The sequence below is a fragment of the Campylobacter ureolyticus genome (assembly GCF_027277485.1).
Classification (GTDB): Bacteria; Campylobacterota; Campylobacteria; order Campylobacterales; family Campylobacteraceae; genus Campylobacter_B; species Campylobacter_B ureolyticus_B.
Genome location: NZ_JAPXGQ010000005.1, coordinates 1 through 115,343 on the forward strand (window position 1 = coordinate 1; position 115,343 = coordinate 115,343).

Below are 115,343 nucleotides of genomic sequence, written 5' to 3' on the forward strand. Positions count from 1 at the left end.
GCAAATTTTTATAAAAGTTTAGCTAAAATCAATCCAAATCAATATAGTCATTTTTTAAATGGGTGGTTAAATAGAATAAAAAATAGTTAAATTTATAAAAAACTATTGACATTTATCATAAAATCTTAAAAGCTCTAAAACTTCATCTTGATATTTTTTAAAACCATTTTTAGAAATTTCTAAATTTGAAATTTCATATGCATGTTCAAATTCTAAATCACTAAAAATCTCTTGTTTGTCTTTTAGAAAAATAAATAAATTTTCACCACTAAAAACATAACTAACCTTTACACTATAATTTAACTTATTTCTAGTTTTCAATAAAGAATTTATTAAATTTGGGCTTAAAAACCCCCTTGTTTTTAACTCATTTTTAGAATAAACTTTAAACGCATCATCAAATGCAATATCATCAAATTTAATACGGCTAATTTTAGACTTTGTATTAAACGAATTATCAAGCACGAAAACTGGCTCTTTTAAATCAAGATTTACCTCACATGATAAAACAATACCACTAAAATTAAAGTAATTTGCTACTAAAGAATATGCATTTATAATATCACCAATTATGCTATTAGAAGTGTAAAATCTATATAAGTTTTTGCTTTTTGGCTTTAAATCTGAAATTTTAAAATTTAACCCTTTGTAAATGCCAGAAATTTCATCCTCATTTGTCATTTTTGAGCTTTTATAAATGTCAATTTTGTCAAAATCATCTTTTTTAAACCCACCTTTTGGCTCGTAGTTTAGTCCAATTTCATTAAGTGCAAATTTTATAAATTTATCTTTATAAATGCCAATAAATTTACTTTTATAAAAATTTTCAATCATTAAAAAAATGCAGCCTACAAAGCAAAGTAGAATAAATAAAATATACCAAATATTTTTATCTATAAAAAAATATGAAATCCCCCATAATGTACCTGATAGAATTAATAAATTTGTAGCTATTTTTATTCTTTTAAGATAAAATTTATGTGAGTTTTTAATTTCTTTTAGCATTTTTTCCACTGAATTTCCTTTAAATTTATAAACTAAACTCTACCTAAAATCATATAAAAAATTGTGCTAATTGCAATGCTTAAAAGTGCATTTTTAAATATAATTTGCATAATTAAACACACTAAAACTGATAAAATTTCAACTGCGTAGTATGAGTTTGAATGAGTTTTTTTAAAGCATAAAAAACCAAAATTACCATTACAAATAAAGCACTATTTTTTTTTAAATAAATTAAAGTTTTATTTTGTGATTTATTTTTTAAGAAAAAATATGGCAAAGCTCTAGTTAAAAATGTAGCAACCCCTGCTACAAGCATAACACATAAAAGTAACCAAAATGAACTATTTGCATCTATTTTTAAATTTACAATATCACTCATTAATGAAATTGTATAAGAGTGACGTAAATTTAAAAGAAATGTTGCTATAAAAACTTCAGATAAATTTGTCCCAGCACTAAGAAAAGCTACTAATAAAAACTGCCCGCTCCCAGCATAAACAAAAAACTAAAAAGCACTAACACTCTAGCATCAATATCGCAGCTAACACCCAAAATCGCATATGCAATATTGAGGGAATATATCCAAACACAACAGGTAGAGTAAGCTTAAAAATATCTTTGTTTTTCATTTTTTTCACCAAAATTTTATAAATTTGTAATTTTAGCATAATTTTCCTTAAAAATATATTTTATTTAAGTTATTTTTAATAAAATTTCGGTATAATTAATTCCTTTATTGCTACAAACTACGAAGGAGTTTCTCACATGGCATCAAACGCAAAAAAAACACTTACTGCAAAACAATCTTTAGAAGAAGTAGAAGAACTTTTTAAAGAAAATGAAAAAGGATATGTAACATATGAAAAACTTATTAAACTTTTTGATAAAAGCCCAACACAAGCAAATACTAAAAAAATAGAGTCTTTAGCTAAAAAATATAAAGTTACTTTAAAAACCTCAGCTGAAGTTGCGGAAATAAAAAATATCGAAGATGCCAAAAAAAAGGCACTAAAAGCTAAAAAATATATAGAAGAAAATTTAGATGAAGAATTTGATATAACAAATGAAACAGAACTTTTAGAATGGGGGAGAAGTGAAAATCCAGTAAGAATGTATTTAAGAGAAATGGGGCAAATTTCACTTCTAACAAAAGAGGAAGAGATTGAAATAAGCAAGCAAATAGAACTTGGTGAAGATATTATAATAGATGCCTTTTGCTCGGTTCCATATTTAATAGATTTTATACTTGACTATAAAATTCCTTTGATAAATCGCGAAAGAAGAGTAAAAGAACTATTTAAGAATTTTGATGAAGATAATAACGAAGAAGATGATATAGAAGATGAGGATTTTGAAGAAAGTGAAGAAGATAAAAACTCAAATAGAGAAAAAAGAAACGATAAAAGAGCTATAAGAGTTACAGAAAGCTTTAAAGCACTAGAAAAAGCCAAAAAAGACTGGCTTAAATATGCAGAAAAAAACGAGGATATTATAAAAGAAGGTGAAGATATGCTTTACGCAAAACTTAGCCTCACTTTTAAAAAGAAAATTTTAAAAGAAAAACTTATGGATCTAGGCCCTACAAGCAAGCTTATCAATGAGATAGTTAAACAGATGGAAACTGCTTTAAAAAGTGACGATCATTTCGAAAAAGAACTCAAAAGACTCGAATATAGACTCCCTCTTTTTAGTAAAGAACTTAAAGAAAATCATGCTAAAATTTTAAAAGATATCACAAAATTAAGTAAAGATGAAATAACTGAAAGAGTTCCTGAAGCAACTATGGTTTCTACATATGTCGATATCAAAAAGCTTTTTCAAACAAAAGAGGCTAGTAAAGATAGTTTTGATATGGACCCAAAAAGACTAGAAGTTATTTTGGAACAAATTAAAAGAGGTAAAAATATTTCAGATCGAGCAAAAGGTAAAATGGCAAGATCAAATTTAAGACTTGTTGTAAGTATAGCTAAGCGATACACCAATCGTGGACTTCCATTTTTAGATCTCATACAAGAGGGAAATATTGGATTGATGAAAGCAGTTGATAAATTTGAGTATAAAAAAGGTTATAAATTTTCTACATATGCAACTTGGTGGATAAGACAAGCTATCTCAAGAGCAATTGCTGATCAAGCAAGAACTATAAGAATTCCTATACATATGATAGAAACAATCAATAGAATAAATAAGATAAATAGAAAATATATCCAAGAAGAAGGAAAAGAAGCAGACATTAATGTAATTGCTGAAGAAATTGGCATGAGCGTAGATAAAGTAAAGCAAGTTATTAAAATAACTAAAGAACCAATAAGCCTTGAAGCACCAATTGGAAATGAAGATGATGGAAAATTTGGTGATTTTGTAGAAGATAAAAACTCGCCTTCACCTATAGATAATGTGCTTAATGATGATTTAAAAGAACAAATCGATGCAGTTTTAGAGCAACTAAATGAAAGAGAAAGAACTGTTATTAGAATGCGTTTTGGGTTATTAGATGATGAAAGCGATAGAACATTAGAAGAAATTGGAAAAGCGCTTAATATAACAAGAGAAAGAGTTCGCCAAATAGAAAGTTCGGCGATAAAAAAACTAAAACATCCAAAAATTGGAAGAGATCTTAAGAATTATATAGAAATGAACTTTTTGAAAAATTAAATATATCTAAAAATATAAATGGCTCTTTTAAAATAAAAACAAACATTTTAAAGAGCCATATTTTACTAATGATGATTTTTTTATAAAAATATTTAAATTTTCTATAAAAAATGTCAAGATAATTTATTTTTACTTTTTAATTAACATTTTAATATAAATAAAAAATTTTAATGCACCGAAATTTTTTTAAAAAAGACCCAAATTTAGCAGTATTATTAACAAGCAAAATAAATGCACTACTCTATCCAATATATGAAAAAATATTAAAAATTTTAACGAACAATAATCAATTAATATAATTTATAAATAGCTTTAAAAATCATAGATTTTATTAATAATTTTTTTTGAATAAAATTAATAAAATAACTCTATATTTAAAAAGTTATTTTGCAAGATAAAATTAAAATAATTATAATTTTAAGCAACCACAAGAATAAAAAATTATTTTGAAAAACTTTAAATTTAGAACATCACAAAAATATTAAATAAAATGGAACTTAAAATTCCATTTTATTTTTTACTGTATTATATGGGCTACATAACCTGTTTCTTTATATATGGTGATAATGCCATTTTTATTTCCACCGTCACTTATTGTTATATTGCAATCATTTTGTAAAAGTCCATTTACTCCAACCTCGCCTGAAAAATCAGAATAAGGTCTTCCTATCTCATCAAATATTATGTTGTTTCCACATGTAGAAATTATATTTGTTATGCCATACTTTGCACCTAGATTTAGCTCAGGTGATTCTGTTGGATTTAAGTCTTTACCTGGTGCTTGTGGATTTTTAGCATTTGTACTTCCTGAAGTTATTGAGTAGCTATTATTATTGAAAGTTATTTTCCATCTATTTCTATACCAATTAGAATCTCTAGGATCATATTTATTATCTAGCATCGCAAGATGCTGTGTATATCTTACATGTGAAGCTACTTGATTAGTTGCCTCAACTAAAGTATCTCTATCCACTCTAGGTATCACAGCAACTGCCAAAATACCAACAACAACTATTATCATAATAAGTTCAATCATTGTAAAAGCTTTTTTATAACATTTCATAAAAATCTACCTTTTATATAAATATTTAAAATTATATCATATTTTTATAAAAACTTAAATAAAAAATCTATTCTGTCATACATGTTGCATATCCAGTTTATACACATATTGTAATAATAACTCTCTACTAGTACTTAAAACTTATAGTAGAATCATCGTTTAATGTGTTAACACAAATTCTTCATAGGTCATTTATTATAATTATCAGTAGTAACGACTTTTTTCATTAATCTTCCTATTTTATTAAATAAAACTAACTTAATTTTTAAACTTTATAAGTTATCTTTATTACTCATGATTGCACAAGATACTGCATGATCTTATGTATAAAACTATTTAATTTACTGCTTCAAGCATCAAGGTGTCTCTGTATATTTTTGGTATAACTTTAACAGATAAGCTTCAAACAAACACTATTATAATGATAGGCTAAATAATAGAAAAAGTTTTTGCAGAACATACATAAAATAAACTTCTATGTAATCTTATATATTATCAAAAAATATAAAACTCTGCTTTTAAGACTCCCATATTCTTTATTTTTACAGTATACTTTGGATTTGAGATTGCCTCATTAGATAAAATAAGATAACTTGAACCTCTTTCTATGCCATAGAATTTAAGCCTTAAAGCAAGCTCATCATCAAAAACTACAATTTTGGTTAAATCTAATTTTTTTAATTCTTTTGCAAGCTCTTTTGCTATATCATATTTATAAATAAAATGTTTTTGTGGATTATTTTTAAAAAATAAAAAATACTGAAATTGATTAAAAACAAGAAATAAAGATGAAAAAGCCAAGCTAAAACCTAAAAATAAAGCCAAAATATTATATTTTTTTCTAAATTTTGGAATCCTAACTCTATAAGAATTAAAAAAAACTCTAATAATTAATGGCACTCCTATAACGCAGTATGGTAAAAACTCCTCTAGTTCAACCTTTTGCCTAAGGGATAGTATAAGACTTGTACAAAAAGAGGTTATAACTATAAACCAAAGGATATTTTTTTCCTCTTTTACCCAAATCCTATAAACACAGTAAATAAAAAATAAAAATAATAGTGGTGAAAACACGGCTGCGTAGACACCAATTGTATCTAAAAAATAGCTTTTAGGCTTTCCGCTTATATTAAAATCATAAAAAACAAAAGTTAAAATAAAAAGTAAAAAAGAAGGTATAAAAAGTTTTTTCTCATTGTTATAAAGTCCATAAAAAAATACCCCTAAATACAATATATTGAAATATTTATCTATAAAGACTGAAATAATTAAAATAAAAATAGCTTCATTTATTTTTTTAAGCTCAAATAAATACAAAAATAAAAGTGTAAAAAATATAGAAATGCCTGCCATATTTACTAAAATTGCACTCGCCATAACTCCTGGCAAAAACATATATGAAACTACACAAAACAGCCTATCAATCTTTCTTTTTAAAAACTTTTTTGATAACTTATAAAGCAAGATAGAATTTGCTAAACTAATCACTAAAAAAGGTAACCTCATAGCATAGTCATTTTGTCCAAAAATTTTACAAGATAAATTTATAATTAAACTTACTATGTTTGTATCATTATAAAAAATCTTTGCCTCATAGTAACTTATACTTAAATTAGAAATCGCATATAGCAATAAAATAGCATTTATTATAAAAATAAAGGCAAATAAAAAATTTTCACTCTTATAAATTTGATTAAAATTTCTCAATTTAAACTCTTTTTAAGTAATATTGAAAAAATCAAAGATATAAAAAGCATAAAACTCATAAAAAATAAAAATCCGCCCCAGCCAGAATTTGTGTAGATAAACCCTGGTAAAAAGCTACCAATAGATCCGCCAAGGTAATAAAAACTTACATAAAGTCCATTTGCAATTCCTTTATGATTTAGATTTATTAAATTTATATACCCAGAGCCGCAAGTGTGCGATAAAAAGTTACCAAAACATATAACAAGCATAGCAAAAAACATAATATAAAAATTATGTGTATGAAGCAAAAATGTTCCTACGATAAATATCACTACACCACAAATCATACTATTTTTACTACCATTTAAAATTTTATTAATTTTAGAAATATTAAATGATATTATAAGTCCTATAAGCCAACCTATATACATAATTCCTGTTTTTGAACCGCTATAACTTCCATCCATTTTAACAAGCTCAAATGGTAAAAAATTAAGTACACCTTGAAAAGAGAAAAATATAAAAAATATATATAAACAAATAAATGCATTTTCTTTTATTAAAAACATATTTTTTATATCACTTATTTTTGGTTTAATTAAGTTTGAGCCTTTATCACTGCTAATTTTTGTAACTAAAAACGATGCAATTAAAAGCAATATTCCAATTACAATAAAAAAAACTCTCCAATTTCCAAAAATATCGTTAAATAATCCAGATAAAAATCTACCCAAAAATCCACCTAAAATAGTTATTCCTATATAAATACCTATATTTTTACCAACAGAACTTTTTGGCGAGTTTATGGAAATATAACTCATTATCCCAGTCAAAGCAGCTGGAGCTATAAGTCCTTGGAGTCCTCTAATCATCAAAAGAGCTAAATAACTTGATGAAATTGCAAAAGCAATTTCTAAAATACCAAATATTAAAAAAGCAAAAATAAGTATCTTTTTAATAGCGAATTTCTCTAAAATATATCCGTAAAAAATACTTGCAAAAGCAAGAGGAGTTAAAATAGAAGTAGTAAAAAGAGAGGCTTGAAATTTAGAGATATTTAAAATCTCTTCAAATAATGGCTGCAATGGTTGGGTGGCATACATGACACAAAGTGTTAATATAGCACACAAATACATCACAAAAAGCTCAAATTTACTCACTTAAAATCCTTAAATTTAACTCCAAATTTTAAAATTCAAATTTTTGATTCAAAGGTGTCATTTTCCCAAAAAAACTCTATCCATTCATTAGCTTCTTTTACTGTGAAATCAGGCTTTATCAAAGCTCTTTCCTTAAAAAATAAAGTAGCTATTTTAAACTCAATCTTTGGGTATTTTTTGCTTAAAACCTTATGAATTTCAACCATACTTTCACCGCTATCTATCATATCATCAACTAAAACTACTCTTTTATAACTACTTAAATCAGGCACGTTAAAAATTTCAACCTCATCAAGCTTTTTTGTGTTATCATAATGAACTGAATTTAGTGCAAATAAATTTCTGCTTTTGAAAATTGTTGCTAAAAAATGTCCAGCTGTTAACCCCCCTCTTGCAATTGCAACAAAAGCATCTGGCTTAAAATTTTGATCAATTTTTTTTGCTAAATCTCTTATATCTTTATCAAATTCTTCATAACTATAATAAACCATATTTTTTCCTATTTTATAATAAATGACAACAAGCTAATAAAAGCAAGAGTTAAAATTCCAATATTTATAGGCTCTCTCTTTACCAACTTTACAAAAAAGTAAGCCACAAATCCAAATGCCAAACCTGTTGTTATAGAATAAGTTAAAGGCATTAATATGACTATAAAAAACGTCGCAACCGCTGTAGCTTGGTCGCTAAAATCTATTTTTGATAATTCACTAAACATTAAAACCCCAACCATAACCAATACTGGATAAATAGCATTTGGTGGAATTGCTTTAAAAAGTGGCAACATGAATAAAGTTAAAATAAAAAACATTCCAGTAAATACCGCAGTCAAACCAGTTCTTCCACCTTCTTCCACTCCACTTGCACTTTCAGCAAAAGCTGTTGTTGTACTTGTTCCTAAAAATGAACTTGTAGTTGAACCAAGAGCATCAACCACCAAAGTTTTTTCAAATTTTTTCATACCATCCTTATCATCAAAAAGTCTTGCTCTGTTTCCAACACCTGAAAGTGTTCCAAGTGAGTCAAAAAGCTGAGTTATAAAAAATGTAATTATTGCTGGAAGTAAAGCTAAGCTTAAAGCACTTTTCACATCAAGCTCTAAAAATATAGGAGTAATAGAACTTGGAAGTGAAAAAAAGCTAGTTGGATAAGGTGAAATTTTAAAAACCCAAGCAATTATTGAGGTTGTTAAAACAGCTATTATAAAGGCTCCTTTTACTCTTAATGCCCAAAAGCAAATTACCATTAATAGTCCTAAAAGACCAATTAAAGTATTTGTGTCGTGGAAATCACCTAAAGTCACAAGCGTTGCATCACTATGAACTATTATACCCATTTGCTTAAGTCCAACAAAACTTATAAAAGCCCCTATTCCAGCACTAATTGCAAGTCTTAAATCTTTTGGAATGCTTTTTAAAATCCAAACTCTAAACTGAGTAAAAGATAAAATTAAAAATATAAATCCACTTATAAAAACAACTCCCAAAGCTGTTTGCCAAGGAATTTTCATACCTAAAACAAGCCCAAAAGTAAAATAAGCATTAAGCCCCATTCCAACACTCATTGCAATTGGCGTATTTGCAATAATCCCATTTAAAACGGTTGCAAAAATTGTTATTAAAGCTGTTGCTGTAATGAGCGCTTCCATAGGCATTCCAGCATTACTCATAATTATTGCATTTACAGGAACTATATACATCATAGTTAAAAAAGTTGTAAATCCAGCACTAAACTCAGTTTTAACACTAGTTTGATTTTCTTTTAGTTTGAAAAAATCCATTAATAAACCTTTATTTCGTTATATAAACTATCCCTCTCAACAGGAATAAGCCCAGAGGTTTTAATAAGCTCTATAAAATCTCCAACTTGAGTGCCCTTATCACTACTTGCACCAGCACTACTTTGAATGCTTTCTTTTTCTATAGTGCCATCTAAATCATCACATCCAAACTCCTGCGCTACAAGTGCTAAATTTATAGTTGTTGTAGCCCAGTAAGATTTAATATGTTTAATATTATCAAGCATTAATCTTGAAATAGCAAATGTTTTTAAAATTTCAACCGATCCTAAAAACTCCTTTATTTTTAAATAATTATTATTCCTTTGATAAACAAGTGGAATAAATGCATTAAATCCACCTTTTTTGTTTTTAATAGCCTTATCTTGCACATCCCTAAGTCTTAACATATGATCAATTCTATTTGCTCTAGTTTCTAAATGCCCAAAAAGCATGGTTGCATTACTTTCATGCCCCATTTCATGCCAGATTTCATGTATTTTAAGCCACTCGTTGCTTTTTACCTTTCCATTGCAAATTTTTTTTCTAACCTCTTCATCAAATATTTCAGCTCCTCCACCAGGCATCGAATCAACACCGTAGCTAACCATTTTTTCTAAAACTTCTTCATAGCTAAAACCATTTTTTCTAGATAAAAAATCAACCTCAGCAGCTGTCATTGCCTTGATATGTAAAAAAGGATATTTTTCTTTTATTTTTTTAAAAATTTCTAAGTACCACTGCCAAGAAACATTTGGATTGTGAGCAGAGACGATATGAATTTCTTTTGTACCTCTTTTTACCGTTTCATCAACTATTTGCATAATCTCTTCATGACTCATAGTGTAAGCTTTATCATTTTTTCTATGAGATGAAAAAGCACAAAATAAACAAACATCAGCACATAAATTTGTGGGATTTATATGGCGATTTAAATTAAAATAAACTTTTTTGCCATTTATTTGCTCTCTTTTTTTATTAGCAAATTTTCCTAAAGTATAAAGATCAAAATCATAAAGCTTTAATCCATCTTCATATTCAAGCCTTATATCGTTTTCTAATTTTTCTAAAATTTCCATTTTTATCCTAAAAATAAAATTAAAGTCACATTATAAGCCTTTTGCACTTAAAAAAGCTTTTATTTTTATAAATTTATGAATTTTAAAGCTAAATTTACTAAATTTGCCTTTGTTAAACTTAAATTTGTATAATGCTTAGTTAAAGAATAAATATTTATTATACAAAAGGATAAATTTATGTGTGGTATAGTTGGCTATATTGGACAAAAAGAGAAAAAAAATATAATATTAAACGGACTAAAAGAGCTTGAATATAGAGGGTATGATAGTTCAGGAATGGCTATTATGGATGAAAATGGAAAGATTGATTGTTTTAAAGCTGTTGGAAAAATAAAAAATTTAGAAGAAAAAACTAAAAATTTTAGCTCAATAGGACAAGGTATAGCAATAGGCCATACAAGATGGGCAACTCATGGTAAACCAACTGAAATAAATGCTCACCCGCATTTTGGAGAATATAGTTTTGTAATCCATAATGGTATCATAGAAAACTATAAGGAATTAAAAGATGAACTTGAAAAAGATGGTATTAAATTTTTAAGTCAAACAGATACAGAAGTCATAGTTAAACTATTTGAAAAGATAAATCAAAAAGAAAGTGACCCATTTAAGGCTTTTAAAAAAACTATTTCAAGACTTATTGGGGCTTATGCGATACTTTTAATAACAAAAAAAGCAAACGGAAAAATATTTTTTGCAAAAAATGCAGTTCCTTTAATAGTTGGTAAAAATGATGATGGTGAAATATTTTTTAGCTCATCAGATTCACCATTAATAGGATTTTTAAAAGATGTTGCATACTTGGATGATAATACTTATGGCGTAGCTAAATTTAGTGATATTAAATTTTTTAAAGATGAAAATGAAATAAATCCTAGTAAAAAAACTCTTCCTAGCGATAGAAGTTTTGCTCAAAAAGAGGGTTTTAGATTTTTTATGGAAAAAGAAATTTATGAACAAAGCGTAGTTGCAACCGAGACACTAATGGGAAGAATAAAAAACAATCAAATTTATCTTGAAGAACTTGATAAAGAGCTTTTTAACAATATTGATGAGATTATAATGTGTGCTTGTGGAACAAGTTATCATGCAGCCATAACAGCAAGCTATTTATTTGAAAGAGTTGCGCAAATAAGAACAAAAGTTGAGGTTGCGAGTGAGTTTAGATACAAAGATCCAGTTTTAAGAAAAAACTCACTTTTTATAGTTATTTCTCAAAGTGGTGAGACAGCTGATACACTAGAGGCTTTAAAGATAGCTAAAGATGCTGGTCTTAAAACTCTTGCAATTTGCAATGTTGATAATAGTTCAATTGTTCGACTAGCTGATAATACTCTTTTAACAAGAGCTGGAATTGAAAAAGGAGTTGCCTCTACAAAGGCCTTTTCAACACAAGTTATAACACTTTGGCTCGTAGTTTTATATCTAGCAAATTTAAATAAAACAATAAGTCAAAATGAGTTCGAAAAAGAACTTAAAACTTTACTTAAAATTCCAAAAATTTTAGAAGTTCCATCTGATTTGCAAGAAAAACTTCACCGTTTAAGTAAACACTATCTTCATGGGCATGGCTTTTTCTTTATAGGAAGAGATGTTTTTTATCCACTTGCGCTTGAGGGGGCTTTAAAATTAAAGGAAATAAGTTATCTTCATGCGGAAGGTTACGCAAGCGGAGAGATGAAACATGGTCCAATTGCTCTTGTTGATGAAAAACTCTACACAATTGCTTTAATGCCTGAAAATATGCTTTATGAGAAAACAAGAAGTAATGTTGAAGAAATTGTTGCAAGAGATGGATTTGTATTTGCACTTAGTCCAAAAGAGTTTGATTTAAGTGATGATTTTATAAAAACAAGCAAACAAGATCACTATATGAGTGAATTTTTTGAAATGCTTGTAATACTTCAAATTTTTGCACTTGAAGTTGCTATAAGACTTGGAAACGATGTTGATATGCCTAGAAATTTAGCTAAAAGCGTAACTGTGGAATAAAAAGAGATAAATATGATTTTTAAAGATGACTTTATTTTTATTGAAAGAGAAATTTCTCAAATTCCTTGGATTAAAATTTTTACAAATGATGGTAAAAAAGAACTTAGTTTTTGTGACAAAAATACTATAAACAGACTTTTTGAGGCTGTTTTAATAAGTGAAAAAACCATGATAGAGTTTTATAAACCTAAAAAAATAAATATTGCTTCTTTTGCAAATTATGTTCCAAGAGTACATTTTCATGTAATGGCAAGATTTGAAAATGACGATTTTTTTCCAGAATCAATGTGGGGCAAAAAACAAAGGGGTTTAAAAATTGATTTTTGCAAAGATTTTGATTGTTTTTGTGAAAAATTGGCTAAAAATTTAAAAATTTACTCAGTCTAAAAATAAAAAATTACTATTTAATTATTTATTTAATCTATTTAATTAAAATATAGCAATTTTATTTTAAAAAGGATGGATATGAAAAAGTATTTATTTTCACTTGCGGCTTGTTCGCTTTTAACACTTAGCCTTGTAAATGCAAAGGAATACATAGTTGATACAGCCCACACAGATGTTGGGTTTAAAATAAAACATATGCAAATTAGCAACACAAAAGGAAATTTTGCTGATTTTAAAGGAGTTGTTGATTTTGACGAAAAAACTATGAAATTAAATAAGCTTGAAGCAACAATTCAAATAGCTTCAATTGATACAGGAAATGAAGGAAGAGATGAACATTTAAGAGATACTGACTTTTTTGATGCTAAAAAATTTCCTGAAATGAAATTTGTAATGACTGAGTTTAAATTTGATGATGATGAAAAAGATGAAGGTATTGTAAAAGGCGATTTAACAATAAAAGGTATTACAAAACCTATTGAGCTTGAATATGAATTTGGCGGTATATCAAAAGGAGATGTTGAAAAAATAGGCTTTAATCTAAGTGGAAAAATAGATAGAACTGAATTTGGTGTTGGCGAAAAAAGCCTTGCAATTGGAAACGAAGTAAAACTCGATATTGAAATTGAAGCTGACGCAAAATAATAAAAATTAAAAATCCAACTTAAACTCAAGTTGGATTTGAAAAATTATACATAATGTAAAACTGTAAAAAACTAATATAATTAATACTACATTTATGATTAAGACAATTTAATTACAGCATTAATGCAAATAAAATTTGCTATAATTACAACTTTAAGCTAACAAAATCCATAAAATAATTTTATTTAGCTTAAAGAAAATTTAAAAAAGGAAACAAAATTAAAGCTTTTAAAAATTTAATAATTTTATTTTTTTCATTCTCTTTTTTACTTTTAGGATATATGTTTTTTGAGTATAAAATAGATCAAAGTAATGAAAAAATAAAAAAATTTTTTGATTTTAATGCTGAACTTCTTTTAAATACCATAGAAGAAGAAAGGCTTAATGCCCTTGCACTATCTCTAATTCTTTCTCAAAATGATGATATAAAAAGTTGCTTAAAATATAAAAATAGACAAACCTGTGAAAAAAATCTAAAATTTTATATATCAATTTTACAAAATGTTCCTTTATATAAGGATATTTTAATTCACCTACACTCAGATGACTTAAAAAGCATAATTAGAAGCTGGGATGATCAAAAAAAAGGAGATGATTTAAAATATTTTAGACACACCATATATGAAACTAAACAAAATAAAACACCAACATCAGGAATAAAAATAGGAAAATGTGGAGTTTTTGTAAGAGGGGTTTCTCCTGTTTTCGCAGATAGTAATTTTTTAGGAAGCATTGAGGTTATGCTTGGCTTTAAGCATCTTTATAGTCTCTCAAAAAGACAAAAATATGATCTTTTAATCCTTATAAAGGATAACTATAAAATAGAATGTTTTAAAAAATCATATATAAAAATTCATGGTTTTAACATAATTGATAAAAATGATATAAATTTAAATATTTTACCTTTTTTAGACAAAATAGACTTTAAAAATCGAAATTTCATTAAATTTAAAAATGATTATTTTTACTCAAAAAAATTATATGATTTTAAAAATAATCATATTGGATATATCATAATGCACAAACATTCAAAATCAAAAATTAATGATATTTTTTAAATATTATCTAAAAGCTTTTCTTCATAGAGTGGAATCTTATAAGTAAAAATTGATCCTTTTTTAGGGATTGATTTAACATCATATAAAATATCATTTTTATTGCAAATTTTCATAACTATATTCAGCCCCAATCCGAATCCACCCTGTGATTGATTTTGTCTTGTATATCTTTGCCAAATAGTATCAACATCTTTTATTCCACATCCAAAATCCTCAATTATAAAAATGGCAAAACTATCATCACTTTTTAAATAAACATTTATTTTGCTAGTCTCATTTGAGTATTTGATAGCATTTGATAGGTTATTATCAATCAATCTTGTTGCTTCAATCTCACTTAAAAATACTTTTAAACTTGATGAAATTTCACTTATTATCTGTATCTTTTTATTATGGGCGATTGTACTTGAAAAACGAATTCTATTTTCTAAAAATTTAGAAAAATTTAAGACTTTTTTTGGAAATTTTATACGATCATTTTTTATAAAAAACTCAACATCTTCATAAGTTATTTTCATCTGTTTTAAAGCTGCTTTTATGCGATGTGTTTGTTTATTTCTAGTTTCTAAAATTTCTAAATTTATACTTGCAACACCAAGTGGAGTTTTAAGCTCATGCATAGCATCATTGAAAAATGTATTCATCATCTTTTTTTGCTCTAAATGTGGTTTTGTTATACTTACATAGACAAAATACATAACCAATGTACTAGCCATTATTGTTATTGTGAGCATAAAAAAAGCTAAAAAAATAATTCTTTTATAGTTAATTTCTTTGCTAATTATTAAAAAATAAAGTTCATCATCATAAAGAAAGAAATCTTTGTAAAATAAATTTTGTTTAAAATTCAGCTCATTAAAGTCAAAATTTGGCGGTAAAATAGTTAAATTTGAAAATACAATATTTAAATTTTTATCCAAAATTGCATATTTGTAAATCAAATTTGAACTAAAATTTATGGAGTTTATATCAGCTTTTACTTCGTTACTTTTTACCATTAAATCAAATAAATTATCTTTTTCAAGCTCTTTTTTTGCCAAATTTATAATTTGTAAACCTTGTAAAATAAACATAAAAGCAACTATAAAAGTGGCGATTAATGGTATTTTAATCGTTTTTAACATTTATTTTATATCCAAGCCCTCTTTTTGAAAGTATAAAACTTTTACTAGTTTTTTGGCGAATTTTCATAATATGCATTCTAATATCAACGCTTTCATAATCTTGCAAAATTTCATCTATCATCTCGCCAATACTCACAAAGCTATCTTTTTTCAAAATCAAATATTCTAAAATTTCATTTTCTTTTTGGCTTAAATTTATAATTTGATCTTTAAATTTAATATTTTTTGATGATGAGTTATAATAAAACTCATCATCTATTTTTATGATATTTTTATCATTTTTTAAATAGTATTTTCTCATAAGTTCATTTACTCTAAACTTAAGTTCAGCAATGTCAAATGGCTTTTTAAGATACTCATTACACCCCAAAGAATAGCCAATCTCCATATCATCAATATCTATTAAAGATGTCATTATCATAATAGGAGTATTTAAATTTAGGCTTTTTGCATATTTCATCACTTCGTGGCCTGAAATTTCAGGAACTTTAATGTCAAGTATCAAAAGATGATAAAAGTTATCTTTTATTTTATCACAAGCTTCTAAACCATTACTTGCCTCATCAACTTCATAGCCAAGACTTTCTAAATACTCAGCTATTGTTTTTCTATAACTATAATCATCCTCTAATAAAAGTATCTTCAAAAAAGTTCCTTTTAAAATATTTTAAATTCCCAAACAAACCTGTCCCGCATAAACAAAGAAATACCTCAAACAAACAACACCTGTTATTATGGCAAATGAATCAAGCACAATAAAAACTGGTCTATAAGCGTGATTTTTAAGTGCAGTCGAAGCTATAATAATTGGGGTTACAAGTCCTATTAGCACAACCCCGAACCAAAACAAAACTCCATAGGTTTGGTGAGTTAAAGCTTCTTTCGCAGAAACAGCACTATTTCCACCTTCAAAATAAAGTCCTAAAAATAAGATGATTAAAAGTGGTATTTCAAAAACAACTGCTCTTAAATCGATTTTTAAAAGGTATTTTATACTATCTTTGTTCAAATTTCCTTTAAAAAATAAAATACCAACTAAAACTGTTGTTGCAATCCCACTTGAAAAACCTGATAATAAAAATAAAATAGGCAAAACAGGAGTATTCCAAAGTGGTATTTTATATGCAGCACCAAGTAAAAATCCAGTATAAAGACCAACACAAAGTGCTAAAATAAAAATTAGATATTCTACATATTTTGCTAAATTAGAAAAAACTCTTATTAGTTTTGTAATTGGTCTTAAAAAAACTAAAAATTTAGACTTTTCTATCTCATTTTCAAAAATAATTACTGCAAATAAATAGCTAAGCGGTGTAAATATTAGTAGGCAAATTACACCTATACTCATAACAGAGGTTAAATTATATTTAATTAAAATCCAATAAAAACTAAGTGGCTTACTAAGCTCAGCTATTAATAGCAAAAGTCCAATAGTTATGGCAATAGGAGCAACTAATGCACCAGCTTTTACCATTGCATCCCAAATAGAGTTTGTATTATCACTATGCCAGTTCCACTTAACAAGAAGTGATATAATTATAGCTCCTGCACTAAGCCCTGCTAAGACTAAATATATTGCAATGTACCAACCCCAATGAATTTCACTATATTGAGTCATACTTCCCCACATATTATTCATAACGACCTCCTTTTTTATTCTCTATGAAGCCCAAATTTGGTTTTGTTCCATGATAAGCTTTAGGTATTTTTATAGCATTTTTAGAAGCTATTTTTCTAACTGGACTTTGTGGATCATTGATATCACCAAATATTAATGCATCTGTTGGACAGACACTAACACAAGCTGGATCCAAACCTCCACTAACTCTTGTTTCAAAACAAAAAGTACACTTATCAACTGCTTTTGTGATAGGATCTATAAACCTTGCATCATAAGGACAGGCTAAAATACAATATTTACAACCTATACAGGTTCTTTTATCTACCATAGTTATACCATTATCTAATTTAAAACTAGCTCCTGTTGGACAAACATCAACACAAGGGCTATTATCACACATAACACAACTATGTCTTGTAAAATCCATCTTTAAATATGGAAACTCACCTTTTAATTTTGCATGAACTTGAAGTCTATAAACACCATCTGGAACTTCATTTTCATTTCTGCAAGCAATTGAACATGCCTGACATCCAATACATAAATTTTCATCATGAATCATTGCATATTTTTTCATATTTTATCCTTTAAGCCTTACTTATTTCAACACCAACATTTGTTACCATTGTCCCACAAACCGCGCCAGAAGCAGGGTTTAATAACTTACTTTGATTTAGTCCATCACCAAAAGTTCTTTTAAGCCCACCACTAATATGCCCAAATCCATGATATACAAATAATGTATCTTCTCTAATACCCTCTGTCACCATAACGTTTGCATAAGCACTTGCAAATTTGCTTTTTACTAAAACTCTATCTCCTGTTTTTAGTCCTCTTTTTTTGGCTGCCTTTGGATGTATCCAAATAGGTGATTGGCTCATCATATCGTTTAATACTTTTATGTTTTGCGTATGTGCATTTGTATGAATTGGAGTTTTTCCGCTAGTTAAGCAAAGCTCAAACCCATCATAAGTATCCATATTATTTATATTTAAACAGCCTTCACCTGGAAGCATCTTTTCAACTTCCTCGCAAAATAGCTCTATTTTTCCGCTTGGAGTTTTAAACTTCATCTTAGAGCTCATAAACCCATCTTCATCGACAAATTTAGCAGCTTCTGGATATTTGCTAACAAATTGACTAACTGATTTTTTATCCATATAATAAAGTCTTGGTGCATCAAATTTAACATAACCATCTTTTATCAAATCTGCTAGAAGCTTATGATTTCCCTTTACTTGTTTCATTCTAAGCTCATCAATATCCTCCCACTCATAGTTTTGGTCAATATTCATACGCCTTGCAAGTTCTCTAAAAATTTCAAAGCCATTTTTTGTATCGCCAATTGGTTCAATTGCTTTATTTCTAAGTGCATAAGCAACTCCTGTGCCACTTTTATCTTGAATACTCTCATCTCTTTCTAGATATGTACTTTCAGGCAAAATAACATCAGCAAAATAGCTAAAATCGTTCATATAAATATCAACTGAAAGTATAAAATCAAGTTTTTTTATCGCTTCAATAGTTTTTTCCTCACCAGCAACATTCATTAAATGATTAAATCTCGTATTTACCCAACCTTTTACAGGATAAGGTTTTTCACTTAATATCGCAGGTGCTATCTCCATTAAAATTCCATGTTTTCTTGGGATAAAAAAGTACCTACCCTCTTCTCCGGCACCATCAATCCTTGGATCTTTTGGAACTTTAAAATTTTTATTTAAATTTGCTAAAGTTGGATAAATTTCGCTTCCGCAAAGCTCATTATAAGTATTTGCTTTTTTAGCAAATCCAATACCGCCTTTTTTTTCAAAATTTCCCATCAAGGCATTTGCTATTGCAATTGCTCTTGTTCTTTGATACTCAGCTCTTGTAGTTGTTGTTTTATGTCCCCAATCAATTACAACTGCTGGAGCCGCAGCCCAAATTTCATTTGCAATTCTCTCTACACTTGAGGCTTTAATACCAGTTAGATTTTCTTGCCACTGTGGGGTTGCATCTTTTACAGCCTCTTTTAAATTTTCAAGTCCAACTGTATATTTTTCAACAAATTCTTTATCATATTTTCCATCTCTTAGCCAAATATGAATTAAACTCATAACAAAAGCTAAATCTGTTCCTGGTCTTACTGGTAGCCACTCATCTGCTTTTGCTGCAACCACGCTAAATCTTGGTTCCAAAACTAAAAGTTTTGTATCTTCTCTAGCTGCATTTTTTGCAAGTGCTTTTGTATTTGAAATAACAATGCCTTCAAATAAGTTGTGACCGAAATTGACTATATATTTTGCATTTTTATAATCAATTTTTGGAGTAAAGCCATAAGTATGAGGAACAGCTATTTTTTCAATTATTGGACAACAGGACCAATGAGAAAAAATATTTGGACTTCCGTAACTACAGGCGAAATTTGCCATTTCTGTGTGAGAAGTTCCACTTTTTGATGTAAAAACAACCGACTTAGCACCATATTTTTCTTTTAGCTCATTTAGCTTTTTAACACAATATTCATACGCCTCTTCCCAGGTTGCTTCTCTAAATTTTCCGCTTCCTCTTTCTCCATCCCTTATTAAAGGTTTTACTAATCTTTCCTTATCATAAAGCTGATTAATTCCTGCTCCGCCTCTTGCACAAACGGATGTTTTATTGGCTGGAAATTTTGGATTTCCACTTATAAAATCACACTTTCCATCTCTAACTCTAACCTCGATTTGACATCTTGATGAACACATTTCACAAATGCTTCCTACTTTTTTGCTAGCTCCACCAACAACATCTGTTATGCCAGCATTTAGCTTTAAAGATGCCAAAGTCCCAACAGCAAAACTTGTTTTTAAAAAGTCTCGCCTTTTAAAATCACTTTCAAATTTGCTCATGACATTCCTTTTTTTAAAAAATACTTAATATCACTAAGATAATATAATTTTTCTGTAAAATTAATGTAAAAATGATATTTGAAGTTGTGTTGATTATTTGTTAAAAAAGTGTATAATCATATATAAATTCAAAATAAAGGAGTTTTTATGAGAGAATTAACTATTTTTATAGGCTCTGCTAAGTCTGCTTTAAGTCAAATAGAAAAATTAAAAGATGAAGTTTTAGAGCTTTTTGCTTTAATTAAGCAAGATGGTAAAGATGATATCTACTATAAATACAGCATAAAAGATGGTGAGTTTTTAAAATATAATTTTAAATCATTTGATGAATTAAGTGATGAAATTTCTTATATAAAAGGTCCTATTTTATTTATAGAAACCATAAAAGATGACAACACTTCAATTGATGCTTTTTTAAAACAAAATCAAAAAATATATATGCTTGAATATCTCGAACAGCTTGAAAATAATAATGAAAGCCTAAGCAAAGATGCACTAAAAGAGATAGAAAAATCGCTTAAAAAATATGAAGAAATGGCTGAAGTTATAGAAAAAGAAATTAAACATTTAAATTTATTTTTAAATTATAAAGAGTTTTTTGATGATAAAAAAGAAAATCTTATGTATGAAATCAAAAAAACAAACTTTAACTCATTAAAAGATAAAATAATGCTATTTTTTAAAGGAATAAAAGGTGGAAAAAATAGGAAAAATTATAAAGCATTGATAACAAATCAAGACTTGCAAAAAGAGTGCTGTAATAGTAAAGAATGCTGCGATAATAAAGATGAAATTAAAGAGTGTGATAGTGACAAAGATTTAAAGAAATAAATAAAAAACTTAAACCCATAATTTATCATTAAAATATGGGTTTATTTATATGAAATTTTAAGAAAACACTGAGAGATATCTCTCTCCTGTATCACATAAGATAGTAACGATTGTTTTGTCTTTATTTTCATCTCTTTTAGCTAGCAAATTTGCAGCAAAAACATTTGCTCCGCTTGAAATTCCAACTAGTAACCCCTCTTTTGTGGCTAAATCCTTAGTCGCATTAAAAGCATCTTCATCACTAATATCTAAAAACTCATCAATTACGCCTTTATCTAAGTTTTTAGGCACAAAATTTGCACCAATTCCTTGAATTTTGTGACTTCCTGCCTCTTTTTTTGTAAGAAGTGGTGATGAGAATGGCTCAACGGCTACAACTTTAATATTAGGATTATAATTTTTTAAAGCTTTTCCTACGCCACTTACAGTTCCACCTGTTCCAAAACCAGCTACAAAAATATCAACTTTTCCATCAGTATCTTTTAAAATTTCCATTGCGGTAGTAAGTTCGTGGATTTTTGGATTTGCTGGATTGTCAAACTGGCTTGGGATAAATGAATTTGTAGTTTTGCTGGCTATATTTTTACTCTCTTCAACAGCTCCTTTCATACCAAGAGAAGGATCTGTCAAAACAAGCTTAGCTCCATATATTTTTAAAAGTTTTTGCCTTTCTATGCTCATAGAACTTGGCATAGTTAAAATAAGTTTAAGCCCATAATAAGCACATACCATAGCAAGCCCAACACCAGTATTTCCACTAGTTGGCTCGATAATAGTAGTGTTTTTATCAATTTTGCCTTTTTTTATAGCATCATCTATCATAGAAAAAGCAATTCTGTCTTTTATGCTATGGCTTGGGTTTAAAAACTCCGCTTTTGCTAAAATTTCAGCATTTTTTGAAAAACTATTAATTCTTACAAGTGGGGTATTCCCGATTAAATTTATAACGCTAGAAGCTACTTTCATATGTGTCCTTTTTCTAGATAGTAAAATTTAAATTTTTTAACTATCTTCTGTTATTTTTATGATATCGCTTATGGATGAACTAAATACTTCTTCAAGTTTTTTATCACCATTTTTAAAAAATTGCTGTAGTATTTCATCCTTAACGTCTAAATTTGTCATCTTAAAATCTTTTTCTAATGTATAAAAAACATCATAAAAACTTATCTTCTCGGCTGGTTTTCTTAAAAAATATCCACCGTTTTTACCTTTTTTACTAGAAATTATCTTTGAATTTCTTAAATCATTCAAAATTTGCTCTAAATATCCTTTTGAAACCCCTGTTTTATCAGATATATCTTTTATGGAAATTGGTGCAAATTTGCTAGCATTAGCTATTTGAGCAATAGCCATAAGCCCATAAACTCCTTTAGTTGTCAAAATTGGCATTATTCTAATCCCTTCTTTAAGTCATCTATTAAATCATCTGCATTTTCAAGACCTATACTAAGTCTAATAAGCCCATCTTTTATACCGGCTTTTTCAAGCTCATCTTTACTTAGTTGAGAGTGCGTTGTAGAAGCTGGGTGAGTTATGATTGATTTACTATCTCCGATGTTTACAACAACTGAGAAAAGCTTAACTTTATCTGAAATTTCTCTTGCTTTTTCGTAGCTTTCAACCTCAAAAGCTAAAAGCCCGCTAGCCATTCCATCTTTAAATTTTGATTTTATAATACTGTTTGAGCTTGAACTACTAAGTCCTGGATAATTTACACTTTTTACCAAAGGGTGATTTTCCAAAAACTGAGCTACTTTTAAGGCACTTTGTGAGTGTTTCGCAACTCTTAAGTCTAATGTTTCAAGTCCTTGAATAAGCTGAAAAGCATTAAATGGAGATAGAGCAAAACCAAAATCTCTCATCAAGCCAAATCTAGCTCTTAAGATAAATATATCAAAACTATCAACTAAATCAGCATAAACAAGCCCGTGATAACTCTCATCAGGTTCGTTAAAGTGTTGATATCTTGGATTGTCTTTTAAAAATTTATTTAAATTCTTATTGGCTATGACAACTCCACCCAAGCTCAAACCTTGACCGCTTATATATTTACTAGCACTATGAATTACAACACTAACTCCATCTTTTAAAGGGTTGTAAAGCGTAGGTGTTGCAACTGTATTATCAGCAATTGTTGCAACTTTAAATTTATTTGCGATTTTTACTATCTCATCAACTTTTGCAACTGAAATTTGAGGGTTTGACAGAGTTTCAAAAAGTATAGCTTTTGTATTATCATCTATCAAATTTTCTAAATTTTCAGGATTTTCGGGATCGAAAATCTTAGTTTTTATACCAAATCTTTTAAGACTATAAGCAATTAAAGTCGTGCTTCCGCCATAAACTTTATCTGAAAGTATGACATTATCGCCATTTGCAGCTAAATTTGCAATCGACATAAAAGTTGCAGCTTGTCCACTTGAAGTAGCGATAGCATCACTTCCTTCTTCTAATGCACAAATTCTTTTTTCAAAAACTTCGGTTGTTGGGTTTGTAAGTCTTGTATAAATAGGTCCAATGTCTTTTAATGCAAATCTATCAGCCGCCATTTTGGCACTTCCAAAATCATAAGCTGTATTAAAATAAATTGGAACTGCCATAGTCCCATAGCCTAGTTTTGAGTCATATCCAAAGTGGGTCGCAATAGTATCTTTTTGCATAGTCATTCCTTGTTATTAAAAATGCTTCGAAATTATATTACAAAGTATATAAGAAGTCAATATTATTAATATATAAAAATCAATATTATTTAAAATATCTTTATAATAAATAACTAAATATATTTGCAAAAATAACCAATTATTTATTGTAATAAATTTCAAATATTTCTAATAATAGCATAATTTTATATATTTAAAAAATAATAAAATTTAAGCCAAATTTAAACAAAAAAGTTATAGAATATCAGCTTTGAAAGTCTCATTAGCTCAGTTGGTAGAGCATCTGACTCTTAATCAGAGGGCCGCAGGTTCGAACCCCGCATGGGACACCAGCTTTTGAGCAAATTGTTGCTTTTAAATAAAATAATTTGTGGCCCTTTCGTCTAGCGGTTAGGACATCGGCCTCTCACGCCGGCAACACGAGTTCGATTCTCGTAAGGGTCACCATGCAATAAATATCTAATAAAATACAACTAAAAATCAACAACTTTAAATGCAGAAAATAACACAATTTAATGGCCATTTTAAGGACTATGTTTAAGTTTTTTTAAAGCTTACTTATAGACTTCGAAAAAGCTTATAAAATGCTTAATTTATGGCTTTGGAATGCAAAAGTATGACCTGAAAGTATGACTTTGAAAAATGGCCTTGCTTTTTTTATGCAAACATGCAAGAATCATCGTATAAGTAATTAAGAGGATTTAGACGATGAATAAATTATGCAATTCATACATTATACGCATGCCTTATAGCGATAAATTAGAATGCTTAGGTGATGGGATTTACGTAAAACAAGTAAAAAGGAAAGTCCCATATCTGAGCATTCTAACTACAGAAATAGAAAAAAAGCTAATCTATCGTAAAAAAATTGGTGGAAAACTAAAGCAGTGTGTGCTAGGGATTTATCCAACAATAAAAATAGAGGATGCAATCCGAAAATCGATTGAAATAGGTCAAGAGTGGCAAAATCAAGAAAACGCACCCAGATCATACACTTTTTCAGATCTTTTTATTGCGATGTTAAAGGAAAAAGGATACAACGTAAAACCAAATACAGTCGAAAACTATGAAAAACGTTTTCGAACAAAAGCATTTGATTCGCTACGAAATAAACCTATTGATCAAATAGAAGTATCTGATATCTGGAAAGTGTTGGATAGTTATTCAAATAAATATGAATCAAAGAAAAAGGTGCGAACCATAATATCGGAGGTATTCAAGTATGCTCAAAAAAGAGGCTTGGTTAAAGAAAACATAACACCAAATTTGTCTGAAATTTCAGGTAAAAAAGCAGAATATCATAGCTATCTAGACCCTCGATTTCCAGAATCTCTCATTTCGTATTTGAAATTTATCGAGACAATAGAAAAAGAAAACATTCGAACAGCCTTGCTATTGAATTTGCTTGTTCCGTTAAGGGCTGCTAATTTGTTGTTAATCTCGGCAGATAGGCTTGTTACGGTAGATGACATCCCATGCCTATACATTGAGGCTGAAAGAATGAAAGGTGGAAAAGCAGGTGAAATGTCAAACACCTACCCTATTTCAAGCGAAATTTATGATTTTATTGAAAAAATAGGCAAGATTAATTTTACGTCTTCAACAAACCTAAATCGATATATAAGAAAATTTAAACACGATAAAATCATAGGAGCAAAGCCCTATATGACTCTGCACTCAGCAAGATCCATTTTTGCCAGCCATGTTCAATTCTATGGGGGCGATATAGTTGGAAGTGAAAACCTTTTAAGTCATTCAGGTGTGGCTGGAGCTAGCTCTGTAGCAAAACATTATTATAGAAGTACTCCCTACAAAAGGGGTCATAAAGTAGCCGAGTGGTGGTTTTCGTATATAAAAGATATTTGCATAAAAAATAATATAAATTTGTTTGATATATTTGAAGGGGCTGACGATGATTAAGCCCCTCGCAATAATAAGTAATTATGGACATTATAATATAAGTTCACTTAATTTTAGCTTAATGTGGATAAAAAATGGTTTAAAAAATGGTTTAAGTTTCACGCACAAAAAAACTAAAAAAAATGAAAATAAAAAAAACTTTTTTAATGTGGTTACAGGGTGTGCAGGGTGGCAATCCCATTTTAAGGGCAAAGTGTGGTGTGCATTCAGGTTACATGCGGTTACATGCGGTTACAATCGAGTAAATGCCCTTATAATAGTATTTTCATACTTTAAGAAAACTTTGAAAGAAGGAGGAAAAAGTGTAAAATTTTGAATTTTGAGGCTAAAATAATAGCATAGTTAAATGGTATATGTTTTTAAGTTTCACGCTTAATTTTTTAAAATAAATATATAAAAAAGGAAATAAAATGAGTAAAAACGATAAATTACCTGAAAGTTTAATTAAAGATGGGGTGGCAGCCTTAAAAACCACCCCTAAAAACAACACTGATATTGTATCGAAAATAACTGAAATAGACCTAAATTTACCGATTGTATCGGCAAAATTTGGATATTTTTTTGACAATTCTATTTCAAAGTTTGTTCAATATGATAATGTTAAAAACAGTGTTAGTGCTGTTGACTTTGTTCAAATAATGAGAGATATATCATCTGATTCTGAAATGAAATCCAAACTTGTTGAATTCGACCCAAAAACAGAGCGATATGTGCTAGTTTCTAGATCAAAAATACGAGAGGATAAGCAATATATAGGGTCAGCAAGATTCATATTTGACCCATTTTCAGATGAAAAAATTAAATTTAATCAAAATGAATATATAGTAAATTTATATGAAAAATCAGACTTCTATAAAAAATACGAATCAAAAAGTATAAAAAAGCTAGATAAACACCCAAATATAGACCTTTTGCTTGGAAATTTGTTCCCAGGAAAAGATGACCTTGAATATTTTTTAAACTGGTTTGCATATATCTTACAGCGAAGGCAAAAAACAGGTACAGCAATTTTAGTGTATGGAATTCAAGGCACAGGGAAGGGGGTACTTTTTGAGGAGATCATCAGATATGCCTTTGGAATTAAAAACACTATGACGCTTTATCAGCAAAACCTTGATAGCAAATTCACCCCACGAGGCATTGAAAACACGCTATTTTGTTGTTGTAACGAGGTTAAAGTGGACCATAGAAAAGATGGAAATTCGAGTTCAGAACGTCTGAAAAGCTGGATCACAGACCCATTCTATTCAATCGAACAAAAATACCAAGATTGCAGGGATGCAAAAAATTACACAAATTTTATATTTTTCTCAAATTCTGAAACTCCACTTCAAATTCAGCAAACAGACAGGCGATTTAGCGTTTTCCAATCGTCGGACATCAGCCTGAAAGAGAGATGTGAAAGCGATGAAATGACCACAGCAGAGTTGGTTGAAAAAATACATGTTGAGCGAGATAGTTTTTTACAGGGAATAATGGAGTTAGAAGTAGATGAGGAAAAAGCTAAGCGTTGTAAGGAAAGTGTCCAAAAAAGGGCAATCCAAAAAGCCACAACCTCGAAATTAGAAAATTTAATATCAGACCTTAAAAACTTAGTAAATCCTAATACAACTTCCACTTTTCAAAGTGATTTCATTGAAATAGCGAACCTAATTATTGAGAATAATTATGATGAAGAAAGACCTTCAAAAGAGTACATTGCACTCTGGAATCTGGCAAATAAAATAGGATTTGATGTAAAGGATGCACCAATAACAGAAATAGCAGAATCTTTGACTAAAACTATCACAAATGATATATATGATCATCAAGGAATTCGAGCCTCTATTTTGCCTTTTCTTTATCAGGTTTTTGTAAGATCTGATGAAACCTCGCAAACTATTTTTGTCAATTTAGGGAAATTTTTTGATGCTGCAATAACTGTTCGAGAAGGTGAAAAAAATTTAAAAATGAGAAAATTTTTAAATTTTAGCTTGAAGGTTTTGCCGTTTTAATTTCAAAAAAATAGGAGAATTTTTTTCTCCTATTTTATCTGTTTTTCATTTACTTTCATTTATCTTTTATTTACTATATTTTCTTAAAAAAAGAGAGATGGATCTGCTGAATTTCATAATGACTGGAAGTCACATCCAATATCAAACCATATTAGAATTCATCACTAGGCGTTAGAATATTTATCTTAATTCTAACTTAAAATATGATATCATATATCTGACATCATAAATCATCTCATCATAAAAGAAAAAAGAAAGCTTATTTTTTATAGCCCTCGGCAGAGCATATTGGCGTTTCTAACGCCTAATATGTCTATTAGTCTTTAAATTTTATTTGGTAGCAAAAATAAGCTTTATCTCATTCATCATGTCGCTATTATTTTTATTTATCATAAATAATATATCATAAATAATATATCATATATCATAGATAATAAATATTATTTCATAAATAATATATCATAAATCATAAATAATATATATTATATAATATATCATAAATCATAAATAATATATATTATTAATTTTAGCTTAATATTTTCATTTACTTTTTTATCTACTTTATAGCCTATGTAGGCGTTATACTAAATTCTATAAGTTATATCTTGATAGCTATTATTAAAAATGGTGTGAAATTCTACCCTCGGAGAGGGATATATTTTGAGTTTAGTTCTCAAAATATATCCAAAAAAGTATCATCATCTTTTTTATCTTTTTGAGTTTTGTTCTCAATTTCTAGCTGTTCATTTTCAATTTTTTGATAGAATTCTTTGACGATTGAATCTACCTTGATCGCTTTTATTCCTGCGGCACAATATAGGTGCTTTACACTTCTAGCTCTCGAAACTGCCGTGTAGAGTTGCCCTGACTCGAAAAATCCACCTGTGCCTGAACCTATCCAGACCCTGTCTATACTTGAACCCTGAGATTTGTGGACTGTGATCGCGTATGCTGGGCTTATTGGATACTGCTTGAAAATGAAAGTAGCAATTACGTTGTCGCTTTCATCTCTAATGTTTAAATTTGGACCTGCCTCTACCTTTTCAATTAAAATTTCATCTCCATCGTCCTTAATACACACTAGGTTTCCATTCTTGGCTATTTCTCTAATTGTTGCATGAGTTCCGTTTACATATCCTTCTTTTGGTTTATTCACGCGCGTCATCACCCTCATACCTTCAAAAAGCTCCATATCAGAGTATTCAAGTTTCTTTTTATGTTTTTTTATAGCCTCTTCAAAGCTGTCTATAGCACTGCCGTTTTTTTGAATGTCAGCACAACAATACTTCACCCATTTTGCATCCTTTTTAAACTTTTCTATCATTCTTTCGTTGTATTTATTTACTTCCCTATTTTTGGTGAATAAGTGCGTAAAAGTGCTTTCATCGCCTCTAGGCTTTATATTTACAGTGCGAAAAAATTTGTCAACGCTTTTATCTATGTCGCCCCATTCATCTTTGACCCTTCCATCTCTTATTTTCATTTGAACTTCTGAAAATTCTAAATCGTCAGTTCTCTGAATTTTTGTCAACTCTAAGCACTCAAACTCCCTAAATTTAGGGGATAAGAAACAATAATCTCTTTGAATTTCCCCTTCTTCTGGGACTGGAGGCAACTGATAAAAATCCCCAGAGAGTATTATTTTCCCACAATATCCTATTTTTTCTATTTTGCTCAGAATTCTTTCAAAAATCTCAGAAGATAGCATTGAAATTTCGTCCACCACAATTACTTTTGTCCCACCCAGCAATCGACGTAGGTATGAATTTGCTATCTGCCATATTTCCTCTGCTTTTTCAGGGTCATTTTTGCACCTTTTAAGATGTGTTTCAAAAAAATCAGCTCTTTCAAATTCAGAAATATCATCTACGCCAGACACATCTTGTTCCCAAAATTCATCACAGATTAGGCGATTTGCACTTCCTCTTTGCCATTTTTCGAAATTTTCATTTTCCTCTGGTGTTAATTTATATGCTTTTTTTAGAAAATTTTCAATGACAGCCCAATATTCTTCCTGTTCTGTTTTTGTGTAGTCAATCATGAATGCTGAATATACGGTCTTTCCACCTATTATTTCTGCTGCTTTCCAGGTTGAAGCCGTTCGCAGTACTTCTTTTTCATCATATTTTGTGCAAAATTGATTTACAGAATATGACTTCCCAGTCCCACCAGCTCCAGTAATGAACACTCTGTTATTTTTCTCAAAAAATTCAATGGGGTCAACATCTTTCATATTATTTTCCACCTCGCTTTGACTTAAAATTCTCAATTATCTCACTTTTTTTATAGCCCAATTCTTTAAAACTCACATTGCGATTAAACACTGTAAACCCCATTCCATCGAGTTTTACAGGGCTTATCGTTACCTCTTTTCCTGCCTTGTCTTTACCTTTTCTTTTACCCAAACCTAATTCCTGACACAAAAAATCATTAAAGGTTTTGTCATTTTTCACATCAGGATTTTTTAGAGCTTTTTCAACTGCTGATTTTATTTTTTCATAATTTAATGTTAAATAATCTAACCCATATCCTCGTAGCAAAACATCACCCAAATCACGCCAACTAGCACATTTGAGTTGTTTTTTCAAATATTGCGCAGGGGTATAACTTACCCTTTTTCCTTCCGAATCGTTCATGTTCACGACGGCATTATCATTTTCACACCTGATATAAGCAATATCTTTCCCTCTCCAAGTTCCTCCAGCGTCCTTCTTTAGGTGTGGTTCAAATCTTGAAATTAAATACTCAATGTCATAATCGTTGTTTAATTTTTCAAAATCAAGTAAAATTAAAGCATCTGAAACTCCCATAGGTTGGTTATTTACTTTGATTTGACTTGGTTGAATTAGATGACTTCCAGTCATCTGAATATCAGCTGTTACTCTCTTTTCTTTCTCTTTTTCTTTCTGTTCTCTATAAAATTCCAAATATTCAACTATTTTGCCTGAATCTAAAATGCCTTTATTGCTCCCAAAATAAAGGCTTTGCTTGTGTTTTGATGATTGCGAAGTGTAAAACATTTGACCATAGTTTAAGGCATTTTTATCATATTTTCCATAGATTTCATCGTTTTTTAAAATTTCCAAAATATGCCCTGAAATAGCCCTATATTCGTCATTTGTGAGTTTTTCAAATATAGGTGCCGATATTGGAATAACAAGTCTGAATTTATTTTCTCCTTGTGGGTTATGTCTTGAAGTGGTCGATATTAAGCTCTTAAAATTTTGAGTTTCAAGAAAATCGCTTACATCTTGTAATAAAATATCGTGGTCAAAGTCAAAAACTAGAAAATTCAAAGAACTTATATTCTCTCTTTTTCTATAACCATTTGAAAAGGTAACATTTGAATAACTGGCTATTTTAGAGCATTCGCACATATTTGCTATTCTAGTCCATTCTACATTTTCAGCCTCAACCCAGCCAGTTAGTCCTCGATATTCTATTTTATTTTCTTTTCGAGAAATTTCGCTCATATCTTGGCAATATGAAGTATTCAAAAACACCTCACAATCGAGTTTTGGAGGCGTAATAAAATAGTCAATATTGTCAAATTTGGACATTTTTAGGGATGGTTTTTTCATCCCACCAATTTCATCATCTCTTAAAATTTCCATTTTAACTCCCTTTAGAACCCCATTACATCGACTTTTATGTCAACTTTTTCAACTTCTTTTTCAATGTTTTCCAATTCCTCTTTAAATTTCTCAAAGCCAAAAATATTGTATTTTCCACTCAACATTAGCTCTCTATTTACGCCATCTCCACTTGCACCAAATAGCCTATTTATGCTACTTCTGTAACTTTTTGAGCTTTTTTTCTCAACGAATTCTCTCAGCATTTCCTCTTTTTCTTGGCTTGTGAGCTTTCTTGTTTGCTTTACTTCTTTTTTAGGTTCCTCTATTGCTTTATCTTGGATAGTTGTTTGATGCTGAATTTCAGATGTCGGAGACATATTCATCTTTGTGTTTTCTTTGACTTTTGTTACCTCTATTCCTGTTGGTAGGTTTAATTTCTGACCTGCATAGATTAGATTTTTGTCCTTAATTTGGGGGTTTTCTTGCATTATAGCGTCTATTGAAGTATTGAATTTTCGCGCTATATAGGTTAAATTTTCACCACGCTGGATAGTATATTCAGCCTTTTTAGGATATACCTTATTTTTTAAATTTTCAATAGCTTTTTTGTCGCTTTCACTTGCATTTGTCTTTGAAAATTCATCACATAGCCGATTGAAATTATGTTCTGAAATGATTGATTTAAGGTTGTTCTCGGTTATTTTCTCATCCTTAATTTTGTATGGTCTTGTATTAATCCCTGCGTTCTCAAATATGTGGTCATAGTCTATTTTAGGCTCATCGGCAGGTTTTACTTTTTCTATGATAATTGGTTCCTCTCTTGGCGAATTCAGGTTCATCGCCCCTTGTACTACATTTTCTCTTGTATCATCTATGTTTAAGTTTAAATTTTTTAGCTCATCCATATCCTGTTGTTCTTCCACAATTAAATTGGCATATTTTAGGTTTTCATCTCTCATTATATAGTTGATATTTTCGATGAAATTATTTGAATTTTGATGTTTTATCCCACTTCCAAAAAACTCATATACAGGCTTAATTTGGCTGTTTTCAGCCACTTTTGCCTGATTTTCAGGGGTGAAAGATTTTTGATAAACAGAGATATAGTGTGATTTTACAAGCGTCTCAAGTGCTTTTTCTTGGTCTTTTGGGGCTATTTTATCCATTTTCATGAATATCCATTCGTTCAATTCAGGATTTTCTTTTATTCGCTTTAAATCACCTTGCACTAAGGTGTCGATTATGCCCTGTGTATCGCCGATTTGCTCGAACTTAAATTCACTTGCTTTTTGGAAATTCCATGAAAATGGGTTGATCTGATTTCTTTTTGCTTTCTCATTTCTATATTCATCGCCTATCTTTTGCCTGATTGCATAAACATCATCAACGCCCCCAAAATAAGAGCCTAGACTATCAAATTCTTTGAAACCTAGTCGATTTAAAAGAACACTTGATATCAAACCTCTTTCTTCTCTTTCATTTCTTGAAACATCATGAATTAGTCTCAATTCATCACTTGAGATATAGGCATCTCCAACACCCCTATAATTCGCTACTGTGGCTCGTATTTTTGGGTCTAGTTTAGACCAACCCTGGCTAAATTTTTCATAGTTAAAATTTATTTTTTTCATTTTATATTCCTTTGTTTGTTAAATTATTTTGTTGTAATTTTTCTTCTAGTTTTTTATTAAAATCATCAAATTGATATTGAAGATTTTCAAAAAATTCATCTGTCAAACTGCCTGTACGAGCTGAGTCTTCAAAAAATTTTCTACTTTTTTTAACCATATTTAGAGTTTCTTCATCATTTTTAACTTGCTGTTCATATCCATAAAATATCGCTTTCACGTTATTTGATAGCATTTCTCTGGATTTTGCGAGAGTAGAATACTCCGTATTTTGAAGTTCAGCTCTACAACTTTCTATCTCATTTTCAGCATATTTTTTTGCTTTAAAAGCTCTCCAATCAAGCCTTTTAGAGCCTGGTACACCACGCTCCATATTTAGAATTTCTGATGTCATACTTTGGAGCTTTTTCAAATCACTCGAGCCCATCGAATAGCCACTGCGTCGCCATTTGCTAGGGTCCCGTAAGGTGCAGAATGTCATGTGACAATGGTAGTTTCGTATAGGTTTAAATTCATTTACATCGTGAACATCAAAGAATTTTTTTCCTGTTTTTCTCGCTTTTTGTAATCTGCCATTTTGATATCCACCACCCTCTAATTCCCACGCCACGCCATTTTCATCTATCTCGAAATCAATCTGAGGTGTGAAAATTTTTCCATCTTGAATTCTTTTCAAAACCCCCTCATCCTTGTGCACTGAAAATGATAATGGCTCATAGCCAAACTCGAAATATACAGCATTCCCAAGCTCTATCAACTGATCTAGAGTGGTCGTCTGATCACAATTCACAATGGCTTCACGAATGTTGTTTGTTATCAAGGGTTTTTTACCTTTTTTTCCCTCGCAATATTCTTGAAATTTTGAATCAAACACTTCCTGAGCATATTTGACAGATGAATCCCCCCAATATTCATTATTTTCTTGAAACTCAACTGGCAAAAGATGTGGTACATAGGCTTTTCTTTCATTGTGTGCTTGCGTTTTTTTCCAATTGCTTTCACTTGGAGAACCAAAATAGAAGCAAGCTTTTCTTTTTTCCATCTTTTTTACCTTTCTAATAATACTAAGTATTATTTATATTTAATTTTCTAATAAAAATATAGCATGATTCATTACAAAAAATCAAGGGTATTTTTTAATATTTTTTTTAATCATTTTTTAAGGTAATTTATATTATAATATTCCCATACATAGGACATTTAGAACACTTAATATTACTTTTTTATTTACTAAAAATCTTGAATATAGCCTATATAGGCTTTATGATTTATTCTAGTATTATTTTTTATAGTTTTTTATGTTTTTAAAATAATACTGAACTTTTTTAAAAAATAAAAAAACAACAGGGTCAAATTTATAAAGTAAATGAATAGTTAATGATTTTAAGAGCTTTTTTAGTTTTTTAGCAGAATTCATCATTTTTATGTCAAATTTACACTATTTTTAAGTTTAGTTTAAGAGTTTATTAAAATAATAGAGAATTTTCTAACGCCTATTACCTATATGTATTCTTTTATGTATTTTTTCTTTCCTTGCTACTCTTCTCTTATCTGCCCTATCCCAGTCCCAGTTAAGGAATTTTTGTTTTATGCTACGATATTCGCCCTTTGTAAAATGGTTAATATCATTACATATCTCTTCAATAGATAACTCTAATCTATAAGCGGCACTGCTTTTATGATAAGATGTTCCAATCTTATCTGCTATATGATTTTGAAATATCTCATATATGAAAGGTTTTCCACCACACTGCTCTATTTTTTCTATCGTTTTATCAGATAAAACAATATCTTGTCTGCCGCACTCATTTAGTGTCAAGCCATATGTATTGACATAGGTTTCAATTGTATCATCTGAATATATTTCATACACTTCCATATCTTATTTCCTAAATATTTTATTAATTATATCATTATTTTTTATCACTTATCTTTTGGTGTTCTTATAAGCCTTCCAATAGTAACGCCTATATACCTAATTAACTCATCTGCTTTGGAAGTGATGGGATAATAGGCTGCCGCCTATTGAGGGAAATTCAGCAATCATCCCAACTCTTTAAAAAATGATGAGTTGTAGCTGATATTCATTTCCAACGGAGTTGGGATAATCTCGGCAAAATCCATATAGAAGTAACAAAAGAGTATCACTTTTATATATATATCTAATTTGCACACCCATGTAACCTGAATGTAACCTGAATGTAACCGAGCAAATGCCCTTAAAATGGGATTGCCACCCTGCACACCCTACTTTATATAAAAAAACCATATTATGATATTAAAAAAAGCAAATGCCCTAAAATAGGGGAGTTTAAAAAAAGCAAAATAAAAAAAAGTAAAAAGTTGTAAAAAAAATGGCTTAAGGTTTCAATTTTCTCAATAAACATGGTATAATACTCCAATAAAAGAATGATGATTTAGCATTTTAGCTTAAAAATAGCTTAAATTTGTGCTATTTTTTGCTAGTCATACCAGCTTAAGGTATGACCTGTTTTTTATATTGCTTGATTTTAGGGTGTTTGTGTGGTGCTTTTGCTGTCCGTAAGGGTCACCAAGATACTATTTAGATATTATCCTAAAATATGTATAAAATATTTTTGATTATTTTTAACCTGTAAAAAAATATTATATAAAACTATTTGTTAATTTTTATATTTATCTATAAAAATATAAAATTCTTATAGATAAATATGTTAAGAAAGTATTTGATTAATTGCGATGATTAAAATAGCAATTGGAGCTACAAATTTAAGCATAAAATACCAAATTTCAAAAATAATTTCTTTTTTCATAAAAGGCATAAAAAATCCTTTTACTTTTTCTTTTGGTATGACAAATCCAACAAAAATAGCACTTAAAATAGCTCCAACAGGAAGTCCAACATTTGAACTTGCAAAATCTAAAATATCAAAAAAGCTTTTTCCGCCAAAATTTAATGCTTGGCTAAAATTTAAATTCAGCGACATTATACAAAGTGAACCTAAGATAAAAACAAAACAACCTAGATAACAAAGTGCTTTTTTACGGCTAAATTTATACTCATTTATAAGATAAAAAGTAAATGGTTCTATCATAGAAATCGCCGAAGTAATACCTGCAAAAAATAGGCTTAAAAAAAACAAAAAAGATAAAATATTTCCAACTATCCCAAGCTTTGCAAAAAGCGTAATAAGTGAGAAAAATACAAGGCCAACACCTTGTTGGGTTGGGTCACCACTGTATTCAAAAACAAAGGTAAAAACTATAAGTCCCATCATTAATCCAATTGCAATGTTTATTAAAACTATGTAAAATGAACTTGTTACTGGATTTACATTATCACCTAAGGATGCTGCATACGTTAATATACACCCAACTCCTAGACAAAGTGTGAAAAATGAAAGACCCAAAGCTGTTAAAAGCGAATCAACACTTAGCTTTGAAAAATCGGCATAAAATAAAAACTTAAATGCTTCTTTGAAACCATCAAAACTAACCGAATATAAAAGCATCAAAACTAGCAAAATAAAAAGCGTTGGCATAGCATAGACATTTAATTTTTCAATGCCACTTTTTACTCCTTTTGAAACAACTAAAATAGTTAAGATAAAAGCTATGAAAAAGAAAAATATACTTCCTAAAAGATCACTTCCAACAAATCCCTCAAACATGGCTCTTGCACTATCGATATCTTTTGGCAAAGCAAAAAGTGAAATAAAAATATATCTTATAACCCAGCCCAAAATTACCAAATAAAAAGATAAAACTAAAATTCCACTTACCATAGTAAAACCTGCAAATTTCCATTTTTCTTTATTGTTTGGAGCTAATGTTTTATAGGCATTTACTGGATCTTTTTTACTTGATTTACCCATATAAATTTCGGCTAAAAATATGGCAAATCCAATAGTTATGGTAATTAGCAAATATAAAAGCACAAAGGCAAATCCGCCATTCATACCAACTAAAGTTGGGAATTTCCAAGCATTGCCAAGCCCAACGGCACCACCAACAACTGACAAAATAAAACCGATTTTACTAAATTCTTCTCTCATAAAAATCTCTTTTTAGCTAAAAAATAGTTGATTTACCATGATTATAACAACAGCAACTGGAGCAATAAATCTTAAGAGAAAATACCAAATTAAAAATAATTTTCTTCCCATATAAAGTCCAAACAAAGCATAAAGGCTTTGTTTTTTCATAACAAATCCAACAAAAATAGCTACGATTATGCCAGTTGTTGGCATCATTAAATTTGAAGTTAAATAATCTAAACAATCAAAAAATGACTTGCCAAAGAATGTTAAGTTGTTAGAAGTTACGTTTTGATAAGATAAAATACAAAGTATTCCCATGATATAAACAAACACAAAGATAAATTTTAAAGCTTTTTTGCGACTAAATTTATAGTTATTTATAAGAAATAAAGCTGATGGTTCTATCATAGAAACAGCACTTGTTAAAGCAGCAAATAAAAGCGAGATAAAAAACATAGCAGCAAATAAATTCCCAATAAAGCCGAGCTTTGAAAAAAGAGTAATTAAAGATATAAATACAAGACCAGGACCTTCTTGAGCTGGATTTCCACCGTATTCAAATATAAAGGTAAAGACAATTAAGCCCATCATAATGCCAATTAAAATATTTATAAAAACAATTGATAGTGAGCTTGTTAGTAAATTTGTTTTATTAGGAAGACTAGCTGCATAAGTTATTATAGTTCCAACACCAAGAGATAAGGTAAAAAATGCTAAACCTAAGGCTGATAAGATAGAGTCTTTATTAAGCTTTGTAAAATCAGGCATAAGCATAAATTTGGCTGAGTCTAAAAAGCCATTCATATTCATAGAATAAATTAGCATTATTATCAAAAATATAAAAAGTGCTGGCATCATCCAAATATTTAACCTTTCAATACCACTTTTTACACCTTTAGAAACAACATAAAAACTCATTAAAACAGCAATTGTAAAGTAAAATATACTAGTACCTAAATCTTTTGTCAAAAGCGAGTTAAAGATTTCCTCGCTTTCTTTCATAGAGTTTGGTAAAAAATAGATACTTGTAACTACATATTTTAAAATCCAACCCATTATAACGCTGTAAAATGAAAAAATTAAAATTGCACCGATTATACAAAACCCTGCAAATTTCCATAAATTTTTATTTTTTGGAGCTAAACTTTCAAACGCACCAACGGCATCTTTTTCGCTTATTTTTCCAATTGCAATTTCACCTAAAAATATAACAAAACTAACTAAAAATGTTAGTAGTAAATACAAAACTATAAATGCTGATCCGCCATTTTGCCCTACTAAAGTAGGAAATTTCCACGCATTTCCAAGACCAACTGCACTTCCTGCAACTGCTAAAATAAAACCAATTTTGCTAAATTTTTCATTCATTATATTACCTTTTTCTAAGCTTTTAAAAGTGAATTTATCATTATAACTACAACAGCTACTGGAGCTATAAATCTAACGAAAAAATACCAAATTTCAAAAACTTTTTTGCTCATACAGTGGCTAAAAAATGTTTCTAAAGTCTCTTTTTTTAGGATAAATCCGACAAAAATAGCAGCAAAAAATCCGCCAAGAGGCATAATGATATTTGAAGCTAAATAATCAAGCAAATCAAAAAAGCTTTTATTGAAAAATGTAAAATAATCACTCGTTAAACTAAGTGAGGATAAAATACAAATAGTTCCTAAAAGATAAACTACAATTCCTATTAAAATAAGTGCCTTTTTACGGCTAAATTTATACTCATTTATAAGGTGAAACGCAGATGGTTCTACCATAGAAACTGCACTTGTTAATCCTGCAAAAAATAAAGCTATAAAAAAAGTTATTGCTAAAATATTTCCTAAAACTCCCATATTTGCAAAAAGCGAAGTAAGCGAGATAAAAATAAGTCCAGGACCTTGCTGTGACGGGTCACCACCATATTCAAAAATAAAAGTAAATACTATAAGTCCCATCATTAAACCAATTAAAATATTTATAAAAATTATAGAAAATGTGCTTCTTAAGAAATTTGTATTGTCATTTATACTTGCTGAGTAAGTTATAATCGACCCTGCTCCAATTGACATACTAAAAAAAGCAAGTCCTAAAGCATATAAAACGCTATTTGTATTTAAAGCGTCAAAATTTGGCACAAATAAAAATTTAACCGCTTCATAAAATCCATCCATACTCATAGAATAAATTAGCATTAAAAATAAAAGTATAAAAAGTGTTGGCATCATCCATATATTAAGCTTTTCAATACCGTTTTTAATCCCTTTTGATACCACAAAAAAAGTTATAAAAAAGACAAAGCTAAAGCATAAAATTTGGCTTAAAAAATCTTTTAAAAGTAAATTTTCAAAAGTAGTTTTTGAGCTATTTATATCAACTGGTAAAGAGCCAAAACTCATAAAGAAGTATTTTACAATCCAACCAATTATAATACTATAAAAAGATATTATTAAAATCGCACCAATTATAGTATAACCAACGAGCGACCAAGCTTTTTTATGTTTTGGAGCAAGAGTTTTATAGGCATTTACTGGGTCTTTCTCACTAAGTTTTCCAATACTTAACTCAGCTAAAAATATAGTTGATCCAACACATAAAGTTAAAATTATATATAAAAGTATAAAAGCAGATCCGCCATTTTGCCCTACTAAAGTAGGAAATTTCCACGCATTCCCAAGACCAACTGCACTTCCTGCAACAACTAGGATAAAACCTATTCTACTAAATTTCTCATTCAAAACCAAACCTTTTTAAAATATTAAATTGATTTAAATTTATAAGTTTGTAATACTACCATAAAAAAGCTTTGTTTTAAGTCAAAATTTAAAATTTGTTATAAATTTATAAAATTTAATTTCTTTTTTTATCATCTACAAAAATTAAGTCAAATCCAGTTCGTCTTTTTTCTAAATATCTTTTTGTTCCTGTATTTGAAAATTTATCAATCTCTTTTTTTAGATCCTCTATCATTTCTTCATATTCATCAATTTGTTCTTTTAGTCTAAAAACAACATCAACTCCTGCCAAATTTAAACCCAAATCTCTAGTTAATCTTAAAATCATCTTAATTCTATCAACATCATTTTGAGAATAAAGTCTCATCTTACCTTTTGTTCTATCTGGCTCGATCAATCCTTCTCTTTCATACTGTCTTAGTGTCTGAGGATGAATATCTAAAATTTTAGCAACTACACTTATCATATAAACTGGTTCATCATAGCTTTGCATAATAGATTCCTTTCTAAAATATTTTTATAAATTTATCTTATAGTTTTTCTTCAAGTATTTTTACAGCTTCTTTATCAAGATTTTCAATATCTGGAAGCAAAACATTTACTTTTAGGTATAAATCTCCATAGATTTTTGTATTTCTGTTTTGAATACCATATCCTTTAAGTCTTATTTTTTGTCCATTTTTTGTATTTTTACCGATTTTTATACTGACTTCTTTTTTTGGAGTGCTTACTTCAACTTTACCACCAAATAAAGCAGTTTTTAAAGGAATTTCAATTTCTTTGTATAAATCATCATCTTTTATTTCATACTCACTGCTTGGAGTAACGCTTAAGTGTAAAATTATATCCCCTACACTTCTTCCATCGCTTGAGACTTTTCCTTTGTTTCTTATACGAAGTTTTTCCCCATCTTTTACACCTGCTGGGACTCTTATTTTAATACTTTGATTATTTATATTGATTGTTTTTTCACCGCCTTTTATAGCAAAATCAAAATCCAAATTAAGTCTTGCATTTATGTCTAAATTTTCACCAAATCCTCCAAAACCACCACCGAAGCTACCGCTAAAATCTGCATTTTTAAAGCCTCCGCCAAAAATATTTCTAAGTATGTCATTTAAATCACCAAAATTTTCGGCATTTCTTGCAAAATCACTAAAATTTTGATTGCCAAACATACTATCACCTCTGGCATCATATTGTCTTCTTTTTTCATCATCGCTTAAAATTTCATAGGCTGCATTTATCTCTTTAAATTTATTCTCAGCTTCTGGGTCTTTGTTAATGTCTGGATGGTATTTTCTTGCTAATTTTCTATATGCTTTTTTTATATCTTCATTACTAGCATCTTTACTAACACCTAAAGTTTCATATAGGCTATCACTCATACTTCCAATCTCCTTTTAACTATCATTTAATAATTCTAATGAAACTATTATAAATCAAGTTTAATATTTTTACTTTAAAAATTTAAGTCTTATTGTATCATAAAGTTTAGTCTAAGTCAATCAACTTTAAATTTAAACTTTTTCACACTGGCTATTAATCACAAAATTTAAGCATAAAAATAAACACTTTTAGTTATAATGTCTTAAAAATTTAAAGGGCATTGTATGAAAATTTTAATGATTGAAGATGATGTTGAACTAGCTGAAATTTTAACAGAGTATTTAGAAAAATTTAAAATGGAAGTTGTAGTGGCTGATGATCCATATATTGGTCTTTCAAAGTTAAATTTAGATAATTTTGATGCTGTTATATTAGATCTTACACTGCCTGGACTTGATGGACTCGAAGTCTGTAAAGAAATAAGAAAATCAAACAATGTTCCAATAATTGTATCAAGTGCAAGACATGATTTAACCGATAAAATAAATGCGTTTGATTTTGGTGCAGATGATTACTTGCCAAAACCATACAACCCAAAAGAGCTTCTTGCAAGACTAAAAAGTGTTATAAGAAGAAGCGAGGGTTTGCTTAGTCAAAATGAACAAAAACAAAACTCTACAAAAGATCTTGTTGTAAATGAGTTTGAACACACCATAACTTTAAAAGGAAAACCACTAAAACTAACAGTTGCTGAGTATGACATACTAGCATATCTTATACAAAAAGAAGGTGGAGCTATAAAAAGAGAAGAGTTAATTTATAACTGCGATGCGATAAGTGAAGACTCAACAAATAAAAGCATAGATGTAATAATTGGAAGAATTAGAGCAAAGCTTGGAGAAAATTCTAAAAATCCAAAATATATTCACGCAATAAGGGGCGTTGGCTATAAGTTGATACAATAATAAAAAAAGAAAATTTATGAAACATTCATCTATATTTTATAGTATAACTTTTATATTTATACTATCAACAACAAGTATTTTTTTAGCTTTTTTATGGCTTATTAATTACGATAAAGAAAACTATACAAAAGAACTTAATAACAAATACTCAACAGTTTCTGACACGGCACTTTATAGGTTTGCTAAACTAGTTAGCCAAGATGAGTATGAAAATCAAATGAAAAACTACAATATGGTAAAAATATCAGATGATAAAAATATAGCTGCTATTGAACAAAATGGAACTATTTTGCAAGAAGTAAGTGTCAAGCTTGGAACTTCAGCTATAATTCTATACAATAGACACCATTTTTTAAAAATTAAGCATAATAATGAAGAGATTTTGCTTCAAGATGCAGACTATCAACCATATCGTTATCATATCATAAAAGTTATATTTTTATTTGTTTTTACAATTCTTTTAATAACATATATTTTCATCATAAGAAAAATAAAACCTTTGAGAAAGATAAAAAGGCAGATTGACAAATTTGCAAATGGGGATTTAAATATAGAAAATGCAAAAACTGGAAATGATGAGATAAGCGAAGTCGCTGATGCGTTCTATACTGCTGTAATGCAGATAAAAAAACTAAATGAATCGAGACAGCTTTTTTTAAGAAATATCATGCATGAGTTAAAAACCCCAATTACAAAAGGTAGAATTACAGCCGAGATGATACCAGAAGATAAGTATCAAAAAAGGCTTATTTCTGTTTTTGAAAAACTCGAAGAACTTATAAATGAATTTGCAGCAGTTGAAGAGGCAACTTCTGGGAAAAAGCTAAATATAGTTGATGTCTATCTTATAAGCGAACTTATAGATGAAGCTATAAATTTAGCAATGGTTGATAGAAAAAATATTAAAATTTATGGTGATAAAGAGTTAGAGCTTAAAGTAAATTTTAAGCTTTTTAACATAGCTATAAAAAACATTATTGATAATGGGATAAAGTATTCAACTGATAAATTTATAGAAATTTATATAAAAGAAAATTCTTTAGAATTTCATACAAAGGGAGAAAACTTAGAACAAGATTTAAGCTTTTATATAGAACCATTTTCAAAAGGAAGCAACGCTAAACAAAGCTTTGGGCTTGGGCTTTATATAGTTGATAATATTATTAAATCACATAATTTAAAATTCTGCCATAGATATGAAGATGGAAAAAATATATTTTATTTTGATGAGTTAAAAAATATAATTAGCAATTCTGAAAATATTGATCTTAGTATAATCGATGAAGTTCAAAAGTCAGACAGTAAATAAATTTAAGCTTGATTTAAATCTTAATCTTTAATGATTGTGAGCTTAAATTTATTATTTTACATCTTTAAATTTTGCATGAAGTCTTTGCGAGGTTTAGATAAAACTCTACCCTCCACAAAGAATAAATTTGACAAAAGTTTTAAAAACTAAATAAGACCAACCTCTTTTTTGATTACTTTTACATATTCATCTCTTAAAATTTTACTCCATTTGCCTATTTTACCGCCATTTATTAGCTTGTAATCTATTTGAACAACAGGAAGTAAAACCCAAGTTGCAGCACTCATAAAAACTTCGTCAGCCTTATAAGCTTCATCTAAAGTTATATTTCTCTCCTTGACTTTGAGATTAAGTTTTGAAGCGATTTTTAGTATAGTTTTTCGTCTAATTCCAGGAAGAATTTCATTTGAGAGTGGTTTTGTTATTAAAACATCATCTTTTACTATAAAAAACGACGAACTTCCACCTTCAGTAATGTGTCCGTTTTCTATCATAACACACTCATTAGCTCCCAATTTATAAGCTTTTGTTTTTGCAATGCATTGAGCAAGCAGTGAAACACTTTTTATATCTCTTCTTTTCCATCTTAAATCATCAGTTGAAATTATTTTTATACCACTTTTTGCTAAAGGATTATTTAGTATTTCACATTCATAAACAAATGATACAAATGTTGGCTCTAAATCCTCTAAAAATATAAAATTTCTTGGTGCTACGCCTCTTGTAATTTCTAAATAAATAGCCCCTTCAATAATATTATTTTTCCTAATAAGATTATAAATAATTTCTAAAACTTGTTCTTTATTAAAATTAAGTTTTATCTCAATTTCATTAAGACTTCTTGTAAATCTCTCCCAAAAGTCATCTTTATTTGCCAAATTTGAATTAATTATCGGAACTACTTCATAAATTCCATCACCAAAAATAAATCCTCTATCAAAAATACTTATTTTTGCATCTTTTTTATCCATATATTTACCATTTACATAGACAATTTCACCAAGTTTAGAAGCCATTTTAAAATCCTTTTATAAATTTGAGATTTTTATTTTATCAAAATATAAATTTATAAAAGTTAAAAAGTTATCTTTATAACAAAGTTTTGAGAAATTTTTGGTAAAATAGGAGCAAAAATTATTTAAGGTAGAAAAATGAAAACTAACTGTTTTATAGATAAAATTCTTTATGGTATGTTTTTTGTATCAAAAAAACCTGTTTTATTTAGGGATTTACTGGAGGCAAACTCAGCTTACAATGACGGAATGTTAGTAGATCCTTCGAAGTTAAATTTTAGATTTAAATATGGAAAATCATACATAATTTTTGGAATTTTGTGTATTGTAGTTTTAATGCCACTTATTGGAGTTGGACATAAATTTTTTGAAAAGCTAAATATCCATTTTTCGCTTTTAATAACAATTTTAATAACTTCTTGTATTTTTATAGGCTTTGATATATTCAAAGCTTACGCTAGAAAAAAACTTACCCACAAGCTTATAAAAGATGCTTGGCAAGTGCATTTTCCATATTTTCCTTATGAAAAATACTCAACCAAAGCTCAAGAAATTTACGATGAAGCTATTAAAAAAGAAATTCCAAAAAGGGATTTGGAGCAGTATGTTTTAGACAAACTTGTCACAAACAATAGTTAAAATTTTTCAATATTTTTAAACTTTGTATAAATTAAATTTGAGTTTTTATAAAAAATTTCTATATTTTTATTTAGTTTATTAGAGCTGTTTAAAACACTCTCACCTTGCTTTTTGAACTCTTCAAAAATTTTTGAAAGTTCGAAAATTTCATTTTTTATAGAAGAGATATTTTTATTTATATTCTCATCTTTTATAAAAACACTTGCATAATTTAAAATAACAAGCAAATTTGTAGGACTTGCTAAAAATACTGATTTTTGCACCATATACTCAAAAAGCTCGCTAAAATTTGAACAAATATAATTAAATATTGCCTCACTAGGCAAAAACATAATGGCATATTTTACTGTTTGACCTGAAATTACATATTTATTTGAAATATCATCAATATGTTTTTTTAAATTTCTAACAAACTCTTTTTGATACTCCAAAATATTTTCATTATTATCCAATCCTTTGCAAATTTTTTGATAACTAGATAGTGGAAATTTTGAATCAATTCCTAAGATAAGATCACTTTTTAAAAACAAAGCCACATCTACAATTTTATCATTTTTAAGTTTATATTGGGTTTTATAAAATTTACTATTATCACCATAACTCAACTTTAAAATTTTATATAGTTCAAACTCACCAAAATTTCCTCTAAGTTTGTGGTTACTAAAAATTGAGTTTAATTTCATTACTTCATTTTTTAAAAGAATTGCTGAATTGTTAGCACTTTCAAGCTCGTTAATTTTATCTAAAATGTGTTTAAAACGCTTATCTAGGCTATCTATACCACCTGTTAGTGTGTTAGTTGTTATTATGTTTGAATTAGTAACACTATCATTTAAGCTCTTATTAAAAAGATAAAAATTATCTTTTAAGCTATCATTTACATCGTTTATTAAAGAAATACTGTTTTGATTTTGTTCATAGATAAATTTTTGCGTATTTAAGATCTCTTTTTTTAAAATTTGGCTTAATATAAAAAAACTAGCTACTAAAATAATTAATAAAATTACGGCAAAAACTAGCAGTAAAAGCATTTGATTACTCATTTTCAAATTCCACACTTAATGGATCAATTATCTCATATTTAAATTTTAAAGATTCGATTTTATTTTCTAAATCTTTATTTTCCTCAACTAGTACAGAATGCTTTACACGAAGCTCTTCAATATCTCTACTAATATAATAAATTTCATTTCTAATATAAATAATAGGCACAAAAATAGCAACTACCAAAGCCAAAATTAAAAAAGCTACAACAAGATCAAAAAAACCAAGCCCTTTACTTTCTTCATCAATATCTTTGTTATCAATGTCTTGATTTTGTAAATTTGTATTTTTTAGATTAATATTTTGAAAATTTATGTTTTCATTCATTTTATTTTAAATATCCTTAATTTTGCACATTTGCTTCGCGAGTTATTGAGTATCTCATCATTGCCTGGAGTGATTGGTTTTTTTGTCACTATCTTACCTAAGGCATGATTTCCACCACATTCGCATTTTATAAAAAATTCAGGACAAATACACTCTTTTTCCCATTTTTTAAATTTATTTTTTACAATTCTATCTTCAAGAGAATGAAATGTTATTATGACAACCATAGTATCTTTTAAATTTGCATTTTCAATTGATGTTAGTAAATTTTCAAGTTCCAAAAGCTCATCATTTACCTCTATTCTTAAAGCTTGTAAAACTAAAATTATCTCTAAAATACCATTTTTTCTAACAGGTTTTAACCCAACTAAATTTGCCAGTTCTTTTACACTTAATATTTCTTTTTTTTCCCTATAATCTACTATTTTACCAGCTATAAGCTTGGCATTTTTAAGTTCGCCATATTCTTTAAAAATTCTTTCAAGTTCACCTAAGCTATATGTATTTATAACAAATTTTGCATCTTTTTTATCATTTTGATTCATTCTCATATCAAGATTATTACTATTTAATGAAAATCCTCTACTATTTTTATCAAGTTGCAAAGAAGAAACACCAATATCTGCTAAAATTCCTCTAATATCATCTGTATTAATATCACTGAGTGAATTTGAAAAATTTGAATGTTTTATAAAAACCCTATCTTTAAACTCATCAAGATATTTTTTTGAATAATTAATTGCTTCTAAATCTCTATCAAAACCTATTAATTTTATATTTTTATTTTGTCTTAATATAGCACTTGAATGCCCCGCATATCCAAGTGTGCAGTCGATTATAGTACCATTTTTTATATCGCTAAATGCTTTTAGTACCTCGTTTAACAAAACAGGAGTATGTACCACATATGTCCTTAACTTTAAAAATTTCGTGTATAATAACACAATTTTATTTAAAAAGGCTAAATTTTGGACATAAATCAAACCACTTTGCTATTTCAAAAGCTTTCTTTATCAATGTTTAGGAAGAATTTTTTTGGTATATTTCATGGCTCACTTTCTGCAAAAATAGCCTCAAATAAATTTATGATAAATAAAAAAGATGCGATTTTTGATGGGCTTTTAGAAGATGACTTTGTTATTTTATATGATAAAAAAGACTATAGATGGAATGATGCAAGTATAGATAGCGATATTCATTTAAATATTTATAAAAATATTTTTGAAGCAAAATTTATAGCTTTTGCGATGCCTCCACACACTGTTAGTTACTCACTAAATCATGATTATATAATCCCAAAAGATTTCTTTGGTTATAAAAAATTTGAAAAAATTAAAATTTATGATCCTAAAAATCTGGATGATTGGTACGAAAGAGCACCTTATGAAATTTATAAAACAATGATCACAAATAAAACAAATTTTTTAGTAATTAGAGGATATGGTGTTGTAGCATATAATAGAACTATGACAAATTTAGCAAAAGAAATTGCACTTTTAGATAATAGTTGCAAAATACTATCTTACGAAAAAATATATACTTAAATTTCTAATTTTATAAATTTTTTGCACTAACTAACAAAATGTTAGTAAAAAAGTGCAAAATTTTAAAAATAAAAGCTCGATTTTAAGCTTATATAAGCTTATTTTTAGTAAAATATACAAAATTTTGTTAGTTAGTAAAGGGAGATTGATGTTAAATTGGATGCAAAAAAATAGAAAAGCACTAATTCCAACTATTTGGATAAGCACTATTGCTTTTGTTGGAGCAGGTTTTGTTGGATGGGGTGCGTATAGTTTTAAAGCAGATAGCTCATCTTCTGTGGCAAAAGTTGGAAATACTCCTATAACAATAAGAGAATTTCAACAAAAATATAATAATATTTATAACTATTTAAACTCACTTTCAGGTGGAACTATGACTAGTGAGCAAGCTGATAAGATGAATCTTGATATGGTTGCTTTATCACAAATAATACAAGATACATTAAAACTAAATTTTGCAAACGATTTAGGCATTGGTGCAAATAATGAAGATGTTGCTAAGTATCTAGTCTCTATGCCTGAATTTCAAATAGCAGGAACATTTGATGAAGAAATTTATAAAAACGCCCTTGCAAGAATTGGTGTCAAACCAAAAGATTTTGAAAGCGATCTTAGAAAAAGTGTTATCCTAGATAAACTTAGTCATGCTTTAAATTTGAGTGTTTCAAAAGAAGAAATACAAGCTTTAGCAAGTGCATATTTTATGCAAGATAGAGTTAAAATAGATATAAAAACTTTAAATTTTAATGATGTTAATGCAACAGATGAAGAGATAAAAGCATTTTGGGAAAAACAAAAAGACAGTTATAAAACAAAAACAAACTATGAGTTAGAAAGTTATTTTGTAAAATTAGATCAAGATATTGATGAAGACAAAATAAAAAAATATTGGGAAGAAAATAAGAATTTATATCTAAACAGTGATGATACATTAAAAACTTTTGAAGAAGCAAAAGAAGATGTTTTAAAAAATTATAAACTTGATATAACCAAAAAAGATGCAAATAAAGCCTATATTGCTTTAAAAAATGGCGATTTAAAAACGAATGAAAAACTAAATATAAAAGAAGATGATTTAGACTTTCCAGTTAATGAAATAATTGGTAAAAATGTAAATGAGTTTTTGAAGCCATTTGAATATAAAGATGGCTATTTAGTAGCAAAAATAGCACAAATAAATTCTCCAAAAACTATGGATTTTGAACAAGCCTACGAATATGCTAAAAATGACTATAGAGATGAAAAAGCAAAAATAGAACTTGAAAATTTAGCAAAAGAAAGTCTAAGTAGTTTTGATACAAATGACAAAGTAAAAGATCTTGGTTACATTTCAAGAGATAGTAAAATAACAGTTGATGGTCTAACGGAAGAGGAAGCAAATTATTTTATAAATGAGCTTTTTAACACAGTTGGAAAAATAAAAGGTTATATAATTCTTAATAATAAAGCAGTATCTTATGAAATCACAGATCAAAAACTTGAAAATCCTGAAAAAATAGCAGAATATAAAGAGAGTATAAAAGAAAATATATCGAATTTAAAAAACACTGAATTAAATCAAGACTTACTTAATTTGCTAGAAAAAAGATATAAAATAGAACAATTCTATAAAGGTAAAAGCATTGAATAGTTCATTGAATGATAATAATTATTATATATTAGGCTTGGATGTTGGCTCCATAAATACAACCGCTGTTGTAGCTAAGGTGGATGAAAGTGGAGTTAGTATATGTGGCGTTGGAAAGAACACAACTTCAGGACTTAAAAAAGGCGTTATTACAAATATTGAAAAAGCTGCTTCTTCTATAAAAAATGCAACAAAAGAAGCCATAAGAAGTGCTGGTAAAAATCCTGATAAAATAATAGTTTCAATTGCTGGAGCATATACACACAGTGTAAAATCCCAAGGTATAGTCAGTGTTTTATCAGGCGAAATAACAATAGGTGAAATCAAAAGAGCAATGCAATTAGCTCAAGATAATGCAGTAGTTGGAAAAGATAGAGCTATTTTGCATGTTTTACCATATAGTTTCAAGGTTGATGGACAAGATCACATAGAAGATCCAATTGGAATGTGCGGATCAAGACTTGAAGTTTTTACTCATGTTGTAACAGCTGATGAAAACTCTGTAAGAAATCTAATAAAAGCAACAAAACTTGCAGGACTTGAGATAGATAATATGGTTCTTTCTGGCTATGCTTCAGCCATATCAACACTTACCAAAGAAGAAAAAGAGCTTGGTGTTGGACTTATTGATATGGGTGGTGCAACTTGTGATATAGTAATTCATCTAGGAAATTCAATCATATATAATGAAAGCCTTCCGGTTGGCTCATCAAATATAACTATGGATCTTTCAAAAGCGCTAAATACTCCACTTGCAAATGCAGAGGAGCTAAAAACAAACTACTCAAAACTACTTGAAGAAGATACCAAAGAACTTAGAATTCCAACTATGGGTGAAAACTCATCAACACACACCGCAAGTATGGATATAGTTATAAAAGTAGTTTATGCGAGAATAGAAGAAACCATTTTGCTACTTTACAAACAACTTGAAAGCAGTGGATATTTAAATAGGCTTGGTGCTGGGCTTGTTGTAACTGGCGGTTTAGCAAAAATAGATAATGATATAAGAAATATAATTTCTATGGCTTTTGGCAATATTCCAGTAAGATTAGCAAAACCAAAAGAAATTGGTGGACTTTATGAAATTTGCAATGATAGTGAGTATTCTTGTGTTATAGGGCTTTGCCTATATGGGGCTGGGCATTTTACTAGATACGAAATAGATTCAAATGGACATTTGAAGTATCTTGATAATAAAAAAATAGACTTTGAAAAGTCTATTTCTTCAAATAACCAAGAAGAATATAAAAATGAAAACTCAGAAACAAAAGATGATGAAACTTCGGTGAAGCTAACTCAAACATTAAGAGATGTTAATGATATAAGTGCTTTTAAAAAATTTATTAATAGATTAAAACAAATATTTTAAAGGATAAGGATATGAACGGTTTTACAATAGAGGAAAATAAAGGTGTATATGGTGCTAGAATGAAGGTTATTGGTGTTGGTGGCGGTGGTTGCAATATGATAGATCATATGATTAGAGAAGGTTATGATAGAGTAGAACTCATCGTGGCAAATACTGATGCTAAATCACTTGATAAATCAATTGCAAAAACTAAACTACGACTAGGAGATATGGGCTCAGGTATGGAGCCAGAATTTGGAAAAAAAGCTGCTGAGGAAAATTTTGATTTATTAAAAGATGCGCTTGAGTATTCAGATATAGTTTTTATTTCAGCAGGTCTTGGTGGAGGAACAGGCACAGGTGCTTCGCCAGTAGTTGCAAGAGCAGCTAAAGAAAATAAGGCTTTAACAATAGGTGTTGTAACAACTCCTTTTAAATTTGAAGGTAAAAAAAGAGCATCTCTTGCACAGGCGGGAATAGATGAGTTAAAAAAAGAGTGTGATTCCATACTTGTAATACCAAATCAAAAACTTCTTAGCTTAATAGATAAAAAAGCAGGAATTAAAGAAAGCTTTAAAATGGTTGATGATGTTTTAGCAAGAGCAGTTGGTGGTATGTCATCTATAATACTTGATTCAGGAAATAGTGATATAAATCTTGACTTTGCCGATGTTAAAAAAATAATGTCTCATAGGGGTCTAGCCTTAATGGGTGTTGGAGTAAGCGAAGGAGAAGATGCACCTAAAGAAGCTATTCAAGAAGCAATACAATCCCCACTGTTAGACGATATGAGTATAAATGGTGCAATGGGCGTTTTAATACATTTTAAAATTCATCCTGATTGTTCTTTGCTTGAAATAAGTGAAGCAGTTAGCCTAGTAGAAGAAGCAGCTCATGATAATGCAGACATTATCTTTGGAACTACAACTGATGCATCTATAGAAAATAATAGGGTTGAAGTAACACTTATAGCAACAGGTTTTGAAGAAGCATCTGAAAAAAAAGAAGATGACAGCCAAAAAGATTCTTTGGATGAAACTAAAGCAATTTCAAGAAGACAGATTAATCAAAGAGTTAGTGGAAGCGATATAGATTTAAAAGATATATATGATAATCTTGATGAGCCAACATACCTTAGATACAAAGCCGATTAAAATCCAAATTTAAACTATCAAATTTATAAAATCTGATAATTTAATTGCTGTTTTAATCATTTTATATGCTTAAACATATAGGTTGTATTTTAATAAAAAAGTAATTAAATAAATTTAAAAACTGTATATTAAATTAAATTTGACAGAGTTATCTCTGCCAAATTTAATTATGCTTTCTAATGCAAAAAGTGCCTTATTCCAGTAAAATACATTGACATTTTATTATCATCAGCAGCTTTTATAACCTCATCATCTCTTATTGATCCACCAGGTTGTATAACAGCACTAATTCCTACTTTTGCAGCTATTTCAATACTATCACTAAATGGAAAAAACGCTTCACTTGCAAGTACTGCACCTTTTAGATCGATTCCCATATCATTAGCTTTTAAAACAGCAGCTCTAGCTGCATCAACTCTACTTGTCATGCCCATACCAATAGCCACTAAGGCACTATTCTTAACATAAACTACACAATTGCTTTTTGTTAAAGCTGCTACTTTCCAAGCAATTTTTAAATCCTGTAATTCAGTTTTTGAAGCTGGTTTTTTGGTTACACATTTTGCATTTTCAACTTCACTATCTTTTACAAAATCTCTTTCTTGATATACAAACCCACCATCAATATGTTTAAAGTCGAAACTCTCATTTGCTCTAACTAAAAAATCACTATTTTGAGTAAAAATTTTAGTTCTTTTTTTATCACTAAAAACATCTAAAGCCTCATCAGTTACATTAGCAGCAATAATAACTTCCATAAAAGTTCCTTTTTTATGAAGCTCTAAAGCAAGTTCTTTATCTAAAGTTCCATTTATTGCTATAACGCCACCATAGGCTGAAACTGGATCACACTTTAAAGCTTCTTTATAGCTATTTAGCAGATTATCTTTTATAGCAAAACCGCAAGGATTTGCATGTTTACAAATCGCAACAGCAGGACTTTTTCCAAAGCTACTTGCTAAACTTAAAGCTCCATGGATATCTGTCATGTTGTTAAAACTTGCTTCGCCTTTTACGGCCTTAAAGTGCTTTGTAAAGTGATCTTCAAACTCATATAAAGCACCTTTTTGGTGAGGATTTTCACCATATCTAGTATCAAAAACTTTTTTGCCAACTATAAATTTATACTCACCAAAATCATTATTAAAACGTTTATTCATATAATTTGCTATCATGGAATCATAGCTTGCGGTATGTTCATAAGCCTTTATCATCATTTTTTTTCTAAACTCTGCATCATTTTTGCCATTTTTAATAGCTTTGATTACTAAATCATAATCCATACTATCAGTTACTATTAAAACGCTTTTATAGTTTTTTGCAGCACTTCTTACCATTGTTGGTCCACCAATATCAATATTTTCTATAATTTCATTAAAATCATCAGTTTTATTGATGGTTTCTTTGAATGGATATAAATTTACACAAACTAGATCAATAGCTTCAATGTCATTTTTAGCTGCCTCATCATCATCAAGACCTCGTTGAAATAAAATACCACCATGAACTTTTGGATGGAGTGTTTTAACTCTGCCACCAAACATTTCAGGACTTTTTGTAAAATCACTTATCTCAGTAACATCCAAGCCATTTTTTTTAAGTAATTTATATGTTCCGCCTGTGCTTATTAGCTCATATCCTAAATTTACAAGCTCTTTTGCAAACTCACAAATTCCACTTTTATCACTAACGCTAATTAGTGCTTTCATGCTTTTTTTCACCCTAACTCCTTTTTAAAAAATTCACCTTTTAAACTCTTTTTGTAAAATTTCATACGCCTCATTTATCTCTTTTAATTTTTTGGTTCCTGCATTTATTATCTCCTCATCAGCACCTTTTCCCATTAAGATATCTGGATGATATTTACGAACCAAATTTCTATACTGTTTCTTAACCTCATCAAAACTCGCGCCTTTTTTAAGACCCAAAACCTCATATGGGTTTTTTACATTTTCGTTTTGGTAAGTATTTTGTGAGTGGTTTTGGTAAGTGTTTTGAAATTTGGCAAAAATTTCTTCTTTTATATGTGGTGGGAGTCCAAACCCATCGCAAATTTTTGAGATAATTTGTTTTTCTTCATGGCTAAAATCTCCATCTATAAAAGCCATGTTTAGAAAAAATATAATTCTATTAACAGCATCTAAAAAAGATAAATTTAACTCTTTGTTATATCTAAAAGCTACTTCATATGCATTATTAATATTTTCTTTTTCTTTATTATAGACAGCTTTTAAGATCTCTCTATCATTGCTATTTCCATCAAATTTATAAACTAAATCATCTAGAATTTGGGATAGCAAAGAAGCCTCTTCTTCATTTACTCTACCATCGCTTTTTGCTATTTTTGCTAACAAACTCACTATAAATTTAGCCTCCAAAAGGCTAAATTTAGTAGTTTTTTTATATGTTTTTTTACTTGTTGATTTAGCTAAAAAATAAAATATAATTAAAGCTAAAATAAAATAAAACATTTAAATAAGCTTTTCAAGTGTTTTAAAATAAATTTCTCTAAGCTTATCAATGCTAAAACTCATATCATCAAGTATGAATTTATCTCCACCGCTAACACCTAGTTTTAGAACTTTTAAGCCTAAATTTAGAGCCTCTTTTTTAAATTTTTCCTCATCTTTTACACCAATAATTGCTCTTGAAAAACTCTCATCAAAAATAAAATTTTCATTTTCAAAATTAGTTTTAAATTCACCTCCGATGTTTGAAACAGCAGCCATTTTTGCTAAAGCTATAGCAATACCGCCAATTCCAACTGAATTTGCAAACTCTAAATTATCATCTTTGTTTTGTGAAATTATCAAATCCCACAAAGCTTTTTCTTTTTCAAAATCGATTTCAGGCAATTCTCCACCAAGCTCATTATTAATCACAGTTTGATAAAGTGATCCTGCAAAAACGCCATTTGTTTCACCAACTAAATACACACTTATGCCACTTTTAAAAATGCTTGGTAAATTTTTATTTTCATTTACACCAACACAAACTATTGCAGGTGTTGGATGAATATTAATACCATCACTATCATTATATAAACTAACATTTCCACTAACAACTGGAGTATTTAGTTCTTTACAAGCATCTTTTATGCCTTCACAACCCATCATAAATTGCCACATTATTTCAGGATTCTCAGGATTTGCATAATTTAAACAATCAGTTATAGCTAAAGGTTTAGCACCACTCATAGCCACTTTTCTTCCACTTGTAGCAACTGCCAAAGAAGCCCCTACTTTTGGATTTACAAAATTTATTTTAGGATTACAATCAAGCCCCATTGAAAGCATAACCCCATTTTCTTTTACTCTTAAAATATTTGCACCTAAATAACCAGGCTTCTTAACTGAGTTTGTGCCAACTGTAGAGTCAAACTGAGTATAGATATAGCCTTTATCAACTACATTTTCATCACTAAAAAGCTTTAAAAAAGCTTCTTTTTTTGGAATGCTAAAATGAGTTTTTATATTTTTTATTTCATCTAAATAATTAGGTCTCTTTATTGGCCTATCAAGTATAGGAGCATCTTCGCTGAGTGGTTCTATTGGAAGTTCTCCAACCAACTCATCATACCAAAATAGTTCCATTTTTTTAGTATTTGTAACCTCTCCTACAACTGCTGCATCAAGCCCTCTACTTGTGAAAATTTCAATTACTTTATCTTCGAAGCCTTTTTTTGCACAAATTAGCATTCTTTCCTGACTTTCACTTAGCATTAAATCATAAGGTGTCATACCTTCTTCTCGCATAGGAACTTGATCTAGGAAAAGCTTCATACCACTTTGACTTCTTCCAGCCATCTCAAAACTTGAGCTTGTAAGTCCTGCTGCACCCATATCCTGAATGCCAACTATATAGTCTTTTTTAAATAACTCTAAGCAAGCTTCCATTAAAAGCTTGCCCACAAATGGATCTCCTACTTGAACAGTTGGTCTTAAGGCTTTATTTTCATCATTAAAGCTATCACTTGCCATTACAGCTCCGCCAAGCCCATCTCTTCCTGTTTTTGAGCCAGCATAAATTATCAAATTTCCAACTCCACTTGCCTTGGCATAAAAAATCTCATCTTTTTTAACTATTCCAAGACAAAAAGCATTTACTAAAATATTTCTATCAAAGCTATCATCAAATGTTGTTTCTCCACCTATTGTTGGAATTCCAGTGCAGTTTCCATAGTGCGCTATCCCACTTGCAACACCCTTTAAAAGATGTTTTTGATATTTATTTGTTTTTATATTTCCAAATCTAAGCGAATTTAGATTTGCCACAGGTTTTGCTCCCATGGTAAAAATATCTCTTAAAATTCCACCAACCCCAGTTGCAGCACCTTGAAATGGTTCAATATAGCTTGGATGGTTATGGCTTTCCATTTTAAAAACAGCTGCCATGTCTCCGCCAATGTCAATAACTCCTGCATTTTCACCAGGTCCTTGTATAACCCAAGGTGCTTTTGTAGGAAAACCTGTAAGATATTTTTTACTTGATTTGTAAGAACAGTGTTCACTCCACATAGCTGAAATTACACCAAGTTCTAATAAATTTGGTTCGCGGTTTAAAATAGAGAGAATTTTTTCATACTCGCCATCTGTAATTTTATGTGCTTTGATAGTTTCTTTATCCATTTTTTGTCCTTAATATAGATATTTAAAAATATATAAAATGATAGCTAAATTTGACTATGAGTTTAATTAATTTTGTTAAAATTAAAAGAATTTTATAAATAAAGGCAAGTTATGCAAAATTTAAATGATGAAATTTCACAAAACAGAAGTCAAGTTAAATTTCCAGATGGAGATGAAGGAATAAAAACCTTAAAAAGAATGAATGAAGCTCATAACGAGGGTGCTTTGTGGGCTATTTCTAAAATAAATTTAGATGAAAATAAACAATTAAATATTTTAGATATTGGTTGTGGCGGCGGACAAAATTTACTAAATTTAAGCATTAAATTTAAAAACTCAACGCTTTTTGGCATTGATTATTCGCCAACTAGTATAAATTTAAGTGCTGAAATTTGCAAAAATTTAGTGGTTAATAAAAGACTTTGTTTGAATATTTCAGATGTTCATAAAATGAGTTTTAGTGACAGCAAATTTGATTTAGTAACTGCTTTTGAAACGCTTTATTTTTGGGAAAATTTAGACATTGCATTTAAAGAGATAAAAAGAGTTCTTAAAAAAGATGGCAAATTTATGATATTTTTAGAAGGTACTACAAAACAAACACTTGAAAAATGGGAAAATTTAGGCGAAGGGATTAAACTTAAAAATAAATTAAATCCAACTAAGGTTAAGGAAATTTTAAATAAAAATGGCTTTTTAAATGTTGAAATTTACCAAAAAGACAAAAGCGAAAAAACTTGTTTTATAGCAAAAGTGTAAATTTGCTAAAAGTCGCAATATACAGTCTTTTAAGCTATTTTTAAAAAAAGTGTATTTTATTAATATTTTATAAATATTTACTTAACTTTTATAGAGTATATCCTTTAACAAAGGAGAAATATATGAATTTTAAATTTAAAAAAGCCTATAATCCAGCGGTTTTTTATCCATCGATTATAGTGCTTTTTATAGTTTTAAGTATATGTTTGGTCTTTCCTACATCTACTTTAAAAAATCTTAAAGCGATCCAAAGCTATCTAACAACTAATTTTGGATGGTTTTATGTTTTAAGTGTTGCTTTAATTTTCTTTTCAATGCTATTTTTAATGATATCTAGATTTGGAAATATAAAACTTGGAAGTGATCACTCAAAACCTGAGTATTCAAATTTAGCATGGTTTGCTATGCTTTTTGCAGCAGGAATGGGAATTGGGCTTATGTTTTTTGGGGTTGGTGAGCCACTTATGCATTATCTTGCACCACCATCAGCAGATCCTCAAACTATAGAAGCCGCAAAACAAGCTATGAAACTTACATTTTTTCACTGGGGGTTTAACGCTTGGTCAGTTTATGGTATAGTTGCTATAATACTAGCTTATTTTGCTTACAGACACAATCTTCCACTTACCTTAAGATCTGCCTTTTATCCAATAGTTGGAGATAAAATTTATGGAAGATTTGGAGATGTAATTGATATTTTAGCTGTACTTGCTACACTTTTTGGTGTTACAACTTCTCTTGGATATGGAGTTTTACAAATAAATGCTGGTTTTAACTATCTTTTTGGCATAGAAATGACTACAAATATTCAAATTATAACAATACTAATAATAACAATTTTCGTAACAATCTCTGCAACAAGTGGTGTTGATAAAGGCATAAAAATTTTAAGTCTTTCAAATATATTTTTAGCATTTTTATTTGTAGCTTTTATATTTATTTTGGGAAATACAACTGGGCTTTTAAAATCACTAGTCGAAAATACAGGAAACTATCTAACATCTTTCATAGGTGATAACTTCAACCTTTTTGCTTATGAGAAAAAAAATGAAAATTGGCTTGGTGGTTGGACGCTTTTATACTGGACTTGGTGGCTTTCTTGGTCGCCATTTGTAGGACTATTTATAGCTAAAATTTCACGCGGAAGGACTATAAGAGAATTCGTTGTTGGAGTGCTTTTAGTTCCATCTGGATTTACATTTTTATGGATGACTGCTTTTGGAAATAGCGCAATAGAGCTTGTGAATGAGGGCTTTGCTAGACTTGCAGATGTAACAAATCAAGATGTCTCACTAGCTTTATTTGTATTTTTAGAAAAATTTCCATTAACAAGTGTGCTATCTGGTATTTCAGTTTTAATGATATGTCTATTTTTTATAACTTCGGCTGATTCATCTGCTATGGTTATAGATATGCTTTGCTCACGCGGGAAAGATAGAACCCCTGTTTGGCAAAAGATATTTTGGTGTGTTTTAATAGGTATTATCGCAGCTGTTTTACTCTATACTGGCGGACTTGATGCACTTCAAACTATGACTATCATCTCAGCACTTCCACTTTCTATAGCACTACTTGGCTGTATGTATGGGCTTTTTAAAGCTTTAAGAGTTGATTATGAGAAAAGTTACACAAGAAGCATTTTCAATCTCCCAACAGGACTTACTAGCTCAAAAAGATGGCAAGATAGACTTAAAAATATTATTGATACGCCTAATAAAGATGATGCAAGAGATTTTTTACTTGAAGTTGCGGAACCTGCCTTTAACGAAGTTTGCGATGAGTTTATAAAAAATGGGCTGAAAGCAAGAATAGAAAAAATAGGCATAAATGGAAAAATCAATATTCATGTTGGAATGGGTGAAGATACCGATTTTATTTATGGTGTAAAAATTATAAAAACTCAAACTCCTGATTATGCTATGAGCGATAACTACTATAGAGCCGAAGTTTATCTACTAGAAGGTGGTCAGGACTATGATGTAATTGGTTGGAGCAAAGAAGCTTTAATAAACGATGTGATAGATCAATATCACAAACATATGTATTTTTTACATAAAACAAATAGCTAGTTAGCTAACTTAAAAAGTCAAATTTATTTTAAATTTGACTTTTTTAAAATTTACAATCTTCCATCTGGATTTTGTAAAATTCCTTTGATGTCAAAAGTTACAGCATTTAAATTTGAAAAATCTAAATTTTTAAACTCATCATGAGCCACTGCCAACACCACAGCATCATAATTATTCAAATTTAAATTTTCTATTAAATTTAAATTATATTCCCTTAAAACTTCATTTTTATCAGCCCAAGGATCATAAACATCCACATTACAACCAAATTCTTTCAACTCTTTGACAACATCAATAACACGTGAATTTCTTATATCAGGACAATTTTCTTTGAATGTAATGCCAAGTATTAAAACTTTTGCTTTATTTATCTTTTTATCATGCTTTATCATAAGTTTTACAACTCTATTTGCAGCATATTTTCCCATATTGTCATTAATTCTTCTTCCTGCAAGTATTATTTCAGGATGATATCCAAGCTCTTGAGCCTTATGAGTTAAGTAGTATGGATCAACTCCAATACAGTGTCCACCAACTAGCCCAGGGTTAAATTTTAAAAAATTCCACTTTGTTCCAGCAGCCTTTAAAACCTCTGTTGTATCAATATGCATTTTCTCAAAAATCATAGCAAGCTCATTTACAAAAGCTATATTTATATCCCTTTGAGTATTTTCTATAACTTTTGCAGCTTCTGCAACTTTTATACTACTAGCTTTGAAAGTCCCTGCTTTTATAATGCTTGCATAAACATCATCAACTATATCGGCTACTTTTTTTGTTGAACCTGAAGTTATTTTTTTAATTTTTGTAATAGTATGTTCTTTATCTCCTGGATTTATTCTCTCTGGAGAATATCCACAAAAAAAGTCTTCATTAAATTTTAAATTTGAAAACTTTTCTAAAACTGGAACACACTCTTCTTCAGTGGCTCCTGGATAAACAGTGCTTTCATAAACAACGATATCACCTTTTTTAAGCACACTCCCAACACTTTGACTAGCTTTTAAAAGCGGTGTTAAATCTGGACGATTATTTTTATCAACTGGTGTTGGAACACTTACTATATAAAAATTACATTCTTTTATATCATCTATATTTGAACTAAGTTTCATTTTATTGTTAGTTATAGCGTTTTTAAGTTTTTCTAAGTCAATCTCAAGAGTCTTATCATTAAATTTATTTAACTCTTCCACTCTCTTTTCATTTACATCAAAACCTATAACTTTAAATTTATCACTGAAAGCTACAGCCAATGGAAGTCCAACATAGCCAAGCCCTATAACTGATATTTTAATACTCATCTTTTACTCCAATTTGAAAATATTTAAAACCATACTCTTTCATAATATTTGCATTATATTGATTTCTACCATCAAAAATTACAGGATTTTTAAGCCTTTGTTTTATTTCATAAAAATCAGGCGATCTAAACTCTTGCCATTCTGTTACTAATACCATACAATCAGCGCCATTTAAAGCATCATATTTATTTGATGCATAGATTATGTCCTTAAAAATTTTTTTAGCCTCATCTATTGCCTTTGGATCGTAAGCAATAACATTAACGCCATTTTTGATAAGTTCATTTATCAAAACAACTGAACTTGCCTCTCTCATGTCATCAGTATTTGGCTTAAAAGAAAGTCCCCATATAGCAACTTTTTTATCTTTTAAATTACCTTTGAAAAAACTATTTATCTTACTAAATAAAACTTTTTTTTGCTCTTTGTTTCTATTTTCTACAGAAAGCAAAAGACTAGGCTCAAAGCCATGTTCTTTTGAAGTGTAAATTAGCGCTTCAACATCTTTTGGAAAGCAGCTACCACCATATCCGCATCCTGGATAAATAAAACTATAGCCTATCCTTTTATCACTTCCTATACCTTTCCTAACAGCATTTATGTCGGCTCCTACTTTTTCACAAATTCCAGCTATTTCATTTATAAAACTAATTTTTGTAGCAAGCATAGAATTTGCTGCATATTTAGTCATTTCAGCACTTTTTGGATCCATTTTTATAAATCTATCACTGCTCATCATAAATGGAGAATAAAGTTCATGCATAATACTAAAAGTTTTATCGCTTCTAGCCCCAACTATAACCCTATCAGGCTTCATAAAATCTTCTATTGCAGCCCCCTCTTTTAAAAATTCAGGATTGCTTACAACTTCAAATTTAATATCTTTTTTTCTTTTTTGTAGTTCATTATTTATTACTTTTGTTACTTTTTCTGAAGTACCAACTGGAACAGTTGATTTATCCACTACTATAAGCTCATTATTCATCTTTTCGCCTATGCTTTTAGCGACTTCTAAAACATATTTTAAATCAGCTTGTCCATTTGATCCCATTGGTGTTCCAACAGCTATAAAAAATACCTTTGAGTCTTTTAAGGCATCCTCTATTTTCGTTGTAAATTTTAAAGTGCCATTTTCAAAACACTCATCAACTATCTCTTTAAGGCCAGGCTCATAAATTGGAATTTTTCCACTTTTAAGTAAATTTATTTTACTTTCATCAACATCGACACAGATAACATCATTACCCATTTTTGCAAAACAAGCACCACTTACAAGACCTACATATCCAGTTCCTATAATTGCTATTTTCATAATTTAATTTTCCTTTGTCTTGTAAAACTCAATATACCAATCGATAAAATTTGAAATTCCTTCTTTAATATCAGTATTTGGCTTATAGCCAAGCTCATTTTCTAAATCGCTTGTATCAGCATAAGTTGCAGCAACATCTCCTGGCTGCATAGGCAAAAAGTTCTTTTTAATAGTTTTATTAAGTTTTAACTCAATAGCCTTTATATAATCCATAAGCTCAACTGGAGCACTATTTCCTATATTATAAATTTTAAAAGGTGCTTTTGAAGTTGCAGGATCAGGATTTTTAGGATCCCAATTTTTATTTGGCTTTGCAGGATTATCAACAACTTTTATAATACCTTTTACAATGTCATCTATATATGTGAAATCTCTTTTCATATGGCCATTATTAAAAACATTAATACTTTTATCTTTTATAGCAGCATCAACAAATAAAAATAGTGCCATATCAGGTCTTCCCCAAGGTCCATATACCGTAAAGAACCTAAGCCCAGTTGTTGGCACATTAAACAAATGACTATAAGTATGAGCCATCATCTCGTTACTTTTTTTTGTTGCAGCATAAAGACTTATTGGATGATTTACGCTTTTGTGTTCGCTAAAAGGCATATCTTCATTTAATCCATAAACAGAACTTGAGCTTGCATAAACAAAGTTTTTAACACTGTAGTGTCTAGCACACTCGAGCAAATTTACAAATCCAACTATGTTACTATCTATGTACGCTTTTGGATTTTTTAGTGAGTACCTTACTCCAGCTTGTGCAGCTAAATTTACAATTACATCGAATTTATATTTTTCAAAAAGTAAATTTAAATTTTTACTATCTTCAAGTTCTCCTTTTATGAAGTGTAAATTTGAGTATTTTTTTGAAGTAATAACATCATTTTCTTTTATATCTTCTTTATCAAAACCTAAAAATTCTAATCTTTTGTATTTTAAATTTACATCATAATAGTCATTTATATTATCAAATCCATATACTTCATCACCTCTTTTTGCTAATTTTTGTGATAAATGAAAGCCGATAAATCCAGCTGTTCCTGTTATAAAAATTCTCATAATTTAACCTTTTAGAATAAAATTTTTGTCTATTTTACCTTATTTTAGATAAGTAATTACTTTTTTAAACATAATTTTTAGTTTAATTTAGTAAAATATAAGCTTTAAATGGGAAATTTATGAAAATAGCAATAGTAAGACTTTCAGCACTTGGAGATATTGTTCAAACTTCTATAGTTCTTCAATTTATAAAAAAGTATTATGAAAATGCTCAAATTGATTGGGTTTGTGAAGAAAGATTTTCAAATATTTTAGAAAATTGCAAACTTATAAATAAAGTTATTAAAATTAACTTAAAAAATAAGCAGTTTATAAAAAGTTATAAAATTTTAAAAAATGCAAGAAAAAATAGTTATGACTTAGCAATTGACTTTCAAGGTCTTATAAAATCTGCTTTGGTTGCGAAGCTAATTTGTAAAAATGTAGCTGGTTTTGACAAAAATAGCATTAGAGAAAGTTTTGCAAGTTATTTTTATACAAAGAAAATCTATTCACCTTATGAAGAAAATGTTATAATAAGATATCTAACACTTACTTCAAAAACTTTAAATTTTAGCTTTTCAAAGGATGAAATCTTAGATAAATCACCTTGTTTTACTATTAATTCAAAAAATGAAAAAAAAGATATCTTAATCATAATAGGCTCTAGCCAAAACGCAAAAATTTATGATGTAAATCTACAAGTTGAACTAATTAATATTTTAAAAAATAAAGGATATGAAATTTATATATCCTATGGAAAAGGTGAAGAAAATTTAGCTAATTTTATAAGTAATAAAATAGAAGTAAAAAAAATATCAAATTTAAGCCTAAAAGATTTATGCAATGAAATATCAAATTTTAAACTTGTAATAGGACCAGATGCTGGACCAACACACTTAGCTTGGGCATTAAATGTCAAATCAATCACTATTTTTGGATACACGCCATATTACAGAAATACATACCAAACAGATATAAATTTAACAATTCATAGTGGTAAAAAAATAGATGCAAAAAATCTAAATAAGAGTGATTTTTGTATAAACGAGATAAAACCTATCAAAATAGCAAATTTAGCAACAAGGCTTTTAAATGGATAAAATTTATCTGATTTTATTTTACACCCTTTGGTTCATAGTAAAAATTTTGCCAGAATTTGCGCTAAAAGGCTTTTCAAATTTAATAGGAATTTTAGCTTTTTATATAGATAAAAAACATAAAAAAATAGTTCTTACAAATTTAGATATGTGCTTTGAAAATACTTTAACAAGAGAAGAAAAATTAAAAATTGCAAAAAACACATATAGAAATTTTGCAAGATTTGGAATTGATTTTATAAAAAATCAAAACTCTACAAAAGATAAAATTTTAAATAAAGTAGTTTTTAAAAATGAAGAAATTTTTATAAATGTTTTAAATAGTGATAGGCCAATAATAGTTCAAACTGCTCATTTTGGAAATTGGGAGCTTTTTAGCCTCGCAATTGCAGCTAAATTTGGTCCTGTAAGCATAGTAGGAAGAGCACTTGATAGCAAATCAATGGATAAAATTTTAGTTAAAAATAGAACTCAATTTAACATAGAATTAATAGAAAAAAGTGGTGCCGCAAGGGGGGTTTTAAAAGCTTTAAAAAACAAAAGAGCAGTAGGTATACTAACCGATCAAAATACTGCAAAAAAAGATGGAATAAAAATAAGCTTTTTTAATAAAAAAGCCTTGCATACTCCTGCAGCTTCTATATTTGCACAAAAAACAAATGCTTTAATAATTCCAGCTTTTATTTATAAAAATAATGATAAAAAAGATGAAATTTGCTTTTTTGAGCCAATTGATATAAAAAAATTTGATAAAAACGAAGCTATTTTAAAAGCAACACAACTTCAAGCCGATATAACCGAAAAAATAATAAGATTTAAGCCTGATGAGTATTTTTGGTTTCATAAAAGATTTAAACATTTTTATGAGGAAATTTATGAATAAACTAAGCATAGTAATTTTAACATTTAATAGCGAAAAATACTTAAAAGAAGTTTTAGAAAGCTCCAAATTTGCAGATGAAATTTTAGTTATAGATAATGGCTCAAGCGATAAAACGAAAGAAATTTGTCAAAATTACAATGTTAAATTCATACACCAAAAATGGCTTGGTTTTGGAAAGCAGAAAAAATTTGGTGTAAATAGCACAAACAATGAATGGGTTTTTGTGCTTGATAGCGATGAAGTTATAACAAAAGAACTTGAAAAAGAGATAAAACAAATTTTAGAAAATCCAAAATTTATGGCTTATAGGGTTTCAAGGCTTAATTTTTTCTTTGGAAAAGCTATCAGAAAAATGGGTCTTTATCCTGATTATTCAATTAGGCTTTTCAATAAAAAATTTGCAAATTTTAATGAAAAAGAAGTTCACGAAAGTGTTGAGTTTAAAGATAAAAATAATAAATATGGAAAACTGAAAAATTATTTTAAGCATTACGCCTATGAAAATATAGAAGAATTTATACTTAAACAAAACAAATATTCAACTCTTGGTGCTAAAAAAAACTACCTTAAAGCTTTTTTAAATCCAAAATGGACGTTTTTTAAACTTTTTGTCTTAAAGGGAGGATTTTTAGAAGGTTATAAAGGATATATTATCTCAAAACTTTATTCACAATATACTTTTTGGAAATATGTAAAATGAAAATTTTAATTATAAAATTTAGAAATATTGGAGATGTTTTACTATCAACACCTTTAATTGAAAATTTAAAAATAAAATATCCGGATGCAAAGATTGGATTTGCTCTAAATAAAGGTTGTGAAGCTATGATCACACAAAACCCAAACGTTAACAAAATCCATATCTATGATAGAAATAAATTGAAAAAAATGAGTTTTTTAAAAAGAATTTTTTCTGAGATAGACTTTGCAAAAGAGATAAAAAAAGAAAAATACGATATAGCTATAAATTTAACTAGTGGCGATAGAGGTATTTTAATAGCCAAATTTGCAAATATAAAAAAAATAATAGGAATAAAAGGTAAAAACCAACTAATAAGCAAATTTATAACCGATGAAGTACCAAAATTTAAAGGATTTAGGCATGTTGTTGAGCAAAATTTAGATGCATTAAAGACGCTAAATTTTGAACCTTTTTCTAAAAAAGTTAGTGTTTATAGCAATGAAAATGTAGATTTTTTATATCTACCTAAAAAATTTATACATATTCATCCTACATCAAGATGGATGTTTAAATGTATAAATGATAATATGATGGCCAAAGTAATTGATTTATGTGAAAAAGAACTAGGTATAAAAATAGTTTTAACCGCTGATAAAAATGAGTCTGAAATGAAGAAAATAAATAGTATCTTATCACTTTGCAAAAGTAAACCAATAAATCTGGCAGGGAAACTAAATTTAAAGCAAATAGTAACACTCTCTAAAAAATCATCCTTATATATAGGAGTTGATACTGCCATTATGCATATTGCAGCTGCAAATGATGTGCCTTGTATAGCATTTTTTGGACCAAGTGGAGCCTTTGAGTGGGGCCCATGGGATAACTCTTTAACAAAGAGTGCCTATACTAAAAAAAATGGAATTCAAAAAATGGGAAAACACATAGTTATTCAAAAAAATTGGGATTGTGTTCCATGCGGAAATGATGGCTGCAATGGTAGTAAAATAAGCAAATGCTTAATGGAATTTGAAAAAGAGTTTTTATCTAGTTTTAAAAATTTAATTAAGAAAAAACTTGATCCGGCTACTTTTTAAGGCTTGAATAAATTTTTCCTAAAAATGCATTTGAAAAAATAAAAAGAGTTTTTTTAAGCCAAGCCTCATCTTTTTTAACAGCTATTCTTTTAATATGCTCTAGCTTTTTATCGCTTAAATTTATGCCTCTTTGTGTTGTATAAAACATCTCATAGCCATTATCTTTTGCTATATTTATATAGCTATCATCAAATTTTCCTCTTGGCCAGCAAAGTTGATTATCATTAAATCCAAGACGTTTTTTAAACACTTCTTTGCATAAAACTATCTCATCTTCTAAGCTATTTTTTTTAAAATAGTTATCAAAATGTCCGTGTGTATGAGAACGAAAGTCAAAAACATCACTCATTTTTTCAACTTCATCCCAGTTTAAAAAAAGTGCAGCAGGATTTTTAGGCGCAGCTTTTTTAGCCTCTTTGTGAGAAAGTGGCAAAAAATCAGTTTTATTTATAGAGTTTTGGTTGCTAGCAGCTTCTATCCAACCACTTACTAAAAATAAAGTTGCTTTTAAATCATATTTTTTTAAAATAGGATAGGCATAATAAAAATTATCTCTCCATCCATCATCAAAGGTTATTAAAATGCTTTTTTTTGGAAGAGTGATTTCGCCTTTTTTATAAAGGTAAAACTCATTTGAGGTAATTGCTTTATATCCATTTTTTGATAAATATCTTATCTGGGACTCAAACTCACAAACGCTACTTGTTATGAAACCACTTTTTGGTAAGACATGATGATACATTAAAATCGGAATTGTCATTTTAGGCTTCTTTTAAAAAAATCTATATTTGTTGATAAAATGAAATTCTCCTATTTTATAAAAGGTAAAAAATTATACAGTATAATTATATAAAAGTCAAAAAGGTGCTATATGTTTTATTTGCTCATTTTTATATTTTTTTATCCCATATTAAAAATAATAAGTATATTTAGAAAAAAATATAATAAAACTTTGGTTATACAAAACGCAGTTATAGGTGATTATGCAAATTCAAGCATTATTTTTGAAAAAATAAAACCATTTGATATTGTTTTAAATAAAACAAATTTAGCATTTGCAAATTATGACAATAGAATAATAAATAAATTTCCAATAGACGACTACAAAAATAAAAAATTTGGAAAATTGAAATTAGCATTTATATTATTTTTAAATAATTACTCAAATGTTTATATACTAACACCAAATTCTTTAAATTTATTTTTAGGGAAATTTACTATGGCAGAAAATATTGTTACGATACAACCAAGTTTATCAAAATTTAAATTTTTATCCATTGGAACCAAAAGAGTTAATCATTCAACAAATAATTTAACAACTACAACTTATTTAAAAATGGTAAATGCAGAAAATGAAAAATATGAAAAATGTATACAAAATCCATATTTTATACCAAAAAATAAAAAAATAAAAGATGATAAAATTTTTAAAATTGGCATAAGTCTTAGTGCTGGAAATAAAATGAAAACACCTCCAATACAAACTTGGAATAAGATATTTGAAATATTAACTAAATTTAATTGTGAAATTTATATTTTTGGTATAAAAAATGAAGATGAATTGCTAAAACAAATAGAGTTGAAAAATAACATAGTTATAAATTTTGTAAATCAAATAGAGTTAAGAGAACTGCCTTTTTGTATATCTTTGCTTAACTTATACATATCATCAGATACTGGAAACTACTATATAGCAGACACAATGAAAATACCAACAATATGCCTAATGGGTCCTTGTTTTTCAAGTGAGCAAAGAGGCACTTATAAATCTTTAATAATAAACTCGAAACTAAAACCAATAAGCTCAGTTTTTAAAACAGTAAGAGACATTGATGCTAAAAAATACTTTGTGTTAAGCCAAGATGATGAAAAAAATATATACGACTTTATCTATAGTTTGAATAAAAATTTAAAATAGACTTTGAAAAATTTTCAAAACTAAAAGTATTTATTATATTAAAATCAATTTCTTTATTTTTTGGTTTTTCTATTTTTAAAAGAAGGTTATGTAAATCATTAGCTGTTCTATTTACAATATAAAAATCATCTTTTTTTGAAGAGATATTGTAAATTTCATTTATAACATTTATATTAGAAAATATAACGCCCAAACCATAACTTAAAGCTTCAATTACAACTCTTGGAAGCCCTTCATTTTCCGAAAAACCAAGTATATAGTCAAATTTTGGATAAATTTCATCCATATTTTCTACAAAGCCTAAATTTACAACAAGACCATTCTTTATTAAAATATCTAATTTGTCTTTTGTCTTTTTTTCAAAGCTACCACTTCCAGCAATATATAATCTTAAATCATCTCTATTTAAATTTAACATTGCATCAAAAACCAAATCATGTCCTTTTAGCTTTAAAAAATTTGCTGGCATTATAATAGAAATTTCTTCAAATTTATCTATTTTTTTATAGTTTTGTTTTTTAAAAACTGGATTATAAATAACACAATTATCAAATTTTAAATACTTATTATAAAATTCAAAAGTAGATTTTGAAACTGAAATAGCTTTAAAGATATTTTTATTTAATATATTAGTATCAAATTTATCCAATGGTGAATTTTTTCTTAAATGTTGGATAACTTTTATTCCCAAATCATTAGCCGCACTTATATATGAAAGGTTTGCAGAAAAATGATTGTTTAGATGAATGAAATCAAACTTATTATTTTCCAAAAGCATTCTTTTAGCAAATCTTAAATCATACTCGTATCTTTTTTTCTTAATTAATTTTTTACAAAATATTCTAAAAATTTCTCTTTTAAATTTTGATATTTCAAATTTTGGCTTATTAAATTTTATAATTTTTATCTCTTTTTCTCTCATGATGTCAAGTATTTTTTTATCTTTTACCATATAATTGTTTTCAAAATATACAAATACATCATAAATACCAGTTTTTTTTAATGCCTCTATTAAATATAAAAGACTTTTTGTTCCTCCACCATACTCTATGCCGGTATCGATAAATAAAATTTTTTTTATACCAAATCCTTTAATACTACATATATCTCTTTTGCCGAAATTTGAAGCATGCACTTTTGATATTTGCATCTTTTTCCCAAGCAAGGATTACAAGTTCGATCTTTTTTTACAAATTTATGTATCTCTTTATCAAAATCAGGATTTGATGCTTTAGGATCAGCAACAGCAAATAAAGCAATAGTTGGAGTTTTTAAAGCGGCTGCTATGTGAAGTGGTCCAGTATCAGGAGTTACTAAAATATCAAGCCTATCAATTAAAGCCGCAGCTTGTCTTATATTAAAAATGCCTGCTAAATTTAAAACCCTATTTTTATCTTTTATTTTTTTCATAAAAGCGTTGGTTAAAATTTTATCTTTATTGCTTCCTGTAAGAATTATTTTATAACTATCATTTTGTAAAATTAATTTAGCCAATTCAACCCAGCGCTCTAAAAACCACTGCCTTGAAACTGTACTAGCCCCCATTTGAAAGCCAATATATTTTGTTTTATCATCTTTTTTTAAAATTTCATCAACACTCCCATAGTCTTTTTTATCTAAAAAAAGCTGCATTCTAGTGTTTTGATTTTTTATACCAACAAACTCTAAATATTTAAGTCTATATTTTACAACATAGTCTTTTACTTCTAGTTTTTTTGGCAAATTAGAATGAAATTTATTAAACTCGTTTTTATCATTGTGAAGTTTAAATATATATTTAGCACCACTTAATACTGCTAATGGTGTTGCTTGTGGCTCATTTGAGTGAAGTATAAAAACTATATCTATTTTTTTTGATCTTAAAATTTTAGCTGTTTTTAAAAAATATTTCCACTTGCCATTATAAGTTATAATCTCATCTAAGTTTTTATCATCTTTAAAAAGATCAGAATTATTTTGATTTAACAAAGCTATTGTTTTAATATTTGGAAAATTTTCTTTAAAAGCACGAAAAACAGGGGTATTAAAAAGAGTGTCGCCAATTGCAGTATTGCTAAAAAAACAAACGGTTTTAAAATCATCTTTTACCAAATCTGTTTTTATAGTTTTTTTATTTTTTATCAAAAAATTAACTAAAATTTCATAAAGACTCATATAATTTTTCCGTATCTTTAATCATCTTCTCAATACTAAAGTTTTTAATCACATATTCTCTTCCAAATTTTGCAAATCTATCTCTTAAGTCTTTATTTAAAATCAACTCTTTAAGAGCTTTTTTCAACGCTTCTTTATTTCCATTTTCAAAAAGTAATCCACTTTTTTTATCGCAAACAGACTCACCAAGTCCACCAACATTACTTGCAATAGTGGCAACTTCGCAACTTGATGCCTCAAGAATAACTCCGCCAATTGCTTCCATATTTGATGGAAGAACTAATATATCCATTGAACCTAAAAATTCATTTACATCATTTCTATTGCCAAGCATAAAAATATTTTTTTTATCTTTTGTCAAATTTTGTAAATTTTCTTTTTGTGGCCCATCTCCAACTATAAATAAAGCACTATTTTCTATATTTAACTCATTAAAGGCCTCTATTAAAAGCTTATGATTTTTAGCAGCTCTAAGAACAGCAACTATGACTATGCAAACAGTATCATCACTTAAACTAAACTCTTTTTTTAAATTTATACTAAAATTAGGCGTATATTTATTTGTATCAATGCCTGTATATATCCTTGTAACTATCTCTTTTTTAACGCCTCTTTTTATCAAGTCATCACAAACTGCTTGGCAAACACCTACAACTTTTGTATTTAAATTATAAGTGAAAGGTGAAGTTATGGGAAGTTGTAAATGCCTAGTTCTTACAACTTTAATCTTACATATCTTTCCAACAATAGCCCCAATTATCCCATCTTTTCCTGAATGAGTTGATATGATATCAATTTTATTTTTTTTAACAAATTTGCATATTTTTATAATTTCAAAAAGATTATAAACTTTTTTTAAATTAAACTCAACAAACTCACAATCAATATCTTTTAAAAGACTTTTTGAACCTTTATTGAGCCCATAAAATACTCTAAATTTATTTTTATCAAGTCCGTTTATAACTCTTTGGGTTCTATGTTCTTGCCCACCAAAACCAAGAGAGCTTTCAAGCTCTAAAATATTTATCATAAAAATTCCTTTAAAATCATATCGAAAATTAGCTTATTATCTACATTTTCAGCTAGCTTTGTTTCATCTTGCAAAGCTATACATTTTGCATTTGTATATATCGGCTTCCAACGATTCATATCTGTTTTTCCGAAAATTATCAATGTATTTACACCAATTGCTGGAGCTATATGTGCAATGCCACCATCCAATGTAATTAAAAACTTAGCAAATTGCAGATAGGAAATCAATTCATTTAGGCTATTTGTTTTTAAATATTCTACGCTAACTTTTTTTGATATATCACTAGCAAAATTATCATCTTCTGCTGTTATTATAATATTATTATATTTTGTTTTTAAAAATTTTAAAATTTCACAAATTTTATCTTTACTTATTTTATTTTTTTTGACTCTAGATGAAACATGAAAAAAAATAAAATCTTTATATTTTTCATTTTTTATACTAAAATTTAAAAAAGTTTTTTCTCCACCATAATAAATTTCTAAAGGCTTTAAAATTTCAAAACAAATTTTTGCTTCATTTATGTTAGTATAAGGAATTTTATCAGTTATAAAATTTGCTTCTTTGTTTTCATCAACTCCAATTACTCTTTTAGCTTTTGAAATTTTTGCAAAAAGTCCGGCATATTTTGAATATGAGCTTCTAAAAATGATACAAATGTCATATTTTTCTTTTTTTATTTCGTATAAAATCTTTCCTTTTTTTAAAAAAGCTATTACCTTGTCTAAAAATTTATTTTTATGCTTTGTTTTGGTATAAATATAAATTCTGTCTAAAAAAGGATTATTTTTAACAACAAAAGAGTTTAAACTATTTACTACTATATCAATTTTAGAATCTGGATACTTCTTTCTTATAGCTTCAATTGCTGGTGTAGTACATACTAAATCGCCAATATTATCATTTCTTATTAACAAAATTTTCAATAACATACTCTAATTCTTATTTTATAAAATCTTTTTACAATCTAAAAATTTTTTATACAATTTTTAACTGAAATTGCTAAAATTATTCCAAACATCATATAAAAAAATTTCGCTTCTGTATCTCCAAAAAAACTTCCGAAACACAAATTCACAATAAACCCAATGCCGCCGAAAAACATCGTAAAGCCAAACATTGAAGTAGCATTGTTAATATTATTTTTTATAAGACTATAACTTTTTTTTAAAAAATAAATCCAAAAAGATAAAAATAACATTAAACCAAAAATTCCTAAAGAAAATAGTATTCCAAGAAATTCATTATGCACTTGTGAATATACTGAAAAAGGTTGATTTTCTTTTGAGTTTAATTTTACAATATTTTTACCATACAAAAATCTACCATAGCCAGTTGGCTCAAAAGGATGATTCGAACTGTATATAATAGCGGCTTTCCACATAGAAATACGAGATGAAATAGAGTAATCCAAATTTAATTTTTTATACTCTTTACCCATTTCATTTGGTGCTTTTTTCATTAAGGCTATATAGTTATTTGATGCCTTAAGGTTGTATCTATGACTAAAGTTATGCGAGTTTAAATATACTCCAATTATAAAAATTATAAAAAATAAAATAGTTAAAACTTTTATGAGACGAGATTTTATAGTTGCAAAAGCAATCAAAATTACCATACATAATGCTGCTAAATACCCAGCTCTAGTATGAGTAGAAAACATACTAAGAATAGATAAAAGAAAAAACATAGCTCCTATAAATTTATTTTTATATAAAAAAATTGCTATAGAAGCAGATATTGCAAAGCTAGTCCAAATAGCAAATCTTTCACCACCACCTTTATTTATATAGCCATCTAATAATCCACCAGTTCTAACATTAAAACTAAAATCAGCTAAATACCAAGTATATAAATTTATAATAGTGTGAATAAATAAAATTGTTATGATAGAATAAATATAAGGCGTAATTTTATCTATAGAATAAATACTAAAAAATAAAAACACTACAATCATAACAAAAACATTTCTTACAAGTTCTTTATTTACCTCTTTTAAACTTGCTTTTATATCAATCGAATAGAACAACGATAAATAAGCTAAAACAATAAATGCAAACAATATAACTAAAAGCCACTTAATTTTTAAAAGATTTTTAAAATCAACCTTTTTAAAATCCGCAATAGCCAATAATAGCAAAAATAAAACCAAAGAAAAGCTTTGAATTGCAGCTGTATGAGCTATTGGTAAAACAAAAATATAAACGCTAAAAAAAAATAATTTTAAATATTGAATATATTCGCCTTTTATTACCTTATCCAAAAACAATCTCCTAATTATAAATATTTAATTATATGGTTAAATTCTTAAAAACTTATAAATTATGATAAAATAGTCTCCATGAAAAAAATAATATTCTTGCGAGCCAATCCAAATGCAATTGGTGGGGCTGAAAACTATCTAAAAAGATTAGCAAATGCTCTAAAAAATAGTGATATAAATAGCGAAATTCGTTCATTTAAAGGAAATCAAAAAATTAGCTCATGGAAAAAAGCTTTAAAATTTAACAACCAAGTTTACAGAGAAAAAAAAGAAGATGAGTTTTATTTTAGTCTTGAAAGAGTTAAATGTGCCGATATTTACAGAGCTGGAGACGGAGTTCATAAGGTATATAGAAAATTAAAAAAAATTTGGTGGTTTAATCCATTAAATTTCGTTTATCCATATCTTGAGAAAAAATGCTTTGAAAATTCAAAAAAAATCATTACAAATTCAAATTTGATAAAAGAACAAATTGTCTCAACATATAACATAGACAAAAATAAAATTATAACAATCTATAATGGTGTAAATTTGCCAGAAATAGTTAATAAATCAAATAAAAAAATACAAATTTGTAAAGAATTTAGTTTAGATGAAAAAAAGCCTTTGTTTTTATTTGTTGGAAGTGGCTTTAAAAGAAAAGGGGTAAGGGAATTTCTAGAAATTTTATCAAAATTTCCAAATAATTATAATGCCATAATTATTGGAAATGATAAAAATATAAAAAAATATAAAAAAATAGCATTAAAATTAAGAATAAATGCAATATTTTTAGGATCTAGAAAAGACGTATCAAGGTTTTATGAAGCAAGTGATTTTTTTATCTTTCCAACACATTATGAACCGTTTTCAAATGTTATATTGGAAGCGTTAAGTTATGGATGTGTGTGTTTTACAACAAAGCAAAATGGTGCAAGTGAAATTCTAGACGATCAATTTGTAATGAATCATCCAACAGATTTTAAAATTTTAGACACAATTAAAAAATTTGTTGATGATAAATCTATATTTGAAAAACAGAGTAAAGAAAATATACAAAAAGCTAAAAATTTTAGCATAGAAAAGAATGCAAGCTTAACCATGAAGGTAATTTATGAAAATATTTATTGAGCTTCCAACTTGGCTAGGTGATGCTGTAATGAGCACTTTAGCCATAGAAAATATAACCTTAAATTTCCCAAATGCAAAAATAACTTTTTTTGGCTCTTTTGCCTCAACTTCTCTTTTTACAAATCATCCAAACTTAGAAAAAATTATAATTGATGATAGTAAAAAAACTAAATGCAGACTTTTCAACTTAGCAAAAACTTTTGTAAATTTACCAAAATTTGACATTGCAATAAGTTTTAGAAGTCATTTTGCAACAAAATTTGGCTTTTTATTTTTAAAAGCTAATAAAAAAATTATTTTTAATAAAAATATAAAAACAACACATCAAGCTGAAAAATATGAAAAATTTATAAATGATTTTTTAGGAATAAAAGCAAAAAATAATAAATTAAAATTATATTTTAAGCCAAATATTTTTAAAAAACCAACACTTGGACTAAATCCAGGAGCAAGCTATGGAAGTGCTAAAAGATGGTATCCAGAGTATTTTGCAGAAGTTGGGATTGCACTTAAAGATAAATATGATATTATAATTTTTGGAGGAAAAAACGAAGAAAAAATATGTAACGAAATTTCTAATATTTTATCAGAGAATAAAATTAATCATAAAAATTTATGCGCAAAGACATCTATTGAAGAGTTGTGCCAAAATATAGCTGGGCTTTCTTTATTTATTACAAATGACAGTGGTCCTATGCATATCGCAGCTAGCTATAAAGTTCCTACGATAGCACTTTTTGGACCAACTAAATTTAATGAAACATCTCCTTATGGAAATCAAAAGGCAAAAATACTACATTTAAATTTAGACTGTATGCCTTGTATGAAAAGAGAATGTCCTTTAAAAACTCATGAATGCATGAAAAATCTAACCCCAAGAATGGTGATAGAATGTATAAATAAAAATTTTAATTTTTCATAGCATCATCAATTGCTTGACAAATAGTATGTCCCATAAAAATATGCATCTCTTGAATTCTTGCAGTATCATTTGATGGAACGACTAAGTTTAAATCACAACATCCATTCATCTCTCCACCGCCTTTTCCACTAAATCCAATAGTTTTTATACCATTTTTTTTTGCATACTCCAAAGCATTTATGACATTTTTGCTATTGCCACTTGTAGAAATCGCAATTAAAATATCATCTTTTCGCCCAAGTCCTGCAAGCTGTCTTGCAAAGACATAGTCAAATCCATAGTCATTGCCAATGGCTGTTAAAGCCGATGTATCAGTTGTCAAAGCAATACCAGGAAGGGGATTTCTCTCACTTTTATATCGCCCTGTTAGCTCAGCTGCTATATGTTGGGCATCTGCTGCACTTCCACCATTGCCACATAAAAAAACTTTGGAGTCGTTTTTTATAGCTTCAACAACCATTTCGCAAGCTCTGTTTAGCTCATCAATCAAACTATTTTTAAACTCACTTGCTGTTTTTAAATGTGAGTCAATCTCCCTTAAAATCATCTCTTTCATTTTTATCCTTTTATTTTATTTATGATATTTGTAGTGCTAAAACCATCTTCAAAATCAACCAAAACAACCTCTTTTGCTATATTGCTTCCAACAACTTCTTTACCTGCATAATCAGCCCCTTTTACCAAAATATCAGGGCGAATTTTTTCAATCAAATTTAAAGGCGTATCTTCATCAAAAATAATCACAAAATCAACAAATTCTAAAGCACTCAAAAGTAAGGCTCTTGAGTTTTGTGAGTTTATAGGGCGAGTTTTTCCTTTTAGCCTTTTAACAGAGCTATCAGAATTTAGTCCAATTATCAAAATCTCTCCAAGTTTTTTTGCCTTATTTAGATACTTAATGTGACCAGCATGCAAAATATCAAAACAACCATTTGTAAAAACTACTTTTTTATCATTATTTTTTAAAATTTGGCAAATTTCATCTAAGTTTTTTATTTTTTCTTCTAAGTTTGTACTTGATGATGATTTGGAGTATTTTTCTATTTCATCTAAACTCGCAGTTGCACTTCCTACTTTTCCAACCACGACAGCAGCTGCCTTGTTTGCAAGACTAAGAGCAGAAATTATGTCCATTTTATTTGACAAAGCATATCCTAAAGTCGCAAGTACCGTATCTCCAGCACCAGTTACATCAAAAACTTCTTTTGCAATTGCCGGTATTATTTTTACTTCATCGTTGTTGTATAGAGCAATACCTCTTTCAGAAAGAGTTATAATGGAATATTTTAAATTTAACTCATCTTTAAGTCTTTTTAGGGCTAATTTTAGTGAAAAATCATCATCAATTTTAATCTTTAAAGCTTGCATTGCCTCTTTTAAATTTGGTGTTAGAAGTGTTGCATTTTTATATTTGGAATAGTCACTTCCCTTTGGGTCTATCAATATAAATTTAGAGTTTTCATTTGCTATTTTTATAATTTGCTGGCAAAAATCATATCGTAAAACGCCTTTTGCATAGTCACTCAACAAAACAGCGTCGTAGTTTTTGATGATATCTTTAAAAGAGTTTAAAAGCTCATCTTTAGAAGTTTCCAAAATATCATTTTTGCTTTCCTTATCAAACCTTATAACTTGCTGATGAACTGCCATAATACGAGTTTTATGAGCGCTTTTTCTATCTTTTTCTTTTACTATTTTCTCAATCTTTACACCCATATTCTCAAGCATTAAAACTATATCTTTGCCAGACTCATCATCACCAACAACACTCATCACGCCAACATCTAAGCCCAGTGCTTTTAAGTTGGCCATTACATTTCCAGCTCCGCCTAGACGCTTGTTTTCGCTCCTAATATCAACAACCGCAACAGGTGCTTCAGGTGAAATTCTATCACATTCACCCCAAAGATAGTGATCTATCATCAAATCACCAATAACTAAAATTTTAGGCTTCATTTTTTATACTTTCATATATTTTTTTAATCTCAGGGATATAGCTTTTAATTCCATCTTCAAGGCTAAATTTAGGCTCATAAGAGAGATTTTGTCTACTTAGAGAAATATCAGCTTGTGTATGGAATTGATATTGTTTAATAAATGGATTTTTGATATATTCACATTTTAAATTTGTATTAAGCTCGTTTTGTAAGATATCTACAATCTCTTGAAAGCTTCTTGCAACTCCAGTAGCAGCGTTATATACTCCACTTTTATCAGATAAAAATGCCAAATGATTAATCGCAATAATATCTTTTACATAGACAAAATCTCTTTTTATCTTATCACTATCTTCAAAAAGCCTTGGATTTTGCCCATTTAAAATTTGAAGTCCAAACTGCAAAACCATAGAGGCAGTTTTATCTTTAAAAAACTCATTTTCACCATACACATTGAAATATCTAAGACCAATACAATGAATTTTTTCGTGATATTTTAAAGCTAGTTTATCCATCATTAGTTTTGAAAAACCGTAAACATTTCTAGGTTCTTCACTATGCCAAATCTTTTGCGGACTTTTTGCGTTTCCATAAGTTGCCGCTGAACTTGCATAAATCATCTTTGCATCAATTTTTTTGCAAATATCAAGAAGCTCGGCAAAGGCATTTAAATTTGTTTTTATCATTATGCTTTGATCATTTACCGTAGTGTCAGATATGGCAGCTTCATGAAAAATTGCATCAGGTTTAAATTTAGCGATACTTTTAAGAGTTTTTCTATCATTTATATCACCCTCTAAAACCCTGCCACCAAATTTAAGTAAGTTTTTATAGTGACCAAAACTCTTTAAGTTGCCATTATCAAATCTTTCACCTGTTCTAAAAATATCCACAACTAAAACATCAGCGCCTAAATTTTCAAAATAATTTGCCAAATTTGAACCTATAAAACCAGCCCCGCCAGTTATAACTATTTTTTTATTTTTCATCTTTTTTCCTTATAAATTTAAGCATTTCTTTAAGCTCTTTTATGCAATGAAAGTCTCTATTTAAACTCTTTTCTTCTTTGCTTAGTAAAAACAAATTTTTAACTCCGGCATTTTTCCCAGCTTCGATATCGCTTAGTTTATCGCCTATTAAGTATGATTTTGACAAATCTATACCAAATTCATCCTTTGCAGCTAAAATCATTCCGGGGTTTGGCTTTCTGCACTCACAACCACTCAAATGAGGACAAAAATAGACTTTATCAATATTTATATCTCTTTTTTTAAACTCATTTTTCATATAGTCTGTTAAAATTTCAAAATCTTTTGTAGTGTAGTAGCCTCTTTGAATGCCTGATTGGTTAGTGACAATAATGATTAAAAAATCTCTTTTTTTAAATTCTTTTAAAATCTCGAAAACTCCATCTATAAATTTGAAATCTTCTATTTTAAAAACATATCCAAAATCCTCATTTATAACACCATCTCTATCCAAAAAGAGTGCTTTATTTTCATAAGTTTTCATGAAATATATTATACAAATTTATACTAAATAAAACTTTATTTACCCAAACAAAATGATGAAAACATCTCATCTAAAATTTCTGTTCGCTCAAATGGTCTTGTTATAGATGAAATTTCACTAATTGCCGAGTTTATTTCATAGGCAAAAAGCTCAAGCTCATTTTCATTTAATAAATTTTTAGCTCTTGAAATTGCCTCTTTTGCTGAATTTACAGCATTTATTTGATAAGTTGCTGTAAGCATAATCCCGTCATAGTTTTTAGTATCAAGATAATTTTTCAACTCATCAGTAACTAACCCGATGCCCTCTTTAGCTGAAATCTGAAGAGGCTTATTTAGTTTTTTATCAAATTTTTGAATTAAATCTGATTTATTTAAAATATAAAATATTTTTTTATCATTTTTTTCAAGGCCCATGCATATTTCTAAAATTGCCCTATCTTCTTCATCAAATTTAGCTGAATTATCAAAAACTGCTAGAACAATATCGGCTTCGTTTGCTTTTTTTATTGCAGTTTTAATGCCAATTTTTTCTATACTTGAAACACCCTCTCTAATGCCCGCAGTATCAATTATCCTAACTAAATGGCTTCCTAGCATCAGACTTTCTTCTATGGAATCTCTAGTAGTGCCAGCCTCATTTGAGATTATAGCTCTGTCATAAGATAAAAGTGCATTTAAAATAGAACTTTTTCCAACGTTTGGCTTTCCTATAATAGCAACTTTAAATCCCTCTATAAGACCTTTTCTTTGTTTGCTAATAGTAACAATCTCATCAAGTTTTTTATAATTTTTACCAAGTAAATTATTAATTTTTTCTAAAATATCAGTTGGTAAATCTTCTTCTGCATAATCTATACAAACTTCAGTATAGGCAAGAGTTTTAACAAGCTCACCCCTTAAAGATTCAACAAATTTGCTAAGTGATCCTTGCATTTGATAGGTTAAAATTTTTAAAGCGTCTTTACTTCTAGCAGTTATTAGGCTTTGGATAGAGCTCGCTTTTGCAAGATCCATTTTATCATTTAAAAAGGCTCTTTTACTAAATTCTCCTGGTTTTGCAAGTCTAGCACCAGCTTTTAAAAGCTCATCAATGATTAAATTTGAAATCAAAAATCCACCATGAGTTTGAAACTCAACTATATCCTCTCCAGTAAAACTTTTTGGAGATTTAAAATAAATTATTATACCTCTATCTATAAGCTCATTGTCTAAAGAATAAATTTTTAGCAAAGTTGCGTATCTTGGAGTTAATTTATTTGTTTTTAAAAGTTTTAATGAGATATCTAAAGCTTCTTTTCCACTAACTCTTATAATAGATACTGCCCCAACCCCATTTGCAGTAGATATAGCTACAATTGTATCATTCATTTTTTGCCGGTCTTATAACTATAAATTTTCCATGTCTTGAAGAGCGAACACCGACATAATTATTAGGAAATTCATTTCTAAGCTGCTCTAAAGCAATTCTTACCAAAACACCATCTAAAAGTTTAGTTTGAGCTTTTCCAGTTGTTTTTACCTTTTCAATAACATCAACCAAATATGCAGCAATCATTTTTTCTTGATTTTCTAAAAAGCGTGAAATCTCAAGCCTTACATGATATCCGTATTTTGGATAAATCCAATTGTGAAGAAGATGTGTTATTGCTTTATATCTATATCCTTCTTTCCCTATTAAAAGTGCCGCATCATCACCATCTAATTTTATATAAATAGTTTTATCATCAAATTTATTTACTTCAAAACTATTGATGTTAAAAAAATCATTTTTAAAAAGGTTTTCAATTCCATTTTTTATTTCAATAATAGCCTTGTTTATTTCAACTTTTTCATTATTCGGTTTTATAAATTCTTTCTTGTTTTCAAAATTATTTTTTTGCTTTTCAGGTTTTTGAGGACTTTTATCATCCTTTTTAGATTTTTGAGATTTTTCACCTTTATCTATATTTTGCTCTTTTTTAGCTTTTTTTGATTCACTACTAATATCTGTTTTTTTCAAAGATTTTGTATTGCTAACTTTTTTAGCATCTATGATTGCATTTTTTTTAAAAAAACCCAAAATCCCACTTTTTGGATGTTGTAAAACTTTAAAATCAAGTTCGGTTACAGAACATCCTAGCTCAACAGAAGCTTTTGTTATAGCCTCTTCTAATGTAAATGCTTCAAATTTCACTATTTTTTCTCCGCCATTTCTAATTCTTTTCTCTTTTTAAACATTCTATTTATAATAATTTGCTGAATTAAAGCAAATATATTATTAACACACCAATAAAGTGTAAGTCCAGCTGGGAATGTCATAAAGAAAAATATAAATATTACAGGCAAGAATTTCATAATCTTTTCTTGCATTGGATCAGTAAAACTCGTAGGAGTAAGACGCTGTTGGATATACATCGCAGCACCCATTATAATAGGAAGTATAAAATATGGATCCTTAATGGCTAAATTATCTATCCAAAGTATCCAAGGTGCTCCTTGAAGCTCAATTGCATTTAATAAAACTCTATAAATTGCAAAAAATACAGGAATTTGAAGTAGCATTGGCAAGCATCCACCCATTGGATTTGCGCCATGTTTTCTATATAGCTCCATAACTTGTGCTTGCATTTTTTGCGGATCATTTTTATATTTTTCTCTAATTTCTTTCATTTTTGGAGCTAAATCTTTTAACTTATTCATAGAAATCATAGCTTTATAAGTAAGTGGTGATAAGATAAGCCTTATTAAAATAGTTAAAATAACTATTGCCCAACCCCAGTTTCCAACCATAGTATAAAACTTACTAAGTAACCAAAACATAGGTTTTGCAATAAAAGTAAACCAGCCATACTCTATAACATCACTTAATTCAGGGTTTATTGATTTTAAAAGCTCATGATTTTTAGGCCCTATAAAGCCACCAGCTTCAAAAACTCTATCTTCAACTGCTACAAAAGCTTGATTTATTCCATCACTTGTCTCATTTAGCGCTACTTTCATAGGTTTTTCAAAGTTATAAAATAAAGTTGCGTAGTATCTATCAAAAGATGATGCAATATCGATATTATTATAAGTTTGAGCTTTATTTTTTACTTTTCCATCTTTTACAATTTCTAGATTATCTTCTAAATTTCTAAGTAATACTCCATGAATTGTAAGTCTATCTGCTGCAACATCTGGCCTAAGTCCTGGAGTTACAAAGTAATTTTCATTCTTATTTGTTTCTACTTTTACCTTATAATTACCCCTTTTTGAAAAAGTTATAGTTTTTTTAACTATAACTTCGCCTAAATTTTGAGTAAGAACAACGCTTTTTTTACCATCATTTAAATTAATGTTTGACACACTTGCTTCGTACGGAATTTCAAAAGCTAGCTTATTAATTTCTTGGTTTGCAAACCTAATTTCTAATGGTTTTGGATATTGTGTTATTAAATTTAAAAAATTTCCTTCTTCATCTTTATAAATATTTTCATTTAATTTAAATGAACTTATTCTTCCTAAAGAGTCAATTTTAGCATTAAAATAATCCGAGCTTATATTTACTATTGTTTTATCTTCTTTTGAAACTGTATTAATAGGAGCTTTATTTTGATTATCAAGCTTTACATTTGGTGCTTCGTTTGCAGTTTTTACCTGTTTTGTAGCAATTGTTGCATTTGTGTCTCTAAATTTTGATAAATAAAGACTATCGTAGGCTATAAAAAAAATGAAAGCAAGAAGCGTTGCAATGATAGCTCTTTTTTGAAGTGATTTTTCATCCATCATGGGGCTAATTTTCCTTTTTATATGATTTTATAACATAGTATTTTCCATTTTTATAAGGAACAAACCAAAATAAAAACTTCAAATTCTTATTTTTAAAAGAAAATTTTACAGCAGAAAAATCTTTATAAATTATAGGATAGTCGATTCCACCTTTAAAAAGTTGATTACATCTTAGAATTCTTAAAATAGTTAAAAAAAATGCTTTTAAACAAAAGTTGTGCTTAAATTGTATCAAAGCATATTCAGAACAACTAGGATAGTATCTGCAAGCCGCTGGAAAAAGCGGTGAGATGTTATGTTGATAAATTTTTATGATTTTTATAAAAAAATCCTTCATTTAAAAGCATCCATTTTTCTAAAAGACCATCTTAAACTCTTTTTTATAGAATCAAAGCTAAAGTTAATTATTGAAGGCTTCGCAATTATAATGTAAAATCCTGATTTTAAATCATATCCCATATTAGCAAATGCCGCTCTTAAAACTCTTTTAGCACGATTTCTAATAACTGCTTTTCCTACTTTTTTACTAGCAATTGCTGTAAATTTTCTATCATCAGAAGCCAAAAAATAAACAACTGCAAATTCAGTGTGCCATTTTTTAGCCATCTCATAAACTTTTTTAAACTCATCTGCCTTATTTATGGCAGAAAATTCAATCAAACAGCCAATCTTTTTCTACCTTTTGCTCTTCTTGCATTGATAACTTTTCTGCCGTTTTTACTTTTCATCCTAACTCTAAAACCATGTGTTCTTTTTTTAGGAGCATTATGTGGTTGATATGTTCTTTTCATATTTTTCCTTTTAATTTTTTAATTTACCAAACGATGATTTTATCTTAAAATTACTTAAAAATAGATAAGAATAACTTTTTTATGTGTTTAACATTTTGCAGTATAATTTTAGAAGTTTAAAATAAATAAAATTTTAAAGGAAATTTATGAACAAAATTTTAAATATATATCTTTTTTTGATTGCTATTTTAATAGGTCTTGAAATTTGTGCAGGAGTTTTTGTTGCTCCTGTAATTTTTAATCCAGCAAATTTAATTGGTGAAGGCGTTTTAACACATTTCCAAAGCGGGCAAATAATGACTGAAATTTTTCTAAGATTTAATAAAATTTTACTTATCATATCAATTTTGACATTTATTGCAGAAAGCATTAATCTGGCAAATAAAAATAAAAATTTCAACATTAAATTTTCAACTTTTATGCTTGCTTTTATAAATTTAGTCTTAGCCCTACTTTTTATATTTTACTTTTCAAATTATATAGTCAATGCTCAAGAAATCGGACCATCAATGACTCAAACTACTTCTTTTGCGCAAATGCATAAAGCTAGCGAATGGACTATGAAAATTATGCTTATAGCTCAAACATTTTTATTTTTTATTAAATTTCCAAATATTAAAAATGAGCTTAAAAAAGAGGCCAAGTAAATGAAGATAAGAGTTTATTATGAAGATACGGATGCTGGCGGTATTGTATATCATACAAATTTTATAAAATACTGTGAACGTGCAAGAAGCGAAATGGTATTTAACTCAAATTTAGACTCATTTACTCCAAATAGGCATTTTGTTGTTAAAAATATAAATGCCTCATATATAAAACCAGCTTTTTTAGGAGATATACTAGAAGTTATTTCAACACCAAATGGTATAAAAAAGGCAAGTTTAGTTATAAATCAAAAAATTTATAAAATTGCCTCTTTGGAAAAAAACTTAGATGAGAAAGAGCTTATTTTTGAAGCCGATATAAAAATAGCCTATTTAGTAGATAAAAAACCAGCTGCAATGAGTAGTAAAATGATAGAATTTTTTAAAAATTATAAGTAGAATTTTCTACTTATAACTAATTTTCAAAATTTAACTCACTATTTAAATTCTTTTCTTCATCTCTAATAGATTCAAATTTATGATTTGTTGTTTTATAAATCTTTGTGTCATAATTTATACTTGAGCCAACGATTCTTTCTTTAAAAATCCGCTCATCATCAGTATTTGCAAAAGCATTGTATAAATAATCAAGCCCAATAGCCGTTGAATAAGCAATCCAGTTATAATAAATATCAACTCCCAAAATTGAACTTATAGAAGCAATATTTTGCGGAACATGAGTAATGGAATTTGCGATAAATAAATTTTGTCTATCTTTAAAATCTATAAGTGATAAAAGTTTTGGAGCATAATTTATCTGCGTTGTAAAAAAGGCATTTGGCACCAAATCATTTATTTTCAACTCATAAATTATCTTAGCCGTTGTATTAAGTGGCAAATTTAAAAAAATATCAACATCTTTTAAATTTTCATCAACTCTTCCTAAAAGCGAAGTTTGAGCACCATCAACTAAAACTTTTTTTTCTATATTTGCACCACTTAAAGAAATATACTCATCTAAAAATTTTGCCAAAAAGCTATTATCTTCAAAAACAACTATATTTTTATAATCAGAATACTCTAAAAGTTTTAAGACTTGATCTTCGTAATCAATACCTCCAAAAAAGATATTTCCCCTACTTGCTTTAACCATTTTATAGTGAAGTGTAGGTATGAAAAAAAGCATATTTATATCGGAATTTTTTGCAATTATTTCAGCACCTTTTGCAGTAAGTGGAGCAATGACTAAAGAAATACCATCGTTTTTTATTTTATTAATAGCAGTTATTAATGATATTTCATTTTCATTTCCAGTTAAATAAAATTTAACCTTTACATTTAAATTTTTAGAAATTATATAAGAAAAGACTGCATTTGAAACTATATGAGCATATCCACCTATTATATTTTGAGGAAGTAAAACGGCGATTTGTTGTTGCGACAAATCCATATCTTTTGTTACAACAAGCTTTGCAATACCGCTGACCAAACTCATATAGTAGCTTTCAAGGTAAGAATTTGAATATTCCTTAGAGTATCTTGATAAAAAGCTAAAATCTTTTTTTTCATCAATTAATTTTTTTAAACACTGACTATCGCAAATTCCAGGTTCAAAGTCTAGATAATAAAGACTCGCTGGTGGAATAGGAGAAGGTTTTTGAATTTTTGCAAAACAACTTGAGAAAATTAACAATAATATTAGTAAATTTTTTTTCATAACAACTCTTTAATTTTTTTTATATCATTTAAAAAAAACTTTTTTTTCGCTGGATTTAACCTTACAAAATCAAGATCAAACATAGGCAAAACAAAGTTTTTTTTATATTTTAAAACATAACCGTGAAGTGTTTCTAAACTAGACATTTCAAAATCTTCAAAAATAGCACTTAAACACTCATCGCCCATTGCCAAAATAAGCTTTGGATTTAGTTTTTCAATCTCATCAAAAAGATATGGCTTGCACCTTTGAAAACTCTCATCATAAGGTTTAATATCTTTATTTGAGTGACATTTTACCATAAAAGTAAAATATAAATCATCTTCGTTTAAATTTAAGGTATTAATGAGTTTGTTTTTAAACTCTAAAACTAGTTTTGAAGATAATAAATCTCCAGTTTTATTTTGAATATCACTTGGATTTTTTAAAATTATCATAATTTTAGCATGTTTATTTTTTGAAAAAACAGTATTAATTCTTTGTTTTGAAAGATTGCACAACTCGCAAATATTAAGGTTTTGCTGCAGTTCATCAAAGTCTTTAAATTTGCTTTTTTTAATCAAATTTAAAACACTTTCATCTATAAATTTATATCCAAAAGCCTTATAACATTTTAAAATATACATTAAATCATAATTCATCAAAACCATCTTTAAAAAGATTTGAGTTTGAGGCTAAAAACACTCTATCAAAACCTGCTAAATCTTTATAAAATTTGGCTTCAAAACCATTTTCTTTTAAGATTTTACTCAAAGGTCTTTTTTGATCATAGCCTATTTCACAAGCTAGAATTCTTGTTTTATCTTTACTTAAATTAATAATGTGTTCTAAAATTTCATATCCTTTAGCACCACCAAAAAGTGCTTCTTTTGGCTCATTTAAAACCCATTTATCAAGTTTATAGTTGTTTTTTATATATGGTGGATTTGATACTATGATATCAAAACTATCATCTATTCCATTAAGATAAGATGTGTTTATAAAGCTTACATCTAAATTTAGCTTTTTAGCATTTATACTTGCGACTTCAAAGGCTGTTTTTGAAATATCAGTAGCTGTTATATTTGAATTTGGAAGCATTTTTTTTAGACTCAAAGAAATTATTCCACTTCCAAAACCAATTTCGCAAATTTTAGGATTTGTAAAATTTTTTGCAACCTCATAGACTTTTTTGACTAAAATTTCAGTTTCAAACCTAGGGATTAAAACACCCTTTTTTATAAAAAACTCACTATCTAAAAAGCTTACTTTACTCGTTATATACTCTAACGGCTCGCCATCTTCATATCTTTTTAATAATAAAAAATATCTATGAGGATGATCTAAATTTTCATTTATTTTAAGTAAAATTTCAGTCATACTTAAATTTAAATGAAATTTTAAAAGTTCTCTTGCAACAAAAGGCGTTGTAAGTTCTTCACCCTTTTTAAGAGCTTCAAATATTTTCATCATTTAACTCACAAATTCGCTCATACAAAGTTGGATGAGAATGGTAAAAATTTGAATAAAGCTTGTGTGATTTTGGAAAAGCTTTATTCTCACTTCCAAGCTTTTTTAGGGCATTTATCATGTCATTTTTATTTTGTATTTTAGCACCAAATTTATCAGCCGCAAACTCTCTTTTTCTGCTTAAAAAAGATTGAAGTGGAGTTATAATAAATGAAAGCAAATTTGATAAAATGGCTATCATCACTATAATACTTCCACCACTTTTTTCAATTCCAACAGCGTTAAAAATAGTTTCTGGCAAATTTCCCAAAAGACCAAAAATAACAAAAAATAAAATAGCTGAAAAAACTAAAATTCTTAAAATATCTTTGTTTTTAAAATGCCCTAGTTCATGACCTAAAACAGCTAAAATTTCATCTTTTGTAAGTTTTTTTATAAGCGTATCAAACAAAACTACCCTTTTAGCGCTTCCAAAACCACCAAAATAAGCATTTAGGCGATTATCTCTTTTGCTAGCATCGATTGTAAAAACACCGCTACTTTTAAATCCACATTTTCTAAGAAGTGATTCAATACTATCTTTTAAAACATCATCTTTTAAAATTTCCATTTTATTAAAAAGTGGAGCAATTAAAGTAGGATATAAAAAATTTATAATTAAAATAATTACAAATGATAAAATTGCAGCCCAAAACCACCACAAATTTCCTAAAAAATTTATGCAAATTAAAAGCAAATAAACAACTATTGAGCCAAATATAATGCTTAGTAAAAAAGACTTTAATAAATCCAATAAAAAAGTTTTAATGCTTAAATTTGAAAAGCCAAATTTTTTATCTTTTACAAATTTAGAATAAATATCAATAGGTAAACTTAAAATTCCACCAATTAAAAAAAAGCTTATCACAAAAACTAAATTTTCAAAAATAGTATTGTTTAAAACTACATTTTGATACAAAAGTCTTAATCCAAAACTAAGCCAACAAATGGTTATAAAAAATTCATATATCAAAGTAAAAATAGCAAATTTTTTATTAAAAATAGTAATATTTCCAGCTTCTTTGTATTTTTTCTCATCTAAAATAACAGCTTCTTTTTTTATCTCTTCTTTTACAAATTTAAGTTCGCAAATTTCTAAAAAAATTTTAAACAAACTATAGGCCAAAAATAATGTTATTAGTATACAAAGCATATATTCTCCATTAATTTTTATTATAAAATTTTATAAAATGTAATTTAGCATAAATTTAATAAAAAAATAATGAAAAAGCAGTTTTTACAGATAATTTTGTTATAATGCAAGATTTATTAAATTAACAAGAAATGGTTTTACATGAAAAGGTTTATTTTTACGATTTTTTTATTTCTTCCAATACTTATGTTTGGAAATGAGTTAGCTGATTTAAATGCTCAAAAATTTGGAATTTTAACACTTATCCCTCCGGTTGTTGCAATCACATTGGCTTTTATTACAAAAGATGTTATTTTTTCTCTTTTTATAGGCGTTTTTAGTGGAACATTTATGATGTTTATAGCACAAGATAATATTTTTAGTGCTTTTATAAAAGGTTTTGTAAATGTTTGCAATAGAATGGTTCACTCAATGGCAGATCCATGGAATGCAGGAATAATTCTTCAAGTTTTAGCGATTGGCGGTGTTGTTGCGCTAATCACAAGAATGGGTGGCACAAAAGCGGTCGCTGAGTGGCTTGCAAAAAAAGCTAAAAACCATAAATCATCACAAATTTCAACTTGGCTAATGGGACTTTTTGTTTTCTTTGATGATTACGCTAATGCCCTTATTGTTGGACCTGTAATGCGCCCAGTTACTGATAAATTTAAAGTTTCAAGAGAAAAACTAGCTTTTATTATAGATGCAACAGCTGCTCCTATTTCTGGAATAGCTATAATCTCAACATGGATTGGGTATGAACTTTCTGTTATAAAGTCTTCTTATGAAATCATCGGAATGACTGATGTAAATGCATTTGCGATATTTCTAGAGACACTTCCATATAGATTTTATAATATATTTATGATAATTTTTGTTTTTGCTACAGCTATTACAGCAAGAGAATTTGGCCCTATGTATAAAGCTGAACTAAGAGCTAGAACAACTGGCATAACAACATCAAAAAACAATATAAAAATGGATGACATAGAAGATAAGTCAATTCTTCCTAAAGCAGGTGTTAAACTTCAAACATCAAATGCAATAATTCCAATTTTAGTTTTAATGTTTGGTGCGATTTTAGGTTTTTATCTAAATGGCCTTGGAGCATTAGAGGGTGAAATTTTAGAACAAGTTAAAGCTGATCCTTTTTCACTATTTGCTTTAAGAGAAACTTTTGGTAATGCTGATGCTTCGGTTGTGCTTTTTCAAGCTGCACTTTTTGCGACTGTAGTTGCTATTTTTATGGGTGTTTATAGAAAAATATTTACAATTAGCGAAGCAATTAGTGTTTGGGTAAAGGGTTGGAAAACGATGATAATTACAATAGTTATTTTACTACTTGCATGGTCACTTAGTTCAATCATTAAAGATTTAGGAACTTCGAGATATTTAGTAGGAATTTTATCAGATTCAGTTCCACTTTGGGTTCTTCCAACAACTATTTTTATACTTGGATCATTTATCTCATTTTCTACGGGAACAAGTTATGGAACAATGGGTATTTTAATGCCACTTGCCATACCTTTAGCTTTTGCAATAGGCGGATACAATGGCTTAACAGAGCATACACTTCACTCATATATGATAATAAATATTGGCTCTGTATTAACAGGAGCGATATTTGGCGATCACTGTTCACCGATATCAGATACAACAATACTTTCTTCAATGGGGGCAGGATGTAATCACATAGATCACGTTGCAACACAAATGCCTTATGCGTTATTAATAGGTGCAATTTCAGTACTTATTGGCTATTTACCTGTATCTTTTGGACTACCGGTGGTATTTTCATTGGCACTTGGAGTAATTTTTATATTTATTATTTTAAAAACAATTGGTAAAAAAGTTGAATAAATTTAGGGTGTAAATTTACACCCTAAATTTCAAAAGATATGAAAGAAAAATTTATTTTAAATTTAAAAAATAAAAAATCATATTCAATTAAAAAATACTACATTATCCAAACACTCTTTGTATTAAGTTATCTATTTTTTGCCTTAATCGTGCCTTATGATATAGAAAAATTTTATCCAAACGCTTCAAAATTTATAGATTTTTTTAAATTTATCCCAGTGATTGATATCTTAGATAAAGATGAAAATATAAAAAGCGGTATAGTGTTTTACTTTTGTTTTATGCTAGTTATTGGGCTTATTTATACTATTTGGCATTTTAAAAACTACTTTTATAAGCTTGTGATTTTAAATGGTTTCTTAGGTATAAATGAACCTGTAAAAGATGGTGTTGTTGGTAAAATAAACGAACAAGATTTAAAACTAGTTAAAAATCCATTTTTACTTTTTATTTTACTGATTTGTGTTTACCTGTTTTTTATTTATATTTTATATTATTTTTTTAGCGGAAATTTTTTAAATGATTGTGGTGATATCTTTGAAAGACGAAATAACATAACTTATTTACAAAAATACCAAACAAAGCTTGGTGCTTCATATACCACAGCTATTTTTCAAGGAATTGCTTTTTATATAAGTACCGTTGTGATAAATTTAAGAGTGTTGCATCTTTTGTGGTTGTATAAAAATAGTAAAAATAAAATTAACTAAATTTTAAAAGAGTATTAAGCTTTCAACTTTTTAAACTCTCAGCCAACGCCAAAATTTCAAAATACTCATTTTCCATATTTGTTAAATTTCCCTTTTTTTCTTCTAATTCCTCAAAAAGAGATTGAATTCCTACTTCTTTATAAATTTCAGGCGTTGAAAGTGCGTGATTTAGCTCTTTTATACGGTTTTCAAGTCTTTCTATTTCAGCTGGATACTCATTTAAAATTTTATTTTGCTTAAAGCTTAATTTTGTTTGAGTTTTTGGTTGTAAGCTTTTTTGAGCTTGTTGCTCATTTACTTTTTCTTTGGCATCTTTTTCTATTTCATCAAGCTCTTCGATCTCATCTTCAAGTTCTAAATACTCACTATATGGCATGTATGTTTGATTAATATTTCCGCTATTTTCAAAAATCCAAAGCTTATTTGTAACTTTATCTACAAAATATCTATCGTGACTTACTATTATAACAGCACCTTCAAAACTCATTAAATACTCTTCTAAGATATTAATTGTAGCAATGTCAAGGTCATTTGTAGGTTCATCTAAAATTAAGCAATCATACTCTTTTGTAAAAAGTAAAGCCAAAGCTACTCTATTTTTTTCGCCACCACTTAAAGAGCCAACCTTTTGAGTTAAAAACTCTTTTGGGAAAAGAAAGTTTTTTAAATAGCCATATACATGTATATATCTACCTCTAACCCAAACATGGTCCCCACCATTTGGACAAAAAACTTCTATTAAGCTATCATCGTCGTTAATACCCTCTCTCATTTGATCAAAATATCCGATTTTTAATTCACCTTTTTTTATAACTCCACTATCTGGTGAAATTCTACCCAAAAATGTTTTTAAAAGTGTGCTTTTTCCACTTCCATTTTTTCCTACTATTCCAATCCTCTCACCTTGCAAAACTCTTGTATTAAAATTTTTAAAAAGTGTTTTTCCACCTAATGCTTTTGTTAAATTTACACACTCAAAAAGCATTTTTTTTCTATTTTGCCCAAGTCCGCCGTGATTAAAACTAACATTTGCTCTTTCTAGCTCAAGTTTTACTTTTCGTATAATTCCAGGATTTTTCTTTGCAGCTTCTCGCATTTGAATAACGCGTTGTTTTCTTCCTTCATCTCTTTTAAGCCTAGCTTTTACTCCGCGTCTAAGCCACTCTTCTTCACTTTTTAAAGTTTTTATTAAAGTTTCGTAGCTTTTTTGCATAGAAGCTAACATTTCTTGTTTTTTAATTAAATAATTTTCATATCCACCATCAAAACTTTGAATTTCGCCATCTTCTATTTCTATACAACGATTAGCAAGGCGTTCTATAAAATATCTATCATGACTTATAAAAACTATTGTTTGGTTGCTAGAAATAATCATTTCCTCTAAAAATTTAACCATGTAAACATCAAGATGGTTTGTTGGTTCATCCAATAAAAGCACATCAGGTTTTTTTAAGATAAGTCCGCCAAGTGCGACACGCCTTATCTCACCACCACTTAAAGTTGAAATAGCTCTATCTTTAAATTCATCAAGTTCAAAATGTTCAATTACACGAGTTATTTTATTTTCTATATTCCACGCATCGTGTGTATCTATAAATTTGCTAAGTTCGTTTTGCTTTTGTATTAAGTCTTTATTTTGAGGATCATTGGAAAGTAAATTTAAAGTTTTTGTATATTCATCAAGTGCACTATATATCTCTTTAAGTTCTGATCTTATAGCTTGTTCAACTGTAAAATGAGATTTGAAATTTGGAGCTTGTTCAAGATACTGTACATTTATACCATTTTGCGTAACAACTCTTCCATCATCAGGTATATAAATTCCAGCAATTATTTTCATAAGAGTTGATTTTCCACCACCATTTTTTCCAATAATGGCAATTCTTTCTTTATCGTTTATAGTTAAATTTGCATTATTTAAAATACTTTTTGTACCAAATTTCTTTTTTACATCTATTAAATCAACAAGTGCCAATAAATTTCCTTATAATAAATTTTATTATTCTATATCAAATAAGTTAAATTTATAATAAAATAGCTTGATTTTAGTCAAAATAACTTAATTTATCATCTTTTGGATTGTAGTTTTGTTTTGTAAATTTAATAAATTTTTCAATATTCTTTTTTTTTGAACTATTTTTTTTATATATAAAGTAACTATAATTTTGCAAAGGATAATTGTCATCTTTTGGATGAGAAATTGTACCTTTATATTCCAAATAAGCTGAGTTTAAATTTTGTGTATAGTAGTAACTAGTGTATCCAATAGAATAAGGAGTTTGTTTTATAAAAAGAGCTAAATCTTTATTTCCCCTTTTTCCAATTCCTAGCTTAAAATTTATAAACTCACTGTTTTCTAAATTCCAAAAATCACTATTATTTTTTAAAAAAGATGATATTGTAAATGTAGTGCCAGATCCATCATATCTATGAAAAAAAATTATTTTTTCATTTGGTAGATTTAAATTTGGGTTTAAAAGAGCTATTTCTTTATCATTCCAAAACTTAATTTTTCCTATAAAAATTTTAGATATCAAATTTGGAGTTAAAACCAAATTTGATATATTTGGTAAATTGTAACTTATGGAAATTGGACTTTTTATAAATGGTATAAACTCTAAACTATCATCTTTAAAAGCTATATCAACTATTGCGAAATCAGCTTTATTAAGCAAAACTTGTTTTATTCCGCCACTTGATCCAATTGGAAAATATAAAATTTCATTTTTAGTTTTTAATTTATATAAATTTGAAAGTTCAACCACTTTATCGCCTGCAAATGTTGCACCATACCCTTTAAGCTCATAAGCATTTAATAAATTTATGCATAAAAATATAAAACTAAATTTCACTATTTTTTGCAGCATTGCTATCCTTAATTCCAAAAAATTTTATAAAAATAATTCTAACTTTTTGCATAATTCTATCAAACCAACTCTTTTTTTGAAGTAAAATTGAGATATTTATCCCATCTTTTTTTGTATAAATTCTACTAGCTCCATTAAAAACAGAGGTGTAAAACTCATCTTCATCTAAAAGTTTTTCTTCAACTAAATCTTTTGTATCTATAAAAAGATCTATATCAATACCATATTTTTCTCCTAGCTTATTTAGCTCATTTCTTAAATTTACAATATCTTCATGAAAATCTTTTTTTATCTTTTTTTTAATCACAAAAAGATCTATATCACTACTTGGCTTTGGATTTCCTTTAGCATAACTTCCAAAAATCCAAATTTCTCTTGGGTTTAATGATTTTAGTTTTTTAATTAACTTATCTTGAATGCCCTTTGGCAAATTAGTATTATCCAAATTTTCCACCTACATACTCTTGTAAAAGTTTTTCTCTTGGATTTTTAAATATTTGCTCGGTTTTACCAAATTCGATTAAATCTCCTAAATACATAAATGCTGTATAATCACTAACTCTTAGAGCTTGTTGCATATTGTGAGTTACAATAACAATTGTGTAGTTTTTTTTTAGTCTATGTATAAGCTCTTCAATAGCTATTGTAGAGATTGGATCAAGTGCTGAAGTTGGCTCATCAAAAAGCAAAATATCAGGACTTACTGCAATAGCTCTTGCTATACAAAGTCTTTGTCTTTGGCCTCCTGAAAGTCCGCCTGCATCATCATTTAATCTATCCTTTACCTCATCCCATATATTTGCACCTTTTAAGGCACTTTCAGTAATTTGAGATAATGTTTTTTTATCTTTTATGCCTTGAAGCTTTAAGCCATATTCAACATTATCTTTTATACTCATTGGAAAAGCAGTAGGTTGTTGAAAAATCATACCGATTTTTATCCTTAAATTTATCAAATCAATATTGCTGTTTAAAATATTTTCACCACAAAACGAAATCTCACCTTCGTAGCGATTTCCTGGATAAAGATCATGAATTCTATTAATTGACCTTAAAAGAGTTGATTTACCACATCCTGATGGCCCTATCAAAGCAGTTACTTTTTTATCAGCCACTGGCATGTTAATCTTATTTAAGTTTGGCTTATTGCTTCCTTGATACCAAAATGAGAAATCTTTTATGCTTAAAGCAAGATTTTCTTTAACTTCTGTTATTGTTGCCATAAATTATCCTTTATTTTTCTTTGTTTTTATTAAAATTCTTCCAATTATATTTACACCCAAAACCACAACCGCTAACAAAAATGCTCCCGCCCACGCAACTGAGTTTAAGTCTGCATCAGGACTTTGGGTAAATTCATAAATTGTATTTGTCAAACTTGGCATTGGACCAAATGGATTTAAAGTTAAAAAATCCCACGCACCTGAAGTAAATAAAAGCGGTGCAGTTTCACCTGAAACTCTTGCTACAGCTAAAACAACTCCAGTTAAAATACCATTTTTTGCCGCACGAAATACAATTTGCATTGTAACTTTATATTTTGGTGCACCCAAAGCAAACGCTGCTTCCCTTAAACTTTGTGGAACCAAAGTTAACATATCATCAGTTGTTTTTAATACAACTGGTATCATCATAACGGCCAAAGCCAAAGCTCCAGCAAATCCATTATAAGAACCAAATGGTGATACTACAACAGCATAAATAAATGCACCAATTACAATCGATGGCGTACTCATCATAATATCGCTCATATTTCTTATAAAGTTTGATTTTCTATCATTAGCTCCGCCATATTCACTTAGATATGTTCCAGCCATTAGTCCAATTGGAATTCCTATAATTGAGGCAATTCCTACTAAAATAGTATGTCCAATAAGAGCATTTCTAAGCCCGCCAAAAACAGTATCATCTATAAAAATAGAACTACTAAATCCAGCTATTCCTTTAACTATCAAAGTTACCATTATCCACACTAAAAAAAACAGTCCCAAAACTGCAAAGAAAATAGAGACATAATTTACTATTTTATTAGTTCTTACTCTTTTTGCAGCGGCTTTTTCTCTTATGGCTATAAATTTATCACTCATTTTATTACCCTTTTTTTTCTAAGTAGTGCAAATTTTGCAACTGCAATCGTAATAAAGCTAATTACAAATAAAATAAGCGCTAAATAATACATTGAACTTTCATAAACAGGCATTCCCATTGCCTCGCCAAATTGTAAAGCAAGTGTTACTGGGATACTTGTTGCTGGATCTGAAATATTGCCAGGAATAACAGAAATTCCACCAAGCAAAAACGCAACAGCCATAGTCTCACCAAAAGCTCTACCTAAAGCTAAAATAATTGAACCAATAATCCCTGCTTTTGCATATGGAAAAATAATATTTTTTATAACATCGAATTTAGTAGCACCTAAGGCATAAGCTGATTCTTTTAAAATGGATGGAGTTGTTTCCATGCTATCTCTTGTAACTGAGGCAATAAATGGCAGAATCATAATTGATAAAACAAGTCCACCAGTTAAAAGCCCAAGCCCAGTTCCTTCAAAAAGCTTTTGAACAAAAGGAACAAAATATAAAAAACCCCACATTCCATAAACAATAGAGGGAATTGCCGCTAGTAATTCAATATTTACACTAAAAAAAGTCCTAACTCTGAATGGAGCAATTTCTGTTAAAAATATAGCTATACCAATAGCAACAGGCGTAGCTAAAAGCATAGCTATAAATGTTGAAACTATCGTTCCAAATATAGCAGCTGCACCACCGAGACGCTTATTTGCCACATCCCAAGTAGAATCAAATAAAAACCCTAACCTAAATTCATCTATAGCAGGGAGTGCTCTATAAAAAAGTGTTAGAAAAATAATAAGTAAAATAATTAAAACTAAAATTGAAGACAATTTTGCAAAAAATGAGAATATTTTTTCATTTCTTAAAGCATGGCACTGAAAACCTGTCATTATAAACCTTTTTGTGAGCTTATAGCTCTCTGCGAGAATTCACAGAGAGTTTTTAAATTTAGTTATTTGGTTGAATGTCGTATTTTTTCCAATACTCTTCAATCATCTTAACGGTATCATCGGGAAGTGGTAAATATCCTAAATCAGTAGCTGCTTTTTTAGCTTTTTGGCTTGTAAATGCCCATTTAAAAAATTTAGTTACTTTTTTACCATCTCCAGTATTGTCACTTGGCAAAACGATAAATGTTGCTGCAACTATCGGATATGATTTCTCACCAGCACTATATGCTAAAACATCATAAAAATGCTCATCAATGCTGAAATTTGAATTTAATGCAGCACGATCAAAGTTTTCTTTTGTTGGCTCAGCCCAGTCACCATTTTTTGTTTTTAGAGTTGCTGCAGCTAAATTTTCTTGAACTTTATAAGCATATTCAATATATCCAATTGAGTTTGAAGTTTGTTTTATTGTTTTTGCAACAAGTGGATTTCCTTGAGCTGGAGTTACTTTTGCACCCCAATTAATTGTTTTTGCAGCACCGTAATTTTTAGCCCAGTCTTCATCTGCTCTTGCTAAATAGCTCGTAAAATTAAATGTTGTTCCGCTTGATTCACTTCTTACAACTGGAACTATGTCTGCAGCAGGAAGTTTTAAATTTGGATTAAGCTCTTTTAAGTATGCATCATCCCATTTTGTAATTTTTCCGCTAAAAATTCCTGCAACTGCTTTGCCATCAAGTTTTAATTCATGATCTTTTACACCATTTATGTTATAAGCTAAAACAACACTTCCTGTAACTCCTGGAAATTGTAAAAGTTTTTTCTCTTTTAACTCTTCTTTTGTTAAAGCTGCATCAGTTCCACCGAAATTTCCATTTCTATCAGTTATAGCACTTACTCCTTTTCCACTTCCACCACCACTATAAGTTACTTGATTTTTTGTATCTTTATAGTATAGTTTTGTCCACTCTTTATAAACGGGCATTGGAAAAGTTGCACCTTGACCTGAAATTTTGTCATTTGCACTCAAATTTGAAAAAACAAATGTCGAAGCGACTGCTAAAATAGCTAATTTTTTTACCATTTTTTATCCTTTTTCTAAAATTTGAAGCAATTGTAAGAAAACTTTATAACTTTTTGGAAACTTTTATAAGTAGATAAATTTTTAGACTAAACTCATAAAATTTAGCTATACTTTCACTATGAATAAACTTAAGCCACTTGCCTCTTTTAAATTTAAAAACTTTAAAATTTATTGGATTGGGATGAATGTCTCACTAATTGGCTCTTGGATGCAAAGTATCGCTCAACCTTGGCTAGCCCTTAGTATTACAAATAATGCATTATTGGTAAGTTTGGTTGCCGTAGCTCAGTTTTTACCACCACTTTTTTTAACTCTAATCTCAGGAGCTTTGGTTGATAAATTCGATACAAGAAAGCTACTTTTTATCTCTCAAACAGGACTTATGATAGTAGCTATTTTATTTACTTTAATGATGACAATGTTTGAAATTTCATTTTTAATGATAATGGTGCTTTCTTTTTTAAATGGAATATTTTTAAGTATTGATGCTCCAGCTAGACAAAGTTTTGTTTATGAGATAATAGAAGATGATAAATTTATACCAAACGCAGTTGCCCTAAACTCAATGAGTTTTAATGTGGCAAGAATTTTAGGGCCAGGACTTGCCGGACTTGTAATAGCTAGTTTTGGTATAGAGTATTGTTTCTTAATAAACTCAGTTAGCTTTGCGGCTATTATAGTAAGTCTATTTTTTATAAAAAATAGGAGAATTTTATCAAAAAACAGATCTAAAAATATGCTTTATTCTATAAGAGATGGACTAATTTATGCTAAAAATAATCATATCATATCAAGCATGTTATATTTACTTTTGATAATGGCTCTATTTTTACCACATTACAATGTAACAATTTCTGCATTAGCGAAATTTGAACTTAATGGAAATGAGAAGACATTTGGATATTTAATGAGTTTTTTAGGGATTGGTTCATTTTTGGGTGCACTTTTTATAGCAAGTTTTGGAAAACTTAATTTTAAAATGATTTTTGCTGCCCCAATATTGGCTTCTGTTTTCTTAATCTTAACAGGATTCAGTTCAAATTTCTATATAAGTGGGCTGTTTCTTTTAATGACAGGGTTTTTCTTTGTTGTTGCAAGTTCTAGTATAAACTCAACCATTCAGCTAAAAACTAAAAATGAATATAGAGGAAGAGTTATGAGTATTTATTCATTGTTTTTTCAAGGAAGCATACCATTTGGTGCAATTTATAGTGGTGCTTTGGTTGATAGCTTTAAGCCAAGATGTGGAATTTTAATGTGTGCTTTAAGTGCAATAATTTGCATAATTTTACTTGTTAGATTCAAAAAGGTTTTGTTTTGGAAAGTTTAATTGTAGTAATTGATGATGAAGAGGATATGCTAGATCTTCTTGAGTATAATCTTACAAAAGCAGGCTATGAAGTACTTGGTTTTTTAAACACTTCTAAAATTGAGCAACTTTTAAATGAAGAAAATGTTGATTTGTTAATAGTAGATAGAAACTTACCAGGCATCGAGGGAAGTGAGTTTATTAAGAATTTAAGACTTAAAGGATACAATAATTCAGTAATTTTTTTAAGCGCCAAAACTTCTATGAATGAGCAGCTTGAGGGTTTTGAAGCAGGAGGCGATGACTATATAACAAAGCCTTTTGAAATGGATAATCTACTTGCAAGAATCAAAGCCGTTCTAAAAAGAACAAAGAAAAAAGCAGATATTTATAAATTTAAAGATATTTTTATAAATTTAACAAATGCTGAAGTTTTAATTGGCAACACAAATGTTGAGCTAACTAAATTAGAGACAAATTTACTTGTTGAGTTTATAAAAAATAAAAATATTTTACTCACAAGAGACTATCTTTTAAGTGCGATTTGGAATGATGAAAACTCAAGCGAAAAAACAGTAAATATTGCTATAAAAAGACTTCGTGAAAAAATTGATCCAACAAAAGAAAAAAAATATATAAAATCAATTAGAGGTGAAGGATATATGCTTTGTTAAAAATCTATCAAATTTTTTTTATAAATTTCATAACTATTTTTTTGATTATGTTTTTTAGCTTTTCTTTTTTTACCTATAAGGCTGATAAAGAAAGAAACTATGAAAAAGCAGTAAATAAACTTAATACTATAAAAGAAATTTTAAGCATAACTCCAGGAAATTTATCAGACGATTTTATAAAAGGTCTGGCATTAAAAACAGATACCTATATTGCGGTTTTTGATGAAGATTTAGGTAAATTTACACTAAGCAACAATGAAATAATAAAGCTTGATATTTTTTTAGGACTTAAAAACGTGATAAATAAAACCGATTTTGACTATATAAATAAACAACCAATAATATATGAAGCAAGTAGCGTTAAAATATCAAATAAATCATATATAATAGTTGTTGCTACAAACCTAGAAAATAGCTATATAAATTTAAAAAATCTTTTTTTAAAACTATTTTTAATTTTCATTATTTTTTTAATTTTAACATATTTAATAAATAGAACTTTTAGCAAAATTATAGGAAAAGAGATAGTAAAGATAAATTTCTTTTTAGATAAAATTTCTAAAAAAGATTACTCCTTTAATATTTCAAATTCATTTATAAAAGAGATTGACTTAATATATAAAAAACTCAATCAAGTTAAAATTGATATAATAAAACTTGATAAAAAATTAAATCAAAAAGCTGCTAAAATTCGTCTTAAAAATACTCAGCTTGAAGGGATATTAAGTGCTATTTCGCATGAGTTTAAAAACCCGGTTGCCATTATAAAAGCTTCATATGATACTTTAAAAAATGATTCCTTAATGAGTGAAGAGTTTAAAAACAAATTCATAGAAAAAATCATAAAAAACTCACAAAAAATAGTAAATTTAGTTGATAAGATAAAACTCTCCTTCACCCAAAAAGAAATTACTTTAAATATCAATGAGTTTAACTTAAAAGAAATTGTAAAAGATGTTAAAAACGAGCTTTTAGAAAAGTATAAAGATAGAAATATTTTAATAAGCGGCAACGATACTTTAATAAAAGCTGATAAAATTTTAATAAAACAAGTTATATTAAATCTAAGTGAAAATGCTTTGAAATATTCAAATGATGAAATTATTTTACAGATAAATAAACACTCATTTTTTGTAAAAGATAACGGAATAGGAATAGAAGAAGAAAACTTAAATTTAATAACAAAAAGATATTTTAGAGTAAGTAAAAATAGCTGGGATAACTCTCTTGGATTGGGACTTTACATAGTAAAACAAATTTTAAAAGTACATAATTTTAATTTTATAATTAAAAGCGAATTTAATAAAGGCTCAACTTTTGGTTTTGAGTTTTAAAAATTTGATATAATCTTTTTTCATAAAAAGGATAAATTAAATGGAAAAAGAAGTTACGCTTAAAAACTTATTTATACCAATATATTTAAATATGCTTTTATCGCTTTTAACCATTATTATAAATACATATATGATAAGCTTGATAGAGCCTCATTTGGTAGCGGCTATGGGAGCTGGAAATCAAATATTTAATCTAATGGTAAATGTTTTTAACCTTTTAGCAGTAGGTTGCTCGGTTGTTGTAGCTCAAGCAATTGGTGCAAGAAATAAAAAACTTGCCATTAGAAGTGTTCATGTAAGCATAGCATTTAATGCAGCTCTTGGATTAGTTGCTGGGATTTTTGTTTTTAGCTTTGCTAGAGTTATCTTAAAACTTATGCAAATTCCAACTGAAATTTTTAATGAAAGTTTGATCTATCTAAGAGTTATTAGTGTTGTATTTTTTATAGATGCGGTTGCTATAGTTTTGATTGCTGTAATTAGATCTTATGGATATGTATCTTACACAATAATAGTATCTGTTTTTATGAATATTTTTACAATATGTGGAAATTATATTGCACTGTTTGAGCCATTTGGGCTTTCATATTATGGTCTTTTTGGAGTTGGAATTTCAACTGCTTTGGGAAGATTTTTTGGTGTCTTTATACTATTTTTTATTCTAATAAAAGTTGTTAAAATTCCAATATTTATATCTCTTTTTTTCAAGGTGCAAAACTATGTCTTAAAAAAAATTCTTTCAATAGGACTTCCAAGTGCTGGAGAAAACTTCATCTGGACTTTTCAATACATAGTAGCTTTTAGTTTTGTGGCAAGCATGGGAGCAAATAGTCTTACAGTTCAAACCATATTTTTTCAAATTTCAGCATTTATATTTTTTGCAAGCAGTGCAATAGGCATCGCAAATGAAGTAATAGTTGCTAGAATGGTTGGAGCTGGTAAAAACGAACTTGCCTATAAAGAGAGTTTTAAAAACTTAAAAATAGGCTTTTTAGTAACAGCTGGATTTTTAATTTTAGTATTTTTTAATCAAGATTTTATAATGAATTTATTTCATCTAAATAATGATATCAAAAGCATTATGAAACCTCTTTTTATACTTTCACTATTTTTAGAAATAGCAAGAACACAAAATGTAATAATGGTAAATGCAATTAGAGCTAGTGGGGATGCTAAATTTCCATTTTACATGGGAGTTATATTTATGCTTGGAGTTTCACTTCCAATCGGATATACTTTAGGAATTTATTTAGGAATTGGAATACTTGGTGTTTGGATAGGGTTTTTAGCTGATGAGAGCTTAAGAGGCTTAGCAAATACTTTTAGATGGAAAAGTAAAAAATGGCAAGGTAAAAAAGTGGTATAATCAACCTTCTAAGATTATCAAAAAAGGACATATTTATGGATAAACATGAAAAAAAAGTAACAATTAATTATCTAAAATCACAAAAAGGCAAATCAAAATTAACTATGATAACTGCGTATGATGCACTTTTTGCAAATATTTTTGATGGATTTGTTGACATGATTTTAATAGGCGATAGCGTAGAAATGAACTTTAATGGACGAGATGATACATTAAAAGCCACAATGCAAAATATGATTTATCATACAAAAGCAGTTTGTAGAGGAGCAAAAACCTCATATATAATTGCTGATATGCCATTTGGTAGCATAAAAGATGAAAAAACGGCTTTAAAAAATGCTATTTTATTCTATAAAAAAACAAAAGCTGATGCGGTTAAAATAGAAGCAAACACTATTCCTCTTAGTATAATTAAAACTATTGTAAACAACGGAATTGCAGTAGTTGCTCACATTGGCTTAACTCCCCAAAACTCACGCGATGAGGGTGGATATCATGTAAAAGCAAAAGAAAAAAATGAAGCTAAAATGCTAATTCAAAAGGCAATAGATTTAGAAAATGCTGGAGCTTCGATATTAGTAGTTGAAGGAACAATAGCAAGTGTTGCTGAAAAAATCACACAAAGTGTAAAAATACCAGTTATTGGCATTGGAGCAGGAAACAAAACTGATGGACAAGTTTTAGTTTTTAGTGATGCATTTGGATTTTATGATAAATTTAAACCTAAATTTGTAAAAAGATTTTTAAATGGAAAAGAGCTCGTTCAAAATGCTTTATTTGAATACATAAACGAAGTAAAAAGTGGTAAATTTCCAGATCAAGAACATAGCTATAATGGATAGCAAATTTATAAAATTTGATGAATTTGACATAAAAGTTACTAAAAAGCGTGTAAAATACGCAAGACTTAGGGTTGATAGGAATGGCGATATACATCTAACTTTGCCAATTTTATTTCCCAAATTTATGGTTTTAGAGTTTTTAAACAAAAATAAAGCTTGGATTGAAAATAGAGTTGATTTTATAAAAAGTAAATCACTTCCAGAAAATAAAACTATGCTTTTAGGTCAAATTTACAGTTTAAAATTTGATGAAAGTTTTAAAAAAACTGAGATTTTAGGTGATGAGATAAGAGCTTTAAATTTAAATGAATTTATAAAATTTAAAAGAAGTTTTGCAAAAAATGAGTATATAAAATTTATAAATTTATATTTGCCAACTATAAAAAAGCCAATTAATAAGCTGACAATTCGCGATATGAAAACTAGATGGGGAAGTTGTAATTTTAAAAAAGGATATATAAATCTAGCTTTAAATTTAGTGGAAAAAAGTCCTGAATTAATCGAATATGTAGTACTTCATGAACTAACTCATCTAATTTTTCCACATCATCAAAAAAGTTTTTATGACTATATTGCCAATTTAATGCCTGATTTTAGAGATAGAGAAAAAAGGCTTAAGGGCTAAATTTTTAAAAAATTTGACATAAAATTTATATTAATATAGTTTATTTATTTAAAAATTTTTAGTTTATATCAATAGAGTTTAAAACCTCATCTTGAATTTATTTGCTATTTTCAAGCCTATCTAATGAGCTATAAAAAAAGCCTATTAAAACTAAATTATCATTATGAAAAAATAAACTGCCCTAGTAGCAAAATCTATATTGTCAATATTTTCAATGTTTGTCAAATGAGCGGTTATGGAATTTACAGCTGTAAATTTATCAAATTTAATTAAATCACAACTAATTTGCTTTGAATCAACATTACTATTTTTAAATGATTTAAACTCTAAATCACAAATTTTTTTGCGTAATTTTCACTGATTTTTTTAGCTCTTGTTTTACGTGTTCTAGTGATTATAGAATCACCATTTTTATTTTCAAAACTAATAATATATTCTAAATTAATCCTAAAATCATTTGGTATTTTTATGGATAAATCTTTTGCATTATCAAAACTCATCGTTAAATCACCAGCAAAAGTACTTACAACAAAAAACACAAAACATACAAATTTTTTCATGTTTTTTCATATGGGATTAAATGCTAAATTTAATCTTTCAATCAATAAACCTCTTAATCAAATCCTTATAACTATCAATTCTTCTATCTCTTAAAAATGGCCACCAACGCCTTACATTTTCACATCTTTGTTTATCAATCTCAACAACTTCACAAAGCTCACTTTCATCATCACTTCTAAAAAGCTCTTCGCCTTGCGGTCCAAAAACAAAGCTATTACCCCAAAATCTAATACCGTCACTAACACCACTTTTATCTGGCTCAAAACCAACTCTATTTACCGCAACAACTGGAAGTGTGTTTGCTATAGCATGACCCCTCTGAACACTAACCCAAGCTTCAAGTTGGCGATATTTTTCATCTTCTTCATCGCTATCAAACCAACCAATAGCTGTTGGATAGATTAAGATTTCTGCTCCTTTTAAAGCCATTAATCTCGCGGCCTCAGGATACCACTGATCCCAACATACCAAAACACCAAGTCTTCCAACACTTGTATCTATTGGTTCATAGCCTAAATCTCCTGGTGTAAAATAAAACTTTTCATAAAAATTTGGATCATCTGGAATGTGCATTTTGCGGTATTTTCCAGCTATTTCTCCATCTTTTTCAAAAATAACAGCAGTATTATGATAAAGTCCGGCAGCTCTTTTTTCAAACAAAGATGTTACCAAAACAACACCGTTTTTCTTGGCAACTTCACTCCAAAATTTAATATCATCTTCATAGGAATTTGCATAATCAAATAAATTAACATCTTCATACTGACAAAAATACTCACTTTGATGAAGTTCTTGCAAAACAATTAAATTTGCACCTTTTAAAACTGCTTTTTCTATCAAATTTACTGTTTTTTGTCTAGTTTGGTCTTTTGAAATTTCAAATTTTTGTGAAATTATGCCTACTTTTAAATCTTTCATATCTTACCTTTTAAAATGTATTTTAAAAATTATAGCAAATTTAATCTTTTTTAGAGTCATCAACTGGATCAAAATGAATATCTATATCCCACTCAAAATTTGGATAACTGTCTTTTATATAATTAATTAACACTTCACCTTCATCATGAGCATTTTGCAAAGAAATATCTTTTTTAAAAACCAAATCAATGCTAAAATAAGCTTTATCTACACTTTGCCTAGTTTTTAAATTATGATAACTAAGAACTAAATTTCTACTTTTTATAAAATCGACTATATTTTCAACTATATTTTTATCAATAGCCCTATCAAGCAGTATATTTCCACCTTCTTTTATGAGCTTTACAGAGCTTATAAAAATATAAACACTAACGATAATGCCAAAAAGAGAATCAATTAAAACAAAACCTGTAAAATATATAATTATAAGAGCTAAAATAGTTGCTATATTTGTATAAAGATCACTCTTATAATGTAAAATATCAGCTTTTACAATTAAAGAGCTTTTTTTCTGTAAATGAAGATAAAAAACTAAAAGTCCAGTGGTTAAAGCTGAAATAACCATAACCAAAATTGCGATATCAGTTTTTATCTCACCTTGGGAATAAAATATATTTTTAACGCTTGAATAAAATATAAAAAGCCCAACTCCAAGTATAAAAAGTCCTTCTAAAAATGCCATTAAAGCCTCAAGCTTACTAAGTCCGTAGTTGAATTTAGAATTTGCTTTATCTTTTGATTTTTTTAAAGCTGCATAGTTTAATCCTGAAATGATAGAGTCAAGCATCGAATCAATCGCCGATGCCATAACAGCAATTGAACCACTAAAAAGTCCTGCAGTTAGCTTAAATATAGCTAAAATAAAAGCAGTAACTCCTGCAACAAGCGGTGGACTTACTTTAAAAAGTAAAGTTTTATTTTCTAAATTTGACATTTTTAGCTTTCCTTTAAATTATCAATAAAATAACTTATTGATAATTATAGGACTAAAATCTTAATTTGTTCTTAATATCTAAAATACTATCAAATAAAAAGTTATTTAGATTTTTTCTTAGTTGCTTGTTTAAAATAAAGCACAATTAAACCAATTATTATAAGTAGAATAAATGGCATAATTAATGGATTTTGCTTTGCTAAATTAAACAACTTTATAAGCACATCACCTGAAAAATAGCTTAAAAGTCCAAGACTTAAAGCCCATATAAAAGCACTTATTATATTTATAATGCTAAATTTATAAAAGCTATATTTTGTAAGTCCAATAGCAAGTGGAACTAAAGTTTTTAAACCATATATATATTTTTTAAATAAAATGATTTTTCCACCATGTTTTTTAAATAATATTTGAGCTAAAGCCAAATTTCGTTTTTGTTTTTTAAAATATGGCATAATTTCTTTTTTGTTATATCTACTCAAATAAAAAAGAAGGGTATCTCCCAAGGCATTTGAAATAGTCGCTATAATTATAACAAGTGATAAATTCATGCTTCCAGCATAGCTTAAAACTCCAGCGGCAATTATTGCAACCATACCACCACCAAGTGTGTATAAAAATAAAATAATATATCCATAAGTTGAAAGTGAGGTTAGCATTTCGCTCATCAATAAGCCTTTTTTATAGTTTTTACTAAATTTTCAAATGCATAACTATTTTGATTAAAAATCTTACCAGTATCGATATTTACTACAAATCCACCTATATTTACACCGGCAAAAGCTCCGGCTTTATTAACAAAAGCATAAACATCTTTATCAAATACACTAACAGCTCCAACGCTTGCACTAGCCTTATACAAAGAAACTGTTGCATCCACTCCAAGTTTAATATTTGCATTTATCATAGAATTTAAAATTTCATCATTCATAACAAAAAGTACCATGTAGTTATCTTCATAGCCTATTTGAAAACCAATACTTCCATTTGATATACTTGCTTCATATGCATTAAAATTTGAGCCATTTTTTATAAGAGCAACCCCATTTCCATACATTCCTGCAACTATAAAACCAACTTTTTTAACACTTGGAAATATCAAAATAGCCTTTGAGCTATCCACTAGGCTTTTTTTGTCAACATTTGCCTCTCTCATAGTAAGCTCATAGGCATTTGATGCATTCAACAAGTCCTCGTCTTTTGCGTGTGAATTTAAAGCTAAAAAAAATAAACTTAAAATAATTAAAATTTTTTTCATTAAAAATCCTTATTTTGCATATTCAGTTACCCGTGTTTCTCTTATAACACTTACTTTTATTTCTCCTGGATATTGAACATTAGCTTTTATATCATCAGCTATTTCTTTTGCAACTAAAACAGCCTCATCATCATTTATCAAATTTGCATTTACCATAACTCTTATTTCTCTACCAGCATTTATTGCATATGCTTGTTTTACCCCGTTTTTACTAGTGGCTATCTCCTCGACTTCGGAAACTCTTTTCAAGAAACTTTCAAGTACTTCGCGTCTAGCTCCAGGTCTTGCAGCACTTAGTGCATCAGCTGTACAAACTGCAGCACACTCTATGCTTTGTGCTTCCTCATGTCCATGGTGAGCATATATCGCATTTATAACAACTGGATGCTCTTTATATCTTTTACAAATTTCAGCCCCTAAATCCACATGACTCCCCTCATATTCATGAGTTAAGGCTTTACCAATATCATGTAAAAGTCCAGCGCGCCTTGCTAGATTTTCATCCCCACCAGTTTCAGCTGCGATAATTCCAGCTAGATGAGCAACTTCAAGACTATGAGCAAGAGCATTTTGTCCATAACTTGCTCTAAATTTAAGCTTTCCAATTAATTTTATGATTTCTGGATGAATTCCGCTAAGTCCTAAGTCCATAACGATATTTTCACCCTCTTCTAAGATACTTGCCTCAAACTCTTCACTTACTTTTTTATGAATTTCTTCAATTCTAGCAGGCTGAATTCTTCCATCTTCAACTAATAGCTCAACAACTCTTGTTGCAATTGCTCTTCTATAAAGGTTAAAGCTACTTAAAATAACTGCGTGTGGGGTATCATCAATTATAACATCAACACCTAAAACCATTTCTAGAGTTTTGATATTTCGCCCTTCCTTGCCGATAATTCTACCTTTTAAATCATCATTTTTTATATCAACAACATTTATAAGTCGTTCTGCTGCATACTCACCAGCAAATCTAGTGGTGGCTTGGGCTATGATATAGTTTGCTCTTTTTTTTGCTTCTTTTTTTGCCTCTTCTTCATATTTTCTAACAATGTGAGCAATGTCTCCACGGCTTCTTTCTTCAACTCTTTTTAAAATTTCATCTCTTGCCTCTTCTTCTGTTAGGCCTGCAGAATGTTCTAAAACTTTTAATGCCTCTTCTATTTTAGTTTCATAGTTTTTCTTTAATAGTTTCCCTTCATCATACATATTTTTGGCATCTTTATGAAATTCTTCAATTTTTTTAGTATTGTTATCTAGAATTTGCTTCTCTTCAACAAGTTCTTTTTGTTTTTTATCAAGTTCAGCTGTTTTTAAGTCAAAATCTTTTTGTATTTTTAAAACTTTATCTTCATACTTTTTTTTAGCATCAAACTCAGCTTCTTGGATAGTTAGTTTTGCATCTTTTAAAATACTTTCAGCCTCATATTCAATAGCTTTTGCTTTTGCTTTTGCCTGCTCTACAAAAATATTATAATTTGCTTCATTTATTTTTTTAGATATTAGATATCCTGCACCAACTCCCACTGCACCGGCTCCTAAGCCTAGAATTATTTCTATCATTTTTTCCTCTTATTAAATAATTTTTCTTTGGAGTTAAGTAAATATCACATTTAATATCATGTTTTTGTGAAATAGTCTCTTTTATATACATATCGCAAATCTCCACAAAAATAATTAAAGGCTTATGGTTAAGATTATCAAAAAATCTATCATAAAAGCCCATTCCATGACCAATTCTAGCCATTTTTCCATCAACTCCAATAACTGGAACTACAGCTAAATCTATTTTTTTTCTAAAAGCATTTTGAGATCTATTTTCCAAGATACCAAAACGAGACTTATAAAAAGGTCCTCTTAATTTTACCATTTCAAAGCTAAGATTTCGCATAAGTGGAATAAAAACTTCATTACTTTTTGCTAGTTTTCTTCTTAAAAGTAACAAATTAGGCTCATTTGCCATTGGCATAAAAAATAAAATTTTTTTAGAATTTGTTGTTTTAATTATCTTTTTTAAATTTCTTAAAATTTCATAATGGCTACATTTAGCTTTTGTTTTTGCAATAAGTTTAAGCTTTTTTTTAGCTTTTTTTCTAAATATTTCTTTTGTAATCATTTAACGGTTATTTTATTAAATTTATGTATAATTTTAGATTAAAAAAGATTTTAAATAGAGGAATTTTATGAAGTTTATCAAATTTATAATATTGTTTTTGATTCTTTTTTTTGCAGGTTGTGATAAAAAAGATGATAAAAAATCAACTTCTATTTTTAAAGAGAGCAATAAAACTTTAAATTTAGAACAAAATGAAGCTATTTTAACAACCAACTTAGATGCGCCAATTACAATTAAATTCACCAATGATGATCTTATAAGCGTTACTAAAACTGATGATGGAATAAATATAGAAAATAGCGATAAAGCTACAATTTTTTTCTTTTTTACATCTTGGTGCCCTCCTTGTTTGATTCAAATGCAAGTACTTAATAACTTAGCTAATAAATTTAAAAATGACATCAACATTTACGGGATTGTGGTAAAAAATGATGAAGATCCAAGCGAAAATAAAATAAATTTAGAAGATATAAAATTTCAAATAAGCCAAAGCTTGGAAAATGAAACTTTGATGGATGCAATTGGTGGAATTAAGAATATACCTTTTATGAGTGTTTATAAAAAAAGTGGAGAGCACTATAAAGACTATTTAGGTATAATACCTGAAGAAATGCTTGAAATAGAGATTAAAAAGGCTATAAAATGATAAATTTTTTTAAAAAAGGTTTGCAAAAAACAGTTGAAGCAATGAAATCTGCCAAACCTAAAAATGAAAAAATTTCAAAAGATATTTTAGAAGAAATGCTTTTAGAGGCAGACGTAGATTACGAAATAGTTGAAGAGATAATTTATTATCTTCCTCCACAAGATGAAGTTTCAAGAAAAGATTTAGAGCGTGTTTTAAATACATATTTTATGTATGAAGATAAAAATATATTAAAAGAAAAACCTTTTGTTGAGTTAATTTTAGGTGTAAATGGTGCTGGAAAGACGACATCAATTGCAAAATTAGCAAATTTATATAAAAAAAGTGGAAAAAAGGTAATTCTTGGAGCTTGCGATACTTTTAGAGCCGGAGCTATTGAACAACTTAGACAATGGGCAATAAAACTTGATATTCCTATAGTTGCATCAAATCAAGGTCACGATCCAGCAGCTGTTGCATACGACAGCATAAGTTCAGCAGTTGCAAGAGGATATGACAATGTTTTAATTGACACGGCAGGAAGACTTCAAAACCAAAAAAATTTAGCAAATGAACTTGAAAAAATAGTTAGAATTTCATCTCGCGCGATGCCAAGTGCACCCCATAGAAAAATTTTAGTTCTTGATGGAACACAGGGAAATAATAGTGTTAAGCAAACTTACGCTTTTAATGAAATTGTAAAACTTGATGGGGTAATAATTACAAAACTTGATGGAACATCAAAAGGGGGAGCACTTTTTGGAATAGCAAGAGAGCTTGAACTTCCGATTTTATATATCGGAGTTGGCGAAACAATGGATGATTTAGTTAAATTTGATGCAAAAGAATTTGTCAATACACTTTTAGATGGGATTTTTGAAGAATAATGGCTAAAAAAAAGACAGTTTTTGAATGTAGTGCATGTGGAAACAAACAAGCCAAATGGATGGGAAAATGCCCAGAATGTGGTGCTTGGGATAGTTTTGTGGAGTTGAGTGATGAGCAAATTAAATTTATAGAAACTTCTTCAAAAATAATAAGTACTCCAAACAAAGCGCAAGAAATTTGTGATATAAAAATAGAAGATGTTAAAAGAGTCTCAACAGAAGATAAAGAGCTTGATTTGGTTTTAGGTGGTGGAATAGTAGAAGGCTCGCTTGTTCTAATTGGTGGAAGTCCTGGAATTGGCAAATCAACACTTTTACTAAAAATAGCTTCAAATTTGGCAAAAAAATCTTTAAAAGTCCTTTATGTAAGTGGAGAAGAAAGCCTTAGTCAAATAAAGCTAAGAGCAGATAGGCTAAATGCTGTTTCAAAAAATTTATATCTTTTAGCTGAAATTTCACTTGAAAATATTAAAAATGAACTTTTACAAAATGAATATAAATTTCTAGTTATAGATAGTATTCAAACACTTTATAGTGATACTATCACATCAGCTCCAGGATCTGTTTCGCAAGTAAGAGAAATAACATTTGAGTTAATGCGAATAGCTAAAGAAAAAGGAATTTCTGTTTTTATCATAGGCCACATTACAAAAGAAGGTTCAATTGCAGGTCCTAGGGTGCTTGAACATATGGTTGATGTGGTCCTTTACTTTGAAGGGGATTCTAGTAAAGAATTAAGAGTTTTAAGAGGATTTAAAAATCGTTTTGGCTCAACAAGTGAAGTTGGCATATTTGAAATGAGCGATAAGGGTCTAATAAGTGCAAAAGATGTAGCAAGTAAATTTTTTACAAGAGGTTCTGCTATGAGTGGAAGCGCAATAACAGTTATAATGGAAGGTTCTCGCCCATTAATAGTAGAAATTCAAGCCCTAGTTTGTGAAAGCTCATATCCAAAAAGAAGTTCAACTGGATATGACAAAAACAGACTTGATATGATAATAGCCTTACTTGATAGAAAAATGGAAATTTTACTTGGACATTATGATGTTTTTATAAATGTAATTGGCGGTGTTAAGATAAGTGAAACTGCTGCAGATTTAGCCGTAGTTGCGGCAATTGTAAGTAGTTTTAAAAATCGCCCAATTAGCAAAGAAAGTATATTTTTAGGCGAAGTTAGCTTAAATGGTGAAATTCGTGATATTTCAAACCTAGATCTTAGAGTAAAAGAAGCAAAAATGCAAAATTTTAGAAATGTCATAGCCCCATCTTTACCAATTGAAGAAAAAGGAATAAAAATATTTAAAACAAAAGAAATAAGGCAAATTTTAGATATGATGTAAGCGTTTTATGGTATAATACCTTAATTTATAGCAAAAAGGTTATATTATGAAAAAAAGTGATGAAATCATAAAAGATATACAAAATAGAAACCACAATTATTTAATTATGATAAATGACTTTGGTGTGAGTTTGGCTAAAAATAGTTTATCATTTTTTGAAGTTCAATCTTTTTTTAAAAATTTAGCAAATTATGCAGCACATCAATTTGAGGACTTAAAACAAATTTTTGATGAGTTTGAAATAGACAAAAGACAAGTTGAGTCTCATATTAAAAATCAAAAAACATTTTTAAATGAAGTTAATTATATGTGTTCGTATATAAATGATGATATTTACAAAATAAAATCACTTTTTAATTTTTTAATATTTTGGTCAGAAATTGAAGTAAGTAATCAAAACTTCCTACTCTTTAAACAAGTTGAGCTTATAAAAAAAGGAATGACTCCAAGTACCGCGTACGAATTGATGAGTCTTAATGATAATACAAACTTTGCAAGAACTATTAATAATTTTATAAACACACTAATTCAAAAAAATGATGAACTTGTCCAAAGCAATGCAGCACTTCAGGTAAAGCTTAATAAAACAACAAAAAAGCTAGATGCACTAACAAAAGAACTTGACGCTTTTCCTGTAGTAGATTCGATTACAAATTTACCAAATAGAACTCAAGCTTTAAAAGCCTTAAATATTTTATTTAATGAAGAAAATAAAAATGCGGGAGTATTGTTATTTTCTCTAACAAGCTACAATGACATGATAAATCAACTCGGGTATGAAGTAACAAATAACATATTTTTAGCAATCATAAGAATTATCAAAAATTCAATTCGAAGTGATGATTTGATTTACTCTATGAAAAAAGATGAACTTATGATAATTTGCCAAAATTTAAACGAAGCAAGTGCAATCAACATATCAAATATACTAATAGAAAGAATTACAAAAAATACTGTTTTAAATACACTTCTTGGAAGCTTTGACAAGCTTAGTGTAAATATTGGTATAGCCTTATTTCAATCAGTTTCAGATATTGATGATTTACTTATTTTAGCAGATAGAAAACTTAAAAATGCTCAAACTATGGGAAAAAATAGGATTGAAATTTAGTTAAGCTTTATAACAAACACCTATCGAAATATAACTTAAAATGTTTTAAAATACTTATAAGATATAAAATTTGGTGCATTTAGCACCAAATTTATTAAGCAAGTGTTGCAGAAAGCATCCAAAGAGCTTTTTCATATTTGCCAATGTAATCATCACAAATTGCTCCTGTTGCTCTATCTCCTGCCTCATCACTTAATTTTGCTAATTTTCTAAACTCGCCTAGCAAATACTCATAATCTTTTTTTATTAATTCAACTACTTCTTTACAAGTAAAAGAATCTTTTTCTACTTTTGGAGTTTTTGATCTTTCAATTATAGCTTTTGGGCAAACTATAGCTTTTCCACCAAGTTGGATAGCCCTTTCGGCTGCCTCATCAAATAATTCACCCATATCATCATAAGCTTCTTCAGTATATTTATGGATAGCTAAAAATTGGGTTCCTTTTACATTCCAGTGATAATTATGAAATTGAACGCTTAAAGCTAAAGCATCTGCTTGAATTTGGTTAAGTTGTTCTATAACTTTATTCATTTTATTCTCCTTTTATTAAAATAAATTATGAGAATAATTATACTTTAAAAAGTTAAATAAATATCCTTAACGCATAAAAATATTTAAAAATAAAAATTATTTAGAAATTAGAGTTTTTAAAATTCTTTTACCTATCTCAACCCCTGGCTGATCATAAGTATTGATATCAAGCATAACCCCAACTGCACTTGTTAAAAGCATATAATAATAAAGCAAATATCCAACATGCCACTCATCAAGTCTATTTAACTCTATTAAATCAACGCTAATTCCCTCATTTATTACAGCTTGCATTGTTGATTCACACTGAAGATTTAAAATTTCACTCATAGAATAACCATTTACAAAATCACAGCTTTCTAGATATTTTAAACTTAAATTTATTTTATTTTTATCAATTTCTTCTTCTAAAACTCTTATAAAAGTTACAGTTTTATCCTTTACACCATCCATAATAAGC

Annotated in this window: 109 protein-coding genes, 2 tRNA genes and 1 pseudogene (1 of these 112 running past the window's edge); 40 read left to right on the forward strand and 72 right to left on the reverse strand. The window is 28.4% G+C overall.

Annotation, left to right across the window (positions count from 1 at the left end; genetic code table 11):
- Window positions 1-102 precede the first annotated feature (102 nt).
- Both O6B72_RS03500 and O6B72_RS03505 read right to left on the reverse strand, forming a co-directional pair.
- Window positions 103-1,005, reverse strand: a complete 903-nt coding sequence (locus O6B72_RS03500) for a DUF3137 domain-containing protein (protein WP_269492299.1) — start codon at window positions 1,003-1,005, stop codon at window positions 103-105.
- Between the two features lie 32 nt (window positions 1,006-1,037).
- Window positions 1,038-1,495: pseudogene (locus O6B72_RS03505) on the reverse strand (branched-chain amino acid transporter permease); the annotation flags it as partial.
- Window positions 1,496-1,770: 275 nt separating this feature from the next.
- On the opposite strand from O6B72_RS03505, the gene rpoD reads away from it, so the two are divergent.
- Entirely contained in the window at window positions 1,771-3,660 is a 1,890-nt protein-coding gene (rpoD, locus tag O6B72_RS03510) for an RNA polymerase sigma factor RpoD (protein ID WP_269492230.1), read from the forward strand.
- A 517-nt stretch (window positions 3,661-4,177) separates the two neighbouring features.
- Here the strand turns inward: rpoD and O6B72_RS03515 are convergent.
- From O6B72_RS03515 to mqnE, 6 genes are all read right to left on the reverse strand, one after another.
- Complete coding sequence (locus O6B72_RS03515; protein WP_269492231.1) at window positions 4,178-4,723, reverse strand: pilus assembly FimT family protein; 546 nt, start codon at window positions 4,721-4,723, stop codon at window positions 4,178-4,180.
- Between the two features lie 495 nt (window positions 4,724-5,218).
- Entirely contained in the window at window positions 5,219-6,430 is a 1,212-nt protein-coding gene (locus O6B72_RS03520; protein WP_269492232.1) for a glycosyltransferase family 39 protein, read from the reverse strand.
- A complete protein-coding gene (locus O6B72_RS03525; protein WP_269487338.1) occupies window positions 6,427-7,572 on the reverse strand; it encodes an MFS transporter in 1,146 nt (381 codons plus the stop codon). Before O6B72_RS03525 ends, O6B72_RS03520 begins: the two co-directional genes overlap by 4 nt.
- 35 nt (window positions 7,573-7,607) lie before the next feature.
- Window positions 7,608-8,063, reverse strand: a complete 456-nt coding sequence (locus O6B72_RS03530; protein WP_018713667.1) for a phosphoribosyltransferase — start codon at window positions 8,061-8,063, stop codon at window positions 7,608-7,610.
- 8 nt (window positions 8,064-8,071) lie between these two features.
- Window positions 8,072-9,352, reverse strand: a complete 1,281-nt coding sequence (locus tag O6B72_RS03535) for an NCS2 family permease (RefSeq protein WP_258298849.1) — start codon at window positions 9,350-9,352, stop codon at window positions 8,072-8,074.
- The gene (gene mqnE, locus O6B72_RS03540; RefSeq protein ID WP_050335168.1) at window positions 9,352-10,428 is read right to left on the reverse strand and encodes an aminofutalosine synthase MqnE; all 1,077 of its coding nucleotides are present in this window, start codon (window positions 10,426-10,428) and stop codon (window positions 9,352-9,354) included. Before mqnE ends, O6B72_RS03535 begins: the two co-directional genes overlap by 1 nt.
- A 177-nt stretch (window positions 10,429-10,605) precedes the next feature.
- On the opposite strand from mqnE, the gene glmS reads away from it, so the two are divergent.
- The 4 genes from glmS (at window position 10,606) to O6B72_RS03560 (ending at window position 14,510) form a co-directional block, all read left to right on the forward strand.
- Window positions 10,606-12,420 carry a glutamine--fructose-6-phosphate transaminase (isomerizing) gene (gene glmS, locus O6B72_RS03545; RefSeq protein WP_050335170.1) on the forward strand — a complete coding sequence of 605 codons (1,815 nt, stop codon included), beginning with the start codon at window positions 10,606-10,608 and terminating at the stop codon, window positions 12,418-12,420.
- 12 nt (window positions 12,421-12,432) lie between these two features.
- Window positions 12,433-12,807 carry an HIT family protein gene (locus tag O6B72_RS03550; protein ID WP_024962548.1) on the forward strand — a complete coding sequence of 125 codons (375 nt, stop codon included), beginning with the start codon at window positions 12,433-12,435 and terminating at the stop codon, window positions 12,805-12,807.
- Window positions 12,808-12,885: 78 nt separating this feature from the next.
- A complete protein-coding gene (locus tag O6B72_RS03555) occupies window positions 12,886-13,452 on the forward strand; it encodes a YceI family protein (RefSeq protein ID WP_269487336.1) in 567 nt (188 codons plus the stop codon).
- Window positions 13,453-13,733: 281 nt separating this feature from the next.
- A complete protein-coding gene (locus O6B72_RS03560; protein WP_269492234.1) occupies window positions 13,734-14,510 on the forward strand; it encodes a cache domain-containing protein in 777 nt (258 codons plus the stop codon).
- Here O6B72_RS03560 and O6B72_RS03565 read toward each other — a convergent pair.
- The 5 genes from O6B72_RS03565 to phsA are packed head-to-tail and all read right to left on the reverse strand — an operon-like array spanning window position 14,507 to window position 20,128.
- Window positions 14,507-15,634 carry a sensor histidine kinase gene (locus tag O6B72_RS03565; RefSeq protein WP_269492235.1) on the reverse strand — a complete coding sequence of 376 codons (1,128 nt, stop codon included), beginning with the start codon at window positions 15,632-15,634 and terminating at the stop codon, window positions 14,507-14,509. The two genes, O6B72_RS03560 and O6B72_RS03565, sit on opposite strands and share 4 nt — an antisense overlap.
- Window positions 15,618-16,280 carry a response regulator transcription factor gene (locus O6B72_RS03570; protein ID WP_018713658.1) on the reverse strand — a complete coding sequence of 221 codons (663 nt, stop codon included), beginning with the start codon at window positions 16,278-16,280 and terminating at the stop codon, window positions 15,618-15,620. Before O6B72_RS03570 ends, O6B72_RS03565 begins: the two co-directional genes overlap by 17 nt.
- Window positions 16,281-16,301: 21 nt before the next feature.
- Window positions 16,302-17,273: an NrfD/PsrC family molybdoenzyme membrane anchor subunit gene (nrfD, locus tag O6B72_RS03575; RefSeq protein WP_269492236.1), complete on the reverse strand. Its 972-nt coding sequence runs from the start codon at window positions 17,271-17,273 to the stop codon at window positions 16,302-16,304.
- Complete coding sequence (locus O6B72_RS03580; protein ID WP_050335178.1) at window positions 17,266-17,832, reverse strand: 4Fe-4S dicluster domain-containing protein; 567 nt, start codon at window positions 17,830-17,832, stop codon at window positions 17,266-17,268. Before O6B72_RS03580 ends, nrfD begins: the two co-directional genes overlap by 8 nt.
- A 10-nt stretch (window positions 17,833-17,842) precedes the next feature.
- Window positions 17,843-20,128 (reverse strand): thiosulfate reductase PhsA, encoded by a 2,286-nt coding sequence (gene phsA / locus O6B72_RS03585; protein WP_269492237.1) that lies wholly within the window; start codon window positions 20,126-20,128, stop codon window positions 17,843-17,845.
- Between the two features lie 147 nt (window positions 20,129-20,275).
- On the opposite strand from phsA, the gene O6B72_RS03590 reads away from it, so the two are divergent.
- Window positions 20,276-20,959, forward strand: a complete 684-nt coding sequence (locus O6B72_RS03590; protein WP_269492238.1) for a hypothetical protein — start codon at window positions 20,276-20,278, stop codon at window positions 20,957-20,959.
- Window positions 20,960-21,016: 57 nt separating this feature from the next.
- Here O6B72_RS03590 and cysK read toward each other — a convergent pair whose 3' ends face one another.
- From cysK to O6B72_RS03605, 3 genes are read right to left on the reverse strand one after another with little or no spacing between them, the layout of a single operon-like run.
- Window positions 21,017-21,925: a cysteine synthase A gene (gene cysK, locus O6B72_RS03595; RefSeq protein ID WP_269492239.1), complete on the reverse strand. Its 909-nt coding sequence runs from the start codon at window positions 21,923-21,925 to the stop codon at window positions 21,017-21,019.
- Between the two features lie 36 nt (window positions 21,926-21,961).
- Window positions 21,962-22,351, reverse strand: coding sequence for an RrF2 family transcriptional regulator (locus tag O6B72_RS03600; protein WP_269492240.1), 390 nt, complete (start codon window positions 22,349-22,351; stop codon window positions 21,962-21,964).
- Complete coding sequence (locus O6B72_RS03605; protein WP_269487327.1) at window positions 22,351-23,622, reverse strand: O-acetylhomoserine aminocarboxypropyltransferase/cysteine synthase family protein; 1,272 nt, start codon at window positions 23,620-23,622, stop codon at window positions 22,351-22,353. Before O6B72_RS03605 ends, O6B72_RS03600 begins: the two co-directional genes overlap by 1 nt.
- A 256-nt stretch (window positions 23,623-23,878) precedes the next feature.
- On the opposite strand from O6B72_RS03605, the gene O6B72_RS03610 reads away from it, so the two are divergent.
- From O6B72_RS03610 to O6B72_RS03625, 4 genes are all read left to right on the forward strand, one after another.
- Window positions 23,879-23,954, forward strand: a tRNA-Lys gene (locus O6B72_RS03610).
- A gap of 40 nt (window positions 23,955-23,994) precedes the next feature.
- Window positions 23,995-24,069 (forward strand) — tRNA-Glu (locus tag O6B72_RS03615).
- A gap of 261 nt (window positions 24,070-24,330) precedes the next feature.
- The gene (locus O6B72_RS03620; protein ID WP_269492241.1) at window positions 24,331-25,542 is read left to right on the forward strand and encodes a tyrosine-type recombinase/integrase; all 1,212 of its coding nucleotides are present in this window, start codon (window positions 24,331-24,333) and stop codon (window positions 25,540-25,542) included.
- A gap of 410 nt (window positions 25,543-25,952) precedes the next feature.
- Complete coding sequence (locus O6B72_RS03625) at window positions 25,953-27,536, forward strand: primase-helicase family protein (protein ID WP_269492242.1); 1,584 nt, start codon at window positions 25,953-25,955, stop codon at window positions 27,534-27,536.
- 673 nt (window positions 27,537-28,209) lie between these two features.
- On the opposite strand, the gene O6B72_RS03630 is transcribed toward O6B72_RS03625, so the two are convergent.
- The 10 genes from O6B72_RS03630 to O6B72_RS03675 form a co-directional block, all read right to left on the reverse strand.
- On the reverse strand, window positions 28,210-29,769 hold the full coding sequence (locus tag O6B72_RS03630; RefSeq protein ID WP_269492243.1) for an AAA family ATPase: 1,560 nt from the start codon (window positions 29,767-29,769) through the stop codon (window positions 28,210-28,212).
- Between the two features lies 1 nt (window position 29,770).
- Window positions 29,771-31,150, reverse strand: coding sequence for a hypothetical protein (locus O6B72_RS03635; RefSeq protein WP_269492245.1), 1,380 nt, complete (start codon window positions 31,148-31,150; stop codon window positions 29,771-29,773).
- 11 nt (window positions 31,151-31,161) lie between these two features.
- Complete coding sequence (locus O6B72_RS03640; protein WP_269492246.1) at window positions 31,162-32,742, reverse strand: LysM peptidoglycan-binding domain-containing protein; 1,581 nt, start codon at window positions 32,740-32,742, stop codon at window positions 31,162-31,164.
- Between the two features lies 1 nt (window position 32,743).
- Entirely contained in the window at window positions 32,744-33,781 is a 1,038-nt protein-coding gene (locus tag O6B72_RS03645) for a hypothetical protein (RefSeq protein ID WP_269492247.1), read from the reverse strand.
- Window positions 33,782-34,225: 444 nt separating this feature from the next.
- Window positions 34,226-34,618, reverse strand: a complete 393-nt coding sequence (locus O6B72_RS03650; RefSeq protein WP_269492248.1) for a hypothetical protein — start codon at window positions 34,616-34,618, stop codon at window positions 34,226-34,228.
- Window positions 34,619-35,432: 814 nt separating this feature from the next.
- Entirely contained in the window at window positions 35,433-36,773 is a 1,341-nt protein-coding gene (locus tag O6B72_RS03655; RefSeq protein WP_016646850.1) for a sodium-dependent transporter, read from the reverse strand.
- Between the two features lie 12 nt (window positions 36,774-36,785).
- Window positions 36,786-38,126 carry a sodium-dependent transporter gene (locus O6B72_RS03660; protein ID WP_269487325.1) on the reverse strand — a complete coding sequence of 447 codons (1,341 nt, stop codon included), beginning with the start codon at window positions 38,124-38,126 and terminating at the stop codon, window positions 36,786-36,788.
- A gap of 14 nt (window positions 38,127-38,140) precedes the next feature.
- Window positions 38,141-39,481, reverse strand: a complete 1,341-nt coding sequence (locus O6B72_RS03665; protein WP_018712610.1) for a sodium-dependent transporter — start codon at window positions 39,479-39,481, stop codon at window positions 38,141-38,143.
- A gap of 112 nt (window positions 39,482-39,593) precedes the next feature.
- Window positions 39,594-39,974: a heat shock protein transcriptional repressor HspR gene (locus O6B72_RS03670; RefSeq protein ID WP_024962519.1), complete on the reverse strand. Its 381-nt coding sequence runs from the start codon at window positions 39,972-39,974 to the stop codon at window positions 39,594-39,596.
- Window positions 39,975-40,008: 34 nt separating this feature from the next.
- On the reverse strand, window positions 40,009-40,866 hold the full coding sequence (locus O6B72_RS03675) for a DnaJ C-terminal domain-containing protein (protein ID WP_258298630.1): 858 nt from the start codon (window positions 40,864-40,866) through the stop codon (window positions 40,009-40,011).
- 225 nt (window positions 40,867-41,091) lie between these two features.
- Between O6B72_RS03675 and O6B72_RS03680 the strand changes: the two genes are divergently transcribed.
- Window positions 41,092-41,772, forward strand: coding sequence for a response regulator transcription factor (locus O6B72_RS03680; protein ID WP_016646845.1), 681 nt, complete (start codon window positions 41,092-41,094; stop codon window positions 41,770-41,772).
- Window positions 41,773-41,788: 16 nt separating this feature from the next.
- On the forward strand, window positions 41,789-43,081 hold the full coding sequence (locus tag O6B72_RS03685; RefSeq protein WP_269492249.1) for an ArsS family sensor histidine kinase: 1,293 nt from the start codon (window positions 41,789-41,791) through the stop codon (window positions 43,079-43,081).
- 146 nt (window positions 43,082-43,227) lie between these two features.
- Here O6B72_RS03685 and O6B72_RS03690 read toward each other — a convergent pair whose 3' ends face one another.
- Window positions 43,228-44,097 carry a D-amino-acid transaminase gene (locus O6B72_RS03690; protein WP_156846719.1) on the reverse strand — a complete coding sequence of 290 codons (870 nt, stop codon included), beginning with the start codon at window positions 44,095-44,097 and terminating at the stop codon, window positions 43,228-43,230.
- 135 nt (window positions 44,098-44,232) lie between these two features.
- Here O6B72_RS03690 and O6B72_RS03695 point away from each other — a divergent pair, with 135 nt between their 5' ends.
- Window positions 44,233-44,733 (forward strand): hypothetical protein, encoded by a 501-nt coding sequence (locus O6B72_RS03695; protein ID WP_101637585.1) that lies wholly within the window; start codon window positions 44,233-44,235, stop codon window positions 44,731-44,733.
- On the opposite strand, the gene rmuC is transcribed toward O6B72_RS03695, so the two are convergent.
- From rmuC to rsmH, 3 genes are read right to left on the reverse strand one after another with little or no spacing between them, the layout of a single operon-like run.
- Window positions 44,730-45,776: a DNA recombination protein RmuC gene (rmuC, locus tag O6B72_RS03700; protein WP_269492251.1), complete on the reverse strand. Its 1,047-nt coding sequence runs from the start codon at window positions 45,774-45,776 to the stop codon at window positions 44,730-44,732. The two genes, O6B72_RS03695 and rmuC, sit on opposite strands and share 4 nt — an antisense overlap.
- Window positions 45,769-46,104 carry a P-loop NTPase family protein gene (locus O6B72_RS03705; protein ID WP_101637583.1) on the reverse strand — a complete coding sequence of 112 codons (336 nt, stop codon included), beginning with the start codon at window positions 46,102-46,104 and terminating at the stop codon, window positions 45,769-45,771. Before O6B72_RS03705 ends, rmuC begins: the two co-directional genes overlap by 8 nt.
- Window positions 46,101-47,009, reverse strand: a complete 909-nt coding sequence (gene rsmH, locus O6B72_RS03710) for a 16S rRNA (cytosine(1402)-N(4))-methyltransferase RsmH (protein WP_269492252.1) — start codon at window positions 47,007-47,009, stop codon at window positions 46,101-46,103. Before rsmH ends, O6B72_RS03705 begins: the two co-directional genes overlap by 4 nt.
- A gap of 63 nt (window positions 47,010-47,072) precedes the next feature.
- On the opposite strand from rsmH, the gene O6B72_RS03715 reads away from it, so the two are divergent.
- From O6B72_RS03715 to ftsZ, 4 genes are all read left to right on the forward strand, one after another.
- Entirely contained in the window at window positions 47,073-47,648 is a 576-nt protein-coding gene (locus tag O6B72_RS03715; RefSeq protein ID WP_016646838.1) for a class II aldolase and adducin N-terminal domain-containing protein, read from the forward strand.
- 148 nt (window positions 47,649-47,796) lie between these two features.
- Complete coding sequence (locus O6B72_RS03720; RefSeq protein ID WP_269492253.1) at window positions 47,797-49,278, forward strand: peptidylprolyl isomerase; 1,482 nt, start codon at window positions 47,797-47,799, stop codon at window positions 49,276-49,278.
- The gene (ftsA, locus tag O6B72_RS03725) at window positions 49,271-50,647 is read left to right on the forward strand and encodes a cell division protein FtsA (RefSeq protein ID WP_156846725.1); all 1,377 of its coding nucleotides are present in this window, start codon (window positions 49,271-49,273) and stop codon (window positions 50,645-50,647) included. Before O6B72_RS03720 ends, ftsA begins: the two co-directional genes overlap by 8 nt.
- Before the next feature lie 11 nt (window positions 50,648-50,658).
- Entirely contained in the window at window positions 50,659-51,780 is a 1,122-nt protein-coding gene (ftsZ, locus tag O6B72_RS03730) for a cell division protein FtsZ (protein WP_269492255.1), read from the forward strand.
- A 176-nt stretch (window positions 51,781-51,956) separates the two neighbouring features.
- Here ftsZ and purH read toward each other — a convergent pair whose 3' ends face one another.
- From purH to purL, 3 genes are read right to left on the reverse strand one after another with little or no spacing between them, the layout of a single operon-like run.
- On the reverse strand, window positions 51,957-53,489 hold the full coding sequence (gene purH, locus O6B72_RS03735; protein WP_180753830.1) for a bifunctional phosphoribosylaminoimidazolecarboxamide formyltransferase/IMP cyclohydrolase: 1,533 nt from the start codon (window positions 53,487-53,489) through the stop codon (window positions 51,957-51,959).
- Between the two features lie 33 nt (window positions 53,490-53,522).
- Window positions 53,523-54,251 (reverse strand): DnaJ domain-containing protein, encoded by a 729-nt coding sequence (locus O6B72_RS03740; RefSeq protein ID WP_101637577.1) that lies wholly within the window; start codon window positions 54,249-54,251, stop codon window positions 53,523-53,525.
- Window positions 54,252-56,408: a phosphoribosylformylglycinamidine synthase subunit PurL gene (purL, locus tag O6B72_RS03745; protein ID WP_269492256.1), complete on the reverse strand. Its 2,157-nt coding sequence runs from the start codon at window positions 56,406-56,408 to the stop codon at window positions 54,252-54,254.
- Between the two features lie 111 nt (window positions 56,409-56,519).
- Here purL and O6B72_RS03750 point away from each other — a divergent pair, with 111 nt between their 5' ends.
- Window positions 56,520-57,167 (forward strand): class I SAM-dependent methyltransferase, encoded by a 648-nt coding sequence (locus tag O6B72_RS03750; protein WP_269487105.1) that lies wholly within the window; start codon window positions 56,520-56,522, stop codon window positions 57,165-57,167.
- Between the two features lie 122 nt (window positions 57,168-57,289).
- Window positions 57,290-59,236, forward strand: a complete 1,947-nt coding sequence (locus O6B72_RS03755) for a BCCT family transporter (protein ID WP_101637574.1) — start codon at window positions 57,290-57,292, stop codon at window positions 59,234-59,236.
- 50 nt (window positions 59,237-59,286) lie between these two features.
- Here O6B72_RS03755 and O6B72_RS03760 read toward each other — a convergent pair whose 3' ends face one another.
- From O6B72_RS03760 to O6B72_RS03770, 3 genes are read right to left on the reverse strand one after another with little or no spacing between them, the layout of a single operon-like run.
- Entirely contained in the window at window positions 59,287-60,537 is a 1,251-nt protein-coding gene (locus tag O6B72_RS03760; protein ID WP_180753829.1) for a nucleotide sugar dehydrogenase, read from the reverse strand.
- The gene (locus O6B72_RS03765; RefSeq protein ID WP_269492257.1) at window positions 60,527-61,849 is read right to left on the reverse strand and encodes a UDP-glucose dehydrogenase family protein; all 1,323 of its coding nucleotides are present in this window, start codon (window positions 61,847-61,849) and stop codon (window positions 60,527-60,529) included. The genes O6B72_RS03760 and O6B72_RS03765 overlap by 11 nt, the downstream gene beginning before the upstream one ends.
- A 3-nt stretch (window positions 61,850-61,852) precedes the next feature.
- Complete coding sequence (locus tag O6B72_RS03770; protein ID WP_258298618.1) at window positions 61,853-62,914, reverse strand: NAD-dependent epimerase; 1,062 nt, start codon at window positions 62,912-62,914, stop codon at window positions 61,853-61,855.
- A 119-nt stretch (window positions 62,915-63,033) separates the two neighbouring features.
- On the opposite strand from O6B72_RS03770, the gene waaC reads away from it, so the two are divergent.
- Genes waaC through rfaQ form a run of 4 tightly spaced genes read left to right on the forward strand, consistent with a single transcriptional unit; the run spans window position 63,034 to window position 66,652 of the window.
- Entirely contained in the window at window positions 63,034-63,996 is a 963-nt protein-coding gene (gene waaC, locus O6B72_RS03775; protein ID WP_269492258.1) for a lipopolysaccharide heptosyltransferase I, read from the forward strand.
- Window positions 63,989-64,876, forward strand: a complete 888-nt coding sequence (locus O6B72_RS03780; RefSeq protein ID WP_269492259.1) for a lipid A biosynthesis lauroyl acyltransferase — start codon at window positions 63,989-63,991, stop codon at window positions 64,874-64,876. Before waaC ends, O6B72_RS03780 begins: the two co-directional genes overlap by 8 nt.
- A complete protein-coding gene (locus O6B72_RS03785; RefSeq protein ID WP_269492260.1) occupies window positions 64,869-65,576 on the forward strand; it encodes a glycosyltransferase family 2 protein in 708 nt (235 codons plus the stop codon). The genes O6B72_RS03780 and O6B72_RS03785 overlap by 8 nt, the downstream gene beginning before the upstream one ends.
- A complete protein-coding gene (rfaQ, locus tag O6B72_RS03790) occupies window positions 65,573-66,652 on the forward strand; it encodes a putative lipopolysaccharide heptosyltransferase III (RefSeq protein ID WP_269492261.1) in 1,080 nt (359 codons plus the stop codon). The genes O6B72_RS03785 and rfaQ overlap by 4 nt, the downstream gene beginning before the upstream one ends.
- Here the strand turns inward: rfaQ and O6B72_RS03795 are convergent.
- A complete protein-coding gene (locus O6B72_RS03795) occupies window positions 66,642-67,412 on the reverse strand; it encodes a polysaccharide deacetylase family protein (protein ID WP_024962494.1) in 771 nt (256 codons plus the stop codon). The two genes, rfaQ and O6B72_RS03795, sit on opposite strands and share 11 nt — an antisense overlap.
- A gap of 111 nt (window positions 67,413-67,523) precedes the next feature.
- Here O6B72_RS03795 and O6B72_RS03800 point away from each other — a divergent pair, with 111 nt between their 5' ends.
- Entirely contained in the window at window positions 67,524-68,570 is a 1,047-nt protein-coding gene (locus O6B72_RS03800; RefSeq protein ID WP_269492262.1) for a glycosyltransferase family 9 protein, read from the forward strand.
- Here O6B72_RS03800 and O6B72_RS03805 read toward each other — a convergent pair.
- Genes O6B72_RS03805 through O6B72_RS03825 form a run of 5 tightly spaced genes read right to left on the reverse strand, consistent with a single transcriptional unit; the run spans window position 68,539 to window position 74,020 of the window.
- Window positions 68,539-69,720: a glycosyltransferase family 4 protein gene (locus O6B72_RS03805; protein ID WP_269492263.1), complete on the reverse strand. Its 1,182-nt coding sequence runs from the start codon at window positions 69,718-69,720 to the stop codon at window positions 68,539-68,541. The two genes, O6B72_RS03800 and O6B72_RS03805, sit on opposite strands and share 32 nt — an antisense overlap.
- Window positions 69,648-70,724, reverse strand: coding sequence for a glycosyltransferase family 9 protein (locus tag O6B72_RS03810; RefSeq protein ID WP_156846737.1), 1,077 nt, complete (start codon window positions 70,722-70,724; stop codon window positions 69,648-69,650). Before O6B72_RS03810 ends, O6B72_RS03805 begins: the two co-directional genes overlap by 73 nt.
- A complete protein-coding gene (locus tag O6B72_RS03815) occupies window positions 70,711-71,754 on the reverse strand; it encodes a glycosyltransferase family 4 protein (protein WP_101637564.1) in 1,044 nt (347 codons plus the stop codon). The genes O6B72_RS03810 and O6B72_RS03815 overlap by 14 nt, the downstream gene beginning before the upstream one ends.
- The gene (locus O6B72_RS03820) at window positions 71,751-72,689 is read right to left on the reverse strand and encodes a glycosyltransferase family 9 protein (protein WP_269492264.1); all 939 of its coding nucleotides are present in this window, start codon (window positions 72,687-72,689) and stop codon (window positions 71,751-71,753) included. The genes O6B72_RS03815 and O6B72_RS03820 overlap by 4 nt, the downstream gene beginning before the upstream one ends.
- 35 nt (window positions 72,690-72,724) lie before the next feature.
- Window positions 72,725-74,020 (reverse strand): O-antigen ligase family protein, encoded by a 1,296-nt coding sequence (locus O6B72_RS03825; protein WP_269492265.1) that lies wholly within the window; start codon window positions 74,018-74,020, stop codon window positions 72,725-72,727.
- Window positions 74,021-74,098: 78 nt separating this feature from the next.
- Between O6B72_RS03825 and O6B72_RS03830 the strand changes: the two genes are divergently transcribed.
- Together O6B72_RS03830 and waaF are read left to right on the forward strand one after the other, a co-directional pair.
- Entirely contained in the window at window positions 74,099-75,130 is a 1,032-nt protein-coding gene (locus tag O6B72_RS03830) for a glycosyltransferase family 4 protein (RefSeq protein ID WP_269483470.1), read from the forward strand.
- Window positions 75,114-76,052: a lipopolysaccharide heptosyltransferase II gene (gene waaF, locus O6B72_RS03835; protein ID WP_269492266.1), complete on the forward strand. Its 939-nt coding sequence runs from the start codon at window positions 75,114-75,116 to the stop codon at window positions 76,050-76,052. The genes O6B72_RS03830 and waaF overlap by 17 nt, the downstream gene beginning before the upstream one ends.
- Here waaF and gmhA read toward each other — a convergent pair.
- From gmhA to rpmH, 10 genes are read right to left on the reverse strand one after another with little or no spacing between them, the layout of a single operon-like run.
- Window positions 76,039-76,608 (reverse strand): D-sedoheptulose 7-phosphate isomerase, encoded by a 570-nt coding sequence (gene gmhA, locus O6B72_RS03840; RefSeq protein WP_180753828.1) that lies wholly within the window; start codon window positions 76,606-76,608, stop codon window positions 76,039-76,041. The two genes, waaF and gmhA, sit on opposite strands and share 14 nt — an antisense overlap.
- 2 nt (window positions 76,609-76,610) lie before the next feature.
- Window positions 76,611-78,008: a D-glycero-beta-D-manno-heptose-7-phosphate kinase gene (gene rfaE1 / locus O6B72_RS03845; protein WP_269492267.1), complete on the reverse strand. Its 1,398-nt coding sequence runs from the start codon at window positions 78,006-78,008 to the stop codon at window positions 76,611-76,613.
- The gene (rfaD, locus tag O6B72_RS03850; RefSeq protein ID WP_050335240.1) at window positions 77,998-78,978 is read right to left on the reverse strand and encodes an ADP-glyceromanno-heptose 6-epimerase; all 981 of its coding nucleotides are present in this window, start codon (window positions 78,976-78,978) and stop codon (window positions 77,998-78,000) included. The genes rfaE1 and rfaD overlap by 11 nt, the downstream gene beginning before the upstream one ends.
- Window positions 78,968-79,501, reverse strand: coding sequence for a D-glycero-beta-D-manno-heptose 1,7-bisphosphate 7-phosphatase (gmhB, locus tag O6B72_RS03855; protein ID WP_269492268.1), 534 nt, complete (start codon window positions 79,499-79,501; stop codon window positions 78,968-78,970). The genes rfaD and gmhB overlap by 11 nt, the downstream gene beginning before the upstream one ends.
- A 35-nt stretch (window positions 79,502-79,536) precedes the next feature.
- Complete coding sequence (gene mnmE / locus O6B72_RS03860; RefSeq protein WP_269492270.1) at window positions 79,537-80,871, reverse strand: tRNA uridine-5-carboxymethylaminomethyl(34) synthesis GTPase MnmE; 1,335 nt, start codon at window positions 80,869-80,871, stop codon at window positions 79,537-79,539.
- Window positions 80,864-81,676 carry a Jag N-terminal domain-containing protein gene (locus O6B72_RS03865; protein WP_258298603.1) on the reverse strand — a complete coding sequence of 271 codons (813 nt, stop codon included), beginning with the start codon at window positions 81,674-81,676 and terminating at the stop codon, window positions 80,864-80,866. The genes mnmE and O6B72_RS03865 overlap by 8 nt, the downstream gene beginning before the upstream one ends.
- The gene (yidC, locus tag O6B72_RS03870; protein WP_269492271.1) at window positions 81,676-83,250 is read right to left on the reverse strand and encodes a membrane protein insertase YidC; all 1,575 of its coding nucleotides are present in this window, start codon (window positions 83,248-83,250) and stop codon (window positions 81,676-81,678) included. The genes O6B72_RS03865 and yidC overlap by 1 nt, the downstream gene beginning before the upstream one ends.
- Before the next feature lie 4 nt (window positions 83,251-83,254).
- Window positions 83,255-83,587 (reverse strand): membrane protein insertion efficiency factor YidD, encoded by a 333-nt coding sequence (yidD, locus tag O6B72_RS03875; protein WP_024962478.1) that lies wholly within the window; start codon window positions 83,585-83,587, stop codon window positions 83,255-83,257.
- Window positions 83,584-83,910 (reverse strand): ribonuclease P protein component, encoded by a 327-nt coding sequence (gene rnpA / locus O6B72_RS03880; RefSeq protein ID WP_024962477.1) that lies wholly within the window; start codon window positions 83,908-83,910, stop codon window positions 83,584-83,586. The genes yidD and rnpA overlap by 4 nt, the downstream gene beginning before the upstream one ends.
- Window positions 83,907-84,041: a 50S ribosomal protein L34 gene (gene rpmH, locus O6B72_RS03885; RefSeq protein ID WP_018712642.1), complete on the reverse strand. Its 135-nt coding sequence runs from the start codon at window positions 84,039-84,041 to the stop codon at window positions 83,907-83,909. The genes rnpA and rpmH overlap by 4 nt, the downstream gene beginning before the upstream one ends.
- 146 nt (window positions 84,042-84,187) lie before the next feature.
- On the opposite strand from rpmH, the gene O6B72_RS03890 reads away from it, so the two are divergent.
- Complete coding sequence (locus O6B72_RS03890; protein ID WP_269492272.1) at window positions 84,188-84,688, forward strand: DUF4149 domain-containing protein; 501 nt, start codon at window positions 84,188-84,190, stop codon at window positions 84,686-84,688.
- On the forward strand, window positions 84,689-85,087 hold the full coding sequence (locus O6B72_RS03895) for a YbgC/FadM family acyl-CoA thioesterase (RefSeq protein ID WP_258298600.1): 399 nt from the start codon (window positions 84,689-84,691) through the stop codon (window positions 85,085-85,087).
- Window positions 85,088-85,103: 16 nt separating this feature from the next.
- Here O6B72_RS03895 and O6B72_RS03900 read toward each other — a convergent pair whose 3' ends face one another.
- From O6B72_RS03900 to O6B72_RS03915, 4 genes are read right to left on the reverse strand one after another with little or no spacing between them, the layout of a single operon-like run.
- Window positions 85,104-86,345, reverse strand: a complete 1,242-nt coding sequence (locus O6B72_RS03900; protein WP_101637550.1) for a type 1 periplasmic-binding domain-containing protein — start codon at window positions 86,343-86,345, stop codon at window positions 85,104-85,106.
- Window positions 86,342-86,986, reverse strand: coding sequence for a uracil-DNA glycosylase (locus tag O6B72_RS03905; RefSeq protein WP_101637549.1), 645 nt, complete (start codon window positions 86,984-86,986; stop codon window positions 86,342-86,344). The genes O6B72_RS03900 and O6B72_RS03905 overlap by 4 nt, the downstream gene beginning before the upstream one ends.
- Window positions 86,976-87,794 carry a peptide chain release factor N(5)-glutamine methyltransferase gene (prmC, locus tag O6B72_RS03910; RefSeq protein WP_101637548.1) on the reverse strand — a complete coding sequence of 273 codons (819 nt, stop codon included), beginning with the start codon at window positions 87,792-87,794 and terminating at the stop codon, window positions 86,976-86,978. The genes O6B72_RS03905 and prmC overlap by 11 nt, the downstream gene beginning before the upstream one ends.
- Entirely contained in the window at window positions 87,781-88,986 is a 1,206-nt protein-coding gene (locus O6B72_RS03915) for a M48 family metallopeptidase (RefSeq protein WP_269492273.1), read from the reverse strand. Before O6B72_RS03915 ends, prmC begins: the two co-directional genes overlap by 14 nt.
- Window positions 88,987-89,127: 141 nt before the next feature.
- Here O6B72_RS03915 and O6B72_RS03920 point away from each other — a divergent pair, with 141 nt between their 5' ends.
- Together O6B72_RS03920 and O6B72_RS03925 are read left to right on the forward strand one after the other, a co-directional pair.
- On the forward strand, window positions 89,128-90,825 hold the full coding sequence (locus O6B72_RS03920) for a Na+/H+ antiporter NhaC family protein (RefSeq protein ID WP_269492274.1): 1,698 nt from the start codon (window positions 89,128-89,130) through the stop codon (window positions 90,823-90,825).
- A gap of 38 nt (window positions 90,826-90,863) precedes the next feature.
- Complete coding sequence (locus O6B72_RS03925) at window positions 90,864-91,535, forward strand: hypothetical protein (protein WP_269492275.1); 672 nt, start codon at window positions 90,864-90,866, stop codon at window positions 91,533-91,535.
- A 22-nt stretch (window positions 91,536-91,557) separates the two neighbouring features.
- Here the strand turns inward: O6B72_RS03925 and abc-f are convergent, their stop codons facing one another.
- The 7 genes from abc-f to pstS all read right to left on the reverse strand — a co-directional run bounded on the left by abc-f (window position 91,558) and on the right by pstS (window position 98,451).
- Entirely contained in the window at window positions 91,558-93,510 is a 1,953-nt protein-coding gene (gene abc-f, locus O6B72_RS03930) for a ribosomal protection-like ABC-F family protein (RefSeq protein WP_269492276.1), read from the reverse strand.
- Window positions 93,511-93,580: 70 nt separating this feature from the next.
- A complete protein-coding gene (locus O6B72_RS03935; protein WP_269488476.1) occupies window positions 93,581-94,402 on the reverse strand; it encodes a substrate-binding domain-containing protein in 822 nt (273 codons plus the stop codon).
- Window positions 94,377-94,856 carry a nucleotidyltransferase family protein gene (locus O6B72_RS03940; protein ID WP_244079114.1) on the reverse strand — a complete coding sequence of 160 codons (480 nt, stop codon included), beginning with the start codon at window positions 94,854-94,856 and terminating at the stop codon, window positions 94,377-94,379. The genes O6B72_RS03935 and O6B72_RS03940 overlap by 26 nt, the downstream gene beginning before the upstream one ends.
- Window positions 94,840-95,625, reverse strand: coding sequence for a phosphate ABC transporter ATP-binding protein PstB (gene pstB, locus O6B72_RS03945; protein WP_156846760.1), 786 nt, complete (start codon window positions 95,623-95,625; stop codon window positions 94,840-94,842). Before pstB ends, O6B72_RS03940 begins: the two co-directional genes overlap by 17 nt.
- Before the next feature lie 3 nt (window positions 95,626-95,628).
- The gene (pstA, locus tag O6B72_RS03950; protein ID WP_101636606.1) at window positions 95,629-96,489 is read right to left on the reverse strand and encodes a phosphate ABC transporter permease PstA; all 861 of its coding nucleotides are present in this window, start codon (window positions 96,487-96,489) and stop codon (window positions 95,629-95,631) included.
- A complete protein-coding gene (pstC, locus tag O6B72_RS03955; RefSeq protein ID WP_269492277.1) occupies window positions 96,486-97,367 on the reverse strand; it encodes a phosphate ABC transporter permease subunit PstC in 882 nt (293 codons plus the stop codon). Before pstC ends, pstA begins: the two co-directional genes overlap by 4 nt.
- A gap of 58 nt (window positions 97,368-97,425) precedes the next feature.
- Window positions 97,426-98,451 (reverse strand): phosphate ABC transporter substrate-binding protein PstS, encoded by a 1,026-nt coding sequence (gene pstS, locus O6B72_RS03960; RefSeq protein ID WP_156846763.1) that lies wholly within the window; start codon window positions 98,449-98,451, stop codon window positions 97,426-97,428.
- Between the two features lie 118 nt (window positions 98,452-98,569).
- Here pstS and O6B72_RS03965 point away from each other — a divergent pair, with 118 nt between their 5' ends.
- Genes O6B72_RS03965 through O6B72_RS03990 form a run of 6 tightly spaced genes read left to right on the forward strand, consistent with a single transcriptional unit; the run spans window position 98,570 to window position 104,601 of the window.
- Complete coding sequence (locus tag O6B72_RS03965; protein WP_269492279.1) at window positions 98,570-99,781, forward strand: MFS transporter; 1,212 nt, start codon at window positions 98,570-98,572, stop codon at window positions 99,779-99,781.
- On the forward strand, window positions 99,769-100,434 hold the full coding sequence (locus tag O6B72_RS03970) for a response regulator transcription factor (protein ID WP_156846765.1): 666 nt from the start codon (window positions 99,769-99,771) through the stop codon (window positions 100,432-100,434). The genes O6B72_RS03965 and O6B72_RS03970 overlap by 13 nt, the downstream gene beginning before the upstream one ends.
- On the forward strand, window positions 100,428-101,768 hold the full coding sequence (locus tag O6B72_RS03975) for a sensor histidine kinase (RefSeq protein ID WP_269492280.1): 1,341 nt from the start codon (window positions 100,428-100,430) through the stop codon (window positions 101,766-101,768). Before O6B72_RS03970 ends, O6B72_RS03975 begins: the two co-directional genes overlap by 7 nt.
- A gap of 40 nt (window positions 101,769-101,808) precedes the next feature.
- Window positions 101,809-103,134: an MATE family efflux transporter gene (locus O6B72_RS03980; protein WP_156846767.1), complete on the forward strand. Its 1,326-nt coding sequence runs from the start codon at window positions 101,809-101,811 to the stop codon at window positions 103,132-103,134.
- A gap of 35 nt (window positions 103,135-103,169) precedes the next feature.
- Window positions 103,170-103,976, forward strand: coding sequence for a 3-methyl-2-oxobutanoate hydroxymethyltransferase (panB, locus tag O6B72_RS03985; protein ID WP_018712662.1), 807 nt, complete (start codon window positions 103,170-103,172; stop codon window positions 103,974-103,976).
- Window positions 103,969-104,601 carry a M48 family metallopeptidase gene (locus O6B72_RS03990; protein WP_269492282.1) on the forward strand — a complete coding sequence of 211 codons (633 nt, stop codon included), beginning with the start codon at window positions 103,969-103,971 and terminating at the stop codon, window positions 104,599-104,601. Before panB ends, O6B72_RS03990 begins: the two co-directional genes overlap by 8 nt.
- Window positions 104,602-104,927: 326 nt before the next feature.
- On the opposite strand, the gene O6B72_RS03995 is transcribed toward O6B72_RS03990, so the two are convergent.
- The 7 genes from O6B72_RS03995 to O6B72_RS04025 form a co-directional block, all read right to left on the reverse strand.
- Window positions 104,928-105,161 carry a hypothetical protein gene (locus O6B72_RS03995; RefSeq protein WP_269483490.1) on the reverse strand — a complete coding sequence of 78 codons (234 nt, stop codon included), beginning with the start codon at window positions 105,159-105,161 and terminating at the stop codon, window positions 104,928-104,930.
- Between the two features lie 37 nt (window positions 105,162-105,198).
- Window positions 105,199-106,080: a carbon-nitrogen hydrolase gene (locus O6B72_RS04000; protein WP_269492283.1), complete on the reverse strand. Its 882-nt coding sequence runs from the start codon at window positions 106,078-106,080 to the stop codon at window positions 105,199-105,201.
- Between the two features lie 40 nt (window positions 106,081-106,120).
- On the reverse strand, window positions 106,121-107,014 hold the full coding sequence (locus O6B72_RS04005; RefSeq protein ID WP_269490976.1) for a cation diffusion facilitator family transporter: 894 nt from the start codon (window positions 107,012-107,014) through the stop codon (window positions 106,121-106,123).
- Window positions 107,015-107,115: 101 nt separating this feature from the next.
- The gene (locus O6B72_RS04010) at window positions 107,116-107,682 is read right to left on the reverse strand and encodes a DedA family protein (RefSeq protein WP_156846772.1); all 567 of its coding nucleotides are present in this window, start codon (window positions 107,680-107,682) and stop codon (window positions 107,116-107,118) included.
- Entirely contained in the window at window positions 107,682-108,272 is a 591-nt protein-coding gene (locus O6B72_RS04015) for a lipid-binding SYLF domain-containing protein (protein ID WP_269490975.1), read from the reverse strand. Before O6B72_RS04015 ends, O6B72_RS04010 begins: the two co-directional genes overlap by 1 nt.
- Window positions 108,273-108,281: 9 nt before the next feature.
- The gene (gene rny, locus O6B72_RS04020; protein WP_024962128.1) at window positions 108,282-109,835 is read right to left on the reverse strand and encodes a ribonuclease Y; all 1,554 of its coding nucleotides are present in this window, start codon (window positions 109,833-109,835) and stop codon (window positions 108,282-108,284) included.
- On the reverse strand, window positions 109,768-110,388 hold the full coding sequence (locus O6B72_RS04025; protein WP_101636591.1) for a 5-formyltetrahydrofolate cyclo-ligase: 621 nt from the start codon (window positions 110,386-110,388) through the stop codon (window positions 109,768-109,770). The genes rny and O6B72_RS04025 overlap by 68 nt, the downstream gene beginning before the upstream one ends.
- Before the next feature lie 67 nt (window positions 110,389-110,455).
- On the opposite strand from O6B72_RS04025, the gene O6B72_RS04030 reads away from it, so the two are divergent.
- The 4 genes from O6B72_RS04030 to O6B72_RS04045 are packed head-to-tail and all read left to right on the forward strand — an operon-like array spanning window position 110,456 to window position 114,351.
- Window positions 110,456-111,034 carry a TlpA family protein disulfide reductase gene (locus O6B72_RS04030; RefSeq protein WP_269492285.1) on the forward strand — a complete coding sequence of 193 codons (579 nt, stop codon included), beginning with the start codon at window positions 110,456-110,458 and terminating at the stop codon, window positions 111,032-111,034.
- Window positions 111,031-111,900 carry a signal recognition particle-docking protein FtsY gene (ftsY, locus tag O6B72_RS04035; protein WP_258299366.1) on the forward strand — a complete coding sequence of 290 codons (870 nt, stop codon included), beginning with the start codon at window positions 111,031-111,033 and terminating at the stop codon, window positions 111,898-111,900. The genes O6B72_RS04030 and ftsY overlap by 4 nt, the downstream gene beginning before the upstream one ends.
- The gene (gene radA / locus O6B72_RS04040) at window positions 111,900-113,240 is read left to right on the forward strand and encodes a DNA repair protein RadA (protein WP_269492286.1); all 1,341 of its coding nucleotides are present in this window, start codon (window positions 111,900-111,902) and stop codon (window positions 113,238-113,240) included. Before ftsY ends, radA begins: the two co-directional genes overlap by 1 nt.
- 46 nt (window positions 113,241-113,286) lie before the next feature.
- A complete protein-coding gene (locus O6B72_RS04045) occupies window positions 113,287-114,351 on the forward strand; it encodes a GGDEF domain-containing protein (RefSeq protein ID WP_269492287.1) in 1,065 nt (354 codons plus the stop codon).
- Between the two features lie 94 nt (window positions 114,352-114,445).
- On the opposite strand, the gene O6B72_RS04050 is transcribed toward O6B72_RS04045, so the two are convergent.
- Window positions 114,446-114,883, reverse strand: coding sequence for a Dps family protein (locus tag O6B72_RS04050; protein WP_024962134.1), 438 nt, complete (start codon window positions 114,881-114,883; stop codon window positions 114,446-114,448).
- Between the two features lie 96 nt (window positions 114,884-114,979).
- On the reverse strand, window positions 114,980-115,343 hold the end of the coding sequence (locus tag O6B72_RS04055) for a glucose-6-phosphate isomerase (RefSeq protein WP_269492300.1). The gene runs 845 nt beyond the window's last position; the window shows 364 of its 1,209 coding nt (coding positions 846-1,209); its start codon lies beyond the right edge, outside the window; its stop codon occupies window positions 114,980-114,982.

Coding starts and splice junctions, on each gene's coding strand:
- O6B72_RS03500 (WP_269492299.1), bottom strand. CDS start 1,005: ATGCTAAAAGAAATTAAAAACTCACATAAATTTTATCTTAAAAGAATA.
- rpoD (WP_269492230.1), top strand. CDS start 1,771: ATGGCATCAAACGCAAAAAAAACACTTACTGCAAAACAATCTTTAGAA.
- O6B72_RS03515 (WP_269492231.1), bottom strand. CDS start 4,723: ATGAAATGTTATAAAAAAGCTTTTACAATGATTGAACTTATTATGATA.
- O6B72_RS03530 (WP_018713667.1), bottom strand. CDS start 8,063: ATGGTTTATTATAGTTATGAAGAATTTGATAAAGATATAAGAGATTTA.
- O6B72_RS03535 (WP_258298849.1), bottom strand. CDS start 9,352: ATGGATTTTTTCAAACTAAAAGAAAATCAAACTAGTGTTAAAACTGAG.
- mqnE (WP_050335168.1), bottom strand. CDS start 10,428: ATGGAAATTTTAGAAAAATTAGAAAACGATATAAGGCTTGAATATGAA.
- glmS (WP_050335170.1), top strand. CDS start 10,606: ATGTGTGGTATAGTTGGCTATATTGGACAAAAAGAGAAAAAAAATATA.
- O6B72_RS03550 (WP_024962548.1), top strand. CDS start 12,433: ATGATTTTTAAAGATGACTTTATTTTTATTGAAAGAGAAATTTCTCAA.
- O6B72_RS03555 (WP_269487336.1), top strand. CDS start 12,886: ATGAAAAAGTATTTATTTTCACTTGCGGCTTGTTCGCTTTTAACACTT.
- O6B72_RS03560 (WP_269492234.1), top strand. CDS start 13,734: ATGTTTTTTGAGTATAAAATAGATCAAAGTAATGAAAAAATAAAAAAA.
- O6B72_RS03565 (WP_269492235.1), bottom strand. CDS start 15,634: ATGTTAAAAACGATTAAAATACCATTAATCGCCACTTTTATAGTTGCT.
- nrfD (WP_269492236.1), bottom strand. CDS start 17,273: ATGAATAATATGTGGGGAAGTATGACTCAATATAGTGAAATTCATTGG.
- O6B72_RS03580 (WP_050335178.1), bottom strand. CDS start 17,832: ATGAAAAAATATGCAATGATTCATGATGAAAATTTATGTATTGGATGT.
- phsA (WP_269492237.1), bottom strand. CDS start 20,128: ATGAGCAAATTTGAAAGTGATTTTAAAAGGCGAGACTTTTTAAAAACA.
- O6B72_RS03590 (WP_269492238.1), top strand. CDS start 20,276: ATGAGAGAATTAACTATTTTTATAGGCTCTGCTAAGTCTGCTTTAAGT.
- cysK (WP_269492239.1), bottom strand. CDS start 21,925: ATGAAAGTAGCTTCTAGCGTTATAAATTTAATCGGGAATACCCCACTT.
- O6B72_RS03600 (WP_269492240.1), bottom strand. CDS start 22,351: ATGCCAATTTTGACAACTAAAGGAGTTTATGGGCTTATGGCTATTGCT.
- O6B72_RS03605 (WP_269487327.1), bottom strand. CDS start 23,622: ATGCAAAAAGATACTATTGCGACCCACTTTGGATATGACTCAAAACTA.
- O6B72_RS03620 (WP_269492241.1), top strand. CDS start 24,331: ATGAATAAATTATGCAATTCATACATTATACGCATGCCTTATAGCGAT.
- O6B72_RS03625 (WP_269492242.1), top strand. CDS start 25,953: ATGAGTAAAAACGATAAATTACCTGAAAGTTTAATTAAAGATGGGGTG.
- O6B72_RS03630 (WP_269492243.1), bottom strand. CDS start 29,769: ATGAAAGATGTTGACCCCATTGAATTTTTTGAGAAAAATAACAGAGTG.
- O6B72_RS03635 (WP_269492245.1), bottom strand. CDS start 31,150: ATGGAAATTTTAAGAGATGATGAAATTGGTGGGATGAAAAAACCATCC.
- O6B72_RS03640 (WP_269492246.1), bottom strand. CDS start 32,742: ATGAAAAAAATAAATTTTAACTATGAAAAATTTAGCCAGGGTTGGTCT.
- O6B72_RS03645 (WP_269492247.1), bottom strand. CDS start 33,781: ATGGAAAAAAGAAAAGCTTGCTTCTATTTTGGTTCTCCAAGTGAAAGC.
- O6B72_RS03650 (WP_269492248.1), bottom strand. CDS start 34,618: ATGGAAGTGTATGAAATATATTCAGATGATACAATTGAAACCTATGTC.
- O6B72_RS03655 (WP_016646850.1), bottom strand. CDS start 36,773: ATGAGAGAAGAATTTAGTAAAATCGGTTTTATTTTGTCAGTTGTTGGT.
- O6B72_RS03660 (WP_269487325.1), bottom strand. CDS start 38,126: ATGAATGAAAAATTTAGCAAAATTGGTTTTATTTTAGCAGTTGCAGGA.
- O6B72_RS03675 (WP_258298630.1), bottom strand. CDS start 40,866: ATGAGTGATAGCCTATATGAAACTTTAGGTGTTAGTAAAGATGCTAGT.
- O6B72_RS03680 (WP_016646845.1), top strand. CDS start 41,092: ATGAAAATTTTAATGATTGAAGATGATGTTGAACTAGCTGAAATTTTA.
- O6B72_RS03685 (WP_269492249.1), top strand. CDS start 41,789: ATGAAACATTCATCTATATTTTATAGTATAACTTTTATATTTATACTA.
- O6B72_RS03690 (WP_156846719.1), bottom strand. CDS start 44,097: ATGGCTTCTAAACTTGGTGAAATTGTCTATGTAAATGGTAAATATATG.
- O6B72_RS03695 (WP_101637585.1), top strand. CDS start 44,233: ATGAAAACTAACTGTTTTATAGATAAAATTCTTTATGGTATGTTTTTT.
- rmuC (WP_269492251.1), bottom strand. CDS start 45,776: ATGAGTAATCAAATGCTTTTACTGCTAGTTTTTGCCGTAATTTTATTA.
- O6B72_RS03705 (WP_101637583.1), bottom strand. CDS start 46,104: ATGAATGAAAACATAAATTTTCAAAATATTAATCTAAAAAATACAAAT.
- O6B72_RS03720 (WP_269492253.1), top strand. CDS start 47,797: ATGTTAAATTGGATGCAAAAAAATAGAAAAGCACTAATTCCAACTATT.
- ftsZ (WP_269492255.1), top strand. CDS start 50,659: ATGAACGGTTTTACAATAGAGGAAAATAAAGGTGTATATGGTGCTAGA.
- purH (WP_180753830.1), bottom strand. CDS start 53,489: ATGAAAGCACTAATTAGCGTTAGTGATAAAAGTGGAATTTGTGAGTTT.
- O6B72_RS03740 (WP_101637577.1), bottom strand. CDS start 54,251: ATGTTTTATTTTATTTTAGCTTTAATTATATTTTATTTTTTAGCTAAA.
- purL (WP_269492256.1), bottom strand. CDS start 56,408: ATGGATAAAGAAACTATCAAAGCACATAAAATTACAGATGGCGAGTAT.
- O6B72_RS03750 (WP_269487105.1), top strand. CDS start 56,520: ATGCAAAATTTAAATGATGAAATTTCACAAAACAGAAGTCAAGTTAAA.
- O6B72_RS03755 (WP_101637574.1), top strand. CDS start 57,290: ATGAATTTTAAATTTAAAAAAGCCTATAATCCAGCGGTTTTTTATCCA.
- O6B72_RS03760 (WP_180753829.1), bottom strand. CDS start 60,537: ATGAGTATTAAAATATCAGTTATAGGGCTTGGCTATGTTGGACTTCCA.
- O6B72_RS03765 (WP_269492257.1), bottom strand. CDS start 61,849: ATGAAAATAGCAATTATAGGAACTGGATATGTAGGTCTTGTAAGTGGT.
- O6B72_RS03770 (WP_258298618.1), bottom strand. CDS start 62,914: ATGAGAATTTTTATAACAGGAACAGCTGGATTTATCGGCTTTCATTTA.
- waaC (WP_269492258.1), top strand. CDS start 63,034: ATGAAAATAGCAATAGTAAGACTTTCAGCACTTGGAGATATTGTTCAA.
- O6B72_RS03780 (WP_269492259.1), top strand. CDS start 63,989: ATGGATAAAATTTATCTGATTTTATTTTACACCCTTTGGTTCATAGTA.
- O6B72_RS03785 (WP_269492260.1), top strand. CDS start 64,869: ATGAATAAACTAAGCATAGTAATTTTAACATTTAATAGCGAAAAATAC.
- rfaQ (WP_269492261.1), top strand. CDS start 65,573: ATGAAAATTTTAATTATAAAATTTAGAAATATTGGAGATGTTTTACTA.
- O6B72_RS03795 (WP_024962494.1), bottom strand. CDS start 67,412: ATGACAATTCCGATTTTAATGTATCATCATGTCTTACCAAAAAGTGGT.
- O6B72_RS03800 (WP_269492262.1), top strand. CDS start 67,524: ATGTTTTATTTGCTCATTTTTATATTTTTTTATCCCATATTAAAAATA.
- O6B72_RS03805 (WP_269492263.1), bottom strand. CDS start 69,720: ATGCAAATATCAAAAGTGCATGCTTCAAATTTCGGCAAAAGAGATATA.
- O6B72_RS03810 (WP_156846737.1), bottom strand. CDS start 70,724: ATGAGTCTTTATGAAATTTTAGTTAATTTTTTGATAAAAAATAAAAAA.
- O6B72_RS03815 (WP_101637564.1), bottom strand. CDS start 71,754: ATGATAAATATTTTAGAGCTTGAAAGCTCTCTTGGTTTTGGTGGGCAA.
- O6B72_RS03820 (WP_269492264.1), bottom strand. CDS start 72,689: ATGTTATTGAAAATTTTGTTAATAAGAAATGATAATATTGGCGATTTA.
- O6B72_RS03830 (WP_269483470.1), top strand. CDS start 74,099: ATGAAAAAAATAATATTCTTGCGAGCCAATCCAAATGCAATTGGTGGG.
- waaF (WP_269492266.1), top strand. CDS start 75,114: ATGAAAATATTTATTGAGCTTCCAACTTGGCTAGGTGATGCTGTAATG.
- gmhA (WP_180753828.1), bottom strand. CDS start 76,608: ATGAAAGAGATGATTTTAAGGGAGATTGACTCACATTTAAAAACAGCA.
- rfaE1 (WP_269492267.1), bottom strand. CDS start 78,008: ATGAAGCCTAAAATTTTAGTTATTGGTGATTTGATGATAGATCACTAT.
- rfaD (WP_050335240.1), bottom strand. CDS start 78,978: ATGAAAAATAAAAAAATAGTTATAACTGGCGGGGCTGGTTTTATAGGT.
- gmhB (WP_269492268.1), bottom strand. CDS start 79,501: ATGAAAACTTATGAAAATAAAGCACTCTTTTTGGATAGAGATGGTGTT.
- mnmE (WP_269492270.1), bottom strand. CDS start 80,871: ATGAATGATACAATTGTAGCTATATCTACTGCAAATGGGGTTGGGGCA.
- yidC (WP_269492271.1), bottom strand. CDS start 83,250: ATGATGGATGAAAAATCACTTCAAAAAAGAGCTATCATTGCAACGCTT.
- yidD (WP_024962478.1), bottom strand. CDS start 83,587: ATGAAGGATTTTTTTATAAAAATCATAAAAATTTATCAACATAACATC.
- rpmH (WP_018712642.1), bottom strand. CDS start 84,041: ATGAAAAGAACATATCAACCACATAATGCTCCTAAAAAAAGAACACAT.
- O6B72_RS03890 (WP_269492272.1), top strand. CDS start 84,188: ATGAACAAAATTTTAAATATATATCTTTTTTTGATTGCTATTTTAATA.
- O6B72_RS03895 (WP_258298600.1), top strand. CDS start 84,689: ATGAAGATAAGAGTTTATTATGAAGATACGGATGCTGGCGGTATTGTA.
- O6B72_RS03900 (WP_101637550.1), bottom strand. CDS start 86,345: ATGAAAAAAAATTTACTAATATTATTGTTAATTTTCTCAAGTTGTTTT.
- O6B72_RS03905 (WP_101637549.1), bottom strand. CDS start 86,986: ATGAATTATGATTTAATGTATATTTTAAAATGTTATAAGGCTTTTGGA.
- prmC (WP_101637548.1), bottom strand. CDS start 87,794: ATGAAAATATTTGAAGCTCTTAAAAAGGGTGAAGAACTTACAACGCCT.
- O6B72_RS03915 (WP_269492273.1), bottom strand. CDS start 88,986: ATGCTTTGTATACTAATAACATTATTTTTGGCCTATAGTTTGTTTAAA.
- O6B72_RS03920 (WP_269492274.1), top strand. CDS start 89,128: ATGAAAAGGTTTATTTTTACGATTTTTTTATTTCTTCCAATACTTATG.
- O6B72_RS03925 (WP_269492275.1), top strand. CDS start 90,864: ATGAAAGAAAAATTTATTTTAAATTTAAAAAATAAAAAATCATATTCA.
- O6B72_RS03935 (WP_269488476.1), bottom strand. CDS start 94,402: ATGCTGCAAAAAATAGTGAAATTTAGTTTTATATTTTTATGCATAAAT.
- pstB (WP_156846760.1), bottom strand. CDS start 95,625: ATGGCAACAATAACAGAAGTTAAAGAAAATCTTGCTTTAAGCATAAAA.
- pstA (WP_101636606.1), bottom strand. CDS start 96,489: ATGAGTGATAAATTTATAGCCATAAGAGAAAAAGCCGCTGCAAAAAGA.
- pstC (WP_269492277.1), bottom strand. CDS start 97,367: ATGACAGGTTTTCAGTGCCATGCTTTAAGAAATGAAAAAATATTCTCA.
- pstS (WP_156846763.1), bottom strand. CDS start 98,451: ATGGTAAAAAAATTAGCTATTTTAGCAGTCGCTTCGACATTTGTTTTT.
- O6B72_RS03965 (WP_269492279.1), top strand. CDS start 98,570: ATGAATAAACTTAAGCCACTTGCCTCTTTTAAATTTAAAAACTTTAAA.
- O6B72_RS03980 (WP_156846767.1), top strand. CDS start 101,809: ATGGAAAAAGAAGTTACGCTTAAAAACTTATTTATACCAATATATTTA.
- panB (WP_018712662.1), top strand. CDS start 103,170: ATGGATAAACATGAAAAAAAAGTAACAATTAATTATCTAAAATCACAA.
- O6B72_RS03990 (WP_269492282.1), top strand. CDS start 103,969: ATGGATAGCAAATTTATAAAATTTGATGAATTTGACATAAAAGTTACT.
- O6B72_RS03995 (WP_269483490.1), bottom strand. CDS start 105,161: ATGAAAAAATTTGTATGTTTTGTGTTTTTTGTTGTAAGTACTTTTGCT.
- O6B72_RS04000 (WP_269492283.1), bottom strand. CDS start 106,080: ATGAAAGATTTAAAAGTAGGCATAATTTCACAAAAATTTGAAATTTCA.
- O6B72_RS04005 (WP_269490976.1), bottom strand. CDS start 107,014: ATGTCAAATTTAGAAAATAAAACTTTACTTTTTAAAGTAAGTCCACCG.
- O6B72_RS04010 (WP_156846772.1), bottom strand. CDS start 107,682: ATGAGCGAAATGCTAACCTCACTTTCAACTTATGGATATATTATTTTA.
- O6B72_RS04015 (WP_269490975.1), bottom strand. CDS start 108,272: ATGAAAAAAATTTTAATTATTTTAAGTTTATTTTTTTTAGCTTTAAAT.
- rny (WP_024962128.1), bottom strand. CDS start 109,835: ATGATAGAAATAATTCTAGGCTTAGGAGCCGGTGCAGTGGGAGTTGGT.
- O6B72_RS04025 (WP_101636591.1), bottom strand. CDS start 110,388: ATGATTACAAAAGAAATATTTAGAAAAAAAGCTAAAAAAAAGCTTAAA.
- O6B72_RS04030 (WP_269492285.1), top strand. CDS start 110,456: ATGAAGTTTATCAAATTTATAATATTGTTTTTGATTCTTTTTTTTGCA.
- ftsY (WP_258299366.1), top strand. CDS start 111,031: ATGATAAATTTTTTTAAAAAAGGTTTGCAAAAAACAGTTGAAGCAATG.
- radA (WP_269492286.1), top strand. CDS start 111,900: ATGGCTAAAAAAAAGACAGTTTTTGAATGTAGTGCATGTGGAAACAAA.
- O6B72_RS04045 (WP_269492287.1), top strand. CDS start 113,287: ATGAAAAAAAGTGATGAAATCATAAAAGATATACAAAATAGAAACCAC.
- O6B72_RS04050 (WP_024962134.1), bottom strand. CDS start 114,883: ATGAATAAAGTTATAGAACAACTTAACCAAATTCAAGCAGATGCTTTA.